Origin of the sequence: Acetobacter papayae JCM 25143 (genome assembly GCF_000613285.1) — a bacterium.
Taxonomy (GTDB): domain Bacteria; phylum Pseudomonadota; class Alphaproteobacteria; order Acetobacterales; family Acetobacteraceae; genus Acetobacter; species Acetobacter papayae.
The window spans coordinates 1-90,957 of sequence record NZ_BAIN01000005.1; the positions used below are offsets into that span (position 1 = coordinate 1).

Annotated in this window: 71 protein-coding genes, 1 tRNA gene, 1 other RNA gene, 17 pseudogenes and 2 riboswitches; of the genes and pseudogenes, 41 read left to right on the forward strand and 49 right to left on the reverse strand. The window is 57.2% G+C overall.

The annotated features are described in order from the left end of the window. The 7 genes and pseudogenes from JCM25143_RS16100 to rnpB form a co-directional block, all read right to left on the reverse strand. Positions 1–956, reverse strand: a pseudogene (locus JCM25143_RS16100) (UDP-N-acetylmuramoyl-tripeptide--D-alanyl-D-alanine ligase); the annotation flags it as partial. Further along, a pseudogene (locus JCM25143_RS16105) lies at positions 953–2,473 on the reverse strand (UDP-N-acetylmuramoyl-L-alanyl-D-glutamate--2,6-diaminopimelate ligase). The pseudogenes JCM25143_RS16105 and JCM25143_RS16100, both read right to left, overlap by 4 nt. Next, positions 2,470–4,505 (reverse strand): annotated as a pseudogene (locus tag JCM25143_RS16110) (peptidoglycan D,D-transpeptidase FtsI family protein). The pseudogenes JCM25143_RS16105 and JCM25143_RS16110 overlap by 4 nt, the downstream one beginning before the upstream one ends. 46 nt (positions 4,506–4,551) lie before the next feature. Beyond that, entirely contained in the window at positions 4,552–5,517 is a 966-nt protein-coding gene (gene ftsL / locus JCM25143_RS02310; protein ID WP_025859885.1) for a cell division protein FtsL, read from the reverse strand. Between the two features lie 4 nt (positions 5,518–5,521). Further along, entirely contained in the window at positions 5,522–6,538 is a 1,017-nt protein-coding gene (rsmH, locus tag JCM25143_RS02315) for a 16S rRNA (cytosine(1402)-N(4))-methyltransferase RsmH (protein WP_025859886.1), read from the reverse strand. After that, a complete protein-coding gene (mraZ, locus tag JCM25143_RS02320) occupies positions 6,535–7,026 on the reverse strand; it encodes a division/cell wall cluster transcriptional repressor MraZ (RefSeq protein WP_025859887.1) in 492 nt (163 codons plus the stop codon). The genes rsmH and mraZ overlap by 4 nt, the downstream gene beginning before the upstream one ends. A 303-nt stretch (positions 7,027–7,329) precedes the next feature. Beyond that, an RNA gene (rnpB, locus tag JCM25143_RS20585) (RNase P RNA component class A) lies at positions 7,330–7,740 on the reverse strand. A 338-nt stretch (positions 7,741–8,078) separates the two neighbouring features. Here rnpB and JCM25143_RS25345 point away from each other — a divergent pair. Next, positions 8,079–8,917: pseudogene (locus JCM25143_RS25345) on the forward strand (alpha/beta hydrolase). Between the two features lies 1 nt (position 8,918). Here JCM25143_RS25345 and JCM25143_RS02330 read toward each other — a convergent pair. Beyond that, positions 8,919–9,422 carry a hypothetical protein gene (locus JCM25143_RS02330; RefSeq protein WP_234394890.1) on the reverse strand — a complete coding sequence of 168 codons (504 nt, stop codon included), beginning with the start codon at positions 9,420–9,422 and terminating at the stop codon, positions 8,919–8,921. Further along, positions 9,419–10,890 (reverse strand): annotated as a pseudogene (zwf, locus tag JCM25143_RS16120) (glucose-6-phosphate dehydrogenase). Before zwf ends, JCM25143_RS02330 begins: the two are co-directional and overlap by 4 nt. Positions 10,891–11,117: 227 nt before the next feature. Here zwf and JCM25143_RS02340 point away from each other — a divergent pair. Both JCM25143_RS02340 and JCM25143_RS02345 read left to right on the forward strand, forming a co-directional pair. Beyond that, a complete protein-coding gene (locus tag JCM25143_RS02340) occupies positions 11,118–11,390 on the forward strand; it encodes a DUF2312 domain-containing protein (protein ID WP_025859889.1) in 273 nt (90 codons plus the stop codon). Between the two features lie 27 nt (positions 11,391–11,417). Then, on the forward strand, positions 11,418–12,203 hold the full coding sequence (locus JCM25143_RS02345) for a hypothetical protein (RefSeq protein ID WP_025859890.1): 786 nt from the start codon (positions 11,418–11,420) through the stop codon (positions 12,201–12,203). Here the strand turns inward: JCM25143_RS02345 and proB are convergent. The 4 genes and pseudogenes from proB to rplU all read right to left on the reverse strand — a co-directional run bounded on the left by proB (position 12,172) and on the right by rplU (position 15,132). Beyond that, a pseudogene (gene proB, locus JCM25143_RS16125) lies at positions 12,172–13,298 on the reverse strand (glutamate 5-kinase). The gene JCM25143_RS02345 and the pseudogene proB overlap by 32 nt on opposite strands. Before the next feature lie 77 nt (positions 13,299–13,375). Then, positions 13,376–14,397: pseudogene (obgE, locus tag JCM25143_RS16130) on the reverse strand (GTPase ObgE). Between the two features lie 104 nt (positions 14,398–14,501). After that, on the reverse strand, positions 14,502–14,771 hold the full coding sequence (gene rpmA, locus JCM25143_RS02360) for a 50S ribosomal protein L27 (RefSeq protein WP_025859891.1): 270 nt from the start codon (positions 14,769–14,771) through the stop codon (positions 14,502–14,504). A 46-nt stretch (positions 14,772–14,817) separates the two neighbouring features. After that, on the reverse strand, positions 14,818–15,132 hold the full coding sequence (gene rplU / locus JCM25143_RS02365) for a 50S ribosomal protein L21 (RefSeq protein ID WP_025859892.1): 315 nt from the start codon (positions 15,130–15,132) through the stop codon (positions 14,818–14,820). Positions 15,133–15,358: 226 nt separating this feature from the next. Between rplU and JCM25143_RS02370 the strand changes: the two genes are divergently transcribed. Further along, positions 15,359–15,448: transfer RNA gene (locus JCM25143_RS02370), tRNA-Ser, on the forward strand. Between the two features lie 418 nt (positions 15,449–15,866). On the opposite strand, the gene JCM25143_RS02375 is transcribed toward JCM25143_RS02370, so the two are convergent. From JCM25143_RS02375 to JCM25143_RS20575, 9 genes are all read right to left on the reverse strand, one after another. Continuing rightward, positions 15,867–16,211, reverse strand: a complete 345-nt coding sequence (locus tag JCM25143_RS02375; RefSeq protein ID WP_199897809.1) for a response regulator — start codon at positions 16,209–16,211, stop codon at positions 15,867–15,869. A gap of 2 nt (positions 16,212–16,213) precedes the next feature. Continuing rightward, complete coding sequence (locus JCM25143_RS02380; protein ID WP_035370364.1) at positions 16,214–19,633, reverse strand: CheR family methyltransferase; 3,420 nt, start codon at positions 19,631–19,633, stop codon at positions 16,214–16,216. Between the two features lie 29 nt (positions 19,634–19,662). Next, complete coding sequence (locus JCM25143_RS02385) at positions 19,663–20,229, reverse strand: PAS domain-containing protein (RefSeq protein ID WP_025859895.1); 567 nt, start codon at positions 20,227–20,229, stop codon at positions 19,663–19,665. Between the two features lie 198 nt (positions 20,230–20,427). After that, positions 20,428–21,174, reverse strand: coding sequence for a ShlB/FhaC/HecB family hemolysin secretion/activation protein (locus JCM25143_RS22220; protein WP_025859896.1), 747 nt, complete (start codon positions 21,172–21,174; stop codon positions 20,428–20,430). Continuing rightward, entirely contained in the window at positions 21,171–22,211 is a 1,041-nt protein-coding gene (locus tag JCM25143_RS16135; protein WP_025859897.1) for a POTRA domain-containing protein, read from the reverse strand. The genes JCM25143_RS22220 and JCM25143_RS16135 overlap by 4 nt, the downstream gene beginning before the upstream one ends. Then, on the reverse strand, positions 22,126–24,696 hold the full coding sequence (locus tag JCM25143_RS02400; protein WP_159101582.1) for a beta strand repeat-containing protein: 2,571 nt from the start codon (positions 24,694–24,696) through the stop codon (positions 22,126–22,128). The genes JCM25143_RS16135 and JCM25143_RS02400 overlap by 86 nt, the downstream gene beginning before the upstream one ends. Next, the gene (locus JCM25143_RS02405) at positions 24,596–25,891 is read right to left on the reverse strand and encodes a GLUG motif-containing protein (protein WP_025859899.1); all 1,296 of its coding nucleotides are present in this window, start codon (positions 25,889–25,891) and stop codon (positions 24,596–24,598) included. Before JCM25143_RS02405 ends, JCM25143_RS02400 begins: the two co-directional genes overlap by 101 nt. Before the next feature lie 191 nt (positions 25,892–26,082). Continuing rightward, complete coding sequence (locus JCM25143_RS16140; protein ID WP_025859900.1) at positions 26,083–26,901, reverse strand: hypothetical protein; 819 nt, start codon at positions 26,899–26,901, stop codon at positions 26,083–26,085. Continuing rightward, a complete protein-coding gene (locus JCM25143_RS20575; RefSeq protein ID WP_025859901.1) occupies positions 26,895–27,221 on the reverse strand; it encodes a two-partner secretion domain-containing protein in 327 nt (108 codons plus the stop codon). The genes JCM25143_RS16140 and JCM25143_RS20575 overlap by 7 nt, the downstream gene beginning before the upstream one ends. A 544-nt stretch (positions 27,222–27,765) precedes the next feature. Between JCM25143_RS20575 and JCM25143_RS02420 the strand changes: the two genes are divergently transcribed. Continuing rightward, entirely contained in the window at positions 27,766–28,518 is a 753-nt protein-coding gene (locus JCM25143_RS02420; RefSeq protein ID WP_148299979.1) for a hypothetical protein, read from the forward strand. Between the two features lie 95 nt (positions 28,519–28,613). Here JCM25143_RS02420 and JCM25143_RS02425 read toward each other — a convergent pair whose 3' ends face one another. Next, on the reverse strand, positions 28,614–29,240 hold the full coding sequence (locus tag JCM25143_RS02425; protein WP_025859903.1) for a TetR/AcrR family transcriptional regulator: 627 nt from the start codon (positions 29,238–29,240) through the stop codon (positions 28,614–28,616). 105 nt (positions 29,241–29,345) lie between these two features. Here JCM25143_RS02425 and JCM25143_RS02430 point away from each other — a divergent pair, with 105 nt between their 5' ends. From JCM25143_RS02430 to JCM25143_RS02445, 4 genes are all read left to right on the forward strand, one after another. Further along, positions 29,346–29,912, forward strand: coding sequence for a hydrolase (locus tag JCM25143_RS02430; RefSeq protein WP_025859904.1), 567 nt, complete (start codon positions 29,346–29,348; stop codon positions 29,910–29,912). Positions 29,913–30,004: 92 nt separating this feature from the next. Then, positions 30,005–31,351, forward strand: a complete 1,347-nt coding sequence (locus JCM25143_RS02435) for a DHA2 family efflux MFS transporter permease subunit (protein ID WP_025859905.1) — start codon at positions 30,005–30,007, stop codon at positions 31,349–31,351. 136 nt (positions 31,352–31,487) lie between these two features. Next, complete coding sequence (locus JCM25143_RS02440) at positions 31,488–32,117, forward strand: LysE family translocator (RefSeq protein WP_025859906.1); 630 nt, start codon at positions 31,488–31,490, stop codon at positions 32,115–32,117. A 587-nt stretch (positions 32,118–32,704) separates the two neighbouring features. Next, positions 32,705–33,799 carry a hypothetical protein gene (locus JCM25143_RS02445; protein ID WP_234394891.1) on the forward strand — a complete coding sequence of 365 codons (1,095 nt, stop codon included), beginning with the start codon at positions 32,705–32,707 and terminating at the stop codon, positions 33,797–33,799. A gap of 125 nt (positions 33,800–33,924) precedes the next feature. On the opposite strand, the gene JCM25143_RS02450 is transcribed toward JCM25143_RS02445, so the two are convergent. Both JCM25143_RS02450 and JCM25143_RS02455 read right to left on the reverse strand, forming a co-directional pair. Then, positions 33,925–35,109 carry an FkbM family methyltransferase gene (locus tag JCM25143_RS02450; protein WP_148299982.1) on the reverse strand — a complete coding sequence of 395 codons (1,185 nt, stop codon included), beginning with the start codon at positions 35,107–35,109 and terminating at the stop codon, positions 33,925–33,927. 276 nt (positions 35,110–35,385) lie between these two features. Continuing rightward, positions 35,386–35,757, reverse strand: a complete 372-nt coding sequence (locus JCM25143_RS02455; protein WP_025859909.1) for a hypothetical protein — start codon at positions 35,755–35,757, stop codon at positions 35,386–35,388. Positions 35,758–35,864: 107 nt separating this feature from the next. On the opposite strand from JCM25143_RS02455, the gene JCM25143_RS02460 reads away from it, so the two are divergent. Further along, positions 35,865–37,076 (forward strand): acyl-CoA dehydrogenase family protein, encoded by a 1,212-nt coding sequence (locus JCM25143_RS02460; protein ID WP_159101583.1) that lies wholly within the window; start codon positions 35,865–35,867, stop codon positions 37,074–37,076. Here the strand turns inward: JCM25143_RS02460 and JCM25143_RS16145 are convergent. After that, a pseudogene (locus JCM25143_RS16145) lies at positions 37,039–39,571 on the reverse strand (excinuclease ABC subunit A). The gene JCM25143_RS02460 and the pseudogene JCM25143_RS16145 sit on opposite strands and share 38 nt — an antisense overlap. Positions 39,572–39,715: 144 nt before the next feature. On the opposite strand from JCM25143_RS16145, the pseudogene JCM25143_RS16150 reads away from it, so the two are divergent. The 8 genes and pseudogenes from JCM25143_RS16150 to JCM25143_RS02505 all read left to right on the forward strand — a co-directional run bounded on the left by JCM25143_RS16150 (position 39,716) and on the right by JCM25143_RS02505 (position 47,900). Then, positions 39,716–40,938: pseudogene (locus JCM25143_RS16150) on the forward strand (DUF2075 domain-containing protein). 80 nt (positions 40,939–41,018) lie between these two features. Next, the gene (locus JCM25143_RS02475) at positions 41,019–41,534 is read left to right on the forward strand and encodes a TetR/AcrR family transcriptional regulator (RefSeq protein WP_081773456.1); all 516 of its coding nucleotides are present in this window, start codon (positions 41,019–41,021) and stop codon (positions 41,532–41,534) included. A 5-nt stretch (positions 41,535–41,539) separates the two neighbouring features. After that, positions 41,540–41,668 carry a hypothetical protein gene (locus tag JCM25143_RS24595; protein ID WP_267879902.1) on the forward strand — a complete coding sequence of 43 codons (129 nt, stop codon included), beginning with the start codon at positions 41,540–41,542 and terminating at the stop codon, positions 41,666–41,668. 686 nt (positions 41,669–42,354) lie between these two features. Beyond that, positions 42,355–43,756 (forward strand): annotated as a pseudogene (locus JCM25143_RS16155) (carbohydrate porin). A 324-nt stretch (positions 43,757–44,080) separates the two neighbouring features. Continuing rightward, positions 44,081–44,683, forward strand: a complete 603-nt coding sequence (locus JCM25143_RS24600) for a linear amide C-N hydrolase (protein WP_267879903.1) — start codon at positions 44,081–44,083, stop codon at positions 44,681–44,683. Continuing rightward, entirely contained in the window at positions 44,635–45,147 is a 513-nt protein-coding gene (locus tag JCM25143_RS24605; RefSeq protein WP_267879904.1) for a linear amide C-N hydrolase, read from the forward strand. The genes JCM25143_RS24600 and JCM25143_RS24605 overlap by 49 nt, the downstream gene beginning before the upstream one ends. Before the next feature lie 133 nt (positions 45,148–45,280). Then, on the forward strand, positions 45,281–46,942 hold the full coding sequence (locus tag JCM25143_RS02500; protein ID WP_025859912.1) for an FAD-dependent oxidoreductase: 1,662 nt from the start codon (positions 45,281–45,283) through the stop codon (positions 46,940–46,942). A 4-nt stretch (positions 46,943–46,946) separates the two neighbouring features. Next, entirely contained in the window at positions 46,947–47,900 is a 954-nt protein-coding gene (locus JCM25143_RS02505; protein WP_025859913.1) for an NAD-dependent epimerase/dehydratase family protein, read from the forward strand. On the opposite strand, the gene JCM25143_RS02510 is transcribed toward JCM25143_RS02505, so the two are convergent. Next, positions 47,901–48,806 carry a LysR family transcriptional regulator gene (locus JCM25143_RS02510; RefSeq protein WP_025859914.1) on the reverse strand — a complete coding sequence of 302 codons (906 nt, stop codon included), beginning with the start codon at positions 48,804–48,806 and terminating at the stop codon, positions 47,901–47,903. Positions 48,807–48,929: 123 nt separating this feature from the next. Between JCM25143_RS02510 and JCM25143_RS02515 the strand changes: the two genes are divergently transcribed. From JCM25143_RS02515 to JCM25143_RS25070, 4 genes are read left to right on the forward strand one after another with little or no spacing between them, the layout of a single operon-like run. Beyond that, positions 48,930–49,331 carry a (R)-mandelonitrile lyase gene (locus JCM25143_RS02515; protein WP_025859915.1) on the forward strand — a complete coding sequence of 134 codons (402 nt, stop codon included), beginning with the start codon at positions 48,930–48,932 and terminating at the stop codon, positions 49,329–49,331. After that, a complete protein-coding gene (locus tag JCM25143_RS02520; protein WP_025859916.1) occupies positions 49,309–49,680 on the forward strand; it encodes a carboxymuconolactone decarboxylase family protein in 372 nt (123 codons plus the stop codon). Before JCM25143_RS02515 ends, JCM25143_RS02520 begins: the two co-directional genes overlap by 23 nt. Further along, positions 49,680–50,105, forward strand: coding sequence for an alcohol dehydrogenase catalytic domain-containing protein (locus JCM25143_RS25065; protein WP_369347347.1), 426 nt, complete (start codon positions 49,680–49,682; stop codon positions 50,103–50,105). The genes JCM25143_RS02520 and JCM25143_RS25065 overlap by 1 nt, the downstream gene beginning before the upstream one ends. Continuing rightward, positions 50,084–50,728, forward strand: coding sequence for a zinc-binding dehydrogenase (locus JCM25143_RS25070; RefSeq protein WP_369347348.1), 645 nt, complete (start codon positions 50,084–50,086; stop codon positions 50,726–50,728). The genes JCM25143_RS25065 and JCM25143_RS25070 overlap by 22 nt, the downstream gene beginning before the upstream one ends. Positions 50,729–50,792: 64 nt before the next feature. Here the strand turns inward: JCM25143_RS25070 and JCM25143_RS25350 are convergent, their stop codons facing one another. The 5 genes from JCM25143_RS25350 to JCM25143_RS02550 all read right to left on the reverse strand — a co-directional run bounded on the left by JCM25143_RS25350 (position 50,793) and on the right by JCM25143_RS02550 (position 53,734). Further along, positions 50,793–50,936 (reverse strand): hypothetical protein, encoded by a 144-nt coding sequence (locus tag JCM25143_RS25350; RefSeq protein WP_408735019.1) that lies wholly within the window; start codon positions 50,934–50,936, stop codon positions 50,793–50,795. Then, a complete protein-coding gene (locus tag JCM25143_RS25355) occupies positions 50,921–51,277 on the reverse strand; it encodes an SDR family oxidoreductase (protein ID WP_025859917.1) in 357 nt (118 codons plus the stop codon). Before JCM25143_RS25355 ends, JCM25143_RS25350 begins: the two co-directional genes overlap by 16 nt. After that, positions 51,277–51,531, reverse strand: a complete 255-nt coding sequence (locus JCM25143_RS25360) for an SDR family oxidoreductase (protein WP_025859918.1) — start codon at positions 51,529–51,531, stop codon at positions 51,277–51,279. Before JCM25143_RS25360 ends, JCM25143_RS25355 begins: the two co-directional genes overlap by 1 nt. A 13-nt stretch (positions 51,532–51,544) precedes the next feature. Beyond that, on the reverse strand, positions 51,545–52,534 hold the full coding sequence (locus JCM25143_RS02545; protein WP_025859919.1) for an aldo/keto reductase: 990 nt from the start codon (positions 52,532–52,534) through the stop codon (positions 51,545–51,547). A gap of 114 nt (positions 52,535–52,648) precedes the next feature. Then, complete coding sequence (locus tag JCM25143_RS02550; RefSeq protein ID WP_025859920.1) at positions 52,649–53,734, reverse strand: glycosyltransferase; 1,086 nt, start codon at positions 53,732–53,734, stop codon at positions 52,649–52,651. Positions 53,735–53,877: 143 nt separating this feature from the next. Here JCM25143_RS02550 and JCM25143_RS23240 point away from each other — a divergent pair, with 143 nt between their 5' ends. The 4 genes from JCM25143_RS23240 to JCM25143_RS02565 all read left to right on the forward strand — a co-directional run bounded on the left by JCM25143_RS23240 (position 53,878) and on the right by JCM25143_RS02565 (position 56,911). Continuing rightward, positions 53,878–54,135, forward strand: coding sequence for a hypothetical protein (locus tag JCM25143_RS23240; protein WP_234394893.1), 258 nt, complete (start codon positions 53,878–53,880; stop codon positions 54,133–54,135). Next, positions 54,120–54,626 (forward strand): nucleoside/nucleotide kinase family protein, encoded by a 507-nt coding sequence (locus tag JCM25143_RS16175; RefSeq protein WP_234394894.1) that lies wholly within the window; start codon positions 54,120–54,122, stop codon positions 54,624–54,626. Before JCM25143_RS23240 ends, JCM25143_RS16175 begins: the two co-directional genes overlap by 16 nt. Before the next feature lie 111 nt (positions 54,627–54,737). Beyond that, positions 54,738–55,583, forward strand: a complete 846-nt coding sequence (locus tag JCM25143_RS02560; RefSeq protein WP_025859921.1) for a hypothetical protein — start codon at positions 54,738–54,740, stop codon at positions 55,581–55,583. Between the two features lie 8 nt (positions 55,584–55,591). Next, the gene (locus JCM25143_RS02565) at positions 55,592–56,911 is read left to right on the forward strand and encodes a lipopolysaccharide biosynthesis protein (RefSeq protein ID WP_025859922.1); all 1,320 of its coding nucleotides are present in this window, start codon (positions 55,592–55,594) and stop codon (positions 56,909–56,911) included. Between the two features lie 9 nt (positions 56,912–56,920). Here JCM25143_RS02565 and JCM25143_RS25075 read toward each other — a convergent pair whose 3' ends face one another. The 5 genes and pseudogenes from JCM25143_RS25075 to JCM25143_RS16185 form a co-directional block, all read right to left on the reverse strand. After that, positions 56,921–57,472, reverse strand: a complete 552-nt coding sequence (locus tag JCM25143_RS25075) for a UDP binding domain-containing protein (protein WP_234394895.1) — start codon at positions 57,470–57,472, stop codon at positions 56,921–56,923. Further along, positions 57,418–58,086: a UDP-glucose 6-dehydrogenase family protein gene (locus tag JCM25143_RS25080; protein ID WP_234394896.1), complete on the reverse strand. Its 669-nt coding sequence runs from the start codon at positions 58,084–58,086 to the stop codon at positions 57,418–57,420. The genes JCM25143_RS25075 and JCM25143_RS25080 overlap by 55 nt, the downstream gene beginning before the upstream one ends. 193 nt (positions 58,087–58,279) lie before the next feature. Next, positions 58,280–58,642, reverse strand: a complete 363-nt coding sequence (locus JCM25143_RS02575) for a hypothetical protein (RefSeq protein ID WP_025859923.1) — start codon at positions 58,640–58,642, stop codon at positions 58,280–58,282. After that, the gene (locus JCM25143_RS02580; RefSeq protein WP_025859924.1) at positions 58,630–58,953 is read right to left on the reverse strand and encodes a hypothetical protein; all 324 of its coding nucleotides are present in this window, start codon (positions 58,951–58,953) and stop codon (positions 58,630–58,632) included. Before JCM25143_RS02580 ends, JCM25143_RS02575 begins: the two co-directional genes overlap by 13 nt. A 271-nt stretch (positions 58,954–59,224) precedes the next feature. Beyond that, positions 59,225–60,546, reverse strand: a pseudogene (locus JCM25143_RS16185) (outer membrane beta-barrel protein). A 456-nt stretch (positions 60,547–61,002) separates the two neighbouring features. Continuing rightward, positions 61,003–61,148, forward strand: a riboswitch (FMN riboswitch). Positions 61,149–61,287: 139 nt separating this feature from the next. Here JCM25143_RS16185 and ribD point away from each other — a divergent pair. The 8 genes and pseudogenes from ribD to crcB all read left to right on the forward strand — a co-directional run bounded on the left by ribD (position 61,288) and on the right by crcB (position 69,852). Further along, a pseudogene (gene ribD / locus JCM25143_RS16190) lies at positions 61,288–62,303 on the forward strand (bifunctional diaminohydroxyphosphoribosylaminopyrimidine deaminase/5-amino-6-(5-phosphoribosylamino)uracil reductase RibD). Next, the gene (locus JCM25143_RS02595; RefSeq protein WP_025859925.1) at positions 62,288–62,890 is read left to right on the forward strand and encodes a riboflavin synthase; all 603 of its coding nucleotides are present in this window, start codon (positions 62,288–62,290) and stop codon (positions 62,888–62,890) included. Before ribD ends, JCM25143_RS02595 begins: the two are co-directional and overlap by 16 nt. Then, a pseudogene (ribB, locus tag JCM25143_RS16195) lies at positions 62,887–64,237 on the forward strand (3,4-dihydroxy-2-butanone-4-phosphate synthase). Before JCM25143_RS02595 ends, ribB begins: the two are co-directional and overlap by 4 nt. Before the next feature lie 30 nt (positions 64,238–64,267). After that, positions 64,268–64,756: a 6,7-dimethyl-8-ribityllumazine synthase gene (gene ribH, locus JCM25143_RS02605; protein ID WP_025859926.1), complete on the forward strand. Its 489-nt coding sequence runs from the start codon at positions 64,268–64,270 to the stop codon at positions 64,754–64,756. Between the two features lie 55 nt (positions 64,757–64,811). Next, positions 64,812–65,822, forward strand: coding sequence for a flippase-like domain-containing protein (locus JCM25143_RS02610; RefSeq protein WP_025859927.1), 1,011 nt, complete (start codon positions 64,812–64,814; stop codon positions 65,820–65,822). Positions 65,823–65,942: 120 nt separating this feature from the next. Then, a pseudogene (locus tag JCM25143_RS16200) lies at positions 65,943–68,534 on the forward strand (MMPL family transporter). A 17-nt stretch (positions 68,535–68,551) separates the two neighbouring features. Continuing rightward, a complete protein-coding gene (locus tag JCM25143_RS02620; RefSeq protein ID WP_025859928.1) occupies positions 68,552–69,388 on the forward strand; it encodes a universal stress protein in 837 nt (278 codons plus the stop codon). A 26-nt stretch (positions 69,389–69,414) separates the two neighbouring features. Continuing rightward, on the forward strand, positions 69,415–69,852 hold the full coding sequence (gene crcB, locus JCM25143_RS02625; protein ID WP_025859929.1) for a fluoride efflux transporter CrcB: 438 nt from the start codon (positions 69,415–69,417) through the stop codon (positions 69,850–69,852). A 20-nt stretch (positions 69,853–69,872) separates the two neighbouring features. On the opposite strand, the gene lptF is transcribed toward crcB, so the two are convergent. The 5 genes from lptF to JCM25143_RS16205 form a co-directional block, all read right to left on the reverse strand. Beyond that, on the reverse strand, positions 69,873–70,958 hold the full coding sequence (lptF, locus tag JCM25143_RS02630) for an LPS export ABC transporter permease LptF (RefSeq protein ID WP_025859930.1): 1,086 nt from the start codon (positions 70,956–70,958) through the stop codon (positions 69,873–69,875). A gap of 471 nt (positions 70,959–71,429) precedes the next feature. Next, the gene (locus JCM25143_RS02635; protein WP_025859931.1) at positions 71,430–72,689 is read right to left on the reverse strand and encodes an NAD(P)/FAD-dependent oxidoreductase; all 1,260 of its coding nucleotides are present in this window, start codon (positions 72,687–72,689) and stop codon (positions 71,430–71,432) included. Positions 72,690–72,788: 99 nt separating this feature from the next. Beyond that, entirely contained in the window at positions 72,789–73,025 is a 237-nt protein-coding gene (locus tag JCM25143_RS02640; protein WP_025859932.1) for a DUF3297 family protein, read from the reverse strand. A 57-nt stretch (positions 73,026–73,082) separates the two neighbouring features. Continuing rightward, a complete protein-coding gene (locus JCM25143_RS02645; protein WP_025859933.1) occupies positions 73,083–76,406 on the reverse strand; it encodes an efflux RND transporter permease subunit in 3,324 nt (1,107 codons plus the stop codon). 29 nt (positions 76,407–76,435) lie between these two features. Next, positions 76,436–77,329, reverse strand: a complete 894-nt coding sequence (locus JCM25143_RS16205; protein ID WP_025859934.1) for a hypothetical protein — start codon at positions 77,327–77,329, stop codon at positions 76,436–76,438. A gap of 205 nt (positions 77,330–77,534) precedes the next feature. Here JCM25143_RS16205 and moaB point away from each other — a divergent pair, with 205 nt between their 5' ends. Both moaB and JCM25143_RS02660 read left to right on the forward strand, forming a co-directional pair. After that, positions 77,535–78,089, forward strand: coding sequence for a molybdenum cofactor biosynthesis protein B (gene moaB, locus JCM25143_RS02655; RefSeq protein WP_025859935.1), 555 nt, complete (start codon positions 77,535–77,537; stop codon positions 78,087–78,089). Next, entirely contained in the window at positions 78,082–78,660 is a 579-nt protein-coding gene (locus JCM25143_RS02660; protein ID WP_025859936.1) for a DJ-1/PfpI family protein, read from the forward strand. Before moaB ends, JCM25143_RS02660 begins: the two co-directional genes overlap by 8 nt. Positions 78,661–78,726: 66 nt before the next feature. On the opposite strand, the gene folE is transcribed toward JCM25143_RS02660, so the two are convergent. Both folE and apaG read right to left on the reverse strand, forming a co-directional pair. Next, a complete protein-coding gene (gene folE / locus JCM25143_RS02665) occupies positions 78,727–79,347 on the reverse strand; it encodes a GTP cyclohydrolase I FolE (protein ID WP_025859937.1) in 621 nt (206 codons plus the stop codon). 31 nt (positions 79,348–79,378) lie between these two features. Next, on the reverse strand, positions 79,379–79,849 hold the full coding sequence (gene apaG / locus JCM25143_RS02670; protein ID WP_025859938.1) for a Co2+/Mg2+ efflux protein ApaG: 471 nt from the start codon (positions 79,847–79,849) through the stop codon (positions 79,379–79,381). Between the two features lie 611 nt (positions 79,850–80,460). On the opposite strand from apaG, the gene JCM25143_RS02675 reads away from it, so the two are divergent. The 4 genes from JCM25143_RS02675 (at position 80,461) to JCM25143_RS16210 (ending at position 85,373) form a co-directional block, all read left to right on the forward strand. Continuing rightward, complete coding sequence (locus tag JCM25143_RS02675) at positions 80,461–82,275, forward strand: hypothetical protein (RefSeq protein WP_369347349.1); 1,815 nt, start codon at positions 80,461–80,463, stop codon at positions 82,273–82,275. 40 nt (positions 82,276–82,315) lie between these two features. Further along, complete coding sequence (locus tag JCM25143_RS02680; RefSeq protein ID WP_025859940.1) at positions 82,316–84,007, forward strand: alpha-keto acid decarboxylase family protein; 1,692 nt, start codon at positions 82,316–82,318, stop codon at positions 84,005–84,007. A 71-nt stretch (positions 84,008–84,078) separates the two neighbouring features. Beyond that, positions 84,079–84,279 (forward strand): hypothetical protein, encoded by a 201-nt coding sequence (locus tag JCM25143_RS22625; protein WP_199897811.1) that lies wholly within the window; start codon positions 84,079–84,081, stop codon positions 84,277–84,279. Further along, positions 84,279–85,373, forward strand: a complete 1,095-nt coding sequence (locus JCM25143_RS16210) for an MFS transporter (RefSeq protein WP_199897812.1) — start codon at positions 84,279–84,281, stop codon at positions 85,371–85,373. The genes JCM25143_RS22625 and JCM25143_RS16210 overlap by 1 nt, the downstream gene beginning before the upstream one ends. Before the next feature lie 125 nt (positions 85,374–85,498). Here the strand turns inward: JCM25143_RS16210 and metZ are convergent. From metZ to JCM25143_RS02705, 4 genes and pseudogenes are all read right to left on the reverse strand, one after another. Continuing rightward, positions 85,499–86,706 (reverse strand): annotated as a pseudogene (gene metZ, locus JCM25143_RS16215) (O-succinylhomoserine sulfhydrylase). Between the two features lie 93 nt (positions 86,707–86,799). Continuing rightward, a riboswitch (SAM riboswitch) is annotated at positions 86,800–86,879 on the reverse strand. A gap of 89 nt (positions 86,880–86,968) precedes the next feature. Further along, positions 86,969–88,117, reverse strand: a pseudogene (locus JCM25143_RS25365) (GNAT family N-acetyltransferase). Then, positions 88,110–89,215 (reverse strand): annotated as a pseudogene (locus JCM25143_RS16230) (Rieske 2Fe-2S domain-containing protein). The pseudogenes JCM25143_RS25365 and JCM25143_RS16230 overlap by 8 nt, the downstream one beginning before the upstream one ends. 156 nt (positions 89,216–89,371) lie before the next feature. Next, complete coding sequence (locus JCM25143_RS02705; RefSeq protein ID WP_025859941.1) at positions 89,372–90,247, reverse strand: ATP-binding protein; 876 nt, start codon at positions 90,245–90,247, stop codon at positions 89,372–89,374. Between the two features lie 142 nt (positions 90,248–90,389). Here JCM25143_RS02705 and yajC point away from each other — a divergent pair, with 142 nt between their 5' ends. Then, positions 90,390–90,746: a preprotein translocase subunit YajC gene (yajC, locus tag JCM25143_RS02710; RefSeq protein WP_025859942.1), complete on the forward strand. Its 357-nt coding sequence runs from the start codon at positions 90,390–90,392 to the stop codon at positions 90,744–90,746. A gap of 45 nt (positions 90,747–90,791) precedes the next feature. Here the strand turns inward: yajC and JCM25143_RS22230 are convergent. Beyond that, positions 90,792–90,957: hypothetical protein (locus JCM25143_RS22230; protein ID WP_159101584.1), on the reverse strand; the 166-nt coding region annotated here is incomplete at its 5' end.

Sequence of the window (90,957 nt, forward strand, 5' to 3'; positions counted from 1 at the left end):
CTGCGGCGGCGGGTACCAAGCTGCCCCAAGAGCCGCGCAGGCTGCCAGCGCACTGGCGGCATTGCGCACGAGATGCGTGCCGGGTGCAGCCAGATGCACCTCTACGGTATCGGGTGTCTGCCCGTGGGCAAGCTGGAGCGTAAAGTCAGAACCATCTGGCCCGGTTTGCAGGCTGGTAATCCGGGCAGCACTGTCGGCTTTCAGCCCGCTGCGCCATAGCGTGGCATGGCTTTGTCCGGCGGCCTGCTCGATCAGGGCCATACCATGGGCATCGTCCGGCACGATGGCGATGGCCCCGTTGGGCAGCGCGAGTAGCAGCGAGGCCTTTTCCTGAGCAATGGCGTCCAGACTACCCATATGCCCCAGATGCGCCGAGCCAATGGTGGTGATAACGGCGCAGTCCGGGCGCACCAGCGTTGCCAGAGGCAGGATTTCTCCCGGATGGTTCATGCCAATTTCGCTGATGCAGAAAGCAGCGTCACGCGGCAGGCGGGCGAGGGTAAGCGGCACACCCCAGTGATTGTTGTAGGAGGCCTCGGCCGCATGGGTAGGGCCGCAGTCACTCAGGCACAGGCGGAGCATGTCCTTTGTGGTCGTTTTGCCTACGCTGCCGGTAACTGCCACCACACGGCCGGTAAAGCGTGCGCGTGCCGCCTGTGCCAGCGCGCGCAGGCCGTTCATGGTGTCAGGCACCAGCAAAATACGCGGGTCCGGCACGTCTGGGGCGTCATGCGCGAGAACAGCCGCGGCCCCTTTATCCAGTGCGGTGCGGATATGGGCGTGGCCATCGCTGTTATCGCCCATCAGGCAATGAACAGATCGCCCGGTTGCAGGCTGCGCGTGTCGATGGACACACCGCTGATGCTGTGTACGGGAGGTTCATGCGCCGGTCCCGCCTGCATGAAGCGGCCTCCAGTCGCCTGTTCCAGTTCCTCTCGTGTCCACAGACTCGTCATGCCTGACCCGTTTCCTTTTTATCCGTTGGTGCGTCCGCCTGCCCTGTCAGGGCGCGGATGACGCTGGCATCATCAAAGGGCAGAACCGTGTCGCCTACGATCTGCCCCTGTTCATGGCCCTTGCCGGCCACTACCAGCACATCGCCCGGCCCGAGCAGGCTCAGGGCTTCGGCAATGGCGCTGCGACGGTCTGCGATTTCAAGCGCTTCAGGTGCGCCCGCGCGCACAGCCGCGCGAATGGAGGCCGCATTTTCCGTGCGGGGGTTATCATCGGTAATAATGGCAATATCGGCCCCGATTGCCGCTTCCTGCCCCATTAACGGGCGTTTGCCGCGATCCCTGTCCCCGCCAGCGCCAAAAACGACAACCAGCTTGCCCAGCGCATGTGGGCGCAGCGAGGTCAGTAGCCGTGCCAGTGCATCGGGGGTATGGGCGTAATCCACATAGGCGCTAGCCCCATTGGGCAGCACGGCAGCGCGCTCCATGCGCCCGCGCACGCCCTGTAGCCGGGGCAGCAGGGCTAGCAGGACGGGCAGGGCGGCATCGTCCTCGGCAGCGAGGGCGGTGGCCAGCAGAGCGTTATCCGCCTGAAAACGTCCGGGTAGGCCCAGTGTCAGCGTGTGGATATGCCCCGCACAGGACAGGCGCAGTTCCTGACCATGCGGCAGGGCGCGGTGTTCAAGTAGGCGCAGGGTATTACCCCGTTCACCCACAAGCCGCAGGCGCAGGGTGCGGGTGCGGGCAATATCTTTGATAGCGTCCAGCGTGGGGCTGTCCATGTCCGCATTGGCGACAGCCAGCCGCCGGGGGGAAGAATGGAGTTCAGAAGGTGCAGCTTGGCCTGCCGGTAGGCCTCCAGCGTGCCGTGGTAATCTAGATGATCGCGCGTGAGGTTTGAAAACCCTGCCGCACTCAGGTGTAGGCCATCCAGCCGCCCTTGCTCCAGCCCGTGGGATGAGCCTCAAGGGCGACATGGTGCACACCGGCTTGTTCCAGTGTGGCCAGCGTATGGGCGAGCGTGACCGGGTCAGGCGTTGTCAGAGGCGGAAGGGTCAAACCCGTGGGGTTTGCGCCTGTCAGCCTAGCGTGCCAATGGCCGAGGCACTGAAACCCTGCAAGGTCCAGAGCTGGCGCATGAAATCCGCCGTACTGGTTTTGCCGTTGGTGCCGGTTATGGCGGCCAGATGCGCAGGCTGCGGCCCCGCAAGGGCTGTGGCCATAAGAGCCAGTGCGTGGCGGGGGTTTTCGCATTCCACGACCGGGCAGGGTGAGGTGCCCTGTGGCCATACGGTGCCGGAGGGGGCAAGAACAGCACAGGCCCCGGCCTGTACAGCGGCAGGTATGAAAGTGCGGCCATCGGCATGGGTGCCGGGCAGGGCGGCGAACAGCGTGCCGGGGCGCACGGCGCGGCTATCGGCTGTTACCGCGCTGACAGCGATGGCCTCAGGTGCTGCGCCGCAAAGGGCTGTGGATGGCAGATGGGCAGCTTCCATCAGACGGGAAAGGGGCTGGCTCATTCGTCCATCTTTTCCAGAGAGGCCTTGCGCCGCTCGGCCACAAGGTGCTTGCGGGCCGCAGCCGTGTTCTGATCTTGCGCTGTGGGCAACTCACGCGATTTATGTGCCGTATTTTCCAACAGGCGCGGGTCTCCGGGGTCGTTCCCAGGCCCCAGAGGGCGCACGCCGCGTGGTACGGCAGGCTGCATGGAAATGGCCAACTGGGCATCTATCTGGCGGCATGCTCGGTATCAGGAAAAATCTGGAGCATGGGGCCAATGCGCGAGACAATATGCGAAACCGTGGGGGCGGCATTCCAGCCGGCTGTTGTCCAGCCATGGGTCTGGGGTGTGGCCTGCGGACTGTCGAGCATGACATAGACCGCGTAATGCGGCGCGTTCATAGGAAAAATACCCGTAAACGCTGAAATATTCACATGTTTGAGGTAGCCGCCATGCGGGCCGATTTTTTCAGCCGTGCCGGTTTTGCCGCCCACGAAATACCCCGGAGATTCCGCCGTGCGGCCCGTACCCTGCGTAACATCAAGCCGCAGAATGCGCCGCAGCAGGGCTGAAACCTCGGGCGACATCACGCGTGGCCCCTGTGGTTCGGCCGGTGTGTCGCTATCGGTTGTAGCGGCCTGTGCTACGGAGGGTTGTAGCGGGGTGGCTACTGTCGCCAGTCCATCCTGCGGGGGGGCTGTCTGCTCGCTATTACGGCTTTCGGCATCCAGCAGGGTGGGGGAGACGAGAATGCCGCCGTTAACCGTTGCCGCCGTGCCGCGCACGATCGCCAGCGGAGGTTCGGCCACGCCATGCCCGAACCCTACTGTCATGGTGGTGGCGAGGCCCCATTGGTGCGGTACAAGCGGGTGGGCGGCTTCAGGCAGTTCTACCGGCACGGGTGCGAAAAACCCCATATCGCGCAGCCATTCGGCCTGACGTTTGCCCCCTACATCCAGTGCGATATGAGCTGCCGCCGGGTTGGAGGAGTAAGCCATGACCTCGGGCAGCGTCAGCCACGGCGAGAAATGGTCGTTCTTCATATCGCGGATGGTGAACCGGCCGATTTTGAGCGGTACGGAAGAAAAACGGTCCCAGACATGGATAGTGCCGGTGGCCAGCCCCATGGCGGCGGTCTGGAGCTTGAAAGTGGAGCCGGGCTCATACAGCCCCGTGACAGCACGGTTAAAGCGCTCGTCGTTAGTGGCGTGGGCAAAGGCGTTGGCATCGTAGTCGGGCAGGCTGACCATGGCGATAATTTCACCCGTGCGGACATCCATGACAATGCCGCACGCGCCGATGGCCTGATATGTCTGCATGGCTGTTGCCACTTCTTCACGCACGGCGGACTGGATGCGGATATCCAGAGACAGGCGCAGGGGGCGACGGTCTGAGAGCAGGCGGGAGTCAAAATGTCGCTCCACGCCAGCAATGCCGTGATCATCAATATCCACGGCACCCAGAATCTGGGCGGCCATGCGGCCTAGCGGATAGTGCCGCTGTTCGCCCGGTTCAAAGTAAATACCCGGAATACCGAGGTTGTTGATGGCCAGTTCCTGCTGGGGCGAAATATTGCGTGCGATATAGACAAACTGCTTGGGCGAGGCGAGCTTGCGGGCCGTTTCTTCCTCGTTCATCGCAGGCAGAATGCGATGGAGCCTGCTGGCGATATCGGCGGGGTCGATCAGTTCCTGCGGGTTGGCATAAACTTGGGCCACGGGCAGGGAGAGCGCCAGTGTCTGCCCGTTACGGTCCATGATAGGGGCACGGTGCACCTGTGGCAGGGAGAAATCTCCAGCAAGGGCGCCACGGGGGTCAACCTTGGGGATTTCGGGTACCTGTGGTGCAATCTGACGTTTTTCCGGTGCCATGGGCCGGATGATGGTTGCAAGCGTGAGCTTGCCCGCCACTACGGTAAACAGAAAGCAGAAAATGCTGGCCGCCCCCAGAAGCCGGGCGTGCATCTGTTCCCTGCGGGCCTGCGCGCGCAGGGTGTCTCCTGGTGTGCCTACCGGTCTCGCGCTGTTGGGCTCATGGGGCGGCGGCTTCATGGCAGGCGGAAAATACTTTCGGTTCGAGGAACATCAGCAGGTCAGGTCAGTTCGTGACAGGGACGGGCGGAGGCAGGCTGTCGCCCCCACGCCCCAGCAGAGACCCCCCCATATATCCCGAACTGGCCCGGGCTTCCATATAGCCGCCACCTGATGTCGCAGCCCGGTGCAGATGCGGATGCCATGAGGCAACAGTAGCGGGCAGCGGATGGCGGATGGGTGAGGGTTCATCCGTTGTGGTGCTGCGGGCCGCAACCACGCGGGTCGGGGCTGCGGGGGGAGCATGGATGCGGGGTTTTACATCCATATCAGCCTGTTCCGCCGCTTCCGCCCGTACTGTGGCATGGGGTGTTTCAACTGGCTGCGTATGGTGCGTGCCAGCGGCCTGAATGGCAGCCAGCAGGGACGATCCGTTACCTGCGTCAGCCACGCGCACTCGGGCGGTTGGTGTGGGTGCTACAGGGGTAGCACTGACATGCAGCACGGGGGCTGGAGCCGGGTGGCTGACCGGTGCGGCACTGGCTACGGTCATGACCGGGCGCTCAGGCACGGGCCGTGCTGCCGGAATAACGGCCGGTGAGGCGCTGCTGGCTACGCTCACACGCTCGGGCTGAACATGCTGGACTGCGCTGCTGGGCTGTACGGGGGGGAGCGCACGCGGCTGGCTGGCTGGTGTATCCGCCATGGCAACAGGGGTGGGCGCTGCTTCGTTTTCCTTGAGCGGTGCGGGCAGGCGGTTGCTCAGATCCGCCATACGGACAAACTGCGTTGGCTCCATGATGCGCAGATACGCGGCATGGTGCGCGGCAAGCGCTGTCAGCCGTTCAGGCTGGTTTTCCAGCGTCCATTCCGTGCGGAGCATGGCTGTCTGGGCGCGCACATGCTCGGTTTCATGAACGATCCCGGCAATCTTCTGGTCCAGCAGGGTTGTCTGATGCTTCTTGGCGTACAGGAAGAACCCCGAAGAGATCGCAAGAACGGCACAGCAGCAGGTAAAGGGGCGGGGTAGCATGGGATCAGCTCTCTACGACCGAAGATGGCGCGGTGTCTGGCCGCCTGATAAGCGCACGCAGCCGGGCGCTGCGTGCGCGGGGGTTGATGCGGCATTCCGTATCGCCGGGACGAACGGCCTTGCCTGTCAGGGTTTTGAATGCGGATTCGGTGCCGTGGCTCATGGCAGCGCGCGGGTCATGACGGGAGAAAGACACATCGCGCCCGGTCGCACGCTGGAAGGCCCGCTTGACCAGTCGGTCTTCCAGTGAATGGAAGGACACCACAACCAGACGGCCGCCGGGGGCCAGAAGCTCCAGAGCCTGTGTCAGCCCGCGTTCGATCTCGCCCAGCTCGTCGTTAACGGCGATGCGCAGGCCTTGGAATGTGCGGGTTGCACCATCCAGCCCCGAGCGGTCATGCGGCACGGTGGCGCGCACAAGCTCCGCCAGTTGCAGCGTGGTGGTAAACGCTTCCTGCGCACGGGCGGTGACTATCGCCCGGGCCACACGGCGGGCGTGCCGTTCCTCACCATAGAAATGGATGATATCGGCCAGTTCCTGCTCGGTGGCCGTATTGACCAGATCGGCAGCGCTTCGTCCGGATTTTTCCATGCGCATGTCAAGCGGGCCGTTATGCCGGAACGAGAACCCGCGTTCGGCTTCATCAATCTGGAAGGACGACACCCCCAGATCCATGACAATGCCGTTGAAAGCCGGAGCCTGTGCGGCCTGCGCCAGAGCGGCCATACCGCCAAAACCACCATGCAGCATATGCAGGCGTTCACCCTGTCCGTGGTTTTCCAGTGCCGTGCGCAGGGCATTGCCACGGGCGATGGCGTCCGGGTCGCGGTCGATGGCCCACAGGGAGCAGGCGGCAGCACCCAGAATGGCGCGGGTATAACCACCGCCACCAAAAGTGCAGTCCAGCATGGCCTCGCCATCAGCAGGGGCCAGATACTCCAGCACTTCCGCCAGCATGACGGGTATATGCCCAGCCTGTGGCAGCAGGGTTGCGGCCAGCGTGGGAGAGGTAGCGTTCATGCTGCGCCTTCTCCCCGCCCAGCAGTGCCATTGCCAGCAGCCGGAATGCTGACGCGGCGCGATTTCTGGCGGGCATCGGCACGGCGCTGACGGGCGGCCTCGGGCTCCCAGATCTGAAAAATACGGCCTAGCCCCATGAAAGATACCATGGGGCTGTTTTCCAGCCCCGCATGCTCACGCAGGAAATCGGGCAGGATAATCCGTCCTTCACGGTCAGGGTCCATGGGGTAGGCATCGGCGTACAGGGCGGCGGCGAGGTCGTCATGTTCATCGGAGAACATGTCCAGCCGGTCGAGCGGTTCTGTCAGCCGGGAAAAAGCCGTGGCGGGCCATGCCTCGATGCAGGGCAGGGTGTGTGACGGGCGGAGAATCATCAATGCATTGCCCTCCGTCAGTTGGTTTCTGAGAACGGTGCGGAACCCGGCAGGAATCGAGACGCGTCCCTTGGCGTCAAACCGATTCTCATGCGTGCCGAGAAAGACGCCCACAGCGATCAGAAATCCTTCCTCACCAATAACTTCCGGGCCTGTGTCGTGGGACATGCAGGGCGGATGAGCCACACCTTATGGCCCTGTGTGGGATAGCATGGGACAGCGTGGGAAGTAAATCAAAAAGGAAGAAAAAACACCGGAAAACAGCCGTTTATTAAGTATTGTTAGTCTGATTTTCCGGACTGTCAGGTAATGTGTTCAAAAAGAGGCCGCGCGTATTCCATGCGTGCACGTTCATGCTCTGTTCAGTTTTGTGGGGAGGGCTGGCGCGCGGTATCGGGCGCTGTCGGAAAAAATGAAAATGCCAGACGGTCTGTAAGCCGGGTTCTGTCTAGCCCCGAAGGGCCTGGACGGTCATTCCTCTGGGACCCGCCTTGCGGCGTGCCTCACGCAACCAACCCGAGCGACGGGGCGGGAGAACCCCTGAAATCCATACGGATTTCGGCCGCTCCTATTCGGTCTTGCTCCCGGTGGGGTTTGCCCTGCCTCCTCTGTTACCATCGGAGCGGTGCGCTCTTACCGCACCGTTTCACCCTTACCTTCAGTCTGTCCCATGGTTTCCCATGGCAGACCCGGAAGGCGGTCTGTTTTCTGTGGCACTTTCCCTAAGGTCACCCTCGCCGGTCGTTAACCGGCACCGTTCTCCCGTGGAGCCCGGACTTTCCTCCATCGCGTATTTGCATACGCCACAGCGACCGTCCGACCGTCTGGCCCGCGCACCCTGCGGCGGCAAGCAGCGCAGGTCAAGGGGGCAGGCACGGGATACTGGTTTTTGCCTGAAAAAACGTTAGGCTCTGCATATGTCCGAGTTGCAGCAAACCTCCGAACCCGTGTCCGGTGTGTCTTCGGCCACTCCGGTATTGGTGCCTCCGCCCGTGCGGCCCAATCTGGCCTCGCGCCTTCTGCTCCACTGGCTGGCATGGCGAAAACACCGCCGTGCGCAGGCCGCGAAAAATCACCGTCCCGCAGCCAGCGCAAGCACGGTGGCGCGGGACAGTGCCGCGCATCAAGATGTGCAGGCGCATTTTCTTCAGGCCCTGCGCCGGGGCATGGATACGCCCTCTTTTCCCACGGCCTTGTCCTCACTCCCGCTACGCAGGGTGGTGGCGCTGAGCGTGCCGGGGGCGGAGGGGGATTTGCCTGCGCGCCTTTTTATCCCGCGTGGCCGCGTGCGGGGGGCTGTGCTGTACCTGCATGGCGGCGGGTTTGTGCATTGTGGCCTCAACTCGCATCACGGCATGTGCTGCCGTCTCGCACGCGCATCGGGGGCGGCCGTTCTGCTGGTGGATTACCGGCTGGCTCCTGAGCACCGTTTTCCTGCGGCGGTAGAGGATTCTCTGGCAGCCCTGCGCTGGCTGGCGGCTCTTTCCGCTCGATACTGGGGTGGTGGTGTGGCCGTGGCGGGGGATAGTGCAGGGGGAATCTGGCGGCTGTTGTGGCGCAGGAGGCCCGTAACGGGGCTGCACCACAGCCGGTCATGCAGCTTTTGTATTACCCGACCTTGTATGGTCGGCGGCTGTTTCCCTCACATCAGACCTATGGCAGCGGATATTTTCTCTCTCGCAGGTCCATGGAATGGTATGCGGATCAGTATATCAGCGCCGAGCCAGACTGGGATGATACGCGCTTCGCCCCCGGAGAGCACCCAGACCTGTCCGGTCTGCCTCCCGCTGTCATTATCACGGCTGAATGTGATCCGCTGCGTGATGAAGGGGCAGCCTATGCACAGGCGCTCAGTCAGGTCGGGGGGCGGGTGTTCTACCGCTGTTACCCCGGCGCGCTGCATGCGTTCTTAAATTTTTACGCCTTCATGCCTTACGGCAAGGCGGCTTTGCGCTTGGGAGGCAAAGCCCTGCGGCGCGCATTCAGGCCGCAGGAAAGGCGATAAACTAGGGAATGGGGTGGAACTGCCCCGGAGAGTTCTGGTCAGACATGACGGTGCGCTCCATCCGGTTGACCTGCAGAGTGAACAGCTTTGGCAGTTCACCCTTAGGGCCGGGGCAGGAGCCCGAATGTTTTTCCATCACATCCATCCGCGAGGCGGTGGGGGCGTCATTCCCGTTGACGATGAACAGCAGGCACTCCGGCCGGTCATGCGTCATGCCGTTATGGGTAACCACAAGCCGCAGGTGGCGGATCAGTGCTGTGTCGTCAAACCAGCTTTCGGGGCGGAAAGTATAGCGGTCTACTACCCGGTCCATCAGGCCGCTTTTGCTCAGCCCGATCATGAGCAGGGCGAGCGGCAGCACAAAGGCAATCCGCCGCAGGGCATGCTGGCGCAGCGTGCGTTTGGCTGTAGGTCCGTTCGATCTGTTTGGTAGCAGTTTACCGAGGAATTTTCGCCAGTCCGGACCAGTGGGAGGCGTGGTATTTGCGGGGGGAGGAGTGGTCATGTCAGCATATCCTCGTGCCATAGGGCGCCATCACGCGCCAGCAGCGCGCGGGTGGAGGGAGGCCCCCAGCCGCCTGCTGCGTAGGGTTCAAGGGGGGTGAGGCCCTGCCGCCAGGTTTCAAGGATTGGTTCTACCCATTTCCAAGAGGCCTCGACCTCATCGCGGCGGATAAACAGTGCGGGGTCACCCCGCACGGCATCTAGCAGAAGGCGCTCGTAAGAATCCTGATACGAGATGGAAAACTCATGCTCGTAAGACATGGCAAGCGTTGCATTGCGAACGCGCAGGCCCCCGGCACCGGGGTCGCGTACGCCTAGAACCAGTGCAAGTTCTCCGTGCGGGTCGATACGGATAACCAGCCTGCCGGAGGATGGCATGTTGGTGAAAATCGGCCAAGGCTGCGGGCGGAACTGAATAACAATTTCCGTCGTTTTGGTGGCCAGCCGCTTGCCGGTACGCAGATAAAAAGGCGTGTTGCCCCAGCGTGCTGTGCGGATTTTCGTGCGGATAGCCACAAAGCTTTCCGTATTGCTGGCCCGCCCCGTATCGAGATCCTGCACGTAACCGGGCACATCCTGCCCTTTTAGCCGCCCTGCCGTGTATTGCCCGCGAATGACGTTCTGGCGCACCATATCCGGCGTCATAGGACGCAGGGCGTTCAGAACCTTGAGCTTTTCATTGCGCAGGTCATCCGCCCGGAGGGAGGCCGGGGCGTCCATCGCCACCATGCAGAGCACCTGAAGCAGGTGGTTCTGCACCATGTCGCGCAGGGCACCTGCCTCGTCGTAATAGCCGCCACGCCCGCCAATGCCCACGGTTTCGGCTGCCGTGATCTGCACATGTTCAATGGCCTCGGCCGACCAGAGCTTTTCCAGCACCGGTTGGCAAAACGCAGGGCCAGAATATTCTGCACGCCCTCTTTGCCAAGGTAATGATCGATCCGGTAAATCGATTCTTCAGGGAAGAAACGTCCTACGCCGCTATTGACCTCGAGCGCGGTGGCAAGGCTGGTGCCAATGGGTTTTTCCAGCACCACGCGGGCATGCGGGCTGATCAGGTTCTGGGCTGCCAGTGCAGTGCAGATCTGGGCATAGAGCGAGGGGGCTGTGGCCAGATAGAAGACGCGTATCCGCTCAGGGTCGGGCAGGGCATCATGCAGGCTTTGCCAGTCTGCCTCGGGGGCTGTTACGTCTAGCTGAACATAATGCAGCAGGCCGGTAAAGCTGTGGAGCAGTTCCTGATCCGCCGTCATGTCAGGGGCGAATTTGTGAAGCTGGTCGAGAATATACGCCCTAAATGTCTCGGTGGTGTAATCCGAGCGGGCAACGCAGATCAGGCGCACATCCTGCCCGAACTCCCCGGCATGGAACCGGCGCAGGAAGGCAGGCAGCAGCTTGCGGCGTGTCAGGTCACCGGTTGCGCCGAAAATGACGTAATCGAAGGGTTCCGTGCGGTTGACGAGCGCCATAAGCAGAGTTCCGGCAGGGCAGGCGGGGTGGACCGCCGCAGAGGGGGACGGATGCTGTTCGGGAAGGAACGCGCAAAGTACTGCTGTGCTTATGGGAGAGCCATTGCCCGTTTGCAAGAGCGGCCTTGTGTGGGATCATTGACCCCATGCCCGTGCCGCGATAAGCCCGCGCCTTCGTGGCGCGTCTGTGGCGCGGAAAGACATGATGCAAACGAGAGGGCTGCTTGATGGACGGCGAACATTTTTCCGGTGATGAAGATCCGGCGGCAGGGGGCATTGCAGCGGATCGGCTGCGGAGCATTATCGAACGGGTCGAGCGCCTGGAAGAAGAGCGCAAGGCGCTCGCGGGCGATATCAAGGATATTTTTACAGAAGCCAAATCCGCAGGGTTTGATGTAAAGGTCATTCGTCAGATCATCCGCATTCGCAGGCAGGAGCCAGCGGAAGTGGAAGAACAGGAAACGCTTCTGGATATCTATCGTCGCGCGCTGGGTATGTAAGCACGCGTAAGCACGGATCGGCTTGCCATGACATCACTCTCCTTTCCCGAGTGGATGCCCCTTTGGGGCCAGTTGTTGATGCTGGCGGGGGGTATCCTGTTCGGACTGGCGTTCATGATGATGCCTTTTGCCGTATTCGGGGTGAAAGGCAGGCTGGCCGAACTGTCGCTACAGGTAGGGGAGCTTCAGGCGCAGTTGCGTGCGCAGAGCCTGCGTGAGCCGGTTGTGCAGGTAACTCCAGCCCCCCCGAGAGACGATACCGACCGGGTGGCCTCACCCGCTGGTGTCGTTGTTGAGGAAGTGCCTGCGGCGTTTATTTACGAAGGGCGGCAGGACAATACACCGCCCGCGCAAACGGGTGCGCACAGCAACAGCATGAGAGACGTGCCGCCAAAGGATATGCCCCTCAGGGAGCCTCCTGTTCTGGTGGCATTGCAGACGCCCCGGGTGTCGGATGCGTATGAACCGCGGCAGAGTGCGCCGCCTGTGCCTACGCCCGTGGCACCGCCCCGGCAGGAAGGCTGGCGTGAACAGCGTATGCCATGGCACGAGGCAGAGCGCGCTCAGGCCGATTCAGCGCCTGAAACTGCGGCCCAGATCATGCGTCGTCAGCACGCGCCAGATGCTAATCAGCCTGCATGGAGGCCTGATTTTTCTCAGGAAACGGCTAGATATTCCGATATGCGGAGTAAAGGGACAGACAACGCGGGCATGACCCCGCTGTATCCCCTGCGCGAAGACGATCGGCCGGAGCGCTCTGAACCGGTGTTGAACTGGCCAGTCAGAGAACGACGAGATCATCACGATGGATGAGCACGTCCCGGCCTGAACGGCCCAGAATATCCGCTACTTCCGTAGACTGATGGCCCGCTATGCGGCGGGCATCGTCTGCGTCATATGCCGCCAGCCCGTGGGCCAGAACCCGGCCTGCGGTGTTGAGCACATCCACCAGATCCCCTTGCGAGAATGCGCCGCGCACCTCCACTACACCTGCGGGCAGTAGCGAGCTGCCATGTTGCAGGGCATTTTCCGCGCCGGGGTCCACCACAATTTCGCCTACCGGGTTCAGGCTGCCAGCAATCCACTGCTTGCGCGCGGTATGGGCATTGGCCTGAGGCAGGAACCACGAGCAGCGGGCACCATCATGAGCGCGCGCAGGGGGTTGAGTGTTTTGCCCAGAGCGATTGCCATAGCGCAGCCTGAGCGTGTGGCAATGCCCGCAGCAAGCAGTTTGGTGCGCATGCCGCCTGAGGAATAGCCCGGCGGCGGTTCGCCCCCCATGGCTTCAATTTCAGGAGTCAGGTTTTCAATGACCGGCAGATGGCGGGCATTGGGGTCCGTGCGGGGGTCGGCAGTATAGAGGCCGTCTATGTCCGAAAGCAGAACAAGCTGATCCGCTTCGGTCATCTGCGCCACGCGGGCGGCCAGCCTGTCGTTATCGCCAAAGCGGATTTCTGCTGTGGCGATGGTATCGTTTTCATTGATGACGGGAATACAGCCCAGATCAAGCAGGGTAGTCAGCGTTGCGCGGGCGTTCAGGTAGCGGCGGCGGTCTTCGGTATCATCCGGGGTAAGGAGCAACTGGGCGGCAGTAAGCCCCTGTGCAGAAAGGGCGTTGCTCCAGGCCTGTGCCAGCCTGATCTGTCCTACCGCTGCGGCAGCCTGTTTTTCAGACAGCCGCAAAGCGCCGTTTGTCAGGCCCAGACTATGCCGCGCCAGAGCGATGGCGCCAGATGAAACTACGCTGACAGCCGTACCCTGTCGGCGCAGTATGGCGATATCTTCCGCCACACTGGCGAGCCAAGCCTGACGGGGGGCCGCCTGTTCAGGGTCAACAACCAGTGCGCTGCCGATCTTGATAACCAGCCGCTTGGCTTGGGCGAGAGAGGGGCGGGTGGCGTCACTCATTGGAGGTTCCCGGGCTTGATCGGTATTGTGGTGTAGTCCATGCCCGGTAGGGAAGGGGCATGGACTAGAGGCAAAAGTCAGTCGTCAGGAGTCTGCCGGGCTTCCTCGCGCGCACGGGTGACGACATCGAACATCATGCGCAGAAGCTCAGGCACACCTTGATGGGTCGCGGCTGAAATGAGCACCACAGGCGCACCACTGGCTTTTTGCAGGGCTGCGCGCCGTGCAGAGGCTTCACGCGGGGTCATGGCGTCGTTTTTGTTCAGCGCGATGATTTCGGGTTTTTCATCCAGCCCGCCACCATAGGCTGCGAGTTCATGCCGGATCGTGCGCCAGGCGGACACAACATCGCCAGCGGCCCCATCAATCAGGTGCAGCAGCACTGCGCAGCGTTCCACATGGCCCAGAAAACGGTCACCCAGCCCCGTGCCTTCATGCGCGCCTTCAATCAGACCCGGAATGTCGGCCAGAACGAATTCTTCCGTCATGGACAGGCGCACAACCCCGAGTTGAGGATGCAGAGTGGTAAACGGATAATCCGCAATTTTGGGGCGTGCGGCCGAAACAACAGACAGGAAAGTAGACTTGCCCGCATTGGGCAGCCCCACCAGCCCTGCATCGGCAATCAGCTTCATGCGCAGCCATACCCAGCGCTCTTCGCCGGGCCAGCCCTTGTCCGAACGGCGGGGGGCGCGGTTTGTGCTGGTTTTGTAATGCGCGTTGCCGTGTCCGCCATCACCGCCACGGCACAGGGTTATGCGCATGCCCGGCTTGTCCAGATCCGCCAGCATGGTTACGCGGTCATCATCCATGATCTGGGTGCCGATTGGCACTTTAATGACAACCGCACTGGCGGCAGCGCCCGTCCGGTCTGAACCTGCGCCGTTTCCACCTTGCGGGCGCGGAAATGCTGGGTGTAGCGGAAGTCGATCAGCGTATTGAGGTTGGGTACGGCTTCAAAAATGATGTCGCCACCCCGTCCGCCATTACCGCCATCCGGTCCGCCGAATTCAATATATTTCTCACGGCGGAAAGCAGTGACGCCATCCCCGCCGTCGCCCGAGCGGATATAGATTTTCGCTTGATCAAGGAATTTCATGTCTAATCTCCAGCCCGGACGCGAAAAAGGGCCGACCCTTCCGGTTCGGCCCTGTTCCTGTTCCAGCCTGACCGGGTAATGGTCAGACCAGAATCGTGCCCTATTTATTCAGCGGCCAGCGGCAGCGCGTCAACAGAGACGTGCACCCGGCCTTCTGCACGGCGCTCAAAGCGCACGTTGCCATCAACCAGAGCAAACAGGGTGTGGTCGCGGCCAACGCCAACATTGCTGCCAGCCTTTACCTTCGTGCCACGCTGGCGGATAATGATGTTACCCGCAATAACCTGCTCGCCACCAAACTTCTTGACGCCAAGGCGGCGCCCGGCGCTATCGCGCCCGTTGCGGGATGAACCGCCGGCTTTCTTTTGTGCCATGACCTAAACTCCTCCGTGGGTCGTAACCAGCCTGTCCCTTGCGGGATCAGGCGGCGTTGATTTCCTGAATGCGCAGAACAGTTACCGGCTGACGGTGACCGTTTTTACGACGGCTGTTCTGCCGACGGCGCTTCTTGAAGATAATGACCTTCTTGAGGCGGTCCTGAGCGATGACGGTGGCCGTAACCTTTGCGCCAGCGACGGTCGGTGCGCCGATCTGGGTGCCGTTCTCGCCGCCAACGGCCAGAACGTCTTCAAAAGTAATGGTGGCGCCAGCTTCGACTTCCAGCTTTTCAACTTTCAGTACCATGTTGGGCTCAACCCGGTACTGCTTGCCGCCGGTGCGGATGACTGCGAACATGAACTCTACTCTCTTTCCGATCTCTTGATTCGCGCGGTGCAAGGCACAGGCGCGAAATCCTTATCGCTTTTTCGTCTTTGGCCGTCCGGCTTGGCGCGGCATGGTTCCATCTTTGTGGATCAAGGTGGGCTTTTAAGGGGATTTTCTCCCTAGCGTCAACAGGAAACTGAAAATGCGCTCAGGCTCTTGCATGCAAGGCTAAAGCATGCGTATAAGCCCGACCTACGGAGAGGTGCCGGAGCGGTCGAACGGGGCGGTCTCGAAAACCGTTGTGCGAGCAATCGTACCGAGGGTTCGAATCCCTCCCTCTCCGCCATGCAACCTGAATGGTTGATTTCACAGAAAAATTTTTACCTTCCAACTGTGTGATCCACAGAATGGATATTGCCGACCTTTTGAGGGGGCAAAGAACCGTTGATTGAAGGCGTAGAGTCTGCCCTGATTTAGGGTTTAACGGGCGGGCTTTGATGGTTCTGGATGATGGTTTTCTCTGCTTTTGCACGCAGAGCGGACAGCATTGTGGTTTGGACCGCTAAGCGGCGGGGTTGGGCTTCTCAAGGTGGGAGGATCACCGCTATCGAATGAGAGCCAGATTACAGAGTTGTCCACTCGGCTTCAATCGCGTGTTTCCCGATCCTTCCAAGTCAATGATTGGCGGTGTGTCGATCTGGCCGAGAAGTTGATTGTTTTCGAGAAAATGTGAAAAATTGACCAATTACAATGAGAAAATATATTTAAAAACTGTTGCGTGTGGCATCGCGTAAAGCTGTGCTTAATTCATCCTGCGATGTTGGTTTCTGACATATTCTTGCTTCGGGATAGAGGTTGAGGAGTTCGGAAGTATTCGCATGAGCTGAGTGAAAAATAATTGGAATTTTATTGAATTTCAAATGATCAGCCAGAGGGAAAACATCCCCATCAGCTAAACGTACATCTAAAATTGCACAGGAGGGTAATGTTGATTTGCTGGCGTCAATCGCTTCTTTAACTGTGGCGTATGAACCATGCAGGCTCAGGCCGCAATCCAAGACTATTCCTTCAATGTCGAGGGCGACCAGAAATTCATCTTCAACGATCATGATCATTTAACGGCCTCTTCGATTTTCTGAAGTGGAATTTCAATTGAGACAATGAAATTTTCAGCATTTATTTCTTTAAATAAGTGAGCGCTCAGCTGTTTGGCTGAGGATTTGATTAATGTGGTTCCAAAGCCAACGTTATCTTCCTCTTTAACTTGCGTGTTGTTTTTTTCATGCCAGACCAAGGAGAGATTTTGTGCGCTAAGCCGCCACGAAATTTCAAGTTCACCACCTTTGGATCCTAGAACGCCATATTTTGATGCGTTGGTTGTCCATTCATGTAAAATCATAGCCAATGGTGATAACGCATTTGAAGGTAAAAGGACTTCCGGTCCGTGCACTATGATTTTATTTTTTTTGCTTTCATGCGAAGTAATCATTGTTTTAACAATTTTATGCAGGGAAATGACATCCCTGTCGCCTGAGGGCATGCTGAGTGAATGTGCTCGCCCTAGAGCAATGATCCGGTCTCGGAAGTCTTGTGCATATGTATTGATGTCCGTATGCGAGCGGGCAGATAATGTGACCATACTTGCGATAATCGCAAATAAATTCTTTACGCGGTGGTTCATCTCCTGAAGAAGAATAGAGCGCGTTTCGGCTAAAGTATGTTCGGGCGTGATGTCTATTGTTGCACCAACCAGCAAGCGGTCATCTTCTCGCATGGACATCTGTGCGTAGCTTTTTAGTTTTTTTATTTCTCCGTTTGAAAGTATAACTTTGTAACCAACTTCTAGTTTGTTTTTATATTCGAGGGAGTAATTGATTGCTTTTGAAAAATGATCACGGTCATCTGAGGCAATGATATTCCGCCAGACCTCAAAGTTAATTTGACTGATATTGCTAAGCCCCAGCATTTCCTGGTGTGTTTTATCAAAACGAAAGCTGTTTGTTCTGGGGCAATATTCCCATATTCCAATACGGCCGGCATTAACGGCAACACGTAAACGTTCCTGCTCTACTATCAAAGCCCGTTCTAGTGTTAATGCATCGGTAATGTCAGTCATGACTATTGTGGCGCCACTGATATCACCATTGCTGGTTTTATAGGGCAGTACCCGCATAGAAAATGTTTTTTTACCGTCCTTTGTATGGACTCTGCGTTGTAATGTTTGGCCTGTTTGTGCAACGTTGAACGCATCATCCAAATATTGAAAATCGTCCAATTTGCACGCTACATCTGATAAAAGGCGTCCGCGATCGCTGTTCTGGAGAGGGAAAATGGATTTTGTGGAATCTGTAAAACTTCTAATTTTCAGGTCACTATCAACAACCATAACGGCCAATTCGGTTGAATCGAAAAAGTTTTTCACGTCAGAATTGGCAACGGTTAGCTGATCGACCTTGTTTTTTAGTTCGTCATTGACGGTTGAAAGTTCTTCGTTTGTTGATTGTAGTTCCTCATTCATAGACATCATTTCTTCGTTTGAGCTTTTTAATTCCTCATTTGCTGTTTCGAGTTCTTCAATTGTAGCCCGTAGTTTATGGCGCGTTACGCGCAATTCTTCTTCAAGAATATCTACATGGTCAGTGATGGGTTCAAATTCATCTGCATCAGAAGCGGTTAGTGCTTCGAATGGACCAGCATCCTTGAAAACAAATAGGAAAGAGTTACTCGACAAGGGATCGCAGGTTATATCGACAGGCTGAATGCCATAATCGCCTTCAACCTGGATATGTCGCGCTATGACAACTCTTTTTTTATGCCGTGCCTGACGCAATAGGGGCCCTATGATTTCCCGCAGGCCTGAGCGTGCCAGTGTAAAGGCGCTGGTGCCCCCTTGTCTGGTTACGGGGAAATCAAAATACCGACCGAGTTTTCCATAGGCAGCGATAACAGTCCCATCGTCTCCTACAACCATGGAAGGTGGTGCATAACGTTCCGCGAGTTTCTGGATTGCGGCGTCATCTTTATGAATATGGTTGTTGATCCGGTCTTTTCGTTCATCCATTGCTTGGCGTGGGAAACTTTGCGGTGCCAATGGAAGATTGAGGGGATATCGTGTGGTAAGGCCGCTATGTTCAAATATGCGCGCGTGATGGTCTATGGACGTAAAGAGGTTTTCAAACCGTCCTATTGTTTCTGAAGGCCCGAGAAACAGATATCCTCCGGGTGACAGGGCATAGTGTATGAGCGGCATAACCTGCTGCTGCAGCGCATCATCAAAATAGATGAGAAGATTCCTGCATGAGACCAGATTAATGCGTGAGAACGGCGGGTCTCTTATTATACTATGGTTTGAGAACCTGATTGTATCTCTGATAGTATTGGAGATGGTGAAATACTGTCCGTGTAGTACAATCCAGCTATCGACCATTTCGTCTGGAATATCGATAAGGGCAGATGCTGGATAAATGCCTTCTCGGGCTATTTGAAGCATCTGCTCGTCAATATCGGTTGCAAAAATTTGAATACTATTTTTTACACCAAGCTTTTTTGCTGAACTGGCGAAAATCATTCCTAAGGTATAGGCTTCTTCTCCACTGGAGCAACCGGCAACCCATACACGAATTTCCTGTTCGTCCTGCTTTTCTTTTAATAGGGGTTCAATGACCTTTTCCCTGAGTAGATCGAACATGTCAGGGTTTCTAAAAAAACGCGTAACATTTATGAGCAGGTCACGAAAAAGCGCCTGACATTCATTCTGGTCATTTCGGATCTGCTCCAGATATGAAGCGACTGTGCTGAGTTCGAGCACATGCATTCTACGTTCAACACGACGGATAAATGTTGAGCGTTTATATTGCGAGAAATCATGCCCGACGGCTTTTTTTAAAATAGAGCAAATACTATCAATATAATCAGGCGTAAGGGCAATATCGCGTGTTGGAGAGTCTGAATTTTTACGTTCAAAAAAAGACTTGAGGCAGTCGATAATTTCGTTAGGGGGCTTTATGAAGTCAACCAGCCCACTGCTGATTGCGGCTGATGGCATGCCGTCGTATCGGGCTGTTGATGGCTCCTGCGCAATGCATATGCCACCGTTTTCTTTGATAACGCGCAGCCCCATGGAGCCATCTGCACCGGTTCCGGAGAGAATGACGCAAGCTGCATTCGTTTGACGATCCCGCGCGAGAGAAGAAAAAAAATCGTCAATCGGGCGTCTTAACCCGCGTGGTTGTGTAAAATCTGTAAGCTGCAACCTGCCGTTATGAATTGCCAGCCCCCGCCCCGGGGGGATAATGTACACTCGGTCGGCATGAATGTCTTCTCCCCCTTCGCACTGCAGCACATCCAGTAATGTGGTCCGGTTAAGAAGCTGTGCGAGCATGCTTTCGTGGGTTGGATCAAGATGCTGTACCACGACGAAAGCGAGGTGAGTTGGGGGTGTCGCAACCGCCAGCATGTCCCGTAACGCTTCAAGACCACCTGCTGATGCGCCAACTGCTACGATAGTTTGTGGCCGGTCTTCCATGCCCATAGGGGGCGATGTGTTGGTAGAGTTATGCATTAAAAAATATGTCTGGTAGATTGTAGATCAGCTAAAGTTAACTTGGCTTGGGCAATCATGGTAGTTGAATTGGCTATGGCGGCAATAGAACCTTCAAGAATAATGCCTGCCTGATAGGCTATAGGTGAGATTTTTTTTATACTATCACCTAAAGCTATACCGTATTGAGCGAGTTTTTCTGTTTGTGTATTGCTGATGTCAAACTGGGATGCCAGAATAAATCGGGTGTTTCCCGAGGCGTCACATAGCCGCGACATATAAAGAAGGTTAATAAACGGCGTGCCATCCGCTTTTACATTAATCAATGGCTGCCTGATACTTAGACCGAAGTTACCATCAAGGAACTGATGAATATTTTTTCGCGCTTCAGTATTGTCGTAGTGTCCTTGTAGAAAACGACAGTTTTTTCCTATAATCTCGCTATTGTCATAGCCGGTTAATTCACAGAACTTTTTATTGGTGGCAATGAGCGGTTTATCGTTCCCGGCCGATGCTAATGATAGGGGAACATTTGATTTATCAAATAAATTGATGATTTCTTCTGGAATAGCAGCGATAGAGTTCATTGCGATATGAATCCCCGAAATTTAAAATCATTCCGACCAAACACATTAAGAGAATGGTATTAAGATTTTCCTAAAAAGCACATCATTTTAATAATGTGTCAATATGAGGGAGCGGGATAGCGCAGCTAGCGGGCAGGCAATGGTGTTGCAGAATGCCATTCACCATGTGGTGGTCTGGTGAATGGCCTAGATCTGTTTTTAATACCCGACGGTGAGAGAGAGCGTTCCGAAGCCGCCCTTGTTTCCGAAGCCATTTTGCTCACGGATAGCGGAGACGCCGTGGAGGCGCCAGCCGACATTGAAGATGAGGCTGACATAGCGATCCACAGCGCTATGCAGGTCCAGACCGATGCTGGAGAGGTCGGCTTCGTTTACGGACTGGGCGATGGGGTTCACCTGCGAGACATGGCCGTAATCATAGAACAGCCCCACCTGTTCCGTATCATGCACAGGTAGGCCAGGGGCGATGAACTTGGAGAGGCTGAAAGCCGGTGAGCGGATCTCGTTGGTGACACTCACCCCCTCGCTGCCCAGAGCGGTATCGGTAAAGTAGCCGCGCGCGGTGTAGAGTCCGCCAAGGCCAAGCTGGTTGTTATACATCAGGTTGGTGCTGGCTAGCTGGCCGGTGGCCTGCAAAATCCATGACAGGCCGGCGGGCAGCCATGTCGTGCGGCTCAGGCTCAGCGTGTCATACACATACTGGTCGTTCGAGCCGGGCACGAGGGCTTCGAAATTGCGGCGGCGGTTGGCCCCGCTCATACCGCCGGGGCTGAGTACGAGCTGGTTCTGGAATGTGGTCTGGCCATACGGGTCGTTCAGCATGGCATTGTAGATGATGGGGAACTGATCGACCTCGGCCAAGCTGTCAAACACACGCAGCCCACCGAATTCGAGGGTATTGTTGGTAGTTTTGAAGTCAAAGCCGATCTGCACATCTTCGGTCATGCGGGTATGGGGGCCGAAGGTGATGGCGGGCAGGTCGTGGATATAGCGCAGGCTTGCCTGTCCGCTATGGCCGGTCTCGCTAGATAGGCGCCGCTGGAGCGCATATCGGGTTTTTCCCACGCATAGGAGCCAAAGACCTGAATGCGGTCATGCCAGGGCAGGGGGGCTGTCCAGCTCAGGGCGTGGCCGCTGTAGCGGTCGCTGACACTGTGGGTGAACTGGTAGGAGAGGATCTGCCCCAGCCCCGCTACGTTGCCCCATGTGCCGCCCACGGCCCATTCTGAAGAACCGAGTGCGGGCACGCCGGCATTGTCGTAGGAGCCATAGACATGCAGGGGCAGGCGGTCCTTTGTCTGTAGGGTGACATCGGTTGTGCCCTGCGCCGTGCCGGGCGCGAACAGGGCATCGACCGTGCGGAACGGATTGCTGTTCAGCCAGCCCAGCCCGGCCTGCACGTCTGACAGGCTGAGGGTTTGGCCGGGCACCAGCCCGCTTTCCTGTCGGAGCAGTTTATCGGAAAACCAGTGATTGCCTGCGGTTTTGACCGCACCCAGCCGGTATTCCGTCACGATAATCTGCACGACACCGCCGCCAATATTTTGCGGCGGGATGGAGACATAAACGAACGGATGCCCCTCGGCCTTGTAGAGCGTGCCCACCTTTGCCGCGATGGTGTTCAGGTCCGTCATACGCAGGGGCTTGCCCAGATAGGCGGCCATCTCGTGCCCGAAGGCGGCCTGATCGAGCAGGGGAAGGCCCGCATGCTGCACACCTTTGGTGCCTGAGGGCAGGCCCGCGGCCTTGAGGGCGGTCGTGTCGGGAATGAACACCAGCCCCTTGAGGGCAGGGATGACGACCGCATTGGACTGCGGCAGGGGCGGGGCCTCTTTGTCCGGCAGGGTCAGGTCGTTGGGGGCCGGGGCTGGTGCAGGCTGGCGCGGAGCAAGGCGGCTATAGGCCTGCGCATGGGCCATGCGGGGCGAGAAGGCACAGGCAACGGCAGCGAACGCGCAGCCAGCAAAAAGAACGCGACGCATCAGACGTGTCTTTCAGGCGGTTGGTGTAAGAGGTGGCAGGTAGCACGATCTGGTAGGTATTCGGCTGGGTAGCAGCGGCCGTGCCATCAGGCAGGGTCAGGGGCTTATAGGTATTGACCAGTGTCAGATCAGGTGAGTTCCCCGCTCCTGCTGTTGTGGGGTTGGCTGGGCCTGATGCTGCGGGGTTATGACCATTCAACATTGCCATGGGCCAGAAGACGGGAATGGTCGTGATCTGGGTGATGTTATAGTTGCCATTCTGATAGGTGATTGCGTAATTGCTCAGCCCCGTGCCGCGAACATCGCCGATTGTAATAGCGTAGGATCCCCCGCCACTGTGGCTGTCTGCGGTGGTAGAAAGGCTCACACTGGAGACGGTATCCCCATTGACCAGGCCGCTGGTTCTGAAGGCGGTATTATCGAGCACGGGTGTCTGCCCATAGGTGCCGGTCTGGTTGAGAGCGGTAATGGTCAGGGCTGCTGGAGTAATACTGTAGGTGCCTGTCGTGTAGGTAATGGTGTAATTGCCCAGCCCTGTGCCACTGGCGTTGTTGGCTGTAATGGCATAGGCGCCGACACCACTCTGGCTGGTGGTGTTGGTAGAGAGGCTGATACTGGAAACGGTATTCCCATTGACCAGACCGCTGGTTTTGAAGGCGGTATTATCGAGCACGGGTGTCTGCCCATAGGTACTGGTCTGGTTGAGAGCGGTAATGGTCAGGGCGGCGGGGGTAATGCTGTAGGCACCTGTTACATAGTTAATGGTGTAGTTGCTCAGTCCTGTGCCACTGGCGTTACTGGCTGTGATAGTATAGGAGCCGACACCGCTCTGGCTGGTGGCGCTGGTGGTAAGGGTCGCGCTGGAAAGCGTGTCGCCATTGAGTAGACCAGTGACTTTGACATCAGCAGTGTTCAGCGTGGGGTTTTGCCCATAGGTGCCTGTCTGGTTAAGAGCGGTGATGGTCAGGGCCGCAGGCGTGATGGTGTAGGCACCTGCTGTGTAGGTAATGGTGTAGTTGCTCAAGCCTGTGCCACTGGCGTTGTTGGCTGTAATGGCATAGGAGCCGACACCGCTCTGGTTGGTGGCGTTGGTAGAGAGGCTGACATTGGAAACGGTATCCCCATTGACCAGACCGCTGGTTCTGAAGGCGGTATTATTGAGCACGGGTGTCTGCCCATAGGTAATGGTCTGGTTGAGAGCGGTAATGGTCAGGGCTGCGGGTGTTACTGTGTCAGTGCCAGCATAGGTGACCTGATAGCCTGTTGCGGTTGCTCCATGCCCGATCAGCTCGGCGGAACTGTTGACATTGCTGTTCGAATTCACGCCGGGGTAGAGCCATGTCAGCGAACGAGTGTCGGTTAGGCTTGCCGCATTGTTACCCGACTGATCGAGAATGGAAGTGATGGTAATGGTCGGCGTGCTCTGGCCATAGATCTGGGTTCCTGAAGCGGTAATAATAACATATGGCAGCGCGGCCAGTAGGGGGTAAGGCGATCCCGCTACCCAGTCAGCCGAATTGCTGAAACGGCTTGTTGAACCCTGCAACCATTGCGTTGTGGTTAGGCCGGTAACCCCATTGCCTAAGTTTAGGCCAGCATTGCCGCTTTGCCCGGTTGTTGTTGTGTCAAAATAATCATGACTGAAATATTGGCTGTCTGTATAAGTAGAAGAGGCTTCGTTATTCAGGCCACCGATAAGCCCCCCAACCATTCCTGTGCGCGAATTGACAGAGCCGGTGGAATAACTGTCAAGGATCAGTTGGGACGGATCATTAACATCATCATGACCGACAAGCCCACCGCTATTGGTGGTCGTGCTATTACCCGTGACGTTTCCGGTCGCGTATGTTTCTTCAATATGGCCATAATGATTCTGGCCAACCAGTCCGCCCGCCAGATTGCCGCCTGAAACGTTGCCTGTGGCGTATGATGTTTTAATTGTGCCTGAAGCGTTCCACCCAGCTAGACCGCCGATAAAATTATAGGTATTGCCGGTATTGTTGCTGCTCACATCTCCTGAAGCAAAGGAGGATGTGATTGTGCCAGAATTCCAGCCGACCAGCCCGCCTATATATGTCGTATCACCGCCCGATACGGCGGCAGTGGAATAGGAACTGGTAATGGTGTTACCGCTGGCCCCTACATCGCCATTCTGTCCCACTAGCCCACCCACGCTGGTTGTAGAGGTGGCAGACTGAGGGCCTGAGACTGTGCCGGTCGTGTAAACAGTCAAGAGCGTGCCGCCACTATTGTAGCCGACCAGCCCACCGACGGAGGCGCCATTTGCGTAAGTGCTGCTGATCACTTCCTGGATCAGGCCGATGTCTTCTATTTTTGCGCCAGCCCCCAATTGTCCGAACAGACCGACATATTGGTCTGTTGCATCAGCTATGGTCAGGTTGGCAATGGTATGGCCAGCACCATAGAAGGTGCCGGTAAAGGGCGTATTTTCCCCAATCGCTGGTATTGCCCAAGCCGCTGGCATCAAGATCGGCGGCTAATCCATAATTACCTGCCAGATTGCTGTTGATGGCTGACAGACCCGCGGCGTTTAGAATGACTGTAACGGGCATGCCTGCGTTGGTGCCAAATACCGTATTGCTCCCGGACAGAACCTGCTGGTTGGCGGAAACGCCCAACAGGTAAGGCGTGGTCTGGTTGTTCAGGTTGCCCCATATGGTCGTGTCAAACCTGCTAGGGAGCTCGGCTGCCAGTTGAGTCGTGGTTAGTCCAGTGACAGAATCGCTGCCGCCGGAGCTTTGTCCGCTGGTGGTGGTATCCCAATAGCTGTTTTCTATGGACGAGGAGTTCGTTCCCACCAGTCCGCCTATAGGGTGAATACCGCTTGTGCTGCTGACTTTTCCGGTACTGTATGTATTGGATATTGTGGCGCTATTACCATTATTGCCTGCAAGTCCCCCGACTGCGTAGAGGAGGCCGCTGTTTGTGTTGGCGACATTACCTGTCGCGTATGCGTTGGTGATTGTTCCATCACCACCGTTATAGCCTACAAGCCCGCCTGCATAGGTGTAGTCAGGGGCAGAGATGTTGACTCCTGAACTGCTGACGTTTCCTGTCGCGTATGAGTTAGTGATTGTTGCGTAATTCAACCCCACCAGTCCACCGATATAGGCAGCGGGATTCGAGCCGCTGACGTTCCCTGTGGCGTATGCATAGGAGATCGTTCCGCCGCCGTTAAACCCTACCAGTTCGCCGACGGAGCCATAAGGGTCACTGAAGTTGTCAGTAACAGTTCCCCCAATCAGGCCCACATGACTGATGGTGCCAGAAGTTGCGAGGAAGCTGAACAGCCCCACACGCAAATCCACACTATCGTTGATGGTGAGGTTTGAGATGGTATTACCCAACCCGTTGAAGGTGCCGCTAAAGCCGCTTTGCGCCAGAGGCGTGAAGTTACTGATGCTGCTCATGTCGAGCGGTTTGGCCAGAGCGTAGTAGCCGGACGTGCCAACAGCGTTCTGTAAATCGCTTGGGCTGGTAATCAGGGTGTAGCCATGGCCATTGATGGTCAGTGGGCTGCTGCTGGCGGTATTGGCGGCGGTCAGGGAAGAACTGGTGAACTGGATGGTGGAACTGCCAAAGTTCACCGTTCCGTCCCCGGTGCTGGTGCCACCGATGTTGTTGTTTGTGGTCAGGGTCAGCGTGCCCGCGCCACTCACGGTAATATCGGCATTGAGGGTGATGGAGTGATAGGCGGACAGGATCAGGCTGGCGGTGCTGTTCCAGCTTAGGGCGGCGTTGAGCAGAATGTCCCCGCTGCCCGATCCGGTGGTGGCCGAGGTCTGCTCGGTTACATTGGTGCCGCTGTTCAGTGCTGTGTTGACGGTGGAGGCTGCGGCATTATCGATTGTCAGGTCATCAGGTCGAGCAGCCAGCTTCCACCCAGACCGGCGCTGATGGTGGCGGCCCCCATGGCCAGCGTATGGGCCGAGGTCTCGATTGTGCCGCCAGCCCCCTTGCCCTTACCGGTGGCTTTCAGGGTCGCCCCCGAGGCCACGGTGGTGCTGCGCGCCAGATTGGTGCCGCCAATGCTGTCAGTGCCAACAAGGATCTGCCCGCCCTTGCGCCCAGCCTTGGAGGCCGAGGCATTCAGTACGGCCTTGCCGCCAAGGCTTACGGCCGCGCCATTCGCGCGGATGACACCGCCGGAGCCATCGGCATTGGTAGCACTTAGCGTGGTGCTTTCCACCGTTACGGTGCCGTGGGGCGCGCTCAGCCAGACCTGTCCGTTTACTGTTGTGGTGCCGGTGGCCTGCACCAGTCCCTCGCGGTTGCCTGCCAGTGCGTAAACATTCCCCCCGGCCGAGGCCAGCGTGGCGGCGGCGGCCTTGATCCGCCCGGTATTGGTGACGTTGCCCTTGGCTTTGCTGTCGGCCACCACATAGATACCTGCCGGGCCATCGGCCTCGCTCAGCACCACCTGATTGCCCGCCACCAGAGCCGCTGTGCCGCCAGCGGCACTGATTTCACCACTGTTGCTGACGCTTGCTCCTACCAGCACCACATTACCGTTGGTGCTGGTAATTTTGCCCGCATTGGTCACGGTGCCAGCAGACGTGCCGGACAGAGTGACATTGCCCCCCTTCATGAAGGCACTATTGGGCGTATCACGCGTGGAGGCGACAAAGCTGCCACCTGTGACCACCGTGCCGCCGGGGCCGATCACCACCCATTGGGGTTGATGAGGAACACCGTGCCGGTAGCCCCCAGATGCCCCTGCAGGGAAGAAAGCTGATCGCCCGTCACCCGGTTGAGGGTCGCGCCACTGCCATTGTTGAACTGGACCGAACCGCCGGCGCCGATGGAGAAACCCTGCCAGTTGATAACCCCGCGCGCGGAGGACTGGTCGATGGTGGTGGTGGCCCCCGTGGTGCTGATCGTGCCGGACCCCGCTGCGTACGTGCCCCCCGTGGGCAGGGCCTGCGCCCAGGCAAAACCGGGGGTGAGGGCGGTCACGCCAAGGAGAAGCATGCGGGTCGTCAGGGTCATAGCTCAGCAATCAATTCTGTGTGGGCGGGATGGAGGGCAGATAAATCGACCCCATGTCGACAAATATGCGGTGTGGGAGGGAATAAGGCTTCAAGACAAATTTTTTAGTGGTGAAGTGGAGTTTCTGGTTTTTGGAACAATAATGAATTTACTATGATTATTTTCTCTTTAAAAAACCGTATATATCGAAGAAAACACATATAAATTATTTTTTTTGTTTCTTGTTTTACTGTGTTATTTTTTCATCGCGATCTGTTTTTTGAGATTTGAAAAATACATATCCATTATTGATCATTTTTGTACCCCGTAGCAAGGCCGGTTTTGCAATGTCCCCAAAAATGTTACACTTGTGAAGTGAGGGGGCCGGTTACGCGGCCTGTGGTGTTGCTAAAGGGACTAAGGCGTAAAGATAAGTATGGCTGGCGATACACCGATTTATGAGGCTGAGGCCCTTTCCACGCTGCCTCAGTTTTTGACATGTCTGGCTTATTGTAATCAGGCCTTGTTGGATATTCACAAGCAGATGCCGCGCGAAGTAAGATACGTGGCTGATGTGCGCCGATGGATGCTGACGCATGCCGCCCTGCTACTTCATTTTCGGCGGCGGGTTGATCCATCAGCCCCGCCCCTGACAGCAACCAACCTGTGCCATCTGCTCAAAGATAGCAGCATGGTCAGCACGAATACGGTTACAAACTACCTCAAGGAAATTCAGAATTTTGGTTATATAGAGGCCATTCCCAATCACGATGGCCGCGTGCGGGCCTACCAGATGAGTGCCTTTTCCGAGCAAATGTTCCATGTCTATCTCAGCGTCAATCTCGGCGCTCTTGATCAGATTGATGGGGCGGGCCGGAGCGAGGTCGTGCGCGAGACACCGGCAATCCTGAACCATATGCATCCGGTTTTTGCGCAGCTTATGCTGGAGGATACATTTCTGAGTGCGCCGCCTCAGTCTATAGAACCGCTTGTCAATACAACGGTTGGTATTTCCATTCTGAATGAAATGACACGGTCTGTCACCGCGTCACCTGTAGGGGGGGATGAGCGGATAGCGGTCGGCTTTGATAGCGCAAATGCTATGGCGCAGCGTTATGGTGTCTCCCGTGGAAATGTGGCTAGGCTTTTGAAAAAAGTTGAAATGGCCAATAATTTTGGAAAAACGGAGCAGGGGAGCTGGATCTCGGGGCGGTTGGTGCAAGACTACCATATATGGCAGGCTTGCAAATTCGCTCATGTATCGAGCGCGTATGTCGAGGCCTGCAAGCAGCATGCCAAGGCCTCAAGCCACGCGTGAAGGCGCTTTGATACAAGCTGTGGTCTGGTGTGTGGTGACGGGGTGGGGAGTGCTCGTGCTGGCCTGATCGCTGGCGGGCTTAGATGCGAGACAACTTATTTCTGGTAGGGTGTTAACCTGTCCAGAAGATAAAGACGGTTCATGCGGCGCAGTTCTGCGGGCGCGCCCGCAGTCGTGGGGGCGTCTTTCGTGGTCATGGCTCGCATGACTTTCATCTGGTTTAGTGTCACTGCGGCAATATCTTTTGCGGTGTCGTTATCCAGTCTGGGTGCTGCAATTGTCAGCGCTGTTGCAATGCCATTTAAGGCCTGCTGCCGGGAACGGCTACGAATTTCCAGTCTGTCCGTGCGGGCCTCCATCAAGGCAGAGAGCGATTTGACCCGGGGATAATGCACCGTCAAAAAATCAATCAGCACATCAGCAAGGTCTTCTAGCGACAGTTCGGAGGCTTTTTGTGCCAGTGCTGAGTATTCATCATTCAAAACGGCAATATTTTGTTGCAGCAATGCGTCTGCTACCGCTTCCTTGTTGGGGAAAAAGCGGTAGAGAGAGCCTATTTTAGCGCCTGCACGTAAAGCGATTTCCGCCATGGTTGTCGCCTCATAGCCTCGCTCTGCCATCAGTTCTGACGCAGCAGCCAGTATGTCTGACACTCTCTGGCGCCCCGCAGCGCGGCTTGGCTGCACAGGGGCGCGTTTTTTGCTTGACGAATTTGAGTCCATACTCAACTAATGCCCTTATGTGAGTGCATGCTCAACTTTATCCGTGGTGTGCCAGCCGGACAATGATCCGAGAAGCTGGCGCATATCAAGAGGGGGGATCTTACCATGATTTCATTACCCGCAACTCAGACTGCGCTGGTGTTGATCGATCTGCAGAAAGGTATCACGGCTCTGCCCGTGGCCCCAGTGCCAGGGGCAACGGTTGTGGAGCGTGCGAAGGGGCTTGCCTCCCGCTTCAGGGTGGCTAAAGCGCCTGTTATTCTCGTCAATGTTGCATTCGCGCCTGATTTTTCTGATGCACTGCACACACGTGTCGATTGCTCATTTTCGCCACCAGGAGGTTTTGCGCCGGATTGGTCTGAACTGGTTGACGGCCTTGCTCAGTCGGAAGACCTGCGCATTACCAAGCGGCAATGGGGCGCATTTTATGGAACGGATCTGGACCTACAGCTCCGCCGCCGTGGCATTACAACCATTGTTCTGGGTGGGATCGCAACAAATCTGGGCGTGGAATCAACGGCCCGTGCCGCCCATGAGCATGGATATAATGTCGTTGTGGCGGAAGACGTGATGGCGACCTTCTCGCAGGAGATGCACCTCTTTGCGTGTGAGCATATTTTTCCACGTCTGGGTCGTGTTGCCGCAAGTGCTTCAATCACACTGGAAAGCTGAAGTTCCGAAGGCACAATCAGTGAAAGTATGAAGTGGTGTCATCTTCGCGGGATTCTGTAAAACTGCCAGAAGGCATATGGAGAGTTGTCTGTGTGGCGGCAATCGGGTCTTTCATGGCGCAACTGGATGCCACAGTCGTCAATGTATCCCTGCCAGATATTGCCACGACCCTTCAGGCTTCTTTTTCAACCGTGCAGTGGGTGGTCAGTGGTTATCTTTTAGCGCTAGCCCTGACATTGCCCCTGAACGGATGGCTGGTTGGCCGTATTGGGGCCAAGGCGGTATATCTGTGGTGCTTTGGCGCTTTTGTTCTGGCATCCGGCCTTTGCGCGTTGGCTTGGTCGGTTTCTTCTTTGATCATTTTTCGTCTGCTGCAGGGTATGGCGGGCGGTCTTATGGCGCCGATGGCACAAATGATGGTTGCCCGTGCCGCGGGGCGGCATTTGTCCAGAGTAGCCAGTGCTATTGTAGTGCCTATTCTGCTGGCGCCCCTTCTCGGGCCGGTTATCGCAGGGCAAATCCTGTCTGTGGCATCATGGCGCTGGATCTTCCTTCTCAATATACCTGTCGGGCTATTGGCTTTGGTGCTGGCGGCTGTGTTCTTACCCGATGAGCGTCATATAGAACGCCCCCGTCCGCTCGATATGGCAGGGCTGGCACTGCTGGCACCCGCGCTGGCGGGGTTTCTTTATGGTATTGACCATGCGCACCAGACGGTGGGGCTTGTTTTGCTGTGTGCCGCGCTTGCACTGTTTGTGCTGTATTATTGTCTGGCAAGGAAAAAAGGCGATCGCGCTTTAATTGATCTACGATTGTTTCATGCGCCGGTTTTTTCAACGTCCGCAACAATCATGTTTTTGATCAATGGTGTTTCCTTCGCCGGGCAGATGTTATTGCCGGTCTGGCTTATTCAGGCCTGTGGCATTGCCCCAGACCGAACCGGCCTGATCATGCTGCCGCTGGGGCTGGGTATGATGTGCACCTACCCCTTGGTGGGCTATCTGACAGAGCGTTTTGGCATTCGTAAACTTACCATGTGTGGCGCGTTCTGCGCTGGCGCAGGCACTCTCTTGCTAGCTTTTCTTGCCTGCAAAGGGCTCACTATGAGCCTTCTGGCGGTTGCCCTGTACCTGCGTGGAGCCGGGACTGGCGCGATCGGTATTCCAGTCATGAGTGCGAGCTACGCATCTGTTACGAAGGCAGATATTCCCATGGCCACAACAACGCTGAACATCGTGCAGAGAATTGGTGGTCCAGTGCTTTCAACGCTTTGTGGCACCTTCCTCGGGTGGCAACAGTCAGTCGCGAGCGTTGCTCATCCGCTTATGCCAGTATTCGCTAAGGTGTTTATTTTCCTTTTTATTTTTCATGCTGCCCTCTTTTTGATGACATGCCGCCTTCCTCAGACACTGCCAGACACAGAACTGCCTGCCCGATAGGGCTTGTTCATTTATGAAAGCAGTTTCTGTTGGTCTGGCAGAGTGATGGTGTGAATGTTATTTCATGCTTTCTGGCAGGCATGACGGATCTTCGCATTTGGGTAATGCGGTTCTTGATGGTGTGGGGGATAGCATCGTGACACTTCATACGTGGTGGCTCTTCGTGGGGTCTGTATTCCTGCTTTCGGGCACTCCGGGGCCTAATATGCTGCATATTCTATCACGCAGCGTCGATATGGGGATGAAGCGGAGCATTGCCGCAATGGCTGGGTGCCTGTCCGCGCTGATAACGGTTCTGATTGCTTCGGCCGCGGGGTTAAGCACGCTTTTACTGGCGCTGCCGGGGGCTTTCGCCATGCTGCGTTATGCCGGAGTGGCGTATCTTCTCTATCTTGGCATCAAAGCGTGGCGCAGTGACGTGACACCTCTCGATGTTGGTAGCAATGGGCTGCCGGTTGCGCTGTCGGCGCCTACCCTGTTCAGGGGCGGTTTTATGATCGGCATCAGTAATCCCAAGTTGCTGCTGTTTGCAGCGGCTTTTCTGCCGCAATTTATTAACCCTGCCGCAGCACAGGCGCCGCAGTTTGTGGTTCTTGTCGCCAGTTTCGCGGCTGTAGAATGCTTCTGGTACATGATTTATGCTGCGGGAGGCCATTCGCTGTCACGTTATTTGTCACGCCCATCAGTAAAGCGGGTATTCAACCGGATTACTGGTATGATTTTTGTCGGCTTTGCCGCGCTATTGCTAAAAGCTAAACCGTCATAGAAAGAGGATCAGCTCAATATTGTCTCTGTGACGGCAATAACGCCACGATATTTTCGTAAAAATTCTTCAAATGGCATCAGATTTCAACGATGTTTTTTCGTGGTATTGGGGTGTTTTTGACAAGCCTGAATAATATTTGATCTGACCGCCACGATTCATGTATGTAGCCTCTTTAGAGAATGTAGCCCGATAGTGAGGGGTAACAACGAGCTGATGCGTGCATAAGCCGGTTGCCGGGAGCCAGCAGAAGCTGGATGTTGCCTTTCACAAAAAGCATGGCAGGCTTGTTATTGCAGGCTGAGTCCAGGGTAAGTCAGGCTCACCATGTGTAAAGCGGTGTATTCCGCCAAAATATTGCTCAACGCATTTATCCCGAAAAAACAGATCGCCCGTTCATGAATGGGTTAAGGGGCGATTAACCTGATGACAAAGGATAAAAAATATTTTATATCGCAGTGTGAATAAAAACTGATCTGAAGTGCTGCTGAACACGGTGTGGATGAGGTTGAGGATACCGCTAAGAAAAAATCAGAAGTGAAGTCATCGTTATAACCGGGGTAGCCCGCAAGTAACGGGGAGTGATCGCAATGGGACTTGTAAAGACTTTAAGTCCGGGAACTTCGGCTGCGTCTTTCAATGTCTGGGTTGCTCTTGCAAAGGCTCTTTCTGAAAAAATTCTAGCCTTAACTTTGTCTATCAACGGGTTTCGGTCGAGCCGAAGGGGAAATGCAATGTCGGTGAGTGAGTGTTTGTTGGAGAGTCAGGCAACGCAGGATACACTTCCGCTCATCATTTTTGTGCATATTCCCAAAACGGCGGGGACTACTGTTCGCGATGTATTATATGATACATCCGTGCGGGGGCAGGCATTATATCAGGGGGAATTGCACGCTCCTGAGTTTTTGGCCCGTGCGGCTGAGGTCGATTGGCTCTCTGGCCATGTAACGCACGATATTTACCTTGAATATCTTCAGCCTCTTGAGCGTCAGGTGGAGTTTTTCACCACCTTGCGGGATCCTTTTAAACAGATTGTTTCGCATCTGAAACATAGTTTTTCACGGTATCATCAGGAAAACGGAGAGCAGCCTTTTGATGATGTGGAAGCGGAAATCGACAGAGACGTTGCAACAACTGATTTTGGTTCCGTCGATGCAATTATTGAGTTGCTGCGCCGCCAGAGTGACTGGTTTTTGAATATTCAAAGCCGCTATGTGCTGGGTGCGGATTATGCCAGCCTGTCTGATGCAGAGAGAGTTAAACGTCTTTCTGCGTACACATGTATTTCTACAGAACATACACTGAAAAACATTTATAAGGCCTGGGGCTTTCTTAAGCTGCCAGCTGATGCCGTTCGTATTCATAATAATCGAAACGAGAGCACGCTTGATACAAGCTTGCTTGACGCCCCACAGATCCGCGATTTTCTTGCCGAGCATCATGGGCACGATTTCCGGCTTTATTCTCTGGCGCAAACCATGAATTTTCCGGCGGTAAAGCGTGCGCCGTATAGGCCGTCATTTTTTCCTCTGGTTCGTCGAGTAACCGCTGATAATTTTAATGAAGAAGCCTATCTGGCTGTTAACCCCGATGTGGCGGCTGCGGTGAAAGCAGGAATTTTCCAGACAGGATACGACCATTTTGAGATCGCAGGACATATGGAGCTGCGTTACCAGAAAAATTAAAGTGTCAAAATTCAGATTTTTATTTGGATGTATGGTCTTTATAGTGCGGTATGATGTTTGAAAACGATTGGTGAATATATTCGGGCTGGTCACGAGCCCGAATAGCACAATGATTTCAAAATACTTCAATCTGTTTGGGCGGATCGCGTACGTATTGCGCTAAATGTTATGCAGTTCTGAGGGTCTCCTGAAAAAGTCACTTTAAAATCAAGATTCTCAAGGAAATTGATCATGTCCTGCGGAACATGATCCTTGTTTTTCTGTGCTTCACCGATAATGAGCCTGCATTGCTTGACCAGATTTGGCACGGGGAATAAGGCGTTATATTCTGATCCCTCGATGTCTATTTTGAGAATATCGATTGCCATATTATCTAATTCTTGAAAAACGGTTTCAAGGGTTATTACATCTACCGGAATAGCTTGGGTTTTATAGCTGAGTGCTGAGCCAAGTTGATGCGCGCCGCTATGCTCCGGATTGAAGTAAAGCTTGCTCTGCCCCGGCACTGATGAAACCGCCCGATTAAACGGCTTGATGTTGTTCGTGTGATTATTCGCAATGTTGATTTTTATTTGTTCAAAATTTGATGGTTCAGGTTCATAAACATGAATATCGCATCGCCCGGCAAGCAGTGTGTTCACTTGAAGGGAAAATGAACCAATATGACCACCCAGATCTATAATTCGTAAGTGGGTATTAAGATCCTGGGAGGAGAGCCATTGTCTGACGTCAGGCAGGTAACAAAGCGCTACTTCATTGACGATCTGATAATCATTGGTTCCTGTTCGTACAGAAAAAATGGTATTTCCAAAGCCAGAAACAGTATTTTTAGAAGCATTGGAGCAGGCAAGCTCAAGCGCCTCCATTGAATATGGCTTGCCATCGGGGAGTGTTCCATCAGAGAGCAGTAGCCATACGGAGTTTTCGAAGTGTTTGTAAAACTTTGTATGGATATTTTTGAGAAGAAATTGTAATCTGAAGAGAAAATCTTTCCGGAGTAGAAATATTTTCGGTGTCTTTGGTGTGTCGTGGCAGTCAGAGAGGCGTAATAAAACCGGGCTGCCAATCTGCTTCCTGATGAATGAGAAGGCTTTATACATATCGTCAGGAATGAGAATGGGGATGTTTTTTAAAGGCCTGTTCCCGATTAAGGATAAAAAGTGCGTATAAGCTTCCCTCGACGGCATGTCGCTTGATTGACGGGCAAGAACTTGCAGTGATTTTTTCTGTGGAACCCGTATTCCTAGAAATCCTTCAAGGGCAATTATTCTGGATTCAGCAGCGGCTCTTATTCTTTGAATTTTATTCACGCATGGACTCTATCAGTTAATATAAAAAATCTCAGGGCACTTTAGCACTGAGAATATTAACGTCTATAAAAAGCTCATATTTGGTTCTGAATCCAGATATATTATGCTTGATCGGATAATCTGTCATGGCTGGTATCAAATTGATGCGATAGTGACATAATGAACTGGTTCTTGTGCCTCCATCAATAATGCCCAGCAGAATGGCAGGGGAGAGGGTTGGTGCCGCAACCCATTACGATATAAAAATATAATATTCTGAAAGTGTTATTCCATTTTTTAACAAAGGCGGAGATATTTCTGGTAATCTTTTTTGTGTCGAAAAAGAAACAGAACGTAGTAATCTCGGTATTGGCGTCGGCGTCGAAAGACTTTTTCGTAAAAAGGAAAGACGTCATACGGCCCTTGAAAGCCTGTGGCGTCTTCTTTTCCTGCTACAGCGCATTTTACCTGAAAAAGTGGCGCGTATAGAGCGCTCTCTGTTCTTTCAGCCCGCCTGACGTGAAAGAGATTTTTTCGGAAATCTTTGAGCCGTGGAGGCAACAGGAACACCATATCCTGCTCAATCCAGATTGGCTGACTGTCGGCTTTGCGCAGGTAGCGCATGTCGTCGGGCATGTCGGCGTAGAATGCGAAATTGCGTACAATCATCCCGGTTCGCTGTTGTTGTGGTGGAGTTTTCTTTAAGCATGGGGCTTTCATAAAATCAACATATGATGAATATAAGGACTCCATTCCCTGCTATTAAGGACGGAGACATGGATACTTCCGTTTTGGGCGCGCTTGTGCCGGCTTATGTCTGGCCTGAGTCCCTGCGCTCGCGTATCGATCCATTACATGAGGTGATCGATCATGTGATTGCCCCCGCTGCATCAGCGGTGGATGCGCAGGGGCGCTACCCGGTAGCGGCTATCGCTGCGCTGAAAGCGTGTGGTGTCATGGCAGCCGCCATGCCTGAAGTTTATGGCGGTTGGGGGCTCACACAGGCCCAGTCTCAGGAAGTCCTGTTCCGTCTGGCTATGGCTGATCCGTCTGTTGCCCAGATTTACAAGGTTCATGATGATCTGGTGCGCGAGATTTTTGCTTTCGCGGATGAGGAGACCTGCCTACGACTGGGGCAGGACATCGCCACGCGGCAGATCATTATCGGGCAGGCGATTGCGGAACCGGGGGCGCGGGCTGATCAGTTCGGGCATGTTATCGCAACGCCCGATCAGGGTGGGCATAGCCTGAGTGGGCGCAAGATTTATGCTACGGGCGCCATGGGGGCGGACCTGATTGCCATTACCTCCTATGATGCGGTTTGCCATGGCATGCGGTTTGACTTGGTGCCTCGTGATGCTGCAGGCTTGAGTGTGCTGGATGACTGGGACGGCATGGGGCAGAGGGCCACGGATTCAGGCACCGTTATGCTTGATCATGTAAAAACCATTGCCGGACTGGTCGTGCCCAAAGAGGATCAGTCACCACCTGACTGGGCATCCCTGCGTTATCAGAATGGGTTTTCTGTTATTCTTGTAGGGATTGGTGTCGCGGCCCTTCGTCATGCTGCGGATTTTGTGCGCGAGCACGCCCGCCCGTGGATTTCCGTGCAGGGGGGGCATGCAAGTGATGATCCGATGGCGCGTCGCCTGTTTGGCGAGATTGGTGCGGAACTCGCCGGGGCGCTGGCTCAGGTGCGTGATGCGGCTCATAGGCTCGATTTGCGGGCATCGGGGGCTCTGTCACGGGCGGAAGTGGCCATGGCTGTCTATGCTGCCCGGTCACTTGCCAGCAAAGCGAGCCTGCGCGCTTCGTCCGATATCATGGCGGCCATGGGCGCGCGCGCAACCAGCCGTGCCGTTGGCTTTGATCGCTACTGGCGGGATGCGCGCACGCTGTCACTTCATGATCCGGTTGACTGGAAACATGAGGAAATCGGCCGCCATCTCCTTACGGGCTGGCAGCCGGAGGCTTCGTTGTATCGCTGACATAGCGGGCCAGAAATGGCGCGGTAACGCTATCGGTGGATCTGGCTATGGTGGCCGGTGTGCCTTGAGCCACCACGCGCCCGCCCTTGTCGCCAGCGCCGGGGCCAAGGTCGATCACCCAGTCGGCCCGCGCTACAAGGCGCATGTCGTGCTCAGCAACAATAACGGTATTCCCTGCCTCCACGAGTTCCTGCAGATGCTCCATCAGCCGGTCGGCATCGGAAGGGTGCAGGCCCGTTGTGGGTTCATCAAGGATATACAGCGTATGGCCCCGGCGCTGTTTCTGCAGTTCCGTGGCCAGTTTGATCCGCTGCGCCTCGCCGCCTGAAAGTTCGGTGGCGGGCTGGCCCAGCCGTAGGTGGCTAAGTCCGCCGCGCAGTAGGGTGGAAAGCGACTGCGCAGGCCCTGCTTCATTCGCAAAGAATGTGGCCGCTTCTTCCACGTTCATGGCCAACACGTCCGCGATGGATCGGCCGCGATAATGCACCTCAAGAATTTCGGCTTTGTAGCGCGCGCATGGCAGGTGGGGCAGGGGGCGTAGACACTGGGTAGGAACAGCAGTTCCACCATGGTCGATCCTTCACCTTCGCAGGTCGGGCAACGTCCTTTTGCTACATTGAAAGAAAAATGCCCTGCATCGTAATGTCGTGCGCGGGCCAGATCCGTTGAGGCAAAGAGTTTGCGCACCGTATCGAATAGGCCGGTGTAGGTGGCAAGGTTGGAGCGCGGTGTGCGGCCTATGGGCTTCTGGTCTATGACGGCCACCCGTTTGATGCCTTCAAGCCCGCCTGTAATCCGCCCCTGCGGTTCGCCTGTGGGCATGTCTGGGGTGTCGGTATCGTTTTCATCTTCCGGGTTTTTCTGGCCAACGGCCTGAGTGACAAGCCGTGTCAGCACCTGGCTGACCAGAGAAGATTTGCCGGACCCGGAAACACCCGTGACAGCACTCAGCACCCCAAGCGGAAAGGCGATGTTCAGCCCGTGCAGATTGTTCCATTCAACGCCCTCCAGTGTAAGCCACCCGCCGGGTGTGCGCGGTGTTTGGCTGGCCCGCACATTGGTGGCGAAAACATAGTCGCGCGTGCGCGAATAGGGGGTGGTTTTCAGCCCCTCAAGTGGGCCGGAATACAGAATGGTGCCACCATGTGTGCCTGCTCCCGGTCCGACATCGACAACCCATTGTGCCTGACGAATCAGATCCAGATTATGCTCGACAAGAAAAAGCGAGTTTCCGGCATCGCGCAGGTTCTGCAAGGCTGCCAGCAGGGCGTTTGTATCCGCTGGGTGCAGCCCGGCGGAGGGTTCATCCAGCACATAGACAACGCCAAACAGGTTCGAGCGGATTTGCGTGCCAAGTCGTAGCCGCTGATATTCACCGGGCGAGAGTGTCTGCACACTGCGCGACATCTGGAGATAACCCAGCCCAAGGCCGAGTAGCACGTCAATACGTGCGGCCATGTCTTCGGCAATGCGCCGGGCAGCAATGGCAACGGCATCCTGAGCCTCGCTCTGTGTGCCGTGCTCAGGGTTTCGGCTACGGTTTCGAGCGGGAGTGCGGTCATTTGCGCGATATTGCGCCCCGCGAAGGTGACAGCCAGCGCATCGGTATTCAGGCGCTGGCCGTGGCATTGCGGGCAGTCGCTCGACAGCATGAACTGTTCAGCCCGCTGGCGCATGCGCGCACTTTGCGAATTGGCAAAGGTCTGGAGCACGTAGCGCCGGGCACCGGTGAATGTGCCTTGATAGGAGGGTTCCATCCTACGGGCTATCGCCCGCACTACCTGCTCGTGTGTTAGCCCGGGATAGACCGGGTAAGTCGGTGTTTCGTCGGTAAAGAGAATCCAGTTTCGGGTTTTTGCGGGCAGGTCGCGCCATGGGGTGTCAACATCCACCCCTTTGGTAATGAGGATGTCGCGTAGGTTCTGTCCCTGCCACGCGGTGGGCCATGCGGCCACGGCGCGTTCGCGGATGCTGAGTGTGTCATCGGGGACAAGGCTACGCTCTGTTACGTCATGAATGCGGCCGAGTCCGTGGCAGCGTGGGCAGGCGCCCATGGGGGTGTTGGGCGAGAAGGCCTCTGCCTCTAGCCGGGGGGCACCCGGCGGGTAGGTGCCTGCGCGTGAATAGAGCATCCGCAGATGGTTGGAGAGCGTGGTAATGGAGCCAACCGTCGAGCGCTCGGAGCCTCCACCGCGCTGCTGCTGGAGTGCTATAGCAGGCGGTAGGCCCTCGATCCGGTCAACCTCTGGCACCGGCATCTGCTGAAAAAGCCGCCGGGCGTAAGGAGAAACGGATTCAAGGTAGCGCCGCTGGGCTTCGGCATAGAGTGTGCCAAATGCCAGGGAGGACTTGCCTGAACCCGAGACCCCCGTAAAAACCACCAGCCGGTCGCGCGGGATGTCTACATCTACATCGCGCAGATTATGTTCGCGTGCGCCGCGTACATGCACGAAACCATCATCACCCGGTGCAGTGTCTGGTTCTTGCAGGCTCATGCCGGAATGTCTTCATACATGCGGGCTCTCCTTACGTATTGGGGTTGTGCGGGAACAAAATCTTTGACCGTTGAATAAATGTGGCGCTGAGTGGCGCGGGTGGCAAGAGCCCTGAACTAACGCTGGAGCAAACAGTTTTCGTCCATGTCCGTTTCAGACAACCGCGCCGAGCTTAAACTTTCCCCCGACCGTATGCTGACAGAAGAGCAGGAAAAACTGGTCGGCACGATCATAGCTTTTTGTCAGGATCATGCGCGTGGCAAGGGTGCTGTTCTTGTGTTGCAGGGCGATGCCGGCACGGGCAAGAGCATTGTCATGAATGCCGCCTTTGCACGGTTGCGACAAAGGGTGGAGAAAAAGAGTGGCGATGCTCTGGCCGGGTGCAGCCTGCGGTTTCTTGTCAACCATCCTGAAATGATCAAGCTTTATCGGCGGATTGCCGAACATGTGCCGGGTCTGCGCAAGCGTGATTATGAACGGCCAACCACCTTCATTAATCAGTCACGCAGGACGGGACATGAAACCGACATCGTTTTTATTGATGAGGCCCATCTCCTGCTCAGCCGCAGGGATGCCTATAACCGCTTTTTGCAGGACAACCAGCTTGAGGAAATCCTGCATGCCAGCCGGGTTGTCGTTATGGTGTTCGATCCCCGGCAGGTGTTGAAGTTCAAAAGTTTCTGGAGCGAGGATACGCTGCATCATCTGTTGGGTGACAGGCCTGTTGTCGTGCAGCAGCTGACCACGCAGTTTCGTATGCGCGCCCATGCGGACGTGCCGCGCTGGATCGAGGCCTTTTGCCAGCGCAGGATTCTACCACTGCCAGCGCCGCAATCCTTCGATTTTCGCGTATTTGACGATGCCCAGACTTTATACGAAGCCATTCGCCAGCATGAGAGTGAGGTTGGGCTGTGCCGAATGCTGGCGACCTATGATTACCCCTATGTGCTGGACGGGCAGGATCATTTTATTACCGAAGGACGCTTTCACCTACGTTGGGACCGCTCCCTGCCTGAAGCCCCGCTGCCATGGGCGGAGCGGGCCGATACGATTGATGAGGTGGGGTCGGTTTATACCGTGCAGGGATTTGACCTTAATTATGTAGGGGTCATACTCGGGCCGAGCGTCGATTATGATGCGACAACGGACCGGATTACCTTGATGCCTCACGCTACGAAGATCGTGCTGCTTTTGCTGGCAAAACCGGTATTGGCGACCCTTCGGCCCTGTGCGAGCAGATCATGCTCAACGCCATTAATGTTCTGATGACGCGCCCTACAAAGGGGCTTTATCTGTATGCCAGTCGTCCGGCGTTGCGTGCCCGGCTGCTGGAATTGTGTCATGCGCGCGGGCATGAAAACGTTTGAAGCGTTTGGTGCGGTTGCATGGAAAGTGCCCGATGGTGGTGCTAGGCTGGGCGTTTTGAACGGAACGGGAGGGCTGTTACGTGCCGGTTCAACATAACGCGCCCTCATCTGGCGTGCGCCGTCGTGGACGGCCTGCCAAAGGCACCCCAGCGGCCCGTGAGGCCATTCTTGGCGCGGCTTTGCACGGTTTTTCACGCAAGGGCTACGAAGGCACCAGCCTGCGGGAGATTGCAGAAGCCGCAGGCGTTGATCCTGCGCTGATTTCGCACCAGTTCGGCTCAAAATTTGCACTGTGGAAAGCTTTGGTGGACGAAATGGCGCAGCGTCTGGCAGCGGCACGTCATTCGATCGAGGCGCTGCATGGGGCATCCGGCTCCACCAGAGAGCGTGTGCGTGAAGGGCTGACGCATTTTATTACGGCCAATTGCGATATTCCCGAGCTTTCAAAGTTTCTGTCCGATGAATTGAGCCAGCCGGGTGAGCGGCAGGATTATATCCTGCACACAATCTGGGGCCCTATCAGGATGCGATGCTACCACTGCTGCGCGAGGCGGAAGCCGATGGCCTGCTGCGCCATAACGGGTCACCGGAACTGACCCTGATGATGGTTATGGGTGCAATCATGCTGCCGCTACTGATGATGCGCAGACAGGCACTTTCAAACCATGCGGAAGCAGAATTGTCGCGCCGTCTGGTTTCTGATGTGCTTCCAATGGTACTGGCGGTCTGATTTTGCGGGAAAATCGGCAGAAAGTATTGCATGTAAATCAATATGTTGTGCTTATTGAAGAATAAATACTTAATGGGTAGTATAGGTTTGTATGGTGGTTATAAAATTCTCTATTTTTCCATCAATAATTAGCGATGGGAGGGCTACTGTTCGATCCTCCACTGGCTTCTAAAATGATGGCGTCTTTTATGTCACAGTGAATGTCTTTTTTGTTGAGGTTGTGACTTTATCTGTTTTCATGTATTCTTTTGATGTGGTTGTTTCCTGCGCACTGTTCAGTGCCTCCACCATCCTATCAAGAGAGATTTTGTGTTATTACGTAAAATGTTACGCAGCAGTTCGGTGACAGTCAGGGGAAAAGAGGCGGCAGGTTCTGTTGGCCCGGTTTTCCACCTGCAGCTTGCTGTGCGTAAATTCACAGCATCTTTCTGACTCTCTTGAGCACTCCTGAACACAATGGCCAGCCGTTCCGGCGTGGGCCTGACCATGCCGCCCGGCCCCTGTCTTTGCGGATGGGTGTTGTGCGCATGTTTTCCTTCATCTTCTGAACGCGGTTTTGCGGTGTGCTGCCCACTTAGGGGCAGGGCCGCCCGTTTCAGCTATTGCCCCCAGATAAAGACAAAGGACCCTGCATGAAAAGCGGACGTCAGACTTTCCTGAACAGATTTATCGGCGTTTTTCTTTGCATGCTTACGGGTTTTGTCCTTCTGGCCCATAAAGCCAGTGCGCAGAGCGAGACATCCCAGTTCGCGGCGGAACCATCGTCCTATAAATCGCGCGCCTTCGCTATGGAGGGGATAGGAAACTTTGCGGTAGGGCCGATCGTGCCGACACTGAATGGCAACCCGCATCTGTTTGGAGACTGGGGCGGCCTGCAACCATGCTGATCAAGCATGGTTTTTACGTCAATGTCGCGCTTAACGAAGAATATATGGCTAATGTCACAGGGGGGCGTACGCGTGACAATGTGCTGGCAGGGCAGGTTGCGGCAGCGCTGGATATCGACTGGCAGCAACTGGCCGGTGTGAAAGGGCTGTGGACCCATATGATCGTTATTAACGGTCATGGGCGCAGTTTTAGCCATACGTTGGGGGATTCCGTCACAAATCCTGAAGAAATCTATGGCGCACGCGGCAATGTCGTGGCGCATCTTGTCTCGATGTACGCTGAAAAGGCGTTTCTGGATGACAGGGTGATTCTTTCTCTGGGCTATATCCCGACAGGTAGTTTTTTCGGTTTCGATTATATTGCCTGTTCGTTCATGAATGTTTCCATATGCAGTAACTTTGCGCCGGGTAAATATGTGCCGGGGGGTAAGGACTGGCCATCTGGCAATATCGGTGGCGTGCTGCGCCTGCGCCCGACAGAGCAGACCTATATCATGGGCGGTGTTTTTGTCGTATCGCCGCATGATTATAATGGTGGCATTTCGGGCTGGTCCATGGCGCAGAGCGGGCTTGGCAAGCTGTCATCGCAGGTGGAAATCGGCTGGATGCCTTCCTTCGGCCATGACCGACTGCGAGGCAATTACAAGATCGGCATGTGGTACGATAACTCCCGCTACCCAGACCTTTATGCGGATATTAACGGTAACTCCTTTCAGGAAACGGGTCTGCCCCGGCGTTACCGCTCGGGTATGTGGAGCGCATGGCTCATGTTCGACCAGATGCTCATCCGCAATGGCTCGGGCCTGGCCGATGGTCTGATTGCGCTGGGTGGGGCCGCGTATTCTCAGGGGAATGTCGTAGCCATGCGTGACCATGAATGGATCGGTCTGGTGGAAACCGGGGAGCCTGGCGGCGTAGTAGTGACCAGATCGGGATCATGTTCCAGCATATGGATATGAGCCGGACGGTTACCATGCAGCAGGAATCATCGCAGGCACTGGGAGTGCCGTTCCTGTCTAACCAGTGGGGGCAGGTCTGGGGCGTGCAGAACTGGGAAAATGTCTATGAGGCATTTTACAGCTTCCACCTCCTGCGCGCGACCACCTTGCAGGCCGATTTCCAATATCTGCAGCGCCCCGGTGCAACCACGACCTTTGGCGATGCCGCCGTGATTGGCGGACAGTTCACCACCAATTTCTGACAAGGCGGCCCGCTGCATTTAACCCCGGTGGTCTGGTGTGATCTGCCGGGGCAGGCTGCTGGCGGGCGTTCGGCTTTGTCTGCCTGTTCACGTATGCGTGTGCTTTGCTTCTGGGGCGTGTAGGGGCCGAGCCCTCAGGGCGTTTATGGCCTGCGCACGGAGTATGCCGGGTATTGCTTCCCCCCTGTGTGTGATTGTCCGTTGTTGTGGCAGGGTAATCTGTGACAACATGACACAGGCCCGGCTTCCGGTATCGGTATGCCAGAGGGGGTGGGCCGACCGGCGCGCAGTAGCGTCCGGCGCGGCTATGAAAGGGAAGCTGGCATGAAATTCAGAATGCGTTCGCTCATGATGGCGTGCGTCGCCATGACTATGCCGTTTGGCATAGAGTATTCCGGGGTTGCGGATGCCTGCACGCGCTTTGTTTATCATGGTGCCCATGACGAGGTGATTACCGCGCGGTCCATGGACTGGAAAAGCGATGTCGGCACCAATCTCTGGCTGTTCCCCCGCGGCATGAAGCGTTCGGGCGCCGCCGGGCCGCATTCGGTCGAATGGGTTTCGAAATACGGCAGTGTGATTGCTTCGGGCTATGATGTATCCACCACCGATGGCATGAATGAGGCCGGGCTTGTGGCCAATGTGCTGTGGCTGGCTGAATCGTCTTACCCCCATTACGATGGCAAGACGCCCGGCCTGTCGCTCGCGGCATGGGCGCAATATGTGCTGGATAACTTTGCTACGGTGAGTGAAGCGGTCAAGGTTCTGGAAAAAGAACCATTTACCATTGTAACGGCTCAGGTTCCCGGCGAAAATCGTCTGGCAGCCTACATCTTTCGCTTTCTGATGCCTCGGGCGATAGTGCCATTATTGAATATATCGATGGCAAGCAGGTTATCCACCATAGCCCTGCCTATCAGGTCATGACCAATTCCCCGAGCTTCGACAAGCAACTGGCGCTGTATGAATACTGGAGCCAGATTGGTGGCACGGTTATGCTGCCGGGCACCAACCGGGCATCTGACCGCTTCGCACGCGCCGCGTTTTACGTGAATGCCATCCCCAAAAGCGAATCACCGGTAGAGGCTATCGCCAGTGTTTTCAGCGTGATCCGCAATGTGTCCGTGCCGTATGGCATCAGCACGCCCAATGAGCCCAATATTTCCTCCACACGCTGGCGCACGGTCGCAGACCAGAAGCGCATGCTCTATTTCTTTGAATCAGCGGTAACACCGAATGTTTTCTGGGTAGACCTGAAAGCGCTGGATTTTTCTGAAAAAACCGGACGGGTTAAAAAACTCGAACTCGGGCCGAACCAGACGCATGTCTATGCCGGTATGGCCAATGATCAGTTCAAGGACACTCAACCGTTTGCCTTTCTTGGCCTGTAAGCCGACCCGGGTATAGCTGCATTTCTTGAAAAAACAGTTCTGGTCGGGATGTTATGAGATATTTTGTTAATAAATATACGGAACAGTCGGCCAGTTTTAGCAGTCTATTGCCAAGCGAAAAGAACGGTAAGCTATGATTTCAGATGCCAGAACGCTGCCGGACGCCACGGTGCTTCAGGCTGACTTTTGTATAGTCGGTGCTGGTGCAGCGGGCATCAGTCTGGCGCTGGGTCTGTCGCAGTCTGGTTATAAGGTTCTTCTGCTGGAATCGGGAGGAGAAAAGGAAGAGGCCGCGACACAGGCCCTGTATGAAGGGCATGTGGTCAACCCAGCTTTGCACAGCCCCACCGAGAGTTATAGGCAAAGGCGTTTTGGCGGCACCACCACCATCTGGGGTGGGCGGTGTGTGCCGTATGATCCGCTGGATTTTGAAGCCAGATCCTATGTGCCCCATAGCGGCTGGCCGATAGGTTATGACGAAATTGCCCGGTATTACCCACAGGCGAACCGCTTGTGCGAGGCGGGTGTTTTTGATTATCGCAGCGAGACCGCTTTTACCCGGCCATTAAAGCCGATGATTCCCGGATTTGATCAGCGCCATTTTACAATGGATACAATGGAGCGGTTCAGTTGTCCGACTGATTTCCACATCCGCTACCATGACAAACTCTCCGCACCCAATATCCAGATCTTGCTGCATGCCAATCTGACCCGCATCGCTCTTTCACCAGATGGCAACAGGGTAACGGAACTGGAAGCCAAAACCCTGTCAGGCAATGGTTTCTCCGTCAGGGCCACCTGTTTTGTGCTGTGTGCGGGCGGGCTGGAAACGGTTCGCCTGCTGCTGGCCAACCGGGATGTGCATGCGCAGGGTATTGGTAACCAGCATGATGTCGTCGGACGATACTACATGTGCCACATCGCCGGGACGATGGGCGGTATCCATTTTTCCATTCCGCCCGCATCGGTCTGGAATGGGTATGATATTTCCGATGAGGGCATTTATTGCCGTAGGCGTCTTGCACTCAGGCCGGAGGTTCAGAAACGCGAACAGCTTGGCAGTTTCGTTGCCCGCTTGCACCATCCCCGTATTACCGACCCTAGCCACGGCAATGGTATTCTCTCGGCTCTTTATTGCGCAAAGCCGTTTATTTCTTACGAATATGCTAAAAGACTGTTTGAGGAAGACCCGGTAAGCTGGCGTGACTGGTGCCATCACCTTAAAAATGTTGCCCTTGGTGCGCCTGATATCATGGGTTTTGCCTGGCATATGCTGCGGGACAGAAAATTGGCCGCACGCAAGTTTCCATCCGTTGTCATAAAATCACGCACGGGCCTTTACAGTCTGGACTTCCATGCGGAGCAGACACCAGACCCCATGAGTCGGGTAGGGCTCGCGCATGACAGAGACCCGCTTGGCATGCAGAAGATAGAAATAGACTGGCGTTATGTCAGTCAGGATGTGCATACCGTCAAACGTTCTCTGGCACTGCTGCAGCAGGATATGGCAGATTCCGGTGTGGGGTCTTTCGATTATGACCCCCATAACGTGGAAAAGGAAATGACCCGTTATGGGGCCTATGGCGGACACCATATCGGCACGGTGAGAATGGGTCATTCACCCCGCACAAGTGTTACCAATTCTGACTGCCGCGTGCATGGGGTTGCCAATCTTTATCTGGCGGGTTCGGGTGTATTCCCCACATCCAGTCAGGCCAATCCCACACTGACCATTGTGGCCCTGTCGCTCCGTCTTGCCGATCATTTACAATCACTCGATTTTTCAGGAACCTAGAAATATGAAGCGCACTGTTCTTGTTCTGGGTGCCGGTGGGTATGTCGGCCGCAAGCTGATGGATGCCCTGTCCCGGTGTGAGGATATGCAGCCCATAGCATGCCTGCGCCGACAGTCTTCCACAATGGGGCATGCCAGTGTCTGTTTTGATGCGACTGACCCTGTTGAGTTAGAAAAACATATTTCAGGTATTGATGTTGTCGTAAACTGTATTGGGTCTGACCCGACGGTTATGAAGCATTCCGCGCAGGCGTTGTTGCAGGCGGCGCGCTCAAACGGGCCGCTGATTGTGCATTTCAGCTCCATGGCTGTCTATGGCAGTGCTTGCGGCCTGCTGGACGAAAATGCCCCGCTGCGTGGGGATATTGGAGCCTACGCCAATGCCAAGGTGGAAATAGAGCGCCTGATGGCGTCTTATCCGCGGCGTATAATCCTGCGGCCCGGCTGTATCTATGGGCCGGGTAGCCCAGCGTGGTCGAGCCGGATTGCACGCCTGCTGAAAGCGCGGCGGCTGGGTGACCTTGGTGCCGCTGGCGATGGCATTGCCAATCTTGTGCATGTGGATGATGTGGCTGCGGCTGTTATTGCCGGTATCCGCAGGCCTGAGTGTGCGGGGCAGGTGTTTAATCTGGCGATGAAAAATCCTCCTACGTGGAATGATTATTTCATCAGTTTTGCCAAGGCGCTGGGTGCGGTGCCAGTGCGGCGGATTGGTGAAAAAATGCTCAAAGCGGAAGGCAAGGTTTTTGCACCCGCTTTGAAAATACTTGAAATACTGGTGGGGAAACTCCCTGTTTCCCTTGATCTGCCGCCGTTTATGTCGCCGGGTCTGCTTTCCCTGTTCAGGCAGGATATTACCCTTGTTTCAGAAAAAGCCGAGCGTGAACTGGGGCTGGTATGGAAAGACCTTGAAACCGGTCTGCGCGATAGCGCTCTTTTTGAAGAAGAAAAGAAATAATCATGGCCTGTTCTGTGGGCGGTAACGTAGGGTTTCAACCAGAAGACTGAAGGCGGCGGAGGGTTCGCGTCGGCTGGTATAGTAAAGATGATAACCGGCAAACGGAGGGCACCAGTCCTCCAGCACGCGGACAAGCTGGCCGGTGGCCAGATAAGGCGCCATATGATCTTCCATCAGGAAAGCGATGCCAAACCCTGCGAGGGACGCCTGAATGATCATATCGGTATTATTGAACGTAAGCTGCCCTTCCACCCGGGCGCGGATTTCACGCCCATCTTTTTCCAGTTCCCACGCATAAAGCCCGCCAGTGGTTAGAAACCGCAGGTTTATGCACTGATGCTGGGCCAGATCGTCAGGTGTTAGGGGGGGCGGATTGCGCGCAAAATAGGCGGGGGACGCCACGGCAGCCATGCGCAGGTCCGGCCCGATCCGTACTGCTACCATATCCTTGGCAATGGCCTCGCCCAGCCTTACGCCCGCATCAAAGCGGTCGGATACGATATCGGTCAGGGTTGAATCGATACTGAGTTCGACATGCACATCCGGGTAATTGGGTAACAGGCGTTTGAGCGCGGGCCATAAAAGGGTGCGTGCCGCGTGATCAGATGTGGTGATACGGATTGTGCCTGCCGGTTTTTCACGCAGTACACTCAGGCTGGCAAGCTGGTCGTCAATGCTTTCGAGAGCGGGTCTGAGGGTATCAACCAGTTTCTGTCCTGCTTCGGTTACGGATACACTGCGGGTGGTGCGGGTTAGCAGCCGTACGCCTAGCCGGGCTTCCAGTCTGCGGATGGTATGGCTGAGAGAGGATTGCGATGTACCCAGCCGTGCGGCGGCGCGGGTGAAATTGCATTCTTCCGCGACTGCCAGAAAAGCGTTGAGGTCAACAAGGTCCTCGCGTCGCATTAATGAACTCCTGATATGGCTTTATGCCATTTATAGCATCTAATCGCTGTAATGCCGCATGCCTACATTTCTGCCAGAGCGGTTGGCATGGCTGCTGGCCGGTAAAATTCATGGAGAATGGTCATGCAAATCAGGCGAAGCGGCTCCTCTGCTTCAGTGCGGGGGGCGGAGGCATTGTTTACAGGCACGGTGCGGATAGATGCCCCGTTTGCGGGGAGTGGCGGGCTCAGTGCGGGCACCGTAACCTTTGAGCCGGGTGCGCGAACAGCCTGGCACACACATCCGCTAGGGCAAACACTGCTGGTTACGGCTGGTCTGGGTATGGTGCAGCGGGAAGGGGAGGAAATTCAACTGATCCGCCCCGGAGATGTGGTCTGGATCGAACCGGACGAAAAGCACTGGCACGGTGCCTCACGGGAATGTGCGATGACGCATATCGCCATTGCGGAAATGCACGAGGGGTCGGCTGTGACATGGCTTGAGCATGTGTCTGATGCCGATTATGCGCAGCAGGTGGCACCATGAAGCGCGCTCAGCCATAGGGCAGCAGGTTTTTGGCGATGTCGCTCCCGATTTTGCGGATTTGACAGATCGCGTTCTGTTTGATGAAATCTGGGAACGCCCCGGTCTGTCGCCTCGTGATAAAAGCATGATCACGGTTTCTGCGCTGGTGGCATTGTACCGGGTGAACGAACTGCCGCCACATCTTGAAAAAGCGCTCAGCAACGGCGTTTCTCTGGATGAACTCAAAGACCTGATTACGCATCTGGCATTTTATGCAGGCTGGCCTACGGCTTCAACGGCTCTGGGCGCGTTGCGGGCTGTCATGCAAAAGAGTGATGCTTCAAAGAAACAGCAAGGAATGGACAAATAATGCGTACCATTGGATTTGCCTGCACATCGACAGAGGCTGAACTCGAACCTTTCCAGTTTGAGCGGCGTGAGCCCCGGTCGAACGATGTGGTGATGGAAATTCTCTATTGTGGCGTGTGCCATTCCGATCTCCACTGGGCCAGAAATGATTGGGGCTGGACACTCTATCCTGCCATTCCCGGCCATGAAATCATTGGTCGTGTGATTGAAACGGGCCCGGATGTCACGCGCCACAAAGTGGGTGATTTCGTAGCCGTGGGCTGCATGGTGGATAGCTGCCAGCAGTGCGACCAGTGCCGCAAGGGCGAGGAGCAGCTCTGTCGCGAAGGCAATACCGGCACATATGGCGGCTTTGACCGGGTGACCAAGGATTACACGCTGGGCGGTTATGCCAAGCACCTTGTGTGCGTGAGGAGTTTGCCCTGAAGGTGCCTGCGGGGCTTGATATCAGCAAGGCAGCGCCCCTGCTCTGTGCGGGTATTACCACCTATTCGCCCCTGCGGACATGGAATGTCGGTCCCGGCAGCCGTGTGGGTGTTATCGGCCTTGGGGGGCTTGGGCATATGGCGGTCAAGCTGGCAGCCGCTATGGGGGCTAGCGTTACGGTGCTGAGCCGCAGCGATAGCAAGAAGCATGATGCGCTGGAACTGGGGGCTGATGGCCTGCTGGTTTCCACCGACCCGGATGCCATGGCAAAGTCCGCCAATGCGTTTGACCTGATTATTGATACCGTCCCGGTTGACCATGATATCAACCCTTACATGCCGTTGCTGGATGTGGATGGCACGCTGGTTATCGTAGGGCAGATCGGGCCGATTGCAGCCCCCACAACGGTACCGCTGCTGCTGGGCCGGCGCCGTATTGCGGGTTCTCCCATTGGTGGGCTGAAGCAGACACAGGAACTACTCGATTTCTGTGCGCGTAAGAACATTCTGCCGGACGTTGAAACAATCCGCATGGATGAAATCAATCACGCTTTTACCCGCATGGAAAAAGCGGATGTTCATTATCGCTTTGTCATTGATATGGCGACATTGCAGGCGGCCTAGGCCGTTTTTCTGCCCCGCAGCCCTGTCCATGATGGATAGGGCTGCGGGGTAGTCTCAGTTCTGCTCAGAAATCCTGCCGGGTGGGACGAAACTGGATTTCATTGATATCCACATCGTCTGGCTGGTTGATGGCAAAGGCAACGGCTCTGGCAAAGCTGTCTGCGGGGATGGCGTAGGTTTCGTAAAAATCCTCTATGGCTTTTGCCATGTTCGGGTCCGTGACGCTCTGCGGCAGTTCGGACTGCACGGCACCGGGGGAGAGAACGGTGGTGCGGATATTATACGGCTTGACCTCCTGCCGCAGGCTTCGGACAGCATCAGCACAGCCGCTTTTGTGGCGGCATAGACGGCACTGCCGGGGCGCACCTTATGTCCGGCAACGGATGAGACATTGATGATATGGCCTGCTTTCTGCCGTTTCATCGGCTCAAGGGCAGCAGAAATGCCGTAAAGAACGCCCTTGAGGTTGATGTCTATCATGCGGTTCCAGTCATCAATGCGCGCTTGTTCCAGTAGGGAATGGGGCATGATCCCGGCATTGTTGATCATCACTCAATCCGGCCATGCTGCTGCACGGCGCTGTTGACAAGGTTCTGCACCTGCGCGGGGTCTGTCACATCGGTTTTGATGGCGGCAGAAGCGGGCAGGTTGATATCCCATGCCAGACTTTTCAGCCGCTCCAGCCTGCGGGCTCCCAGAACCAGCTTGGCCCCTCGTTCCGCCAGATAGCGGGCCGTGGCGGCCCCCAGTCCACTACTGGCGCCGGTAATGACAATGACTTTTCCTGTAATATTATCGTGCATGGTTCAACTGCTTTTATCGGCCGGTTGTGGCAAGAAATTCGGGCGGATAGCGTTCGCCCTCGATATCAATGGCCGCCAGCGCGTTACGGATTGTTGTTAGATCATCCTGCGTGAGCACAACCTCAGCAGCCCCAAGGTTTTCTACCAGACGGGCCGGCTTGGTGGTGCCGGGAATAGGGACAATCCACGGTTTTTGCGCCAGAAGCCATGCAAGGGCAATCTGTGCTGGTGTGGCCTGTTTTTCGTTGGCCATGCGGATCAGCAGATCAATCAGTGCCTGATTTTTTTCCATGGCCTCAGGTGTGAAGCGGGGCAGGAGCTTACGAAAATCGCCTTCACTTAGAGTGCTACCTTTGTTCATGGCTCCTGTCAGGAAGCCTTTACCCAATGGGCTATAGGGCACAAAGCCAATCCCCAGTTCCTCGCAGGCTTGCAGGATACCGTTGGTTTCCGGGCCGCGGGTCCAGAGCGAATATTCATTCTGTAAGGCGGTAACGGGCTGAACAGCATGGGCGCGGCGCACGGTTGCGGCACCGGGCTCCGACAGGCCGAAATGTCGCACCTTACCCTGTGCAATCAGGTCCTTGACCGTGCCTGCCACATCTTCAATCGGCACTGCGGGGTCAACCCGGTGCTGGTAAAACAGATCAATGACATCAACCCCAAGCCGCCTGAGCGATGCATCGCAGACAGCACGGATCTGCTCGGGCCGGCTGTTCATGCCTTGCATCCGGCCATCGACAATGTTCATGCCGAACTTGGTTGCGATAACAACATCTTTTCGGACAGGACGTAGTGCCTCGCCTACTATTTCCTCATTGGTGTAAGGGCCATAGACTTCAGCCGTATCGAAAAAGGTAACACCAAGATCAACCGCCTTGCGGATCAGGGCGATACTGTCCTGCCTGTCCAGCTCCTGACCGTAGCCGAAGTTGAGCCCCATGCAGCCAAAACCAATGGCTGACACTTCCAGCCCGTTATGGCCGAGTGTTCTTGTCTGCATTTCGAGTGATCCTTTCATGGCGCACCGGCAGGAAGATGCCGCAATCATGCACTTTAGGATCAGACCCTACTCATTGATAATGGGGTATAATGTGTATGACGTTATATTCTGCATTCATGAATGCGTGACTAATGACCTGATCCGTTCAAGGACAGAAAGGCCAGCGGCATGGAAGTTTTCGGTGCTGAATTTCGTGCGCACAAGCGCACGACCTGCACGCCCATAGTGTTCAAGTCTGCTGGGATACGTGAAAATCTCTTCCAAAATGGCGGCTAAGCTCTCTTCCACCGGTTGGCCGATAACAAAGCCCGTTTGGCCCCGGATAATGCTGTGAGCCAGTTCTCCAACGGGTGTGGCAATAACAGGCAGGCCGATGGCCATGGCCTCATGGGCGGCCAGACACATGCCTTCGTAAAGCGAGGGCTGGATATAGGCATCCAGCGTCAGAAGAAAGGCATCGGGGTCGTTCTGGTGTCCGGTGAGGGTTATGGTGCCGTTGAGCCCTAGCTGGTCGATCAGGTCTTGCAGGCTGGCGTGCAGTGGCCCATCGCCCGCAAGGGAGACCCGCAGGGAGCCGCGCCATTGTGGTGCGTTTTCGAAAAAACGGCCAATGGCTCTGATAAGCGCTGCATAGTTTTTCTGTTCATTCAGCCGGCCGAGGCTACCCAGATGCAGGGGGCTGTTTCCCTGCCAGTAGTGGGGGAGGGTCTGGGGTGTTGTGGCGCAGTAAAGCGGCCAGACCATGATTTTTTGTGCGGGAATAGCAAGGCTTTCGCGTAGGTAGCGCTGCACGGAGGGGGAGTCCGCAATCCACAGGTCGGTAAAACGGCTGAATAGCCTTGTATAGGGTTTGGCGTTGGCGTTGTTCATCCATGACACAACGGGCAGGCCACACAGGCGGCCTGTAATCTGGCCGACAAGACCCGCAACACTCAGCGATGTCCAGATGACATCGGGCCGTTCACGCCGGACCTGTTTTATAAAATTACGCAGATAGAAAAGCTTGTTCCTTTTCCTGTCTGCCAGCAGGGTAAAGGCAAATCCTTCATTGCGCAGGCGCAGGCCGCCAAGGCCATCACGCGGCTCACACGCACTTAGTTGCACATGGCTGCCTGACTGTTCGATCGTGCGTAAGATACGGGGCAGGGAGAACGCCCCTCCACCACCTTCCAGCGAGGTGACAAGATACTGTATGTTCATGTCCGCTCATGCCTCCGCCATGCGATTAAAGCAGGTGTGACAAGGCGTTGCAACGCGGGGGCACTGGCACCATGTTTCCTGTTCATGACAGAGAAAAGCGGCCTTTGGCAGGCCGCATGCATGCAAGGGGCAGGGAAAGCGCGATGGTGCAGCAAGGCAGGCCGGATGAACCGGAACGGGTAACAACCCTGTCCTATGTTCCTGTGCCGGGGCGTCGTGTGCCTGTTATTGCGCTGGTTGGTGCCGATGGTAGCGGCAAGACTACGCTGGGCCATGCCTTGTTGGACTGGATGGCTGCCCGCCAGCCCACGCGGCTGTGCCATCTGGGTAAGCAGACAGGCGGCTGGGGGCGGGCAATAGCGCGTATCCCGCTGGTCGGGCGCAGGTGGATAATACGATAGCGGGCAAGGCCGTGCAGAGCCGAAAGGACAGGGGGGCCGGACCTTTGGCCGCCCTGATTATTTTTGCCCTGTCCATGCGGCGTCTGTTCCGTTTTGCGCGTATGCGGCGGCTGCATGCGCGGGGATATGTTATCCTGACCGACCGCTACCCGCAGGCGGTGGTGCCCGGCCCGATGGATGGCCCCGGACTGGTTGCGCGGCAGCCGGGCCATGGTCTGGTCAAGCAGCTGACACGGCTTGAGCAGACGATTTATGACTGGATGGCCGGTTTTCGGCCTGATCTGGTGCTGCGGCTCAATGTCGATCTTGCGACGGCTCTGGCCCGCAAGCCTGATCACAGGCCCGAAACCCTGCGCCAGAAAGTGGCGGATGTGCCGAACCTATCTTTTAACGGAGCGCCTGTGGTTGATCTGGATGCGACCCTCCCCATGGAAACCGTTTTGGCAACTGCTCAGGCTCATATAGCTGCCGTGCTGGCGGCCTATCGGTAGGGGGCGTGCATCGGTGGGGTATAATTGACTTTCCCCTGCCACATTTCTACCAGCGTTCAGGCGCTGTCGCCCTTGGTTGGCTGAGGCGGCTTTTGTTGGCGGGTTCTGCTCATGTCTGTTCGGGTTCGGTTTTCACACGAGACACTTGATGCGTTAATGGCCGCTATTGAGGTCAATGATGTCGTGGACGAACACATCGGGCTGCCCGGACATATCCCAGACAGCTTTACCCAGACGCAGCTTGCCGAATGTCTGAACCTGTGCCGCCAGCTCTGGCTGGAAGGCCCACCCCGCACTGCCCTTGCGGGGCTGGCACACAGGCTTGTTTACAGGCGCGATCTGTCCCAGCCTGAACGGGTGGCGTTCAAGCATATTCGCGCCCGTTACAAGCATATGGGCTTTGCCTTTGGGCTTTATACCCCAGCCCATAAGCGGCCTTTGCTATACGAGGCGACCTCCACCCTTATGGGCGAGGCGCAGGATGCCTTTAAGAACGGTTACGCAGGGCGGGTTTTTGTAACCGGCATGGGGCTGCGCGTGCTGTCCACGCCGTTTTTTGATCGGATACGCAGCCACATGGTGCAGCAGGCGAGCGTGGATCAGGCAGTCACCATAAACCAGAATCTGCGTGCCGAAATAGCCCGTATTCCTGCCTGCCTTGAGGGGGTAGGGATAACGGCGGCCCGGTTTCATGGCCTGCGCAAGATCATAAGCCGTCATGTGGCATTTTTTGATACGCTGCGTATTCTCTACCCCGATGCGGATATAAACAGAACCGCGCGGTTTCTGAGTGCGATTAACGGGCTGATGGGCAGAAAACATGATGAGCTGGTAAAAGCTGCGCTGTCTGGCACATTGCTTTACAAGACTGATCTTTTTTCCATACCTGAGACAATCCGCGCCTTGCTCGAGCAACTGTGCCAACAGTCTCTTTCTTCTGATATAAGGCGGGCATAACAGGGTTTATGAGCAATCGTATTAAAACGCCCATTACGCGGATAGCCTGGAACGCCGCTGTCCTCCTGTTTGAAAAAGGGATCGCTGCGGCTGCCAGTTTTGTTTATATTCCCTACACGGTGCAGGCCGTGGGGATTGCGACATTCGGGCAGATATTGCTGGTTATTTCGTATATCGAAATCATTTCCGACCTTACCAGCCTCCTGTCATGGCAGACGGTGCTGCATTACGGGGCTGCCCCCTACCGGGAAGGGCGGCGGGCTGACCTGTATCATGTGCTGCGTTTTGGCATGCGGCTTGATTTTCTCAGCGGGGCTGTTGGGTACCTGATCGGTGAGGGGGGGCTGTGGTGTCTGTCCTCATGGCTGGGTTGGGCAGGGCCGCTTCATCCGGTCATGGATATCTGCCTGCTGTTTGTGTTTTTCGATAAAACAGGCTGGTGTGTGGGTACGGTCAGGCTGCTGAACAAGTTCACCTATTTGACATTTGGGAATGGGCTTACCGCAACCTTTCGTATTCTGGCCAGCATGGCAGGCTATTATGCCCATATGGGCATGACGTATTTTCTGTATGTCTGGTTGCTGTCATCGGTTGTGCTGTTTTTTTCCGACATGGCTGCGACATTCTACGCCCTGCGCAAATATGAGCCCTCTCGCTTCGGGTGGAGGCAGATCCTGCATACGCCAGCCTTTTTGCAGGGGGCGTGGACATTCACCATCATGGCCAGTCTGAACAAGATTTTGCTGGCTGCCACAAAAAAACTACCGATTTTGCTGATTGGCGGCAGTCTGGGGCCAACCGAGGCGGCCATTTACAAGGTGTCGGATCAGGTGTCCAACGGCCTTGTCCGGCCTATGCGCACGTTCATGCCTGCACTCTACCCCGAATTCGTGCATCTGCGGGAGGAGGGGCGGATGGATGATATGCACAGGGTTATCAGAAAGCTTTTTCTGTCGGCCATGCTGTTTGCCTGCATAGCCCTGCTGGTTGTGACCCTGTTCGGGGATCAGGTTCTGCATCTTTTGCTAGGTATCCACGGAGAGAGCGGCTACCTGCTGCCGGTTCTGGTCTGTGGGGCGTTGCTGACCATTCTGGGCCTGCCGCTTGAGCCGTTTATCGTCGTTACCGGGCGCTTGACGGCATTGTTCCGGTTTCAGGTTCTGAACGTGCTGGCCAATTTGCCCGTGCTGTTTGTTATGGTGCATTTCTGGGGCACCATGGGGGCGGCCTATAGCCTTGTGCTGTTCTCAGGAACGCTTTTGGCGTTCTATGCCGTTTACGCACGCGCGGCGTTTGTAAAAGAGACAGGTGGGCGCAACGGGCCGTAAAGCCCGAGCTTAGTCCGTGCCGAACAGATCGCGGGTAAACACCTTATCCGCGACATCGCCTAAATCCGGTGTGATACGGTTGGCAATAATCACATCCGAACGGGCTTTGAACGTAGCCGGGTCGCGTATGACCTGAGAGCCGAAGAAAAGATCTTCCGTCATGGTGGGTTCGTAAACGACGACCTCAATGCCCTTGGCCTTGAGGCGTTTCATAATACCCTGAATCGAGCTTTGCCGGAAATTGTCGGAAGACGCCTTCATGACCAGGCGGTAAATGCCCACCACGCTGGGGTTCATGGCAAGGATATGGTCTGCCAGAAAATCTTTGCGGGTTCTGTTGGCGTCCACAATCGCGCTGATCAGATTTTGTGGCACCTGCGTATAATTGGCCAGAAGCTGCTTGGTGTCCTTGGGCAGGCAGTAGCCGCCATAACCGAAAGACGGGTTGTTGTAATGCTGGCCAATCCGGGGGTCGAGGCACACGCCTTCAATGATCTGGCGTGCATTCATGCCGCGTGCGAGCGCGTAGCTGTCGAGTTCGTTAAAGAAGGCAACCCGCATGGCCAGATAGGTGTTGGCAAACAGCTTGATGGCCTCGCTTCCGCCGGTTCGGTAAACAGTTCAGGAATATCGCTTTTGGCCGCCCCTTCGGCCATTAGCCGCGCGAATTGCCGGGCGCGTTCGGTGGTGTCTCCCACGATAATGCGTGAGGGATAAAGATTATCGTGCAGGGCGCGGCCTTCGCGCAGGAACTCGGGGGAGAAAATGATCCGGTTGGTTGCATGCGCCTCGCGCTGCTGATCCACAAACCCTACAGGAATGGTGGATTTGATCACCAGTGTCGCCACAGGGTTAATGTCCAGAACCTGCCGGATCACGTCCTGCACGGAGGATGTGTCGAAAGAATTGGTATGGGGGTCATAATTCGTGGGGGTGGCGATAATGACCAGCTCTGCATTTTCGCACGCGGCATTCAGGTCTGACGTGGCCTGTAGGGAAAGCGGCTTGTCGCGCAGGAACTCGGTAATTCTGTCGTCAATAATGGGGGATTCCCGCCGGTTGACGCTCGCCACACGCTCGCGGTCAATATCCACCGCTGTAACGGTATGGTGCTGTGCAAGCAAAATGGCATTTGAAAGGCCGACATAACCAAGCCCGACGACGGCAATCTGCATTGTCTTTCCCATTTCACGTATCCGAAAGACTCTCTCGCCGGGACTGATCGTTCAGACATACCCGGCAAAAGCCGGACCATACGCTCCGGGCTTTGGGTAACAGAATTCGGGCATACAGGAGCGTAAGGCATCCGTCCACGCGGTTTTAACCGCCAGACGGCCCATCAGCGATGGGGTTGCCTTGCCAGACGGGTTAGGCGTTGTCTGTATCGGGATGATGGTGATGGGTGTGAGCAGTATGCTGCACGCTACTGGTGGCGTTGGCAGCGGCAGAGCTGGACTGCGCATTCTGGGCAGAACTGTTGCTGCTGTCATCGGCGGTGGAGCCCAGCGTGGTGGTGGTGCTGGCCGCCAGATTCTGGTTGTCGGAATTGCTCTGGGTGCTGCTGTCCGAGCCCGAGTTATCGTGCTGGAGCATTTCCTGATACGTGTAATTGGCCGTTGCCGTGCGGAACTGCAGGCCGATGCTGTCCAGCCGTGAAGAATACATGTTCACGTTGCTGTCCACCCCGTTGGCGGAGGGGGAGTTGACCAGCAGATATTTCAGATGCTCCACCGCGCCGTAAGCCGCGACTTTCTGGGCATAAGGGTAGAGGCATTATTGATAACGGCAGAGGCCGCATCCAGCATGGCGCTCAGGTTATTGATGCTGCTGTCGGTATAGGTGCTGCCTGCGCTGTTGCTGAGCGCATGCTGGGCGGCGGCGCTCAGGGCGATGGAATCTGCTTCCACCTCAGCCTTTTTGTCAGAGCTGGATGAGGCGGCGTCATGGGCGCTGGCAGCGCTGTTGCCGGGAGAATCCGGGCTGATATCAGTTTTCTGCCAGGCAACTGGTGTGGACTGCTGGGCGGATGACGTGGCCGACATTTTTAATGACTCCAGTTCCCGGAACGGACAATGCTTTATTCCGCGCCACAACCGGTTAAAAGATCGTTAAATAAGATATGGAAAAAAGGACAGAAATGAACACACTCTATTGTAATGGAGCAATGCCTCGGGGCAATAGAGAGCCCCTGCACAGGAACCGGTATGCGTAATTGCTGTTCCGGTTCCTGTTTTTACAGAGTTTACGCCCTGAACGGGCTCCGCTTTCTTTTCGTTACCCTCAGACAGGCTGGAAAGAGAGCGGGTGTCCTGATCAGAAGCCGATCATGGCATCGCCACCAAAGGTGAACATGCCGTTGTTGCGACCGCCGTTGAACGGGTGGGTGTTGTTGAGCGAACGGTCAAAGCGGATTTCAGGCCGCAGGGCAAATACGCGCACGCCCTTGCCCAGGTCCGGGTGGTAGTTGAAGCCCAGCGTCAGTTCACCATAGGTGGTGCCGTGTCCGCCGGGGCCGGGGTAAAGGTTGGACGCGCCATGGCCGGAAATGGCGTTCATGTAGGAGTTGTTGCCCATAAAGGTGGCAACCATGGCGTTGTTGTTATCGCGGTAGATTTCGCCACGATAATTGAAGGTCACGCTGGGGCTGACAACATAGCTCAGGAAGGTCACAACACTGAATGCATCAGCCGCCTTGAAGGGGCCGTTAACCGTGTCGTGGGTCTTGAGGCCCTGATCATGCAGGAAGTTGAACTCTGCCGTAACGCTCAGGCGGTCGTTGACCTGCAGGGTAGCGTTGATGTCGTTCCAGAAGCGTTCAGCCTGATTGGCAACATAAGGCCCATGAGGATGCTGTTGTTTTCGGGGCCAACGCGGCTCAGTTCAACAATCTTCAGCTTGCCGCCCAGCAGATTGTTGAGGTTGATGCCAAAATACCCGGCAGGGCGGGAGTTGTTGTCAGCCGTGCCGAACGTTACCTGATTGCCGGTGTCGATCCCGAAGGTGACATCAACAGTCTTGTTCACATGCCAGTTGAACATGGCCCCGACATGTTCGAAGGGTACGGAGTATTCTGAAGTATAGGCCAGAGTATAGAAGGGGCGGCCTGTGGGGTCCATGACTTCCACACCCATGGGGGCCTGCAGGATACCAACCTGCATATCCAGCCCGCCATCCGTGGCCCACGGCAGATGTACATCCACATGCGCCTGTGCGGGAATAAGCTGATAACGGCTGCTCCATTCCTGATCGCTAATGCCGACCAGATGGTAGTAGCGCGCATCAGAACCATAAATGCCCTGCAGAGTGAAGCCGATCTGATATTCCCCAGCATCGCCGGTATTGGCTTTCTGCATGGTCAGCACAACCTGGTTAAGCTGTGCCTGATTGGCGTGGTCGGCAAAGAAGTTGCCGTAGTTATAGCCGTCGGTGGGGCGGGCCGGGTTGGCCATAATACCACCGTCAATCAGTCCGGTCAGGGTGATGTCGGACAGCCAGTTTGAAAAGCCCTTGCTCTTGGTTGCTGATGTCGCGAACGGGTGCCATTCGGCATGGGCCGGTGTTGCGGCCTGAGATGCGACGAAGGATGCGAGGGTAAGCGCGGAAAAACCGGCCAGTTTTCTGCGGGTAAGGGCCATACGGTCAGTATCCTTTTATAATTACTTATTGAATGTCTGTTTAATTACGCTCGGTAATGTAATTATCGGTAATATGCCTTGTTACGAAGTGCAATTAAATGAACGCTGGAGGCGGGCGTTTTTCGGGCTGTCTGCCTGTCTTCTGTTTTATGTGAAATGAACAAAAAAATTAAAATAATGAAGATATATAAAGGGAAAACAGTTTTTCATTCGTTTTCGTTCCTGCGTCAGAACATGTGGTAAATGCGACAATCATGAGACACGGGGGCCGGAATTGTGTTGAAAAAGAAAAAAATGACCAACTATTGCATGTAAGTAACAGTTGGTTCTTGTGCCTTTCGATCGCGGCGGGTTTGATGCCTGTGAAAGGTAGGCAGGAGGCGGGTTCATTTTAACTCTTGCAACGAAAGGCGCTTGCCCCCATCTTGATCACTGGTGCCACTGTTAAAGTGGTGATGACGTTCTCAGGGCAGGGTGTAATTCCCTACCGGCGGTAAGCAGCCTGACAGGTTGTAAGCCCGCGAGCGCCCGCTCAGGCGGGGTCAGCAGATCCGGTGTAATTCCGGGGCCGACGGTGACAGTCCGGATGAAAGAGAACGCGAGGGATATCTCCCGCCCTATCCGCGTCTTGCGCGGGGAGGATGGGGGCGTGTCTTTTCGTCAGGCCCTGAGTCCGTCCGGTGTATGGGATGGATGAGAGAATTCAGGGTGAACAGCACTCAACACTCCTGGGCGTATGAAATGCCAGCGGCAATAGGCGCGGCGTTCGATCTCGCCGTGTCGGAAGCATGGCGCTTCATGGGGCGTACGGCTCCCAACCCTGCGGTGGGTTGTGTGCTGCTTGATGCCAACGGCACGGTGCTGGTCATTGCTGCACACCACCGGGCCGGGGCGGCCCATGCCGAGCGTCTGGCGGTTGAGCAGGCCCGGCAGCTTGGTGTGGCAGAGCGGATTCATACGGCTGTTGTGACGCTTGAGCCTGTAACCATACCGGGCGCACGCCCCCCTGCACCGAAGCCTTGCTTTCAACGCCCGTGCGGACTGTCTGGATCGGCTGTGCGGACCCCAACCCTCATGTGCAGGGCGGTGGGGCGGCTTTTCTGGCTGAGCGTGGGCTTGAGGTCCGCTGGCTGGCGCAAAGCGCGAATGCTCAGGCCACGCTGAACCGTTGCCGCGCCTTGCTGGCGCCGTTTGCCAGCAAGGCTGTGCGCGGACGTCCGTGGATTACCGTCAAACAGGCGCTGGACAGCACCGGCTCCATGGTGCCCCCGACGGGGCGCACAACCTTTACCACCCCCGAATCGCTCCATTTTGCCCATGCCCTGCGGCGCGTGACCGATGGCGTGATAACCGCCACGGGCACGGCGCGGGCGGACAGGCCCGATCTGACCGTCCGCCATGTGGAAGATCACCCCGAACGTCGCCGTATGCTGGTGATATGCGGTCAGCAGGCAAACGTGCCCGCAGACTGGCTTGCCAGCCGGGAGCGGGTGTTTGATGTGCATTTCTGCCCTGACTGCGCGGCCCTGCCTGATCTGCTCACCCGAACCGAGGCCCTGTGGCTTCTGGTAGAGGCAGGCCCGACCCTGCTGGCAGCTCTGCACCGCCATGCACTGTGGGATGACTGGCTGACCATTCGCCAGGACGCGCAGGGGCAGGACCATTTTTCTGTTTCAACCCGGCAGGATGTCACACCGCTTTCGCTTTTCGCGGAGTGGGCGCGCTGCACGCAGGAGGCTGCATGTTCTCTGGTATAATTGAATCGCTCGGGCGTGTTGTCGGGCTAGATCATCAGCCTCATTCACTGGTGCTGGATATCGAAAGCGACCTGACCAATGTGGCTGAGGGTGAAAGCATTGCCCTCAACGGTGTCTGCCTGACAGCACTAGCCGCTGTTGAAGCCGGACCTGTGCGGTTTTTTGTCAGTGCGGAAACGCTCGGCTGTACCACGCTGGGCGCGCTGGCACTGGGCTGCCGGGTTAATCTGGAGCGTGCGGTTACGCCGTCCACCCGGCTTTCAGGGCATATTGTGCAGGGTCATGTGGATGCGATGGCCCGCTACAAGGGGCATACCACCGAGGGCGAAGGGCGTCGGGTCGTGTTTGAAGTGCCTGCTAGCCTGCGCCGCTACATGGTGGAAAAAGGCTCCGTCGCGCTGGATGGTATCAGCCTTACCCTCAACACTCTGGGGGAAGAACAGGACGGCGTGTTCGAAATCGGGCTGATGATTATCCCTCATACCTGGACGCACACCACACTCGGCACCCTGTCTAACGGAGAGAGTGTGAATGTCGAAGTGGACGTGATCGCAAAATATGTGGAGGCACAATGCCGGACCAAATGACAGCCCGACCGGGCGAACGGGCCCCACACTCTGCCGGGGGGGCGCCTTCCGTAGCGTTACTGCGCGCGCTGGATGCGGTGCGTAACGGGCGCATGGTTATCATGGTTGATGATGAGGACCGTGAGAACGAAGGCGATCTGGTTATGGCCGCGGAGTTCATGACACCTGCGGCCATGAACTTCATGATCACGCATGCGCGTGGTCTGGTCTGCCTGCGCTGGTGCCTGAGCAGGTGGAGCGGCTGGGCCTGTCCATGATGGTTCGGCAGGATGACAATACAGCCCGCCACGGTACGGCCTTTACGGTGTCCATCGAGGCGCGTGAGGGCGTTAGCACCGGTATTTCCGCAGCCGACCGCTCCCATACGGTGCGGGTTGCGGCATCGGATACGGTTTGCGCGCAGGATATCGCAACGCCGGGACATATTTTCCCGCTGCGTGCGGCTCCGGGCGGGGTGCTGGAGCGTATTGGCCATACCGAAGGCTCGATTGACCTGCTGCGCCTTGCCGGGCTGAAGCCCGCGTCCGTGATCTGCGAAATCCTGAACGAGGATGGCACCATGGCGCGCCGTCCTCAGCTTGAGGTTTTCGGCCGCCTGCATGACATGCCCATTATTTCCATTGCCGAACTGGCGGAGTGGATTGGTGCGCATGGCTGGCGCCGGTTACCGGGGCAGATGTTCCCGCTGCTGATGCTGTGGCCGGTGTGGTGGAGCCCGCCTTGCCCGACCTCGCGCATGCGGCCCTGCCCAGCGTCTATGGTGGTGATGATCTGCTGATCCATGCTTTCCGCGATAAAAATGGCATGGAGCACGTGGCGCTGGTCAAAGGCGATGTAACCTCTGGCGAGGTGCCTCTGGTGCGCCTGCATTCCGAATGCGTGACGGGCGATGCCTTTGGCTCGCTCCGGTGCGATTGCGGGGCCCAGCTTCAGGCAGCCCTGCGCGCTATCGGCGAGGCTTCGTGTGGGGTTCTGGTTTATGTGCGCGGGCATGAAGGGCGGGGCATTGGCCTTGTCAATAAAATCCGGGCCTATGAATTGCAGGATGCGGGGCTGGATACGGTGGATGCCAATCATCGCCTTGGCTTTGCGGCGGATGCGCGAGACTGGCATGCGGCTTCGGGTATCCTGCGCAGTCTGGGTATTGGCGAGCTGAACCTGTTGACCAATAATCCCGCCAAGGTGCGTGCGCTGGAAGCGCGGGGTTTTGTCGTGCGCGAGAGAATCGGGCTCGAAATTGCCCCCAATGCGTTCAATCAGGCTTATCTGCGTGCCAAACGGCAGCGTATGGGCCATCATCTGGGTAGTTTTGCCGCGACATCGGTCGAGCAGGATACGCTGGTCTGAGTTTTTTTATTCTAAGGATACGTTATTACAATGGGCACCCGTTCTCCTGTTACCCTGCCGGATCTGGCCGCTCTTTCTCCGGCTCCGCGTCTTGCGCTGATTGTCAGCCGTTTTAACGAAACCGTTACGGGCGGCCTGCGCGATGGTGCCGTGGCCTGGCTGGCGGAACATAATATTGCCATTGCGGACGAAGATATTCTGGCGGCACCCGGTGCGTTTGAAATGCCGCTGCTGGCGCAGGCACTGGCCAAAAGCGGACGTTATGAAGGCGTTATCTGCCTTGGCTGTGTGGTCAAGGGCGATACGGCGCATTTTGAGTTCATCAGCCTTGGTACCACGGTGGGTATCATGCAGGCATCTTTGGCAACGGAAGTGCCCATCGCATTCGGGGTGCTGACAACCTATACGGAAGAACAGGCTCAAGTCCGTTCGTCCGATGATGTGCATAACAAGGGTCGTGAAGCCGCTGCGGCCTGCGTGGAGTCTCTGGCCCTGCTGCGCAGCATTCGCGCAGGCTAGTGTCTCCCGCCCAGCCATGAGTGACTGAAATGCGGCAAGGGAGCAGGGAACAGACATGAAGCGGGTAACATGTGCCGCTGGCGTGATCGGGCTGGCTCTTACCGTGTGGATGCTGGTTCAGTTTGGCGCGCATGCCATACTGACGCTGGTGGTCAGTTGTGGCTGGGGCATTGTTGCCGTTATTGTCTTTCATGCGGTGCAGGTGTGTCTGTCCGCGCAGGCATGGCGCATCCTCTGCGGGGGGATGTCAGGCCCAGCCCTGCACCTGAAGGACTTTTTCCTGCTTCGCTGCGTGCGTGAAGGCATCAATAACCTCCTGCCTGTTGCTCAGGTGGGGGGAGAGGTTATGTCCAGCAGGCTGCTCGCCCGGCGCGATATTGGCGGCCGGCGGGCCGCGGCTTCCACCATCTGTGATCTGACACTGGAACTGCTCAGTCAGGTTCTGTTCACCTGTGCGGGCCTGACCCTGCTTCTATTTCTGGTGCACCGCTCCAGTGTGACGGATCACCTTGTGGAAAGTGCCGTGGTTCTGCTGGTCATTGGTGTGGGTGTGTTTGCCAGCCAGTGGCTGGGGGCTGTCGCACTGATCGAAAAGCTGCTGGTGCGTATTGCCTCGCATCTGGGCTGGACCGGGGTGGATGGTATTCGCGGCCTGCATGAAGAAGTCATGTCCCTTTACAAGAGCGGACATAACGCCTTCCTTGGCATTATCTTTCAGCTTGTGGCGTGGGTTCTGGGCACGTTAGAGGTCTGGCTTATCCTGCACTTTATGGGGCATGGCTGCACGCTGGCGCAGGCCTTTGTTATCGAAGGCGTAGGGCAGGCGGCCAAATCGGCCGGGTTTGCCGTGCCGGGCGGGCTTGGTGTTTCCGAAGGGGGCTATATCGTGGTGGGCAGTCTGTTTGGCATTGCCCCGCCGGTGGCCATAGCCCTGTCCTTGATCAAGCGTTTGCGCGAGATCGCATGGGGGCTGCCGTCTCTCGTGCTGTGGCAATGGCTGGAGCACGCATGGGCGGCCCGGCCCACCCGGCCGGGTGGCTCCTCTCTCTTCCGTTCAGGCTCATAGAGCGTGCGGGTGCATATCCTCTCTTGCGTCAGGCGAGGGGGTTGGGCAAACCAGAGCGGTTTCCGGTGTCAGCCCCGACAGCCTGAAGTCAAGATCTAGAACAGGGTTCCGTCGCTCATCATGCTGTTCGCATTCATAGGCCGTTTCATTACATTGTGTGCCCGCCATGCCTGGGCGGTTGTGGCGCTGTTTCTTGTGCTTTCGGGTGCGAGTGTTTACGCGGGCATGACCAGTCTGGGTGTTACGACCGACACCAGCAAAATGCTCTCGCCACGGCTGGAGTGGAAGCAGCGTTCAGATGAAATGGGGCGTCTGTTCCCCCAGAAGGAAAACCTTCTGGTTGCGGTCATTGAGCTGACCTGCCTGAGGAAGGTGCTGAGACAGCCCGCGTTCTGGCGGAAAAACTCTCTGCCGATCACAAGCATTTCGCCTTTGCCCGCAGGCCAGACGCCGATCCTTATCTGATGCGTAACGGTTTGATGTTCCTTGATGTCAAACCCCTGACCTCCATTCTGGACGATACCATCGCGGCACAGCCGTTTCTTGCTGCACTGGCGCAGGACCTTCGGCCCGGGGGCTTTTTGGCGCGCTCTCCCTGATTGCGGAAGGCATCAAGCAAGGGCAGGCGAATCTGACCGGGTTTCAGGCACCGTTGAGCGGCTTTGCCAATACGTTGGAGCAGGCTGCCGTCGGAAAGGCCGATCCTCTGTCATGGCAGCGGCTGCTGGGCGGCCAGTTGACCGACCTAGAAGGGCGCTACCAGTTTGTTGTGACCAAGCCTAATCTGGATTTCGGCTCTTTCCAGCCCGGTGGCGAGGCGAGTGATGCCATGCGTGCGGCTATCAACTCTCTCGAATTTGTCCGCAATGGCCATGCCCGTGTGAAGATGACGGGCGATGTCCAGCTTAATGACGAAGAATTCGCCACCGTGGCGGAAGGTATGGTGGCCGGTCTGGTTGGCTCCCTTGCCCTTGTAACCCTGTGGCTGACGCTTGCGGTGCGGTCGTGGCGGGTTGTGGTGCCTATCGTTATCACGCTGGTGGTGGGGCTGCTGCTGACAACGGGTTTTGCTGCTGTGGCGGTGGGTACGCTCAATCTGATTTCCGTGGCGTTTGCCATTCTGTTCGTCGGGATCGCGGTTGATTTCGCCATTCAGTTCTCAGTCCGCTTTCGGGCACAGAATCCGTCTGAACCCGGTGTGCAGGGCATGTTCGAAGCCCTGCGGATGACGGGAGAGGAAACCGGGCATCAGATTCTGGTGGCGGCTCTCGCCACTTCCGCCGGTTTTCTGGCTTTTACCCCCACAGCTTTCCTTGGCGTGGCGCAGCTTGGCCTGATTGCCGGGGTAGGGATGATGGTGGCGTTCGTGTGCACCACCACCCTGCTGCCCGCTTTGCTCAGAATTTGTCGTCCGCCGCTGAACTGCCCCAGCATGGGGTATACGTTCATGCGCCCGGTTGATCAGGCTATCCGCCGGTTCCGCAAGGTTCTGCTGGCCGTTTTCGCGGTTGTGGCGGTTGTCGGGCTGGCTCTGGTGCCGCGTCTGCAGTTTGATGGCGATCCGCTTCATACCAAAAATCCCAATTCCGAAGGGATGCGGGCACTGCGGCTGCTGATAGACAACCCACAGACCTCTCCCTACAGCGCGGAACTGCTCACCACGTCGCTGGACGATGCCCACAAACAGGCGGACAGGCTGGCGGAACTGCCTCAGGTCCATGACGCCATGTGGCTGGGTTCGTTTGTTCCAACGGATCAGGATCAGAAACTCCCCCTGATTCAGGATGCCGCCTCCATGCTGCTGCCCACCCTTATGGTGGAACAGACAAAACCCGCACCGGATGCTGAGCCTTGCGGGCTTCGGCTGCGGAAACGGCCAAGGCGCTGGCGGGTGTGCTGGATAGTCTGCCTGCACAGGATCCCTTGCGACGTATCCAGTCCGCGCTGCTCAAGCTCTCACAGGCACCCGATGCCGCTGTTCTGGCGGCCAATCAGGCGCTTGTGCGCTTTCTGCCAGCCGAACTGGACCAGCTACGGACCATGTTGCAGGCTACCCCGGTCAAAATCAGCGATATTCCCCACGATATTGCTGATGATTATCTGCTGCCGGATGGGCGAGCACTGGTTGAGGTGCATCCCAAGGGCCTCATGACCAGTTCTGGCGCATTGCACCAGTTCGTTTCCGCCGTGCAGAGGCTGGAGCCCGACATTGCCGGGCCTGCTGTGGATATTGTCGAGAGCGCTAACTCCATTGTGCGCGCTTTCGAGCAGGCTGCAGTTGCCGCCGTGGTCATGATTGCCGTTATTCTGCTGCTGGCCCTGCGCCGGGTAAAGGATATGGGGCTTGTGCTCGCACCGCTGATGCTCTCTGCGCTGATGACGGTCGTGCTGGTGGTGCTGCTGCCTGAAACGCTGAATTTTGCCAATATCATCGCACTTCCCCTGCTGCTGGGGGTGGGCGTGTCGTTCAATATCTACTTTGTCATGAACTGGCGCGATGGCGTGCATTTCCCGCTGGCGTCTCCCACGGCGCGGGCCGTGCTGTTCTCCGCCCTGACAACAGGCACGGCGTTTGGGTCTCTGGCCATGTCGCATCATCCCGGCACGGCCAGCATGGGGCGTCTGCTGCTGCTCTCGCTGGGCTGCACGCTTGTCTCTACCCTTGTGTTCGTTCCTGCTCTGCTGCCCAAGAGAAAGAGCGACGAGTTCTGAAATCAGGGAGATGACCCATGCGCCTGCTGGCTGTTCTGGATCGCGTTGATACCGCACCCTTTACGCTGGAGGCGCTGGCAGGGCTGTTGAACCGGCTTGGTCCGGCACAGAGCAGCATCCTGCATGTGGCGCCATCGCGCGACCCTGATTACCTTTCTCCCGATGAGGGTATGCCTGATGCGGCCGAGCGTGCCCGCTTTGAGCACACTGTATCCTCACAAACCGATACCCTGCGTCAGATCGCTCAGGAATGGACGCAGGCCGTTATCCCGCACCGCGATACCGCATGGACAGAACGGGTAGGGGATACGCGCACCCTTGTTGCGCGTGAAGCTGCCGGGGCGGATATAACCGTGCTGAGCAGGCCCTGCCCACAGGATAATGCAGCCGTAGCGGAAGCCTTTGCCGGAGCGCTGTATGACGCCGGGGTGGCGGTTCTGATCGCGCCTTTGGAGCATTATGCCACGCTTGGCCTGCGTCCTGTCGTGGCGTGGCATCCATCGCACACGCTCGATCTGGCACTACAGGCAGCGCGCCCTATCCTTGAGCGGGCCAGTCATGTGACATTTGTGATCGGTGAAAACGCGCCTATGGAAGTGCCGGACCCGCCACTGGGCGCGGAGCTTGCCAGGCAGGGGGTGGCTGTTCATATGGACCGTTTCCTTCTGGATACGGGAGACATAGGCGAGCAGGTGCGCCAGCATGCCCTGTCTGCAGGCGGGGATCTGCTGGTCATGGGGGCCTATACACGGCCTCATTTCATTGAGTGGCTGTTTGGTGGGCCTACACAGGATATTCTGGCGCATGGCACCCTGCCGATCCTGACCCGCCATGCGCCGCTTGTCCGATTATAAGGCTCTGGCAGGGAGAGGAAACGACAATGGCGACACGGCTTGCAACAACCGTCCTGATCGGGCTGGGCGGCGCATTCGGCACGCTGCTGCGCTACTGGGGGGGGCTTGCGGCCCTGCGCTGGAGCCAGTGGCTGCCATGGGGCACAATCCTGATCAATGTCAGCGGTTCTTTCGCCATTGCGTTTTTTGGCGCGTTAACTGCCGCTAGCGGGCGTTTCCCAGCGTCCGAAACCACGCGTCTGGTGTTCATGGTGGGGATTTGCGGTGGCTTTACCACGTTTTCGTCATTCAGCCTCCAGACCCTTGATCTGCTGCGGCAGGGAGCCGCACTGCGCGCATTGCTGAATATCGGGCTTTCGCTGGCCCTGTGCATGGCCAGTGTGACGGCGGGCTATCTGGCGGCGCAGGCGCTCAACGCGGCGGCCCAGCCTGCTCCGGCGCAGGAAGAACGCTCTGCCCGCTAGGGACACGCTACCCGTTCAGTTCAGCAGGTTCGATCCCGTAGCCTGAACAGCCCTATCGCGCCAACGAGCATGGAGATGCAGGGTGAAACAATGCCGAATACGGCATGTTTGACCGATAGGGAATGCAGCATCAGATTAAGCGCGATAAACGCGATCACCGCGAGTACCGCCCATGCGGGTCTGCGTATGGAGGCCTGACGCGAAAACTGCCCGCGCAGGGTGGCATTGAGCGCGATAACGGCAAGAGCCAGCGCAGTCAGGGGCTCTCCCAGACGCTTCCACCCTTCGGCGATCATTCGACCACGTTCCTGAGCCGATACATCCGATGGCGGGTGGAGCAGCGTGGAAAGAGGCTGCTCTTCGGGTCCGGGGCCTTCGGAATGCTGGCTTTCGGAGGAGAGGGACAGGACCTCCTGCGTGAAATACACCATGCCCAGATGGCCCGTATGCGGGTCGATTTCCTGCCGGGAGCCATCGAGCATGACCAGTAGGGGCATGTGGTCTTTCATGATCATGACGCCGTGGCGGGCCAGTACGGTGGAACTGTGGCCCGGCTGCCGTTCATCGTTGATCAGCAGCCCGTGCAGTTCTCCATTGCTATCCTTCTGGCGTACGTAAACCGTAAGGCCGGGCATGATATTGAAAAACACGCCATCTTGCAGAAGCAGCACGGCCCCCTGACTACGGAGCGACTGCTGGAGATGATGGATATGGCGGGCACTGTATGGGACGATGACCAGTGTCAGCAGATAGCTGAGCAGAATGCATGCACCCGTTATGAATGTGGCGGGGCGGCTGAGTTGGGGGGGGGAACGGCCAGATGCCAGCATGACCGTTAGTTCACGGTCAGCCATGGCGCGGCTGTATGTAACAAGAATGGCGATAAAAACAGCCACGGGCAGAATGATCTCGACCAGTCCGGGCAGGATCAGCAGGATCATCCAGAGAAATGAGAGGAATGACACCCCCTGACGGGAGAGCAGGGGCAACAGGTGCAGCACCTGCATGAGCCAGACCAGCGGTGTCAGCACCGCAATGGTGCCCACAACGCCCAGCACGATCTGGCGCGCCAGATAGCGGTCAACAATGCCGGAGATTGGTAGCACTAGGGCACCATGGAAGGAGTGATGATGAACGTGAAGTGATTCATGCGACCTTCATAATGGCCGAACTGATGGACTGCGGCCAAGGGAATACATGTTGCCCGGGATAGGGTGTGGTGGTCGCTGTGCCGTTTGGCAACAGGCATCTTACCAGCCGTTTTTGGCCTAATCGTGACAGGCCCGGTTGTTGTATTGTGCTGCTTATGCCTGAAAAGCCCCGTTTGGTAAGGAAGAAAGAAGGGGATGCCATCACGCACTGATAGTACAGGAGAGGCTGTACACAGAGGCTCTGTCCCGCTTGGTGAACGTGCAATACGGGGCATTTCTTCCTTCTGGGGAGGCTTACAGGGTGTGACGCTGTAATTTCTACAAGCGCATGAGCCGTAAAAACAACCTATACGGCCCTTTTATAAGGCGAATTTCACGGCCTGTAAAGCAGGCCACCTGCATGGTGCAGGGGCCTGTATGGAAAGCTTATTCAGAAATCCAGCGTGGGTGATGCGGCAGTTCGATGTCGCGCCCCTTGAGCATCATGTCCCAATATACGCGCGGGAATACCGTGGTTTTAAGGAACCATGCAAAACGGCTGGGCTTGCGCTGGTCATACGGGAAGCTGGGGGCGGGCTTGCCGCCGTACAGGAATTCCGCCAGCACGATCCGCCCGTAGCCGACTGTCAGCGGGCAGGCACCGTAGCCATCGTACTGGCCATCCAGCGGTTTGCCGTCGAGCGAGGCCAGCACATTGGAGCATACGACAGGCACCTGTGCCCGGGCGGCCGCCATGGTTTTGGCGTTGGAGGTGTTCATGACATCCCCCGCACCAAAAATGAATTCGAAACGGCTGTGGCGCAGGGTGGCGGGGTCGACTTCCAGCCAGCCAGCGGCATCGGCCAGCGGGCTCTGCTTGATGAAATCAGGCGCGCTCTGCGGGGGTGTTACATGCAGCATGTCAAAGCTGCGGACGTCTTCCGTCACGGTGCCATCAGGAGCAGTAACGGAGAAAGTGGCCGTGCGGGCCGGGCCGTCCACTGCAATCAGGTTGGTCTTGTAGCGCAGGTTAATGCCGTAATAATCAACCGCTTCCTGCAAGGGGGGGCGATAATACGCAACACCGAACAGGACATCGCCCGCCAGACAGAAATCGACATTGGTGCGGCTCAGCGTGCCTTTTTTGCGCCAGTAGTCAGAGGCCAGATAGGCGATTTTCTGCGGCGCACCGGCGCATTTGATGGGCATGGGCGGCTGGGTAAACAGGGCCGTGCCACCTGCCAGGGACTGGATGCAGGTCCAGGTGTATTCCACCGTCTCGCGCGAGTAGTTGCTGCAAACGCCGTTGCGGCCCAGCGTCTCGCGCAGGCCCTTGATCTTGTCCCAGTCCAGTTGCAGGCCGGGGCAGACAATCAGGCGGTTATAGGCAACGGTGCGGCCATCATCGAGGGTAACGGTGTTGGCTTCGGGCTGGAAAGAGGTAACCGCAGCGCGCAGCCACTTGCTGCCTGCCGGGATAAGCCCGCCTTCCTGATCGAGTGTATCGCGCAGTTTCATTGCGCCCGCCCCAACCAGTGTCCAGCCGGGCTGGTAGGCATGGGTGGTAGCGGGATCGATAATGGCGATATCCAGCGTGGGGCGCATGCGCAGAAGGCGCGCCGCCAGAGCGATACCAGCCGAACCACCCCCGACAATCACGATCGTGAAATGCAGGTCAGGTGTTGTGCTGGCTTGTGTCTGTGTCACGGCTCTTGTCCCTGTCATTGTCTTTTAGACGGCGCAGTATTCCAAACCCATACAATTAAATAAAGTATTTAATTGTATGGGGCATGTGCCTGAAGCAGATCAGTCCTTGATCCAGACCTCAACCGGGCCGGTCAGCTTCATGGTCAGCGGGTTGCCACGCCGGTCCGTGGTTTTGCCCACGGCTACGCGCACCCAGCCCTCGCTCACACAATATTCCTCGACATTGGTTTTTTCCACACCTTTGAAGCGGACGCCCACGCCACGGGCCAGCAGGGCCTCGTTGTAGAAGGGGCTTTCAGGGTTGACGGACAGCCGATCGGGCAGGGTGTCTGACATGGTCATGTCTTTCCGGTCTGGTTGAAAAAGGTGCTCCCGGCGGGAGCCGCAGGGTGTTCAGGCCCGTGTCTTAAAGGGTTTTCGCAGCAAAGACCATGCGTTGCGGCTCAGGGTTTGTGCGGCAGCGCTGAGGCGGTGCATGATCAGGTAAATGGCGGGGGTGGAAAACAGGGTCAGCAACTGGCTGGTGGCCAGCCCGCCCAGAATGGCGATTCCCAGCGGCAGGCGCAGTTCTGCGCCGTAACCCCGGCCAAGGATCATGGGCACGGCCCCGAAAGCTGCGGCCATGGTTGTCATCAGGATTGGGCGGAAGCGGGTCAGGCAGGCCTCACGGATGGCCTGTTCTGGCGATACGCCGGCCCGTTCCGTCTGCAAGGCAAAGTCGATCATCAGAATGGCGTTTTTCTTGACGATGCCAATCAGCAGAATGACCGCAATCATGGAAATGAGCGAGAAGGGCTGCCCACATAGCCAGAGCATGAGCACGGCCCCCATGGCAGCAGAGGGCAGGGTGGAGAGAATGGTCAAAGGCTGGCTGTAGCTCTCATACAGGATACCCAGCGTGACATACATGGTGGCGATGGCCGCGATCATGATCAGCAACTCATTCACCAGATCCTTGTGCAGGTCGCCTGCTTGACCTGAAAACCCGCCCTGTAGGCTCTGTGGCGCGTGCAATGCGCGCATGGTGGCGCGAATTTCGGCCTCGGCCTCGTTCAGCGAGCGGCCTTCGGCCAGATCAAACGAAATAGTGCCTGATATCATGCCCGATTCATGGCTGACCTGAAGGGGCGATGGCCGCGAGATGAGTCGACTGATCGCGATCAGAGGGATCATGGTTTCCTCCAGCGAGGACACGGCCGAGCCGTTTGAAGCCCCGGCCCCGCCGCCCGCCAGCCGGTTGGCTACAGCGTTGCGGAAAGACTGCTCGCTCAGTGTCGTGCTGCTGGAGGTCGAAGAACTGCTGCTGTTCAGGCGTACCCGCACAGTATTGGACGCAATGGCTCCCGAGGCGGTGCCGCCCGAGGTGGAAACCCAGAGTGTTTTGAGTTGCTCCGGGTTGTCGCGGAACGTTTTTGCCACCTCCATGATCACATAAGAGGTGGTGAATGGGCTCGATATGCTCGACGCTGTGCGCTGGCCGTAGGCATCGTACAGCGCATTGCCGATCAACTGTGGTGTGACGAGATAGCGCGCGGCGGTTTCGCGGTCGATATCCACATGAATGGCCGTGCCGCTGCCGCTCTGGTGGCTGCTGATACCACGCAGGATTTGGCTGTTGCGCAGGGCGTCTGTCAGGCGGGGCACCCAAGTCTGGATATCCTGCGCCTGATCCGAACTGAAGATGAAGCTGTAAGCGCCTTCATGCTGCCGCTGGCCACCACCGTTGATATCGCCGGGGTTGGATATGCTCGCACTCAGCCCCGCAATCTGGCCAACCTGCTTGCGTAGCCGTGCGGCAATGGCTTCGGGCGTTGCGTTGCGTTGGTTCTTGTCCTTCAGCACGGCAAAAATTGTGGCCTCGTTTGCGGCATCCTCCCCCGTAAAGCCCATGACATCGCGGATATCGGGATCGGCCATCATGATTTTGACCACCCGCTTGGCCTTGTCCGCCATAGCAGTGAAGGAAATGCTCTGATCGGCGCTCAGATAGCCTTCCAGCAGGGCGATATCTTCGGCAGGCAGAATGGTTTTGGGCATAACCACGATAATGCCGATGGTGGCCGCCACACTCAGCGGCAAAGAGAGCGTTACCCACCAGGGGTGGCGCAGTGTCCAGTCCAGCGCGCGGCTGTAGCCTTTGGCTGTGTGGAGCAGGAACCAGTCTGTCGTATCTGCCAGCACACCCGCCACCCATACGAAAGGGTTGCGGCTCCGGCTTTCTGGTGGAGCCTGCGGGTCGGGCACTGCCAGAAGGCGCGCGCACATCATGGGCGTGAGGGAAACCGCCAGAAAGAAAGAGACGGAGACAGCGATGGTCAGGGTCATCGCGAACTCGAAAAATACCTTGCCCGGCACCCCACCCATGAGCAGCAGCGGCAGGAACACCGCCACCAGCGAGACGGTAATGGACAGGATGGTAAAGGTAATCTCTCGCGAGCCGATCAGGGTGGCTTCCATGCGCTCCATCCCCGCCTCCATATGGCGGGCGATGTTTTCCACAACCACAATCGCATCATCCACCACAAAGCCGGTGGCGATGGTCAGCGCCATCAGCGAGAGCGTATCGAGCGAAAATCCCATGAGGTGCATGGCCGCGAGCGACCCCGCCAGCGAGACGGGAACGGTCACGGCGGGAATAAAGGTGGAGCGCCAGCTCCGCAGGAAGGCCAGCACCACCAGCACCACCAGTGCAACGGACATCAGCAGCGTTTCCTGCGTGTCCTTCAAGGCGCCACGGATGGAAATCGAGCGGTCTGTTACCAGTGTCAGTTTGACATCGCCGGGCAGGGCCTGCCGCAGATAGGCTGCGCGCGCGCGGATGGCGTCGGTTACTTCTATAATGTTGCTGCCCGGCTGGGCACGGATAATGGCCAGAACGGCGGGGTTTGCATTCAGCCAGCCTGCCTTGCGGTCGCTCTGCGGGCCGCTATGCACCCGGGCAACACTGTCCAGCCGCACAGGCCGGCCATCGCGGTAGGCAATGACAAGCCCATGATACTGCTCGGGGTCACGTGCCTGATCATTGGTCTGGAGCGTCAGGCGCTGCCCGGCCATGTCAATAAAGCCTTTGGGCGTATTGGCGTTGGCAGAGGCCAGTGCCGAGCGCACATCCTCAAACCCGATTCCGTAATGGTAGAGAAGCTGCGGGTTCATCTCTACCTGAATGGCGGATTTGTCTGATCCCACAAGCTCCACCCAGCCCACGCCCTTTACGCCCGCGAGCAAGGGGGTAAGGCGGGTTTCCGCCAGATCACGCAGGGCATCGGGCGCGCGGGTGGGCGATGTCAGGGTCGCGACCATGATCGGGCTGTCGGACGGATTGGCCTTGTAATATTGCGGCGGCATGATCAGGGTTGTGGGCATGTCCGTGCGTGCGGCACGCAAGGCGGCCTCCACGTCACGCGCGGCACCGTTGATATCCCGGTCACTTTTGAAAAACAGCAGGATAAAGCTGCTGCTGTCCGTTGTGTCTGAGCGCATGCTTTCAATGCCTGCAATCTGGCCAAGTCTGCGCTCTAGAGGTGTGGTAACGGCGCTGGCCAGTTGCTGGGGCGAACTGCCGGGCTGGGTGGCAATCACGTAAATGACCGGCACCGAGATATTGGGCAGGTCGGCAACCGGCATGGCGCGGTAGGCGAATAGCCCCGCCACCACAAAGGCCAGAGCCATAAGGGTGGTGCCGACAGGACGCATGATAAACAGCCGACTGAACGACACCGGGCTGGTCTCCCTTTACGTGGGGTGGTTCAGTGTTGGGTGGGTTGGTGGCCCGCTGGCTCACCGGAGGGATGGTCGAGGCTGGTGGTGGGCTGGTCCTGCGGCTGGTTGACCAGAATGCGGCCCGGCCCATCCCGTTCTGTAGCGACTGTGCCACTGGCCTTGTCCACGATAATGGAGCCGCTGCTTTCAACATGCAGGGCTGCCACTCCGGTTTCGCCGTGGAAAATAGCGTCTTTGGTGCTGGCGGAGGTGATCTCGAGAGCTTTCAGCCGCCCGGAACGGGCTAGAAAGCTCGAAGCCCCACCAAGATAGACAGACAGGGCGGTGCCATTGGCCTTGCCGATTGTAACGGAGGCCGTGCCCGTGGAGCGGATGCGGGCTGAATCGGGCAGGGTGGGAATGTCGATTGTGCCTGCGGCATCGGCAATCAGGTCCAGCGTTTCTGCCGTGCCAATCTGCGTAAGGCCGGGGCCAGTGTGCAGAAAGACCGGGCCAGTGCGGTTATCAACAGCGACGGCACTGGCCTGCGGTGCCTCAATGGCCAAGGCCATGTTTGGCGGTGTGGCTATGTCGATGCTGGTCGGGGTTTTGGTTGCGGTGGCATCCGGTGTTGCGCAGGCCTCAATGGCCAGCCTTACCGTGCCATCAGGCTGGTGGGTGATGGCGGTATTATCCGGCCAATGGCCCCGCACGGTGTTTTTCGGCCCTTTTTCCGTGCGGATATGCAGCATGGCCGGGCAGGCCAGACCGATTTCAAGCCGCTGCCCCTCTACGGTTGCGGAGGGCACGGTATCGGACGGCGAGGCTGACGCCTGATGGGCCATGGGCAGGGTGGCAAGGCAGACCCCAAGGGCAAGTGCCGGGCGGAAAAGACGATAACGCATGGTGTAATTCTGCCAGTAGCGGATGAGGCCGTCCACTCCCTATCCTGCGTGCGTGAGAGATAACGCTGCCCACTCCGGCAGTCCTCTGTAATCCGGTGCGTGAAAAAAGGGAGATGGTACAGGTCCCTGATCATGGGACTGCACGCCAGCCCCGAAGCTGTTATGGTGCCCGGCAGGAAAACCGGCCGCGCCGTGTTCGGCGGGGCCGGGGAGAGCCTAAGGCAGAGAGAAGACAGGTTTTATGTCCAGAATTGATACAAGTAGACCCTTCCTGCCGGTGCGGATCGCGGTCATGACCGTGTCGGATACGCGCACGCTGGAAACCGATTCCTCGGGCACGACACTTGCTGCCCGTGTTGAGGCGGCAGGTCATGTTCTGGCGGATCGCGCCATTGTGCCCGATGATGCCGGGCTGATCGAACAGAGGCTGCGTGCGTGGATAGCGGACCCCATGGTGGATGTGGTCATTACCAGTGGCGGCACCGGCGTTACCGGGCGCGATGTCACGCCCGAGGCCTTTGAGCGCGTGCTGGAAAAACGCATTGAAGGTTTTGGAGAGCTGTTCCGCATGCTGTCTTACAGCAAGATCGGCACCTCCACCATTCAGTCCCGTGCGCTCGCGGGGGTTGCCGGGGGCACCTATCTTTTCGCGCTGCCGGGTTCGACCGGCGCGGTCAAGGACGGGTGGGACGATATTCTGGTGTTCCAGCTCGATAGCCGCCATCGGCCCTGCAACTTTGTGGAACTCATGCCCCGCCTGCGCGAAGGGCTGAAAGAGGACGATACCCATGTCTGATGATGTTAAACTGCTGATGCTGGCCGGTGATTACGTTGAGGACTACGAAATCATGGTGCCCTATCAGGCGCTGCTGATGCTCGGATACGCGGTGGACGTTGTCTGCCCCGGCAAAAAGGCGGGCGACAAGGTGCTGACCGCCATCCATGATTTCGAAGGGGCGCAGACCTATAGCGAAAAGCCCGGCCATGCTTTCGTGCTGAATGCGGATTTCGAAAGCGTTGATACTGACAGTTATCTGGGCCTGATCGTGCCGGGTGGCCGTGCGCCGGAATATCTGCGGCTGAATGCTCGTGTGCTTGAAATTGTCCGTGCCTTTGCTGACCGCCCGACAGCGGCGATCTGCCATGGGGCGCAGCTTCTGGCAGCGGCAGGCACCATCAAGGGCCGCAAGGTTTCGGCCTACCCGGCCTGCAAACCGGAAGTGGAACTGGCTGGCGGCGTTTATGCCGATATCGCCCTGACGGATGCGGTGACCGATGGGGAATTGGTGACAGCCCCGGCCTGGCCTGCACATCCTGCGTGGCTTGCCCAGTTTATCAAGGTGCTGGGGGCCAGCGTTTCCATCTGACGTCATTGCCTTGGCAAGACTGAAAACACCTCCCGGACAGCCCGTTCGGGAGGTGTTTTTTTTGCTTCAGAAGTCCTGTGTGCCGGGGCGGTTGAGCATGGCCATCAGTTCGCGCCGGGTATCGGAATTGTTGCGGAACACGCCCAGCATGGAGCTGGTTACCATGGAAACGCCGGGCTTGTGTACGCCGCGTGTTGTCATGCACTCATGGGCCGATTCAATAATGACCGCAACGCCGTGGGGTTCCAGCACATCATTGATCGTATTGGCGATCTGCGCTGTCATGCGTTCCTGAATCTGCAACCTGCGGGCATAGGCATCCACCACGCGGGCCAGTTTGGAAATGCCTACCACGCGCTGGCGCGGCAGGTAGGCGACATGGGCGCGGCCGATAATGGGGGCCAGATGATGCTCGCAATGGCTTTCAAAGCGGATATCGCGCAGCAGCACGATTTCATCATACCCATCGACTTCCGAAAAAGTCCGGCGCAGCAGGCTTGCCGGGTCGATTTCGTAACCGGAGAAAAAATCCGTATAGGCGCGGGCAACGCGGGCGGGCGTATCCAGCAGGCCTTCGCGCGTCGGGTCATCACCTGCCCAGCGCAAAAGGGTGCGCACAGCCTGTTCGGCTTCGGTCTGGGTCGGGCGGTCAGTCTGGCTGTCTGTGTTGGGCGGCGGCGCGCTCATGCCGGTCTCCTGTCTGCGAACAAAATTCGGATTAATGAAGCAGTGCCTGCTGGAACGGGCTGTCCAGACTGAAAGCGGGAATGGTCACGTCAAAGCATGTGCCGGTCGTGGTGTCGCGCATCAGATAGGTGCCGCGCATGAAGCCGCCGGGGGTGCCCAGAGCCGCACCCGATGTGTATTCGAACTTGGTGCGCGGCTGGATAATGGGCTGTTCCCCCACTACGCCCGCACCCTGCACGTGTTCCTCGCGGCCTTGCGTGTCGGTAATGAGCCATGTGCGTTCAAGCAACTGCACGGGGTTGGCGCTGTCATTGCCGATACGGATACGATAGGCCCAGCAATAGCTGCCTTCGTCCGGTTCGGACTGGTCAGCCAGCCAGAAAACCTGCACCTGCACGCGTATGGCGCCAGTGACCATTTCGTAAACGGGCAGTGCCGCGAACAGGTCGGTGTAGGGTTCTTCCAGTTCATGCGACAGAGGGAGGGCAGCCCGGTCGGCCATGGGCGAGTGTGCTCCTGAACATATAAGGGGAAGCCGTGCCAGCAGTTTGCTCCGCCCACATGAGCTGGTGCACGCGCTGTCTGGTTCAAGATCAAGGCGGGCAGCACTATCATAAACAGGGGGCTTCTGCCAAGCACTGCGGGCCGGAGCCACCTGAAAGGCGCGGAGTGCTGGAGTGTCGAGAAGCGAAAATCGCTAAAATTTTTCTTAAAGTCATGCTGTTGTCATAATGGGGTGAGGTGGAGAAAGTATAATAATGAAAAAAATATATGCAGCTCGAGTTTCTGTTTATTTTTGTATTTCGAATCTCAGGGCAATAAAATTTCATTATAACCTTTTCGTTCGGTACACGGAGAATTGTGGTTTTTCTTGACCATTTTTGGGGCGCGCGTTATTGACGATTATTGAAATGATAACCGCGCATTGTTTGTAGAAATAAAAAGCAGGGTCTGACCCATATGCAGGTCAGGCCGATATAAAAAAACGCTTCCTGCAGAGTGTGCATACCCCAAGGGGCAGGCGTGATATTTGCCATTTTACAGAACAGGGCCAGAAAGCGCGGGCTCAAAGCCCAGTTGCTGATTGGGGCAACTGTTTTTTGTGTAATGGATATGCCTGTTGCATCCTACGCGGATGACGCGCAGGAAATTGCCTTAATCAAAGCGCAGATGCGTAAACTTGCAGCGCAGGTCGAAGCGATTGAGCAGCGGCAGGCGCACAAGCAGCATGGTGGCACACCCCATGTGGCTGCTGGTAAAGGGACCGGAACTGCCACCCACGTGGCCGATACTGTTCCCGCCGGGGTAACTGGCGCGGGAGGGGCGGCCCATCCCGCAGTGTCTGCGGGTGTTTTTGAACCCGCTATTCGTTTTTCATCTGATACGCAGCCTGAGCATGCAAAGGAAATGCTGCCGCTCAAAGTGCGTGACGGGGCACGGGAACGGGCGGCTTTCGAGTGGATGCCCGACGCCAACCAGCCGCCTACGACCAAATCCACCATCGATCTGTCATCAGCTAGCCCGCAGGCCATTACGCAAACGGCTGTGGATACTCTGCCGCCCATTTTCAGTATTGGCGGTATTTCCGTGCGGCTTGGTGGCTTTGTGGAACTCTCCAATATTTGGCGTGATTCCAATATGACAAGCGGCCCCGCTACGGCGTGGGGCAGTTTTCCTTATGCCAACAGCCATAATCATGGGTTGAGTGAGGAGCGTCTTTCCTCGCAGCTCAGTCGCATGTCGGTGCTTATGGAGGCTAATCCGTCCAAGTCGGTGCGGTTGCAGGCTTATGTTGAGAGCGACTTTGCCGGTGCGGGTGTAAGTAGCAACAGCGTGCAGATCAATGGCTATGTGCCCCGTCTGCGGCAGGGATATTTTACCTTTACCGAAAAAAACTGGGGTTTTCACCTGCTCATGGGGCAGGCGTGGAGTCTGGCTACTAATTACGCCAAGGGTATTCTGCCCCGGCAGGAGCAGCTTCCTGCGGTTACAGATAATAACCAGATTCCGGGCATTGTTTTTACCCGCGTGCCGCAAATTCGTATCGGCAAGGATTGGAACCAGAAATACTGGCTGGGTCTTTCCATTGAAGACCCGGAGGCAACAGTCGCGTTTTCGGGCAATACGTCATCTGGTGGCACACTGCCCGCAGCTTATGGCGATACCACCGGGGCAACGGTGTATTACACCAATGCTGGCGGCGTGTTGCTGAATTCCACCACCCAGTACACCAACAACCCCGTGCCGGATATTATCCTCAAAGGGGCAGTGGATACTTCGTTCGGGCATTATGAGGTTTTTGGCCTTGCGCGGTGGTTCCGCTCCGTGGCCGTAGCCCCAGGTGCGACAACGGCTAAAAAACAGACCTCGTTCGGCGGCGGTGTTGGTGCGGGCATGACCATGCCTCTGGGTACCAACAAGCTGCAACTGACAGGTAACGTGCTGGCAGGTGATGGCATAGGCCGTTACGGGCCAACCCAGTTGCCCGATACCACATTCAATGGTCAGGGTCAGTTTGTGCCTGTGCCCGAAATCATGGGCTCGCTCGGCCTGATCGGGCACCCGACGTCCTCCGTGCTGCTTTACACCTACGGGGGCGTAGAATCTGCCGGGCGCAAATATTACATGGGCGCTGATGGCCGCCAGTATGGCTACGGCGTGAGTGATCTTGATCTGGGTGGCTGCGATACGCCCCCCGGTGTCAAAGAGGCAACCTGCTCGGCCCAAACTCACACGCTGGCATCGTTCACGGCGGGTGGCTGGTGGCATTTCATGCAGGGCCAGTACGGCAGCGTCATGGCGGGTCTGCAATACACCTATATTCGGAAGTTTGCCTATACAGGCATTGACAGTCACGGCAGCAGTGTGACCCCGACCGCATCGGGCAACACGGTTTATGTGACCTTCCGGTATTTTCCGTTCCAGTAAAGTGGGATCTCAGGATAGCCCACCAAGGGAGAAAGAAAACATGTCTTATACCGTAGGTACTTACCTCGCTGAACGTCTTTCCCAGATCGGACTGAAACACCATTTTGCTGTCGCCGGTGATTATAATCTGGTGCTGCTTGACCAGCTTCTGCTCAACAAGGATTGCGAGCAGGTTTACTGCTGTAACGAACTGAACTGCGGTTTTTCGGCTGAGGGTTATGCCCGCGCCAATGGTGCCGCAGCGGCTGTTGTGACCTTCAATGTTGGGGCTTTTTCCGCCCTGAACGCTATCGGCGGTGCATATGCCGAAAACCTTCCGGTTATCCTGATTTCTGGTGCACCCAATTCCAATGATCATGGTAGTGGGCATATCCTGCACCATACCATTGGTATTCCGGATTACGGCTATCAGCTCGAAATCGCAAAAAAGCTGACCTGTGCTGCTGTTTCCATTACTAGTGCGGAAGATGCGCCGGAAAAGATCGACCACGTTATCCGTACGGCCCTGCGTGAAAAGAAGCCGGCCTATATCGAAATCGCCTGCAATATTTCCGCTCAGCCTTGCGCGGCTCCCGGCCCCATCAGCGCTGTTCTGGATGAGCGTCCTTCAGACAAGGAAACGCTTGATGCAGCCGTGGCGGCTGTCGCCAGCTTTATCGAAAAGCACGAAAAACCCGCTATCCTGATCGGTAGCCGCCTGCGCGCCGCCGGTGCGGAAGCCGCTGCCGTGAAACTGGCTGATGCGCTGGGCTGCGTTGTTGGCACCATGGCCGCAGCGAAAAGCTTCTTCCCTGAAGAGCATCCGGGCTATGTGGGCACCTATTGGGGCAGCGCCAGCACGCCGGGTGTTAACGACATCTTTAACTGGACTGACAGCATTCTGGCGCTGGCACCCATTTTCAACGATTATTCGACTGAAGGCTGGACCGCATGGCCCAAGGGTCCGAACGTTGCCATTCTGGACAAGAACATTACCAAGCTCAACGGCTTTTCGTTCGACAATATCCATCTGAAGGAACTGCTGGAAGCGCTGGCGGCCTACTTCAAGGATAAGCCGAAAAAAGATGCCACTCTGGTTCAGTACAAGCGCGTACATACCGCAACGGTGGTTGAAACCACTGGCAGCGGTGATGACAAGCTGACCCGCGCGGACATCCAGTTGACGCTGCAGAGCCTTGTTACGCCCGAAACCACCATTATTGGTGAGACGGGCGATTCCTGGTTCAACGTAGTGCGCACCAAGCTGCCCAACGGCGCGCGCGTCGAAGTTGAAATGCAGTGGGGCCATATCGGCTGGTCTGTTCCCGCGGCATTCGGCTATGCCGTGGGCGCACCGGAACGTCGCACCATTCTGATGGTGGGTGATGGCTCGTTCCAGCTGACGGCGCAGGAAGTGGCGCAGATGACGCGGCGCAAGCTGCCGGTCATTATTTTCCTGATCAACAACGCGGGTTACACCATCGAAGTTGAAATTCACGATGGCCCCTACAACAACATTAAAAACTGGGACTACGCGGCTGTTGTAAACGCATTCAACGCGGAAGACGGCAAGGGCGTTGGCCTGCGCGCCACCACGGCGGGCGAACTGGCCGATGCGGTCAAGGTTGCGCTGGACAACAAGGAAGGCCCGACCCTGATCGAATGTGTGATCCCGCGTGATGACTGCACCCCGGAACTGATCTCCTGGGGCCGGCATGTGGCTACGGCAAACGCCCGTCCGCCTGCGAAATAACTTAACCCTTTGTGCGCCTGTTTTCCTTGTGGGGAGCAGGCGCACGGTATTTTGCAATATCGGAATTTCTCATGTCGGCTTCTCAGACGTCCAATACAGCGCCTTTGCCGGGTAGCGCGCCGGCAGGACAGCCGCAGACGATCCAGCCCCTTTATGTGCTGGCCTGGTTCTTGTGCGCGCTGTTCTATTTTTACCAATACGCTATCCGTTCAGCGCCCGGCATCATGCAGGACGAGCTGACACAGGCATGGGGTAACAGCCATCTCGGCTGATGATTGCTTCCTACTATATTGTCTATGCCCTTGCGGCGCTGGCTGTGGGTGTGCTGCTTGACCGCTACGGTGCCCATGCCACTATGCCGGTGGGCATTGCTATTACCAGTGTGGGCTGCCTTATTTTCGCGCAGGGGAGCCTCGCGGCAGGGATCGGGGGGTATGTTATCCAATCCCTCGGCGCTATCTGCGCTTTTGTCGGATCGTCCTATGTGGCGGCCCGTTATCTCCCCGCCCGCACGCTGGCCCTTTTTGTCGGGCTTACGCAGTGCCTAGGCATGGCTGGGGCGGCTTTTGGCTCCAAGCCCACACGTATCCTGATCGACCCTAATGGGTCTTTTCACATTCCGTGGCAGACTGTCTGGCTCGGTTTTGGTGTTATCGGCGTGTGTCTGGCCGTAGCGACATGGTTTGTCATGCCGCGTGATACGGGGGACAGCACGGCGCATCACGGGCATCTTTCCCTTGGTAACCTGCTCAAGCCGTTCCGTATTATTTTCGGTAATCCGCAAAGCTGGATCGCGGGTATCGTTGGCGGGCTCTTGTTCGTGCCCACCACCATTGGTGCGCTGGGTTGGGGGGCCTCCATGCTCAGCAAGGGCGAGCACACAACCATGGCTTTCGCAGCCTCGGATGTGTCCATGGTGCCGATTGGCTGGGTTATTGGCTGTCCGCTGCTGGGCTGGATTTCAGACAAGATCGGCCTGCGCAAGCCGGTGCTGATTGGTGGTGCCGTGGTGCTGCTGGCGGCCTCGCTGTGCGCGCTGTACATCCCCGCTGGTGTTATGCCCCGTTATTCGGTTGCTCTGGTGATGGGTATCGCATCTGGCGCGGCCATGATCCCGTTCTCTTCCATGAAGGAAGTGAACCCGCCGGAAGTGAAGGGCACTGCCGCTGGTGTCATGAACTTTCTGGTATTTGGCACCACGGGCGTGATGTCGCCGCTCGTATCCGCGCTGATGGTGGGGGGCGATACCGACAGCATGGCCCTGTTCCATCGGGCGTTCATGCCGCTGGTGGTCGGGATTGTTATCGCAATCGGGCTGTCTTTCTGCCTGCGTGAGACTGGCTGGAAAGCGCAGAAGCAGGGCTGAGAACTGTTTTAAGCGCCCGGTAAAACGGGTTTTTCTAACGGGCCTGTCCTTGCGGTTATACCGTGGGGGCAGGCCCGTTGTATTTTATGGGTGGCCCATGATGCCGGGCCACCGGGGCATGTGGCTTAAAGAGCGGCCAGAGCCGCGAAACCACGTGCCAGATCGTCGATCAGGTCCTGCGCATCTTCCAGCCCGACGGAGAAACGGATCGTCCCTTCGTTGATCCCCAGTGCCGCGCGGGCTTCGGGGGCGATCTTGGAATGGGTGGTGGTGCCCGGGTGCGTGACCAGTGAGCGCGAATCTCCAAGATTATTGGAAATGGCGATCAGCTTCAGCGCGTTCATGAATGCAAAAGCACCCTCGCGCCCGCCCGCAACTTCAAAGGCCACCAGCGTACCGCCAGCGCTCATCTGGCGCTGGGCCAGAGCATATTGCGGGTGATCGGCCCGGCCGGGATAGCGCACGGTGACAATGCCGGGGGCAGAGGCCAGATAATCCGCCACCTGTGCCGCATTGCGGGTCATGGCGTCCACACGCAGGGAGAGGGTTTCAAGTCCTTTGAGCATGACCCACGCATTGAAGGGCGAAAGGCGTTGCCGGTATTGCGTGTGAAAGGCTGAAGCGTTTCGGTAATCCACTGCGCGCGGCCCAGCACGGCCCCACCCAGAACACGCCCCTGACCATCGATATGCTTCGTGCATGAATACACGACCACATCCGCCCCCAGTTCAAGCGGCTTCTGGTACACGGGAGAGGCAAACACATTGTCCACCACCACAATGGCCCCGGCCTTGTGCGCCAGAGCGGAAATGGCGGCAATGTCGAGAATTTCCAGCATGGGGTTGGAAGGGCTTTCCAGCAGCACGGCGGCTGTTGGCTCGGACAGGGCTTCGGCCCATTCATCCATGTTGGTGCCGTCAACGAATACCGTGGTAACGCCGTAGCGCGGCAGCAGGTTGGCCACGATCCAGTGGCACGAGCCGAACAGGGCGCTGGACGCGACTACGCGGTCACCTGCTTTGACATGAGACAGCAGAGCGGAGGAAACCGCGCCCATGCCGGTTGAGGTGGCAACACAGGCTTCCGCCCCTTCCAGATCAGCCAGACGCCGTTCCAGTGCCGCCACGGTGGGGTTGCCAAAGCGGCTGTACTGGTAGTGGGTGACTTCGCCCGTGAAGGTTTGGGCGGCCTGTTCGGCACTGTCATAGACAAAGCCCGAGGTCAGGAACACGGGCTCGCTGGTTTCGCCATAGGCCGTGCGCTCAAGACCGGCATGGAGCTGGCGGGTGGCGGGGCGCCAGGTGGACTGGCTTGATGTATCGGAGTTGCTCATTCTGGTATCCGGTTTTCTCGTGTCAGACGATCCCGCGCACGTAATCCTGCGGTATCCGTCTGTTGAAACTGACCGTGGAAACCTTGACGTCGGGCGGGCGTCGTCAGGGCCTCTTTAGCGCACTTCTTTTACCTCGCCGCAATCCGGCCGGACAAATCACGAGGACACCCCAACAGGGTGTGCTTTCTGGTTAGGCGCGCAAGGCGGGTGCCGTCAAGCGACATGGCGGGCAGGGCAGGCGCGACCAAAGAGGCGGCCGCTCTCACAGCAGTGCTTGTAGCAGGGGGATGAAAGGCAGGTCCGCTTCGGGCATGGCGTAATCCCGCAGGTTTTCAGGCGCGACCCATGCTAGTTTCTGCCTTCACGCGGGGTGGGGGTGCCCTGCCAGCGTCTGCACAGATACAGGGGCATGAGCAGGTCAAAACCCGCATAGGCATGCGAGGCAAAGGTAAAAGGAGCCATGCAGGCGCGGCTCATATCCAGCCCCAGTTCCTCATGCAGTTCGCGTGCAAGGGCGGCTTCTGGTGTTTCACCGGGCTCCACCTTGCCGCCGGGGAACTCCCACAGCCCCGCCATGCTCTTGCCCTCAGGCCTGCGAGCCAGAAGAATCTGCCAGCCGGGTTGATGAGTGCTGCGGCACTGACCAAGACCAGCCGCCGCGCCGGTGCTCTGTCAGCTTCGGACGGGGGCGATGGTCTGCCCGTTTCGATAGCCGTCTCGGCACTGCTTGTAGTGCCAGAGGGGGGAGGGGCATCAGTGTTCGGTGCGGGAGCTGCGCGGTGGCAGCGGGGGCTTGCCCGGCACTATCGGGTGCCTTTTTGGGGGAGCGAGGCTGGCTGATATCGGTGCGGGTTGCTTCGAACAGTTCCACGGGCAGGTCGGTGCCGCGTGCCACAAATTTCTGTCGGTCCGTGCCTGTGTGGCGAAAGCCCGCGCGCTCCAGCACGCGAATGGAGGCCACGTTATCCTGTGCGGCGGTGGCGGTCAGGCGGTCTATGTTCAGGTGAGCCAGCGCCCAGCGTGCAATGCGGCTTGCCGCCAGCGAGGCAAAGCCCTGCCCCCAATAGGCGCGGCCTATCCAGTAACCCAGTTGCCCGACGCGGGGAGCATTGTCATGGGGTGCACGGCCTGTCTGGGGCAGCGGCATGATACGCAGGCCAATACAGCCAGCAAGCCTGCCATCGGGCCCCAGTATGGCGAAGTAGAACCCTTCGCCTTTCTGGCAAAGGGTCTGTGTGGCGGTTATCCATTCATCCGCCAGTTCCCGTGGGTAGGGAAAAGGCGGGCGGCTGAGCATGCGCACAACCTCCCAGTCATTGACCAGATGGTGCAGGGCCGGGGCATCATCGGGTGTCAGCAGGCGCAGGCGGCAGGGAGGCGCGTCAAGCTCGAGGGGTAGCGTATCAGGCATGAGACCCAGAGGCTGGCGGCACGCCGCATTCCTTCAGCAGGTCACGTAGCGCGTTGATAACGGGGAAGACCTCCACATTGTGGTCTCCACCCAGTTCGCGCCAGGCTTTTTGCTCCAGTTCCACAATTTCGCGGTCTTCTGCGAAAATACGCTCGGTAAATGCAACGAGGAACGGCCAGGCCATGTCCAGCAGGCCGGGAATTTTTGGCCGTTTGACCGAGAGCAGGCCAAAGGTGCGGTTGGTGAGTTCATCAGCACTCTGGGGCACGTAGACAATCCACAGATCCATCACGGGGTCTTCATCCCCGGTCTGGATCCGCAGGGTCTGGTAGGGGTATTCGGTGCGGATGGTCATGACATCGCGGTGCTGGAACTTGGCCGAGGCATCGCGCCGTTCACCAAAGATCAGCGCTTCGCCCAGAGGCTGGCTGCCGCCTGTGCGGGCAAAGCTGTAGCGGGCCTCAACCAGACCGGGTTCCTTGATTTGCCCAAGGAAGCGCGGTTTCATCTGGCCCATCTGCTTGGAGTGCATGAACTGATGGTTCATATCCATCAGGTTCTCGTGCATGAAACTGTAGTGGCACCCGACCTCGCGGCCAAAATACCGGGTTTTGTAAGCCGGGTTGGCAGCGCGTGCCAGAGCGGGCGGCAGCGGTGTTGTTTCGGCTTTTTCCGGATCACCGGGGAAGACAAAAATCATCCCATCCTGCTCGCGGCAGGGAAAGGTGCGCACCCCGTTGGGGAGCTTGCCCTTGCGAGATAGGGCACGTCAATGCAGCGGCCGGAACGGCCATAGGCCCAGCCATGATAGCAGCATTTGACTGAATCGCCTTTGACCTCTCCCTTGCTGAGCGGCACCTGCCGGTGGGCGCAGCGGTCTTCCAGAGCGAAAACCGGGCCTTCTTTGGGGCGTACAAGGGCAATTGGCAGGCCAGCATAGCGCGTGCCGATGGTCTTGCCGGGTTTGACTTCACGTGACCAGGCTACCGGGTACCAATAGTCCGGGTTGGAGCGGACAGTCCGAATGTCGACCCTGCCTGCCTCAGCCGCGTTGGCGGGGGCGCAGTAAACAGGAGCGGCGGGATCAGTCTGGGTCATGGTGCCTCGTATCTGATGACGGTACGCAGGTCTCCCCTGCATTCGATGCTATCTCAACGCATTGGCTGGCGGGACGCAAGACGCGAGAAGGCCTAAGGGCACATTCTTGCACCTTTGCGGCGTGTTTGTGGCCCGCCAGAAGTGCCCACTTAGAGATTACGGGGCGAGGGTACCCAGCCGGGCACTCAGGTCTTCGATAAACTGGAACGCCACCCGGCCGGAGCGGCTACCGCGCGTAATGGCCCATTCATTGGCGCGGGCCATCAGTTCGGCCTCGGGTATCGGCAGGGCGCGCTGGGCGGCATAGGCGCGCACCATATCGGCATAGGTGTCCTGCTCGCAGGCGTAAAAACCAAGCCACAGGCCGAACCGGTCGGAAAGGGAGACCTTCTCTTCCGTTGCCTCTGAGGGGTTGATGGCCGTTGCCCGTTCATTTTCGATCATGTCGCGCGGCATCAGGTGGCGGCGGTTGGAGGTGGCGTAAAACAGCACGTTTTCGGGCCGTCCGGCTATGCCGCCATCCAGCACGGATTTGAGGGCCTTGTAATCCCTGTCTTCCTTTTCAAAGGACAGGTCATCACAGAACAGGATGAACCGGCGCGGGTTCTCGCGCAAAAGGCTTAGCAGTAGTGGCAGGCTTGTCAGGTCTTCTCGCTGGATTTCGATCAGCGCTACCCGCCCCTTGCCGGGTGGGCAGGGTTTGCCATCGATCTGGTTGGCCAGAGCATGTGCCCCCTTGACCAGAGAGGATTTGCCCATGCCGCGTGCGCCCCACAGCATGGCGTTGTTGGCAGGCAGCCCGCTGGCGAAATGCTGGGTGTTTTCAACCAGTGTCCGGCGCTGCTGGTCTACCCCGCGCAGCAGGTCAACCGGCACATGGGCTACATGCGCTACGGGCTGCAGTCTGCCGCGTTCTGGAAGCCAGACAAAGGCATCCGCCGTGTCTACACCCTCCAGCGTTGCGGGCGGGGGGGACAGACGTTCCAGCGCCGTGGCGATACGTTCAAGAAGCGGGGTCTGCTCTGCGTCCATAGGGGCCTCTTTTTTCTCCTGTGCAGAAAGCATGCCGGCGCGTGCCGCGAACTTCCATGGAGGAGCTTGACGGAAAAGGATTGAAAACTATGGTCACTTCTTCCGTTTGTGCAACCAGCCTTATTCTGAAAGTCAGCACCCCATGTTCGATTTCCTTATTCCCGCCGCCCACGCCCAGACCGCCGGGGGCGGTGGTGCAGGAGCCGGGCTGATCTCTTTCCTGCCGTTTGTCGCGGTTTTCGCTATCATGTATTTCCTCATGATCCGCCCGCAGCAGCAGCGGCAGAAGCAGCTCAAGGCCGAACTCAAGGCCCTGCGCCGTGGTGACCGGATTGTGACCGCCGGTGGTGTTGTGGGTATTGTGCAGCGTAGCCGCGAGGATTCATCGGAAATCGAAGTGGAAATCGCACCCAATGTGCGTGTGACGGTTCTGCGTGAAACCATTTCCACCGTGCTGACCAGCACGGCCAAGCCTGCGAATGACGAACCCAGCAAGTAAAGCGGGCTGACCGGCTCGGGGCGGAACGCGCTGGCGTTGTTTCGCCTAGAGAAATGAAACCGGGTCGATATCTACATCGACCCGCACGGCCCGGCCGAGATCAACCGCCGCCAGCCATCGGCGCAGGATAGGCTGTACCGCAATGGACCGGCGGGTGCGCAGGAGCAGACGCCGCCTGTGCCGCCCGCGTAGCAGGGCCAGTGGTGCAGGG

Bases quoted from the DNA above. Each gene is read 5' to 3' on its own strand.
- ftsL (WP_025859885.1), bottom strand. From the start codon at position 5,517: ATGCTACCCCGCCCCTTTACCTGCTGCTGTGCCGTTCTTGCGATCTCT.
- rsmH (WP_025859886.1), bottom strand. From the start codon at position 6,538: ATGAACGCTACCTCTCCCACGCTGGCCGCAACCCTGCTGCCACAGGCT.
- JCM25143_RS02330 (WP_234394890.1), bottom strand. From the start codon at position 9,422: ATGACCACTCCTCCCCCCGCAAATACCACGCCTCCCACTGGTCCGGAC.
- JCM25143_RS02340 (WP_025859889.1), top strand. From the start codon at position 11,118: ATGGACGGCGAACATTTTTCCGGTGATGAAGATCCGGCGGCAGGGGGC.
- JCM25143_RS02345 (WP_025859890.1), top strand. From the start codon at position 11,418: ATGACATCACTCTCCTTTCCCGAGTGGATGCCCCTTTGGGGCCAGTTG.
- rpmA (WP_025859891.1), bottom strand. From the start codon at position 14,771: ATGGCACAAAAGAAAGCCGGCGGTTCATCCCGCAACGGGCGCGATAGC.
- rplU (WP_025859892.1), bottom strand. From the start codon at position 15,132: ATGTTCGCAGTCATCCGCACCGGCGGCAAGCAGTACCGGGTTGAGCCC.
- JCM25143_RS02375 (WP_199897809.1), bottom strand. From the start codon at position 16,211: ATGATCGTTGAAGATGAATTTCTGGTCGCCCTCGACATTGAAGGAATA.
- JCM25143_RS02380 (WP_035370364.1), bottom strand. From the start codon at position 19,633: ATGGGCATGGAAGACCGGCCACAAACTATCGTAGCAGTTGGCGCATCA.
- JCM25143_RS02385 (WP_025859895.1), bottom strand. From the start codon at position 20,229: ATGAACTCTATCGCTGCTATTCCAGAAGAAATCATCAATTTATTTGAT.
- JCM25143_RS22220 (WP_025859896.1), bottom strand. From the start codon at position 21,174: ATGACCGAAGATGTGCAGATCGGCTTTGACTTCAAAACTACCAACAAT.
- JCM25143_RS16135 (WP_025859897.1), bottom strand. From the start codon at position 22,211: ATGCGTCGCGTTCTTTTTGCTGGCTGCGCGTTCGCTGCCGTTGCCTGT.
- JCM25143_RS02400 (WP_159101582.1), bottom strand. From the start codon at position 24,696: ATGCCAGCGGCTTGGGCAATACCAGCGATTGGGGAAAATACGCCCTTT.
- JCM25143_RS20575 (WP_025859901.1), bottom strand. From the start codon at position 27,221: ATGACCCTGACGACCCGCATGCTTCTCCTTGGCGTGACCGCCCTCACC.
- JCM25143_RS02425 (WP_025859903.1), bottom strand. From the start codon at position 29,240: ATGGACTCAAATTCGTCAAGCAAAAAACGCGCCCCTGTGCAGCCAAGC.
- JCM25143_RS02430 (WP_025859904.1), top strand. From the start codon at position 29,346: ATGATTTCATTACCCGCAACTCAGACTGCGCTGGTGTTGATCGATCTG.
- JCM25143_RS02445 (WP_234394891.1), top strand. From the start codon at position 32,705: ATGGGACTTGTAAAGACTTTAAGTCCGGGAACTTCGGCTGCGTCTTTC.
- JCM25143_RS02455 (WP_025859909.1), bottom strand. From the start codon at position 35,757: ATGATTGTACGCAATTTCGCATTCTACGCCGACATGCCCGACGACATG.
- JCM25143_RS02460 (WP_159101583.1), top strand. From the start codon at position 35,865: ATGGATACTTCCGTTTTGGGCGCGCTTGTGCCGGCTTATGTCTGGCCT.
- JCM25143_RS24595 (WP_267879902.1), top strand. From the start codon at position 41,540: ATGATGGTTATGGGTGCAATCATGCTGCCGCTACTGATGATGCGCAGA.
- JCM25143_RS24600 (WP_267879903.1), top strand. From the start codon at position 44,081: ATGAAATTCAGAATGCGTTCGCTCATGATGGCGTGCGTCGCCATGACT.
- JCM25143_RS02500 (WP_025859912.1), top strand. From the start codon at position 45,281: ATGATTTCAGATGCCAGAACGCTGCCGGACGCCACGGTGCTTCAGGCT.
- JCM25143_RS02505 (WP_025859913.1), top strand. From the start codon at position 46,947: ATGAAGCGCACTGTTCTTGTTCTGGGTGCCGGTGGGTATGTCGGCCGC.
- JCM25143_RS02510 (WP_025859914.1), bottom strand. From the start codon at position 48,806: ATGCGACGCGAGGACCTTGTTGACCTCAACGCTTTTCTGGCAGTCGCG.
- JCM25143_RS02515 (WP_025859915.1), top strand. From the start codon at position 48,930: ATGCAAATCAGGCGAAGCGGCTCCTCTGCTTCAGTGCGGGGGGCGGAG.
- JCM25143_RS02520 (WP_025859916.1), top strand. From the start codon at position 49,309: ATGCGCAGCAGGTGGCACCATGAAGCGCGCTCAGCCATAGGGCAGCAG.
- JCM25143_RS25065 (WP_369347347.1), top strand. From the start codon at position 49,680: ATGCGTACCATTGGATTTGCCTGCACATCGACAGAGGCTGAACTCGAA.
- JCM25143_RS25350 (WP_408735019.1), bottom strand. From the start codon at position 50,936: ATGGCAAAAGCCATAGAGGATTTTTACGAAACCTACGCCATCCCCGCA.
- JCM25143_RS25355 (WP_025859917.1), bottom strand. From the start codon at position 51,277: ATGATCAACAATGCCGGGATCATGCCCCATTCCCTACTGGAACAAGCG.
- JCM25143_RS25360 (WP_025859918.1), bottom strand. From the start codon at position 51,531: ATGCACGATAATATTACAGGAAAAGTCATTGTCATTACCGGCGCCAGT.
- JCM25143_RS02545 (WP_025859919.1), bottom strand. From the start codon at position 52,534: ATGCAGACAAGAACACTCGGCCATAACGGGCTGGAAGTGTCAGCCATT.
- JCM25143_RS02550 (WP_025859920.1), bottom strand. From the start codon at position 53,734: ATGAACATACAGTATCTTGTCACCTCGCTGGAAGGTGGTGGAGGGGCG.
- JCM25143_RS23240 (WP_234394893.1), top strand. From the start codon at position 53,878: ATGGTGCAGCAAGGCAGGCCGGATGAACCGGAACGGGTAACAACCCTG.
- JCM25143_RS02560 (WP_025859921.1), top strand. From the start codon at position 54,738: ATGTCTGTTCGGGTTCGGTTTTCACACGAGACACTTGATGCGTTAATG.
- JCM25143_RS02565 (WP_025859922.1), top strand. From the start codon at position 55,592: ATGAGCAATCGTATTAAAACGCCCATTACGCGGATAGCCTGGAACGCC.
- JCM25143_RS25075 (WP_234394895.1), bottom strand. From the start codon at position 57,472: ATGCGGGTTGCCTTCTTTAACGAACTCGACAGCTACGCGCTCGCACGC.
- JCM25143_RS25080 (WP_234394896.1), bottom strand. From the start codon at position 58,086: ATGCAGATTGCCGTCGTCGGGCTTGGTTATGTCGGCCTTTCAAATGCC.
- JCM25143_RS02580 (WP_025859924.1), bottom strand. From the start codon at position 58,953: ATGTCGGCCACGTCATCCGCCCAGCAGTCCACACCAGTTGCCTGGCAG.
- JCM25143_RS02595 (WP_025859925.1), top strand. From the start codon at position 62,288: ATGTTCTCTGGTATAATTGAATCGCTCGGGCGTGTTGTCGGGCTAGAT.
- ribH (WP_025859926.1), top strand. From the start codon at position 64,268: ATGGGCACCCGTTCTCCTGTTACCCTGCCGGATCTGGCCGCTCTTTCT.
- JCM25143_RS02610 (WP_025859927.1), top strand. From the start codon at position 64,812: ATGAAGCGGGTAACATGTGCCGCTGGCGTGATCGGGCTGGCTCTTACC.
- JCM25143_RS02620 (WP_025859928.1), top strand. From the start codon at position 68,552: ATGCGCCTGCTGGCTGTTCTGGATCGCGTTGATACCGCACCCTTTACG.
- crcB (WP_025859929.1), top strand. From the start codon at position 69,415: ATGGCGACACGGCTTGCAACAACCGTCCTGATCGGGCTGGGCGGCGCA.
- JCM25143_RS02640 (WP_025859932.1), bottom strand. From the start codon at position 73,025: ATGTCAGACACCCTGCCCGATCGGCTGTCCGTCAACCCTGAAAGCCCC.
- moaB (WP_025859935.1), top strand. From the start codon at position 77,535: ATGTCCAGAATTGATACAAGTAGACCCTTCCTGCCGGTGCGGATCGCG.
- JCM25143_RS02660 (WP_025859936.1), top strand. From the start codon at position 78,082: ATGTCTGATGATGTTAAACTGCTGATGCTGGCCGGTGATTACGTTGAG.
- folE (WP_025859937.1), bottom strand. From the start codon at position 79,347: ATGAGCGCGCCGCCGCCCAACACAGACAGCCAGACTGACCGCCCGACC.
- apaG (WP_025859938.1), bottom strand. From the start codon at position 79,849: ATGGCCGACCGGGCTGCCCTCCCTCTGTCGCATGAACTGGAAGAACCC.
- JCM25143_RS02675 (WP_369347349.1), top strand. From the start codon at position 80,461: ATGCCTGTTGCATCCTACGCGGATGACGCGCAGGAAATTGCCTTAATC.
- JCM25143_RS02680 (WP_025859940.1), top strand. From the start codon at position 82,316: ATGTCTTATACCGTAGGTACTTACCTCGCTGAACGTCTTTCCCAGATC.
- JCM25143_RS22625 (WP_199897811.1), top strand. From the start codon at position 84,079: ATGTCGGCTTCTCAGACGTCCAATACAGCGCCTTTGCCGGGTAGCGCG.
- JCM25143_RS16210 (WP_199897812.1), top strand. From the start codon at position 84,279: ATGATTGCTTCCTACTATATTGTCTATGCCCTTGCGGCGCTGGCTGTG.
- JCM25143_RS02705 (WP_025859941.1), bottom strand. From the start codon at position 90,247: ATGGACGCAGAGCAGACCCCGCTTCTTGAACGTATCGCCACGGCGCTG.
- yajC (WP_025859942.1), top strand. From the start codon at position 90,390: ATGTTCGATTTCCTTATTCCCGCCGCCCACGCCCAGACCGCCGGGGGC.